The sequence below is a fragment of the Clostridium sardiniense genome, assembly GCF_019753795.1.
Taxonomy (GTDB): Bacteria; Bacillota; Clostridia; order Clostridiales; family Clostridiaceae; genus Clostridium; species Clostridium sardiniense.
In genome coordinates, this window is sequence record NZ_JAIKTU010000004.1 from 1 (window position 1) to 115,343 (window position 115,343).

General features: G+C 28.6%; 116 protein-coding genes, 2 tRNA genes and 2 other annotated features (1 of these 120 running past the window's edge). Of the genes, 15 read left to right on the forward strand and 103 right to left on the reverse strand.

Annotation, left to right across the window (positions count from 1 at the left end; all coding sequences use genetic code 11):
* Positions 1–205: 205 nt before the first annotated feature.
* The 36 genes from K5V21_RS05040 to dapF all read right to left on the reverse strand — a co-directional run bounded on the left by K5V21_RS05040 (position 206) and on the right by dapF (position 28,422).
* Positions 206–859 (reverse strand): putative ABC transporter permease, encoded by a 654-nt coding sequence (locus K5V21_RS05040; RefSeq protein ID WP_221859688.1) that lies wholly within the window; start codon positions 857–859, stop codon positions 206–208.
* Positions 860–1,394: 535 nt separating this feature from the next.
* A complete protein-coding gene (locus K5V21_RS05045; RefSeq protein ID WP_221859690.1) occupies positions 1,395–1,841 on the reverse strand; it encodes a hypothetical protein in 447 nt (148 codons plus the stop codon).
* 420 nt (positions 1,842–2,261) lie between these two features.
* Positions 2,262–3,092 (reverse strand): sporulation transcription factor Spo0A, encoded by an 831-nt coding sequence (gene spo0A / locus K5V21_RS05050; RefSeq protein WP_204595935.1) that lies wholly within the window; start codon positions 3,090–3,092, stop codon positions 2,262–2,264.
* 348 nt (positions 3,093–3,440) lie between these two features.
* On the reverse strand, positions 3,441–4,628 hold the full coding sequence (spoIVB, locus tag K5V21_RS05055) for a SpoIVB peptidase (protein WP_221859691.1): 1,188 nt from the start codon (positions 4,626–4,628) through the stop codon (positions 3,441–3,443).
* A 158-nt stretch (positions 4,629–4,786) separates the two neighbouring features.
* Positions 4,787–6,478 (reverse strand): DNA repair protein RecN, encoded by a 1,692-nt coding sequence (gene recN / locus K5V21_RS05060; protein ID WP_221859693.1) that lies wholly within the window; start codon positions 6,476–6,478, stop codon positions 4,787–4,789.
* 15 nt (positions 6,479–6,493) lie between these two features.
* On the reverse strand, positions 6,494–6,946 hold the full coding sequence (locus K5V21_RS05065) for an arginine repressor (RefSeq protein WP_221859695.1): 453 nt from the start codon (positions 6,944–6,946) through the stop codon (positions 6,494–6,496).
* 22 nt (positions 6,947–6,968) lie between these two features.
* A complete protein-coding gene (locus K5V21_RS05070) occupies positions 6,969–7,796 on the reverse strand; it encodes an NAD(+)/NADH kinase (RefSeq protein WP_221859697.1) in 828 nt (275 codons plus the stop codon).
* Between the two features lie 14 nt (positions 7,797–7,810).
* On the reverse strand, positions 7,811–8,620 hold the full coding sequence (locus tag K5V21_RS05075; RefSeq protein WP_221859699.1) for a TlyA family RNA methyltransferase: 810 nt from the start codon (positions 8,618–8,620) through the stop codon (positions 7,811–7,813).
* Between the two features lie 2 nt (positions 8,621–8,622).
* The gene (dxs, locus tag K5V21_RS05080; RefSeq protein WP_221859701.1) at positions 8,623–10,497 is read right to left on the reverse strand and encodes a 1-deoxy-D-xylulose-5-phosphate synthase; all 1,875 of its coding nucleotides are present in this window, start codon (positions 10,495–10,497) and stop codon (positions 8,623–8,625) included.
* Positions 10,498–10,515: 18 nt separating this feature from the next.
* On the reverse strand, positions 10,516–11,385 hold the full coding sequence (locus K5V21_RS05085; RefSeq protein WP_221859703.1) for a polyprenyl synthetase family protein: 870 nt from the start codon (positions 11,383–11,385) through the stop codon (positions 10,516–10,518).
* On the reverse strand, positions 11,375–11,596 hold the full coding sequence (gene xseB, locus K5V21_RS05090) for an exodeoxyribonuclease VII small subunit (RefSeq protein WP_204595943.1): 222 nt from the start codon (positions 11,594–11,596) through the stop codon (positions 11,375–11,377). The genes K5V21_RS05085 and xseB overlap by 11 nt, the downstream gene beginning before the upstream one ends.
* Before the next feature lie 15 nt (positions 11,597–11,611).
* Positions 11,612–12,805: an exodeoxyribonuclease VII large subunit gene (gene xseA, locus K5V21_RS05095; RefSeq protein WP_221859705.1), complete on the reverse strand. Its 1,194-nt coding sequence runs from the start codon at positions 12,803–12,805 to the stop codon at positions 11,612–11,614.
* Positions 12,795–13,643 carry a bifunctional methylenetetrahydrofolate dehydrogenase/methenyltetrahydrofolate cyclohydrolase gene (locus tag K5V21_RS05100; protein ID WP_221859708.1) on the reverse strand — a complete coding sequence of 283 codons (849 nt, stop codon included), beginning with the start codon at positions 13,641–13,643 and terminating at the stop codon, positions 12,795–12,797. Before K5V21_RS05100 ends, xseA begins: the two co-directional genes overlap by 11 nt.
* An 11-nt stretch (positions 13,644–13,654) precedes the next feature.
* Positions 13,655–14,059 carry a transcription antitermination factor NusB gene (nusB, locus tag K5V21_RS05105; RefSeq protein WP_204595946.1) on the reverse strand — a complete coding sequence of 135 codons (405 nt, stop codon included), beginning with the start codon at positions 14,057–14,059 and terminating at the stop codon, positions 13,655–13,657.
* A gap of 109 nt (positions 14,060–14,168) precedes the next feature.
* Positions 14,169–14,552 (reverse strand): Asp23/Gls24 family envelope stress response protein, encoded by a 384-nt coding sequence (locus tag K5V21_RS05110; RefSeq protein WP_204595947.1) that lies wholly within the window; start codon positions 14,550–14,552, stop codon positions 14,169–14,171.
* An 85-nt stretch (positions 14,553–14,637) separates the two neighbouring features.
* Positions 14,638–15,150: a SpoIIIAH-like family protein gene (locus K5V21_RS05115; protein WP_204595948.1), complete on the reverse strand. Its 513-nt coding sequence runs from the start codon at positions 15,148–15,150 to the stop codon at positions 14,638–14,640.
* Between the two features lie 38 nt (positions 15,151–15,188).
* Positions 15,189–15,803, reverse strand: coding sequence for a stage III sporulation protein AG (gene spoIIIAG / locus K5V21_RS05120; protein ID WP_307495485.1), 615 nt, complete (start codon positions 15,801–15,803; stop codon positions 15,189–15,191).
* A gap of 13 nt (positions 15,804–15,816) precedes the next feature.
* Positions 15,817–16,398 carry a stage III sporulation protein AF gene (gene spoIIIAF / locus K5V21_RS05125; protein WP_221859710.1) on the reverse strand — a complete coding sequence of 194 codons (582 nt, stop codon included), beginning with the start codon at positions 16,396–16,398 and terminating at the stop codon, positions 15,817–15,819.
* A gap of 5 nt (positions 16,399–16,403) precedes the next feature.
* A complete protein-coding gene (spoIIIAE, locus tag K5V21_RS05130) occupies positions 16,404–17,618 on the reverse strand; it encodes a stage III sporulation protein AE (RefSeq protein ID WP_204595951.1) in 1,215 nt (404 codons plus the stop codon).
* A gap of 10 nt (positions 17,619–17,628) precedes the next feature.
* On the reverse strand, positions 17,629–18,012 hold the full coding sequence (spoIIIAD, locus tag K5V21_RS05135; RefSeq protein ID WP_221859712.1) for a stage III sporulation protein AD: 384 nt from the start codon (positions 18,010–18,012) through the stop codon (positions 17,629–17,631).
* A 10-nt stretch (positions 18,013–18,022) separates the two neighbouring features.
* Complete coding sequence (gene spoIIIAC / locus K5V21_RS05140) at positions 18,023–18,220, reverse strand: stage III sporulation protein AC (RefSeq protein ID WP_204595953.1); 198 nt, start codon at positions 18,218–18,220, stop codon at positions 18,023–18,025.
* A 15-nt stretch (positions 18,221–18,235) separates the two neighbouring features.
* Entirely contained in the window at positions 18,236–18,754 is a 519-nt protein-coding gene (locus K5V21_RS05145) for a stage III sporulation protein AB (RefSeq protein ID WP_221859714.1), read from the reverse strand.
* Positions 18,742–19,662: a stage III sporulation protein AA gene (gene spoIIIAA, locus K5V21_RS05150; RefSeq protein ID WP_221859716.1), complete on the reverse strand. Its 921-nt coding sequence runs from the start codon at positions 19,660–19,662 to the stop codon at positions 18,742–18,744. The genes K5V21_RS05145 and spoIIIAA overlap by 13 nt, the downstream gene beginning before the upstream one ends.
* Positions 19,663–19,805: 143 nt before the next feature.
* A complete protein-coding gene (locus K5V21_RS05155; RefSeq protein WP_204595955.1) occupies positions 19,806–20,171 on the reverse strand; it encodes a CD1247 N-terminal domain-containing protein in 366 nt (121 codons plus the stop codon).
* Positions 20,172–20,233: 62 nt separating this feature from the next.
* Positions 20,234–20,791: an elongation factor P gene (gene efp, locus K5V21_RS05160; protein ID WP_204595956.1), complete on the reverse strand. Its 558-nt coding sequence runs from the start codon at positions 20,789–20,791 to the stop codon at positions 20,234–20,236.
* A 190-nt stretch (positions 20,792–20,981) separates the two neighbouring features.
* The gene (locus K5V21_RS05165) at positions 20,982–21,359 is read right to left on the reverse strand and encodes a hypothetical protein (RefSeq protein ID WP_221859718.1); all 378 of its coding nucleotides are present in this window, start codon (positions 21,357–21,359) and stop codon (positions 20,982–20,984) included.
* On the reverse strand, positions 21,356–21,748 hold the full coding sequence (locus tag K5V21_RS05170) for a hypothetical protein (RefSeq protein ID WP_221859720.1): 393 nt from the start codon (positions 21,746–21,748) through the stop codon (positions 21,356–21,358). Before K5V21_RS05170 ends, K5V21_RS05165 begins: the two co-directional genes overlap by 4 nt.
* Positions 21,748–22,317, reverse strand: coding sequence for a hypothetical protein (locus K5V21_RS05175; protein WP_221859722.1), 570 nt, complete (start codon positions 22,315–22,317; stop codon positions 21,748–21,750). The genes K5V21_RS05170 and K5V21_RS05175 overlap by 1 nt, the downstream gene beginning before the upstream one ends.
* Entirely contained in the window at positions 22,314–22,763 is a 450-nt protein-coding gene (locus K5V21_RS05180) for a hypothetical protein (protein ID WP_221859724.1), read from the reverse strand. Before K5V21_RS05180 ends, K5V21_RS05175 begins: the two co-directional genes overlap by 4 nt.
* Positions 22,754–23,248: a type II secretion system protein gene (locus K5V21_RS05185; protein ID WP_221859726.1), complete on the reverse strand. Its 495-nt coding sequence runs from the start codon at positions 23,246–23,248 to the stop codon at positions 22,754–22,756. The genes K5V21_RS05180 and K5V21_RS05185 overlap by 10 nt, the downstream gene beginning before the upstream one ends.
* Positions 23,209–23,682: a hypothetical protein gene (locus K5V21_RS05190; RefSeq protein WP_204595962.1), complete on the reverse strand. Its 474-nt coding sequence runs from the start codon at positions 23,680–23,682 to the stop codon at positions 23,209–23,211. Before K5V21_RS05190 ends, K5V21_RS05185 begins: the two co-directional genes overlap by 40 nt.
* Complete coding sequence (locus K5V21_RS05195) at positions 23,663–24,097, reverse strand: prepilin-type N-terminal cleavage/methylation domain-containing protein (RefSeq protein ID WP_221859728.1); 435 nt, start codon at positions 24,095–24,097, stop codon at positions 23,663–23,665. The genes K5V21_RS05190 and K5V21_RS05195 overlap by 20 nt, the downstream gene beginning before the upstream one ends.
* A 2-nt stretch (positions 24,098–24,099) precedes the next feature.
* Complete coding sequence (locus K5V21_RS05200; RefSeq protein ID WP_221859730.1) at positions 24,100–25,131, reverse strand: type II secretion system F family protein; 1,032 nt, start codon at positions 25,129–25,131, stop codon at positions 24,100–24,102.
* Positions 25,103–26,485 (reverse strand): GspE/PulE family protein, encoded by a 1,383-nt coding sequence (locus K5V21_RS05205; protein WP_245000650.1) that lies wholly within the window; start codon positions 26,483–26,485, stop codon positions 25,103–25,105. The genes K5V21_RS05200 and K5V21_RS05205 overlap by 29 nt, the downstream gene beginning before the upstream one ends.
* A gap of 83 nt (positions 26,486–26,568) precedes the next feature.
* A complete protein-coding gene (locus tag K5V21_RS05210) occupies positions 26,569–27,579 on the reverse strand; it encodes a hypothetical protein (protein WP_221859732.1) in 1,011 nt (336 codons plus the stop codon).
* A gap of 24 nt (positions 27,580–27,603) precedes the next feature.
* Positions 27,604–28,422, reverse strand: a complete 819-nt coding sequence (gene dapF, locus K5V21_RS05215; RefSeq protein WP_221859734.1) for a diaminopimelate epimerase — start codon at positions 28,420–28,422, stop codon at positions 27,604–27,606.
* A gap of 96 nt (positions 28,423–28,518) precedes the next feature.
* Here dapF and K5V21_RS05220 point away from each other — a divergent pair, with 96 nt between their 5' ends.
* Positions 28,519–30,252, forward strand: a complete 1,734-nt coding sequence (locus tag K5V21_RS05220) for an Rqc2 family fibronectin-binding protein (RefSeq protein WP_221859736.1) — start codon at positions 28,519–28,521, stop codon at positions 30,250–30,252.
* 33 nt (positions 30,253–30,285) lie between these two features.
* Here the strand turns inward: K5V21_RS05220 and K5V21_RS05225 are convergent, their stop codons facing one another.
* The 20 genes from K5V21_RS05225 to mraZ all read right to left on the reverse strand — a co-directional run bounded on the left by K5V21_RS05225 (position 30,286) and on the right by mraZ (position 48,035).
* On the reverse strand, positions 30,286–31,449 hold the full coding sequence (locus K5V21_RS05225; protein WP_204595968.1) for a THUMP domain-containing class I SAM-dependent RNA methyltransferase: 1,164 nt from the start codon (positions 31,447–31,449) through the stop codon (positions 30,286–30,288).
* A 24-nt stretch (positions 31,450–31,473) separates the two neighbouring features.
* A complete protein-coding gene (pyrR, locus tag K5V21_RS05230) occupies positions 31,474–32,016 on the reverse strand; it encodes a bifunctional pyr operon transcriptional regulator/uracil phosphoribosyltransferase PyrR (RefSeq protein ID WP_204595969.1) in 543 nt (180 codons plus the stop codon).
* Between the two features lie 19 nt (positions 32,017–32,035).
* Positions 32,036–32,953, reverse strand: a complete 918-nt coding sequence (locus tag K5V21_RS05235) for an RluA family pseudouridine synthase (protein WP_221859738.1) — start codon at positions 32,951–32,953, stop codon at positions 32,036–32,038.
* 111 nt (positions 32,954–33,064) lie between these two features.
* Entirely contained in the window at positions 33,065–33,667 is a 603-nt protein-coding gene (locus K5V21_RS05240; protein ID WP_204595971.1) for a DivIVA domain-containing protein, read from the reverse strand.
* Positions 33,668–33,683: 16 nt separating this feature from the next.
* The gene (locus K5V21_RS05245) at positions 33,684–34,451 is read right to left on the reverse strand and encodes a YlmH family RNA-binding protein (protein ID WP_221859740.1); all 768 of its coding nucleotides are present in this window, start codon (positions 34,449–34,451) and stop codon (positions 33,684–33,686) included.
* A gap of 1 nt (position 34,452) precedes the next feature.
* A complete protein-coding gene (locus K5V21_RS05250) occupies positions 34,453–34,728 on the reverse strand; it encodes a YggT family protein (RefSeq protein ID WP_204595973.1) in 276 nt (91 codons plus the stop codon).
* 14 nt (positions 34,729–34,742) lie between these two features.
* Positions 34,743–35,213: a cell division protein SepF gene (locus tag K5V21_RS05255; RefSeq protein ID WP_204595974.1), complete on the reverse strand. Its 471-nt coding sequence runs from the start codon at positions 35,211–35,213 to the stop codon at positions 34,743–34,745.
* Between the two features lie 12 nt (positions 35,214–35,225).
* Complete coding sequence (locus K5V21_RS05260; protein ID WP_204595975.1) at positions 35,226–35,888, reverse strand: YggS family pyridoxal phosphate-dependent enzyme; 663 nt, start codon at positions 35,886–35,888, stop codon at positions 35,226–35,228.
* A gap of 89 nt (positions 35,889–35,977) precedes the next feature.
* Entirely contained in the window at positions 35,978–36,712 is a 735-nt protein-coding gene (locus tag K5V21_RS05265; RefSeq protein ID WP_204595976.1) for a DUF881 domain-containing protein, read from the reverse strand.
* A gap of 11 nt (positions 36,713–36,723) precedes the next feature.
* Complete coding sequence (locus tag K5V21_RS05270) at positions 36,724–37,065, reverse strand: small basic family protein (RefSeq protein WP_204595977.1); 342 nt, start codon at positions 37,063–37,065, stop codon at positions 36,724–36,726.
* The gene (locus K5V21_RS05275) at positions 37,065–37,802 is read right to left on the reverse strand and encodes a DUF881 domain-containing protein (protein WP_204595978.1); all 738 of its coding nucleotides are present in this window, start codon (positions 37,800–37,802) and stop codon (positions 37,065–37,067) included. The genes K5V21_RS05270 and K5V21_RS05275 overlap by 1 nt, the downstream gene beginning before the upstream one ends.
* 14 nt (positions 37,803–37,816) lie before the next feature.
* Positions 37,817–38,626 carry a cell division protein FtsQ/DivIB gene (locus K5V21_RS05280; RefSeq protein WP_221859742.1) on the reverse strand — a complete coding sequence of 270 codons (810 nt, stop codon included), beginning with the start codon at positions 38,624–38,626 and terminating at the stop codon, positions 37,817–37,819.
* A gap of 121 nt (positions 38,627–38,747) precedes the next feature.
* Positions 38,748–39,890 (reverse strand): stage V sporulation protein E, encoded by a 1,143-nt coding sequence (gene spoVE, locus K5V21_RS05285; protein WP_204595980.1) that lies wholly within the window; start codon positions 39,888–39,890, stop codon positions 38,748–38,750.
* 24 nt (positions 39,891–39,914) lie between these two features.
* On the reverse strand, positions 39,915–40,889 hold the full coding sequence (mraY, locus tag K5V21_RS05290) for a phospho-N-acetylmuramoyl-pentapeptide-transferase (RefSeq protein WP_221859744.1): 975 nt from the start codon (positions 40,887–40,889) through the stop codon (positions 39,915–39,917).
* 45 nt (positions 40,890–40,934) lie between these two features.
* Positions 40,935–42,290, reverse strand: a complete 1,356-nt coding sequence (locus K5V21_RS05295; RefSeq protein WP_221859746.1) for a UDP-N-acetylmuramoyl-tripeptide--D-alanyl-D-alanine ligase — start codon at positions 42,288–42,290, stop codon at positions 40,935–40,937.
* A gap of 11 nt (positions 42,291–42,301) precedes the next feature.
* The gene (locus K5V21_RS05300) at positions 42,302–43,756 is read right to left on the reverse strand and encodes a UDP-N-acetylmuramoyl-L-alanyl-D-glutamate--2,6-diaminopimelate ligase (RefSeq protein ID WP_221859749.1); all 1,455 of its coding nucleotides are present in this window, start codon (positions 43,754–43,756) and stop codon (positions 42,302–42,304) included.
* 105 nt (positions 43,757–43,861) lie between these two features.
* Complete coding sequence (locus K5V21_RS05305; RefSeq protein ID WP_221859751.1) at positions 43,862–46,075, reverse strand: stage V sporulation protein D; 2,214 nt, start codon at positions 46,073–46,075, stop codon at positions 43,862–43,864.
* 84 nt (positions 46,076–46,159) lie between these two features.
* A complete protein-coding gene (locus tag K5V21_RS05310; RefSeq protein ID WP_204595985.1) occupies positions 46,160–46,615 on the reverse strand; it encodes an FtsB/FtsL family cell division protein in 456 nt (151 codons plus the stop codon).
* Between the two features lie 43 nt (positions 46,616–46,658).
* Positions 46,659–47,591 (reverse strand): 16S rRNA (cytosine(1402)-N(4))-methyltransferase RsmH, encoded by a 933-nt coding sequence (gene rsmH / locus K5V21_RS05315; RefSeq protein WP_204595986.1) that lies wholly within the window; start codon positions 47,589–47,591, stop codon positions 46,659–46,661.
* A gap of 15 nt (positions 47,592–47,606) precedes the next feature.
* The gene (gene mraZ / locus K5V21_RS05320; protein ID WP_204595987.1) at positions 47,607–48,035 is read right to left on the reverse strand and encodes a division/cell wall cluster transcriptional repressor MraZ; all 429 of its coding nucleotides are present in this window, start codon (positions 48,033–48,035) and stop codon (positions 47,607–47,609) included.
* 179 nt (positions 48,036–48,214) lie between these two features.
* Between mraZ and K5V21_RS05325 the strand changes: the two genes are divergently transcribed.
* A tRNA-Sec gene (locus K5V21_RS05325) sits at positions 48,215–48,311 on the forward strand.
* 261 nt (positions 48,312–48,572) lie between these two features.
* Here K5V21_RS05325 and ychF read toward each other — a convergent pair.
* On the reverse strand, positions 48,573–49,670 hold the full coding sequence (gene ychF / locus K5V21_RS05330) for a redox-regulated ATPase YchF (RefSeq protein WP_204595988.1): 1,098 nt from the start codon (positions 49,668–49,670) through the stop codon (positions 48,573–48,575).
* 165 nt (positions 49,671–49,835) lie between these two features.
* Between ychF and pdaA the strand changes: the two genes are divergently transcribed.
* On the forward strand, positions 49,836–50,645 hold the full coding sequence (gene pdaA / locus K5V21_RS05335; protein ID WP_221859753.1) for a delta-lactam-biosynthetic de-N-acetylase: 810 nt from the start codon (positions 49,836–49,838) through the stop codon (positions 50,643–50,645).
* Positions 50,646–50,656: 11 nt separating this feature from the next.
* Here the strand turns inward: pdaA and K5V21_RS05340 are convergent, their stop codons facing one another.
* From K5V21_RS05340 to ytxC, 19 genes are all read right to left on the reverse strand, one after another.
* Positions 50,657–51,301, reverse strand: a complete 645-nt coding sequence (locus K5V21_RS05340) for a cyclodeaminase/cyclohydrolase family protein (RefSeq protein WP_221859756.1) — start codon at positions 51,299–51,301, stop codon at positions 50,657–50,659.
* Positions 51,302–51,411: 110 nt separating this feature from the next.
* The gene (locus tag K5V21_RS05345) at positions 51,412–51,957 is read right to left on the reverse strand and encodes a nitroreductase family protein (RefSeq protein WP_204595991.1); all 546 of its coding nucleotides are present in this window, start codon (positions 51,955–51,957) and stop codon (positions 51,412–51,414) included.
* A gap of 54 nt (positions 51,958–52,011) precedes the next feature.
* Positions 52,012–53,112: a tetratricopeptide repeat protein gene (locus tag K5V21_RS05350; RefSeq protein ID WP_221859758.1), complete on the reverse strand. Its 1,101-nt coding sequence runs from the start codon at positions 53,110–53,112 to the stop codon at positions 52,012–52,014.
* 60 nt (positions 53,113–53,172) lie between these two features.
* Positions 53,173–54,900 carry a phospho-sugar mutase gene (locus K5V21_RS05355; protein ID WP_221859760.1) on the reverse strand — a complete coding sequence of 576 codons (1,728 nt, stop codon included), beginning with the start codon at positions 54,898–54,900 and terminating at the stop codon, positions 53,173–53,175.
* A 149-nt stretch (positions 54,901–55,049) separates the two neighbouring features.
* On the reverse strand, positions 55,050–55,655 hold the full coding sequence (locus K5V21_RS05360) for a 50S ribosomal protein L25 (protein ID WP_221859762.1): 606 nt from the start codon (positions 55,653–55,655) through the stop codon (positions 55,050–55,052).
* 268 nt (positions 55,656–55,923) lie between these two features.
* Complete coding sequence (locus tag K5V21_RS05365) at positions 55,924–56,364, reverse strand: DUF523 domain-containing protein (RefSeq protein ID WP_221859764.1); 441 nt, start codon at positions 56,362–56,364, stop codon at positions 55,924–55,926.
* A gap of 74 nt (positions 56,365–56,438) precedes the next feature.
* Complete coding sequence (locus K5V21_RS05370) at positions 56,439–57,389, reverse strand: carbohydrate kinase family protein (RefSeq protein ID WP_221859766.1); 951 nt, start codon at positions 57,387–57,389, stop codon at positions 56,439–56,441.
* Positions 57,390–57,653: 264 nt separating this feature from the next.
* The gene (locus K5V21_RS05375; protein WP_221859767.1) at positions 57,654–60,014 is read right to left on the reverse strand and encodes an endonuclease MutS2; all 2,361 of its coding nucleotides are present in this window, start codon (positions 60,012–60,014) and stop codon (positions 57,654–57,656) included.
* A 3-nt stretch (positions 60,015–60,017) separates the two neighbouring features.
* Positions 60,018–62,360: a U32 family peptidase gene (locus tag K5V21_RS05380; RefSeq protein WP_221859769.1), complete on the reverse strand. Its 2,343-nt coding sequence runs from the start codon at positions 62,358–62,360 to the stop codon at positions 60,018–60,020.
* A 115-nt stretch (positions 62,361–62,475) separates the two neighbouring features.
* The gene (gene zapA, locus K5V21_RS05385) at positions 62,476–63,753 is read right to left on the reverse strand and encodes a cell division protein ZapA (RefSeq protein WP_221859771.1); all 1,278 of its coding nucleotides are present in this window, start codon (positions 63,751–63,753) and stop codon (positions 62,476–62,478) included.
* Between the two features lie 191 nt (positions 63,754–63,944).
* A complete protein-coding gene (gene pheT, locus K5V21_RS05390) occupies positions 63,945–66,326 on the reverse strand; it encodes a phenylalanine--tRNA ligase subunit beta (protein WP_221859773.1) in 2,382 nt (793 codons plus the stop codon).
* Positions 66,327–66,358: 32 nt separating this feature from the next.
* Positions 66,359–67,378, reverse strand: coding sequence for a phenylalanine--tRNA ligase subunit alpha (gene pheS, locus K5V21_RS05395; RefSeq protein WP_221859775.1), 1,020 nt, complete (start codon positions 67,376–67,378; stop codon positions 66,359–66,361).
* A gap of 62 nt (positions 67,379–67,440) precedes the next feature.
* Positions 67,441–67,662 (reverse strand) — a binding site (T-box leader).
* Positions 67,663–67,705: 43 nt separating this feature from the next.
* Positions 67,706–68,488 (reverse strand): TrmH family RNA methyltransferase, encoded by a 783-nt coding sequence (locus K5V21_RS05400; RefSeq protein WP_221859777.1) that lies wholly within the window; start codon positions 68,486–68,488, stop codon positions 67,706–67,708.
* Positions 68,489–68,501: 13 nt separating this feature from the next.
* Positions 68,502–69,170, reverse strand: coding sequence for a potassium channel family protein (locus K5V21_RS05405; RefSeq protein ID WP_204594245.1), 669 nt, complete (start codon positions 69,168–69,170; stop codon positions 68,502–68,504).
* Positions 69,171–69,182: 12 nt separating this feature from the next.
* A complete protein-coding gene (locus K5V21_RS05410) occupies positions 69,183–70,529 on the reverse strand; it encodes a TrkH family potassium uptake protein (RefSeq protein WP_221859779.1) in 1,347 nt (448 codons plus the stop codon).
* A gap of 199 nt (positions 70,530–70,728) precedes the next feature.
* Positions 70,729–71,088 (reverse strand): 50S ribosomal protein L20, encoded by a 360-nt coding sequence (gene rplT, locus K5V21_RS05415; protein ID WP_204594247.1) that lies wholly within the window; start codon positions 71,086–71,088, stop codon positions 70,729–70,731.
* 27 nt (positions 71,089–71,115) lie between these two features.
* Positions 71,116–71,313 (reverse strand): 50S ribosomal protein L35, encoded by a 198-nt coding sequence (gene rpmI / locus K5V21_RS05420; RefSeq protein ID WP_024614980.1) that lies wholly within the window; start codon positions 71,311–71,313, stop codon positions 71,116–71,118.
* 22 nt (positions 71,314–71,335) lie between these two features.
* Positions 71,336–71,857 carry a translation initiation factor IF-3 gene (gene infC / locus K5V21_RS05425; protein ID WP_204594248.1) on the reverse strand — a complete coding sequence of 174 codons (522 nt, stop codon included), beginning with the start codon at positions 71,855–71,857 and terminating at the stop codon, positions 71,336–71,338.
* Between the two features lie 204 nt (positions 71,858–72,061).
* Positions 72,062–72,940: a putative sporulation protein YtxC gene (gene ytxC / locus K5V21_RS05430; RefSeq protein ID WP_204594249.1), complete on the reverse strand. Its 879-nt coding sequence runs from the start codon at positions 72,938–72,940 to the stop codon at positions 72,062–72,064.
* Positions 72,941–73,084: 144 nt separating this feature from the next.
* Between ytxC and K5V21_RS05435 the strand changes: the two genes are divergently transcribed.
* Positions 73,085–73,786, forward strand: a complete 702-nt coding sequence (locus tag K5V21_RS05435; RefSeq protein WP_204594250.1) for a DUF6873 family GME fold protein — start codon at positions 73,085–73,087, stop codon at positions 73,784–73,786.
* A 101-nt stretch (positions 73,787–73,887) separates the two neighbouring features.
* On the opposite strand, the gene K5V21_RS05440 is transcribed toward K5V21_RS05435, so the two are convergent.
* Positions 73,888–74,532: an HD domain-containing protein gene (locus K5V21_RS05440; protein ID WP_221859781.1), complete on the reverse strand. Its 645-nt coding sequence runs from the start codon at positions 74,530–74,532 to the stop codon at positions 73,888–73,890.
* Between the two features lie 112 nt (positions 74,533–74,644).
* Between K5V21_RS05440 and K5V21_RS05445 the strand changes: the two genes are divergently transcribed.
* Positions 74,645–74,719: transfer RNA gene (locus K5V21_RS05445), tRNA-Cys, on the forward strand.
* A gap of 48 nt (positions 74,720–74,767) precedes the next feature.
* Here K5V21_RS05445 and hslO read toward each other — a convergent pair.
* The 3 genes from hslO to K5V21_RS05460 form a co-directional block, all read right to left on the reverse strand.
* Positions 74,768–75,649 (reverse strand): Hsp33 family molecular chaperone HslO, encoded by an 882-nt coding sequence (hslO, locus tag K5V21_RS05450; protein WP_221859783.1) that lies wholly within the window; start codon positions 75,647–75,649, stop codon positions 74,768–74,770.
* A 3-nt stretch (positions 75,650–75,652) separates the two neighbouring features.
* Positions 75,653–76,399 (reverse strand): class I SAM-dependent DNA methyltransferase, encoded by a 747-nt coding sequence (locus K5V21_RS05455; protein WP_221859785.1) that lies wholly within the window; start codon positions 76,397–76,399, stop codon positions 75,653–75,655.
* Between the two features lie 97 nt (positions 76,400–76,496).
* Complete coding sequence (locus K5V21_RS05460; RefSeq protein ID WP_204594254.1) at positions 76,497–76,748, reverse strand: small, acid-soluble spore protein, alpha/beta type; 252 nt, start codon at positions 76,746–76,748, stop codon at positions 76,497–76,499.
* Between the two features lie 208 nt (positions 76,749–76,956).
* Between K5V21_RS05460 and K5V21_RS05465 the strand changes: the two genes are divergently transcribed.
* From K5V21_RS05465 to dapB, 3 genes are read left to right on the forward strand one after another with little or no spacing between them, the layout of a single operon-like run.
* Positions 76,957–77,946, forward strand: coding sequence for an aspartate-semialdehyde dehydrogenase (locus K5V21_RS05465; protein ID WP_221859788.1), 990 nt, complete (start codon positions 76,957–76,959; stop codon positions 77,944–77,946).
* A gap of 19 nt (positions 77,947–77,965) precedes the next feature.
* Positions 77,966–78,844, forward strand: a complete 879-nt coding sequence (dapA, locus tag K5V21_RS05470) for a 4-hydroxy-tetrahydrodipicolinate synthase (RefSeq protein ID WP_221859790.1) — start codon at positions 77,966–77,968, stop codon at positions 78,842–78,844.
* Between the two features lie 17 nt (positions 78,845–78,861).
* Positions 78,862–79,617 carry a 4-hydroxy-tetrahydrodipicolinate reductase gene (gene dapB, locus K5V21_RS05475; RefSeq protein WP_221859793.1) on the forward strand — a complete coding sequence of 252 codons (756 nt, stop codon included), beginning with the start codon at positions 78,862–78,864 and terminating at the stop codon, positions 79,615–79,617.
* 38 nt (positions 79,618–79,655) lie between these two features.
* On the opposite strand, the gene K5V21_RS05480 is transcribed toward dapB, so the two are convergent.
* The 9 genes from K5V21_RS05480 to K5V21_RS05520 all read right to left on the reverse strand — a co-directional run bounded on the left by K5V21_RS05480 (position 79,656) and on the right by K5V21_RS05520 (position 88,594).
* On the reverse strand, positions 79,656–80,150 hold the full coding sequence (locus K5V21_RS05480) for a GNAT family N-acetyltransferase (protein ID WP_221859795.1): 495 nt from the start codon (positions 80,148–80,150) through the stop codon (positions 79,656–79,658).
* Between the two features lie 102 nt (positions 80,151–80,252).
* Positions 80,253–81,746 carry a peptide ABC transporter substrate-binding protein gene (locus tag K5V21_RS05485; RefSeq protein WP_221860182.1) on the reverse strand — a complete coding sequence of 498 codons (1,494 nt, stop codon included), beginning with the start codon at positions 81,744–81,746 and terminating at the stop codon, positions 80,253–80,255.
* The gene (locus K5V21_RS05490; protein WP_221859797.1) at positions 81,721–82,440 is read right to left on the reverse strand and encodes a peptide ABC transporter substrate-binding protein; all 720 of its coding nucleotides are present in this window, start codon (positions 82,438–82,440) and stop codon (positions 81,721–81,723) included. Before K5V21_RS05490 ends, K5V21_RS05485 begins: the two co-directional genes overlap by 26 nt.
* Before the next feature lie 51 nt (positions 82,441–82,491).
* Positions 82,492–83,478: an ABC transporter ATP-binding protein gene (locus K5V21_RS05495; RefSeq protein WP_221859799.1), complete on the reverse strand. Its 987-nt coding sequence runs from the start codon at positions 83,476–83,478 to the stop codon at positions 82,492–82,494.
* A gap of 1 nt (position 83,479) precedes the next feature.
* Positions 83,480–84,487, reverse strand: coding sequence for an ABC transporter ATP-binding protein (locus tag K5V21_RS05500; protein WP_221859801.1), 1,008 nt, complete (start codon positions 84,485–84,487; stop codon positions 83,480–83,482).
* A 15-nt stretch (positions 84,488–84,502) separates the two neighbouring features.
* Positions 84,503–85,444 (reverse strand): ABC transporter permease, encoded by a 942-nt coding sequence (locus tag K5V21_RS05505; protein ID WP_204594262.1) that lies wholly within the window; start codon positions 85,442–85,444, stop codon positions 84,503–84,505.
* 13 nt (positions 85,445–85,457) lie between these two features.
* Positions 85,458–86,384, reverse strand: coding sequence for an ABC transporter permease (locus K5V21_RS05510; RefSeq protein WP_221859803.1), 927 nt, complete (start codon positions 86,382–86,384; stop codon positions 85,458–85,460).
* A gap of 540 nt (positions 86,385–86,924) precedes the next feature.
* Positions 86,925–88,058, reverse strand: a complete 1,134-nt coding sequence (locus K5V21_RS05515; RefSeq protein WP_221860184.1) for a pyridoxal phosphate-dependent aminotransferase — start codon at positions 88,056–88,058, stop codon at positions 86,925–86,927.
* Positions 88,058–88,594, reverse strand: coding sequence for a cob(I)yrinic acid a,c-diamide adenosyltransferase (locus K5V21_RS05520; RefSeq protein WP_245000651.1), 537 nt, complete (start codon positions 88,592–88,594; stop codon positions 88,058–88,060). Before K5V21_RS05520 ends, K5V21_RS05515 begins: the two co-directional genes overlap by 1 nt.
* 150 nt (positions 88,595–88,744) lie before the next feature.
* Between K5V21_RS05520 and dapD the strand changes: the two genes are divergently transcribed.
* Positions 88,745–89,455 (forward strand): 2,3,4,5-tetrahydropyridine-2,6-dicarboxylate N-acetyltransferase, encoded by a 711-nt coding sequence (gene dapD, locus K5V21_RS05525; RefSeq protein ID WP_221859808.1) that lies wholly within the window; start codon positions 88,745–88,747, stop codon positions 89,453–89,455.
* Between the two features lie 55 nt (positions 89,456–89,510).
* Here the strand turns inward: dapD and K5V21_RS05530 are convergent, their stop codons facing one another.
* Both K5V21_RS05530 and K5V21_RS05535 read right to left on the reverse strand, forming a co-directional pair.
* Entirely contained in the window at positions 89,511–90,164 is a 654-nt protein-coding gene (locus K5V21_RS05530; RefSeq protein ID WP_204594266.1) for a single-stranded DNA-binding protein, read from the reverse strand.
* Between the two features lie 108 nt (positions 90,165–90,272).
* Positions 90,273–91,046, reverse strand: coding sequence for a polysaccharide deacetylase family protein (locus tag K5V21_RS05535; protein WP_245000652.1), 774 nt, complete (start codon positions 91,044–91,046; stop codon positions 90,273–90,275).
* 125 nt (positions 91,047–91,171) lie between these two features.
* Between K5V21_RS05535 and K5V21_RS05540 the strand changes: the two genes are divergently transcribed.
* The gene (locus tag K5V21_RS05540; RefSeq protein ID WP_221859810.1) at positions 91,172–91,708 is read left to right on the forward strand and encodes a DUF4364 family protein; all 537 of its coding nucleotides are present in this window, start codon (positions 91,172–91,174) and stop codon (positions 91,706–91,708) included.
* On the opposite strand, the gene K5V21_RS05545 is transcribed toward K5V21_RS05540, so the two are convergent.
* Complete coding sequence (locus tag K5V21_RS05545; RefSeq protein WP_221859812.1) at positions 91,680–92,582, reverse strand: YncE family protein; 903 nt, start codon at positions 92,580–92,582, stop codon at positions 91,680–91,682. The genes K5V21_RS05540 and K5V21_RS05545 overlap by 29 nt on opposite strands.
* 131 nt (positions 92,583–92,713) lie before the next feature.
* On the opposite strand from K5V21_RS05545, the gene K5V21_RS05550 reads away from it, so the two are divergent.
* A complete protein-coding gene (locus K5V21_RS05550) occupies positions 92,714–92,959 on the forward strand; it encodes a TIGR03905 family TSCPD domain-containing protein (protein WP_221859814.1) in 246 nt (81 codons plus the stop codon).
* Positions 92,960–93,259: 300 nt separating this feature from the next.
* Here the strand turns inward: K5V21_RS05550 and K5V21_RS05555 are convergent, their stop codons facing one another.
* The 4 genes from K5V21_RS05555 to K5V21_RS05570 form a co-directional block, all read right to left on the reverse strand.
* A complete protein-coding gene (locus K5V21_RS05555) occupies positions 93,260–94,663 on the reverse strand; it encodes a glutamate decarboxylase (protein ID WP_221859816.1) in 1,404 nt (467 codons plus the stop codon).
* A 52-nt stretch (positions 94,664–94,715) separates the two neighbouring features.
* Positions 94,716–96,278, reverse strand: coding sequence for a glutamate:gamma-aminobutyrate antiporter (gene gadC / locus K5V21_RS05560; RefSeq protein ID WP_204594272.1), 1,563 nt, complete (start codon positions 96,276–96,278; stop codon positions 94,716–94,718).
* 730 nt (positions 96,279–97,008) lie between these two features.
* Positions 97,009–97,953: a ribonuclease Z gene (locus tag K5V21_RS05565; RefSeq protein ID WP_221859818.1), complete on the reverse strand. Its 945-nt coding sequence runs from the start codon at positions 97,951–97,953 to the stop codon at positions 97,009–97,011.
* 14 nt (positions 97,954–97,967) lie between these two features.
* Positions 97,968–99,272 (reverse strand): bifunctional folylpolyglutamate synthase/dihydrofolate synthase, encoded by a 1,305-nt coding sequence (locus K5V21_RS05570; RefSeq protein ID WP_221859820.1) that lies wholly within the window; start codon positions 99,270–99,272, stop codon positions 97,968–97,970.
* Positions 99,273–99,521: 249 nt separating this feature from the next.
* On the opposite strand from K5V21_RS05570, the gene K5V21_RS05575 reads away from it, so the two are divergent.
* Positions 99,522–100,781, forward strand: coding sequence for an FprA family A-type flavoprotein (locus tag K5V21_RS05575; RefSeq protein ID WP_221859822.1), 1,260 nt, complete (start codon positions 99,522–99,524; stop codon positions 100,779–100,781).
* A 152-nt stretch (positions 100,782–100,933) separates the two neighbouring features.
* Here K5V21_RS05575 and K5V21_RS05580 read toward each other — a convergent pair whose 3' ends face one another.
* The 3 genes from K5V21_RS05580 to K5V21_RS05590 all read right to left on the reverse strand — a co-directional run bounded on the left by K5V21_RS05580 (position 100,934) and on the right by K5V21_RS05590 (position 108,950).
* Complete coding sequence (locus K5V21_RS05580; protein ID WP_221859824.1) at positions 100,934–101,590, reverse strand: GTP pyrophosphokinase; 657 nt, start codon at positions 101,588–101,590, stop codon at positions 100,934–100,936.
* A 59-nt stretch (positions 101,591–101,649) separates the two neighbouring features.
* Positions 101,650–104,295: a valine--tRNA ligase gene (locus K5V21_RS05585; RefSeq protein ID WP_221859826.1), complete on the reverse strand. Its 2,646-nt coding sequence runs from the start codon at positions 104,293–104,295 to the stop codon at positions 101,650–101,652.
* Positions 104,296–104,349: 54 nt separating this feature from the next.
* Positions 104,350–104,578: a binding site (T-box leader), on the reverse strand.
* 61 nt (positions 104,579–104,639) lie between these two features.
* Positions 104,640–108,950, reverse strand: coding sequence for a 2-hydroxyacyl-CoA dehydratase (locus K5V21_RS05590; RefSeq protein ID WP_221859828.1), 4,311 nt, complete (start codon positions 108,948–108,950; stop codon positions 104,640–104,642).
* A gap of 284 nt (positions 108,951–109,234) precedes the next feature.
* Here K5V21_RS05590 and K5V21_RS05595 point away from each other — a divergent pair, with 284 nt between their 5' ends.
* The gene (locus tag K5V21_RS05595) at positions 109,235–109,588 is read left to right on the forward strand and encodes a tetratricopeptide repeat protein (protein WP_204594279.1); all 354 of its coding nucleotides are present in this window, start codon (positions 109,235–109,237) and stop codon (positions 109,586–109,588) included.
* Positions 109,589–109,616: 28 nt separating this feature from the next.
* Here the strand turns inward: K5V21_RS05595 and K5V21_RS05600 are convergent, their stop codons facing one another.
* From K5V21_RS05600 to K5V21_RS05610, 3 genes are read right to left on the reverse strand one after another with little or no spacing between them, the layout of a single operon-like run.
* A complete protein-coding gene (locus tag K5V21_RS05600; RefSeq protein WP_245000653.1) occupies positions 109,617–110,675 on the reverse strand; it encodes a transglutaminase domain-containing protein in 1,059 nt (352 codons plus the stop codon).
* Between the two features lies 1 nt (position 110,676).
* Positions 110,677–111,315 carry a recombination regulator RecX gene (recX, locus tag K5V21_RS05605; protein ID WP_221859830.1) on the reverse strand — a complete coding sequence of 213 codons (639 nt, stop codon included), beginning with the start codon at positions 111,313–111,315 and terminating at the stop codon, positions 110,677–110,679.
* A gap of 2 nt (positions 111,316–111,317) precedes the next feature.
* Positions 111,318–112,571: a M16 family metallopeptidase gene (locus tag K5V21_RS05610; RefSeq protein WP_221859832.1), complete on the reverse strand. Its 1,254-nt coding sequence runs from the start codon at positions 112,569–112,571 to the stop codon at positions 111,318–111,320.
* A gap of 146 nt (positions 112,572–112,717) precedes the next feature.
* On the opposite strand from K5V21_RS05610, the gene K5V21_RS05615 reads away from it, so the two are divergent.
* Both K5V21_RS05615 and K5V21_RS05620 read left to right on the forward strand, forming a co-directional pair.
* The gene (locus K5V21_RS05615) at positions 112,718–113,389 is read left to right on the forward strand and encodes a response regulator transcription factor (RefSeq protein ID WP_221859834.1); all 672 of its coding nucleotides are present in this window, start codon (positions 112,718–112,720) and stop codon (positions 113,387–113,389) included.
* A complete protein-coding gene (locus tag K5V21_RS05620; RefSeq protein WP_221859836.1) occupies positions 113,389–114,909 on the forward strand; it encodes a HAMP domain-containing sensor histidine kinase in 1,521 nt (506 codons plus the stop codon). Before K5V21_RS05615 ends, K5V21_RS05620 begins: the two co-directional genes overlap by 1 nt.
* Positions 114,910–115,040: 131 nt before the next feature.
* Here the strand turns inward: K5V21_RS05620 and ymfI are convergent, their stop codons facing one another.
* Positions 115,041–115,343, reverse strand: the 3' portion of a protein-coding gene (gene ymfI, locus K5V21_RS05625) for an elongation factor P 5-aminopentanone reductase (RefSeq protein ID WP_221859838.1). Its footprint extends 438 nt past the window's final position; the window shows 303 of its 741 coding nt (coding positions 439–741); its start codon lies beyond the right edge, outside the window; its stop codon occupies positions 115,041–115,043.

The following is a 115,343-nucleotide window of genomic DNA, read 5'->3' on the forward strand; positions in this document are numbered from 1 at the left end:
TTTTGTTATTGAATTTGGCTGCGAACCTAATTCTATTTTAACAAATGGAGGTTTTTTTACATAATACACCGCTAAAGCTTATCTGAACACACTTGCATAGCAAGTGGTTTTTTAAATACAATAAAAAAGCATCAGGAATTAACCTAATGCTTTTCATGAATTTTTATATTCTATTTATCCTCCATTGTATACATTTTTTAATGACCTAACTTTTAGTTTTTGGGAAAATCATATTAGGATATACTTTTTTCATATATGAATTAGGATAATGTTCATCTAGAAATATATCAATAACACTATCAGCTTTAACATGATTTATTCTCGCAACTTCTCTTCTTACAGCTAATGCAGACAAAGTAATATTAGGTATCATAATTATTAAAAATATGTATGTCCAAACTTTTATAGATTTATTAGAAAAATGCGCCATAAGCTTGTTAAATAAAGGATATATCTCTTTTATAAAACACACCCCCAATATTCCCCAAAATACACAATACTCAACACTTGTTCTTCCATTAATACTAAGAGCATTACTCGTATAATCCCAAGATATTGTACCTACTAATTTCTGTTGTCCCCATGAGCATGCATATTCAAATATTCCACCCAAAATAGCACTTATAAGAAATATTATTAATCCACTAAATTTAGCAAATCTATATAATGCTATAGTAAGAAGAACACATCCTATACCATATACGGGACTAAACGGTCCATATAATAATCCTTGCCTACTTTCAAAATAACCATTTCTAATATAACACCAAAGCATTTCTACTGCATATCCTAAGACAGATCCTACCATAAAAAGCCAGATTAATTTATAGAAATTTATTTCATTTTTTAAATTAAACATATAATCTCCTTTTAATCATAATATAACTTTAATACTTAAAATGATATCATCATATTAAGTATTAATATGGAAAATCCTTTTAAATTTCTTTAAACTTTCCTACATTTAATATATATTGTGAGAATGTATTTACTTAATATAATATCAAGCTAAAATGTAACTTATTGCATAGTTAAATAAATCTATGATTCTTGTTATTTAAAAATAGACTCTAATAGGTTTATTTAATACTTATATATAAAATCTGAGCCCTAAGTATTATAATTGCTTAAGTATCTTTTATTTTGTTTCTGTTAAGACTAAAAGCTTATGCACTAACTTTTTGTTCAAACATATAATCATTTACGAGTATATTATTTAAGATTAACTTTAATTTATTGATTATGCTTTCCATACAATTTCCTCCTACCCAAAAAGACTAGATATTTCTATCTAGAATATCATAAAGAATCCGTTCTCATTATTTAATTCATGGTAAATAAAAGTAAATTCTTTCATAAAAAAAGAGTAGTAAATTACTACTTCTCAGCATATATTATTCACCATAATTATATAATCTAATACTATTTGCTAACTCTTCATCAATTTTTTTCTGATTAATTAACTCATTAATTCTTCTAACAAAATCTTCATTTTCATCTTTAAAACTAAGATCAAGTCTTGTTATCTCACCTTTTAATTTGCATTTGATTAAAATATAATGTCTAGTTCTCTTTTCTTTTTTCTTTAGTGATGATGCTAATTTTATAAATGCTATTACTTTACTAAGTGATATAAGTTCAAATAATTCCGTTTCTGTTTTTACTCTACAATATTCGATATCCTTTATAAATATATCTTCTCCATACACTCTAACCCTATCTTCAAATAAATATACACTTCCCCCAGCAATAAATCCTAAGTCTTTAACACCTCCATAATGGTCAACATTATTATAATAGTTAATAAAGTTTAACCCTTGCTTTTTATACTCTCTTTTCATTTTTCTATAATTCCGATTCCCGAATATACCTATAAATATAATTAAAAAAATAAGTACTGATAAATATATACTAATAACTATTCCTCCTTTGTTTAAAAATTATAGTTTTATATTATACATCTAATTATAAATATAAGCAAATTATTCCACTAAAAAATCTACTAGCTCTACACCTATATTAAACTTAATTGTTTCCTCAAGAAATACATTCCTAACAAAATCTCACATTTCTAAATTACTTACTTTCTTTATTCTTGGCATAAAAAAATATCTTCTATCTATAGAGCTTTGTAACTCCATAAATAAAAGATATTTTAAAACTTTTTAATATTCACTTTATTATTATAAATAACGTTTTTTATAATTATTTTTACAATGCTTATTGCCATAGTATTTTAAACTTTGGCTCAACTACAACATTTATGATACCTTATTTTTTAATCTTAATTTATCTGCAATAATTGCTATAAACTCTGAGTTAGTTGGTTTACCCTTATCATTATGAACAGTATATCCAAACAACTTATTAATAGCGTCTATTTGTCCTCTACCCCAAGCAACTTCTATAGCATGTCTTATTGCTCTTTCTACTCTTGATGCAGTAGTATTATATTTTTTAGCTATAGATGGGTATAGTTCCTTAGTAACTGCTGATAATAATTCCATATCATTCACTACCATTGTTATTGCTTCTCTTAAATACATATATCCTTTTATGTGAGCTGGAACTCCTATTTCATGTATTATACTTGTAATTTCAGTTTCTAAATCAACTGGTTCATTGTGTGATATTGATGTATTATGAGAAATCATATCATTATTTTGAGAATTTATAGTTTGTCTATTTACTGTATTTACTCTAGGTGCACCAGTATTAAACATTTCTCTTATTCTTTTTGTAAATATATCCATATCAAATGGTTTTACAACATAATAATCTGCTCCTAATGTAATTGCTTGTTGAGTTATTTTATCTTGACCAACAGCAGATAGGACAATAACTCTTGGCATCTTATCCAAATTCATATTATTTAATTTTTCTAATACTCCTAATCCATCTAGATGAGGCATAATGATATCTAGTACTACTAAATCTGGTTTTTTAGCTTCTATTAGACTTAGAGCCTCCCTTCCATCTTTTGCTATACCAGTTACTATAATATCTTTCTGATTTAATAGATAATCATTCAAAATACTACAAAACTCTTTATTATCATCAGCTATAAGTACAGATATTTTTGAATCTTCCATGTTTTTCTCCCCTTTATCCATTTTATATTGTACAACTATATCTACCCACAAAACTTTGTATGTTATCTCAAAGAAGGTTAATTTTCCCTTACTTTATAAGTATTCGACATTTATTTAGAAAATCCTTTTATAAGATAACACTTAATTTTATAATAGAAATAATTTATATATTTTTATTTTAACGGCAAGTTTAACCTTCCACTATTTGTAAATTATACACTATTTATAGTAATTCGTCTATAGTTTTTAGTAATTTTTTCCATTTTGTTTGCTTTTTATATTATTTCATACCTTTATATCTATAATTAAAAAAGGTAAGACAAATTGTGCCTTACCTTTTAAACTATATTATTTAATAATCCCTGCATCTTCTAACATCCAATCTATATATATTCCATATCCAACATCCGGTTTATTTATAAGAACATGTGTTACTGCTCCTATTATTTTTCCATTTTGTATAATAGGACTACCACTCATGCCTTGAATAATACCACCTGTCTTTTGTAAAAGTTCCTCATCAGTAACTTTTATAATCATACTTTTTGGACTTGGAGTTTCCTGGTTTAACTTTTTTACAATTTCTATATCATATTCTTTTGGACCAGTTTCATCTATTGTAGTTATAATCTTAGCTTTACCAATTTCAATTTCATCCCTAAAACCAACTGAAAGTGGAGTGACAGTTTTTTCTTGCAAATAATCATTTTTCTTTGATCCAAATATTCCACATTGAGTATTTTTTTGAATACTTCCTATTGGAGTATCTTCATTTGTAAAAATACCTTTTAGTTCTCCTGGTGCTCCTTTTTCTCCTTTTCTTAAGCTAATTACAGATGCCTCTAATAATTCCCCAGATTTTACAGTAAATTTAGTATTTGTGTCTCCATCTGTAATTGGATGTCCTAGTGCCCCAAATTTCCCTGTTTCTTCATGATAAAATGTTAAAGTACCAACTCCCGCTGTAGAGTCTCTTATCCAGAGTCCTAGCTTATATTCATCTTTTTCTTTTTTCATGTTCATTGATTTCTTTATATCTTTTCCATCTCTATTTATAACTAAGTCTATTTTATCTTTTTTTGAACTTCTTACTATATTCATTACTTCCTTAGTCGTATACACTTTTTTACCATTAATTTCAGTAATTAAATCACCAAGTTCTATTCCAGATGTTTTACATGGACTTTCACTTTTTTGATCACCTATCATTATATCTGAAAATCCTACAACTAATACTCCATTAGATGATAATCTTACACCAACACTAGTTCCACCAGGATATAATTTTAAATCTTTTATATTTTGTACAGCAACAGACTTAAGAGGAATTAATCCCATGAAGCTTATATCTACAGTATCACCATTATAAGTTAAACGATTTAAAGGGCTAATGTCATCAAATATAGAAGTTGTTTCTATTTCATTACTTGTGTATACCTTATCTGGCATATCTTTAATAGTAAAGATTGTTGTTAATACCAATATAGTTATCAAGGTCATTAAGAAACTTATAGATTTTATTATTTTCCTTTTCATCTCTTCTCCTCCTTTGCCTCTGTTCTTAAGTTACCCTGAAGACATGCCATATATTCTGTATTAACTTTACTATAATAGACAAATTTTTTTAAAACAAAAAAATAAAACCACAGAGTTACCGTGATTTTATTTTTTCCTTTTATCCTCTCAGATATGTATTATATTGCTTTTAATTCTGTTTTTTTTGTATTTGAGTTTTCAAACATCTCTCTTACATTTTCCAATGTTGCATTAGTTACACTATCTCCACCTAGCATTGTAGCTACTTGATATATTTTTTCATCAATTGATAATACTCTTATCTTTGTAAATGTCTTCTCATTTTTAACTTCTTTAGACACAAAATAATGATGATCAGATAATATAGCTATTTGAGGTAAATGTGTTATACATAAAACTTGATGATTCTTAGATACTTGATACATCTTTTCTCCAACTCTTTGTCCGACTTGCCCACTAATACCAGTATCTATTTCATCAAAAATTAATGTTGGAATATCATCTTTATCCGCAAAAACACATTTTAGTGCAAGCATTATTCTAGATAATTCTCCACCTGACAAAACTTTTTCAAGCGATTTTAGTGGTTCTCCTGGATTTGTTGAAATCATAAATGTAACGTCATCAAAACCTTTTTCATTAAAATCATCCTGTTGTTCTATCAGTATATTCATTCTTGATTTATCTAATCCAACATAAGATAATTCTGATAAAATCTTATCTTCAAGTTCCTTACTATAAGATTTTCTAATAGAAGAAATTTTTTCACCAACTTTTTTCATTTTAGCAAAAATTTCTTTTTCTTTTTCTTCAAGTTCTTTAATTATCTCTTCAGCATGTACTAATTCCTCATATTGTTTTTTTAAATCATTATAATTAGATATAACTAGTTCAACTGATCCACCATATTTCTTCTTATAGCTATTTATAGTAAATAATCTTTCATTTATTCTTGCCAGTTCCTCTTCATCATAATGTATATCATCAGACATATCTCTAAGTTCTCTTGATGCTTCTTCTATATTATAAAAAGCTTCTTCTATAACTTCTTTTTTTTCTTTTATTTTTAACAAGTGCTCCTCAACAGAAGTTAACTCTGATATTACTTTTGAAAGAGAATCAAGTACACTTGAAGATTCCATACCATTTAAAAGATTATAGCTATTACTAATTGCAAGAGTTATTTTTTCTGCATTAGATAGAATATTATATTCGTCTTTTAAGTCTTCCTCTTCACCTATTTTCAATTTACCTTTTTCAATATCTTCAATCTGAAATTTAATATAATCTACTAATTTATCTCTATCTTTATTTCCATTGATATTTTTTATCTTTTCTCTGGTTTTTAATAGTTCTTCTCTTAAAATTAAAAATTTATCTAATTCATTTTCTATTTTTTCACCAATATAACTATCCAAATAATTAACATGACTACTTTTTTGAAGTAAACTCTGATTTTGATGTTGTCCATGAATATCCAAAAGTTTTTCTCTTATTCTTCTTAATTGATTTACAATTAGACTTTTACCATTTACTTTTATGATACTTTTCCCACTTAATAATGTTTCCCTTGATATTATTAATGTATCATCAAATTCTATTTCTAATTCATTTAATACATCAAAAAGTTTACTATCTTTAATATCAAATATAGCTTCAACCCGTGTTCTACTTTCCCCTGTTCTAATTAAATCTTTTGAAAACTTCCCGCCAAGCACGTAATCTATTGCATCTATTAAAATTGACTTACCTGCCCCAGTTTCTCCAGATAATATATTAAATCCTTCACATAAATCTATTGATATTTCTTCAATAAGCGCAAAATTTTTAATATTTAATTGTATTAACATCTATACCACCTATAATTACTCATTAATTCTACTTTGTATGCTAGTTACAAGGTCTTCTGCCCCTTCAAGACTTCTAACTAAAATAAATATTGTATTATCACCTGCAACAGTACCTGCTATATCTTCGAATCCTAAGCTATCAATTGCTTCAGCTGCCGCAGATGCTCCACCTGTAAAAGTTTTTACAACTACCATCTTATCTACATTCTCAACATGTACAACAGCATTTGTTAATATATTTGCAAGTTTGTCATTAATATTTGATGACTCTTTTGTCGGAACAACATACTTATATTTCCCTGCAACTGACTGCATCTTTAATAGTTTTAAATTTTTAATGTCTCTTGAAACAGTTGCTTGAGTAACATCAAATCCAGATTTTTTTAACTCTTCAGCAAGCTCTTCTTGAGTTTCTATATCTTTCTCTTTAATAATTTCTAATATTTTTTCATGTCTTTTTGATTTCAATGTACCTCACCATCTCATTCTATTATTTATTTAAAATTTTTGTTCTTAATACTTCAAAATAGTCATAATCATCAAATTGTACTAGCTTTGCTTCTCTCTCAGCTCTACTTATTTTAATTATAGCCTTCTTGTCTACTTCATATACTTTTTGACCATCAACAGTTAGATAAAGTTCTTCCTCTTCATGGAATGTTTTAATTGTTATTTTACTATCTCCTCTAAGAACCATAGTTTGCATACTTTTTGTATGGGGACAAATAGGTGTTATTAATATAACATCTAAGTCTGGATATATAAATGGTCCACCTGCTGAAAATGAATATGCTGTAGAACCAGTAGGTGTTGCAATAATAAGACCATCACCTTTGAAGGAACTGTAATATTTTCCGTCAACATATATATTAAACTTAGTCATTCTTGATAACGTACCCCTTGCAATTACAATGTCATTTAATGCTATTTGTTCATCATTTTTAACGTCATTTATCTTACATTTTAAAAGCATTCTCTCTTCTACCTTAAAAAGATCATTTTTAAGTTTAAATATAGCTTTATCTATTTCTGATATATCAATACTACTTAAAAATCCAAGATTACCAATATTTATTCCAAGTAGTGGTATATCCATTTTATTAGATATCTTTCTTGCAACACCAAGTAATGTTCCATCTCCACCTAGCACAATAAGTAATTCTATATTTTTTGAAAGATCACTGCATTTAATTTCATATGTATTGAATATATCTATTTTTACTTTATCAAATGCCTTATTTAATTTTTCAATAACTAAATTTACAATAATTCCTTCGCAATCCTTAGATGGATTTATTGCAATACCTATATGTCTCATAAATATCCCGCCTTTTATATTTCTGAATGTGAAGCAGATACTACATTTTCTATATCTTCCATCTTAAAGTTACTAACTTTTTCTTTATTTTTAGTAAAGTATAATAAATACTCTATATTTCCTTCTGGTCCTTTTATAGGTGAGTAACTAACCCCCAATATATTTAAATCATGCTCTAATAGATAATTTACTATAGAGTTTACCACTTCTTTATGGGTGCTTTCTTCACGAACTACTCCCTTTTTACCTACCTTTTCTCTTCCAGCTTCAAATTGAGGTTTAATTAAAGCTACAACTTCACCATCATCTTTTAAAAGATTTATAGTAGCTGGCATAATTGTTTTTAATGATATAAATGAAACATCTATTGATGCAAAATCAAGCTTTTCTCCTATATCTTCTGGAGTTACATATCTAATATTAGTACGCTCCATACAAACGACTCTTTCATCAGTTCTAAGCTTCCATGCAAATTGTCCATATCCAACATCAACTGAAAATACTTTTCTAGCGCCGTTTTGAAGCATACAATCTGTAAATCCGCCTGTAGATGCTCCTATGTCCATACAAACTTTGCCATCTAGAACTAAAGGAAATTCCTTCATGGCTTTTTCAAGCTTAAGTCCACCTCTACTTACATAGGGTATAGTGTCACCTTTAAATTCAATATTAGAAGTTACACTAACTTTTGCTCCTGCTTTATCAACTCTTTGTCCATCTACAAATACTTTTCCAGCCATTATATTTGTTTTAGCTCTTTCTCTTGATGAAATTATCCCTCTATCTACTAATAATACATCAAGTCTCTCTTTCTTATCTGCCATTTTTATCTCCTTGTTTTTAACAATTTTAATACTTCATCTCTTATTCCCTTTGGATCTAAATTCCACTCACTATAAAGAATGGTAGTATCACCTTGTTCAACGAACTCATCATTATAACCTAATGCCTTAAAAGTTCCTTTAAATCCATAATTATTAAGTGATAATAATATATTAGATCCTAATCCACCTTTAATTACATTATCTTCTACTGTTATTATATCATATCCTTCATTAGATAATTTCTTAATTATTCCTTCATCAAGTGGTTTTATAAATGTTGCATTAATTAACTTAGGATATATTCCTTCTTTATTTAAAATTTCTTTTGCTAATATAGAATGTTGAGTCATTCTTCCAGTTGAAATTATTGCACATTTAGAATCTTTTCCCTCATCTAGAACTTCCCATTTTGCAAACTCAATTTTTTCTAATGCTTTAAGTTCTGGTATTATATCTCCACCTCTTGGGTATCGTATAGCTATTGGTCTTTCTTGTTTTAAAGCCCAAGCTAAAAGTGGTTCTACTTCATCTAAACACTTAGGTGTAACTATTGTTATATTAGGTATAATGGAAAGATATGATATATCAAATATACCTTGATGTGTTTCTCCATCTTCACCTACTAATCCTGCTCTATCTATAGCAAATACTACCGGAAGATTTTGAATGCATACATCATGTAGAACCTGATCAAAAGCTCTTTGAAGAAATGTTGAATAAACTGCAAATACTGGTCTTAATCCAGAACATGCCATTCCGGCTGATAAAGTCACTGCATGTTGCTCTGCTATTCCTACATCAAAGAATCTTTCAGGATACTTTCCCATAAATCCTTTTAATCCTGTTCCATCTGGCATAGCAGCTGTTATAGCCACAATATTTTCATCTTTTTCTGCTAATTTCATTAGTGCATTACCAAAAACTTTAGAATAATTACATCTTGCAGTATTTATAGGCTCTCCATTTTCTAAATTAAAAGGAGAAACTCCATGATATTTATCAGGACTTTTCTCAGCAAGTTCATATCCCTTACCTTTTTGAGTTACAACATGAATTATTACAGGTTCATCTATATTCTTTGCTTTAGATAATACATTCTTCATAGCTTCTATATTATGTCCATCTATAGGCCCTAAATATTTAAGTCCCATATCTTCGAATAGCATAGATGGCACTACTAATTGTTTTATACTATCCTTTATTTTACTTAATTTTTTTGCAATACGTTTACCAGCTGAACTGTTATTTAATTTATTGTTTATTCCTTTTTTAAACTTATTATATTCAGGTTCCATTCTTACTTTATTTAGATAAGATGATAACCCTCCAACATTAGTTGATATTGACATTTGATTATCATTTAAAATCACAATCATTTTTGTCTTTTTAAATCCTAAATCATTTAATGCCTCAAGAGCCATTCCACCAGTTAAAGCTCCATCTCCAATAACAGCTACCACATTATTATCTTCATTTTTTAAATCCCTAGCTCTAGCAAATCCTAATGCAGCTGATATAGATGTACTGCTGTGTCCAGTGTCAAAAAAATCATAAACACTTTCATTTCTCTTTGGAAATCCACTCATTCCATTATGTTTTCTAAGCTCTTTAAATCTATCTTTTCTACCAGTTAATATCTTATGAATGTAAGTTTGATGTCCAACATCCCATATTATTTTATCTTTATCTAAATTAAATTCACTAAATAGACTAAGGGTTAATTCAACAACTCCAAGATTAGATGCAAGATGTCCTCCTGTTTTAGACACTGAATCTATTAAAAAATCTCTTATTTCATTTGATAATTCATACATTTCAGGTGTAGTCAAAACTCTTACGTCCGCAGGAGATTTTATTTCACTTAAAATATCCTTCATACTATCCCAACCCTCTTTTTAAAATTCCCTTATTAAAAGGTTTTTTGTTAATTCTATTAAATTATCGCTATTCACCGTTAAACTTCTTAATAATTCAATACAATCCTCTGTAAGTTCTCTGCACAAATTCTCGCACTTATCTATTCCATATACAGAAACAAAATTTGTTTTGTCTTTTACTTCATCTGCATGAGTCTTTTTACCTAATTTTTCTTCATTTCCAATAACATCTAATAAATCATCTTTTATTTGAAATACAAGACCTAATTTTTCTCCAAAACTATTTAGTTTATCTATATCATCCTTAGGTGCTTCTCCAAGCAAAGCGCCAGATACTATTGAAGCTCTTATAAGTTCTCCAGTCTTTTTAAGATGCATATATTTTAGTTCATCAACTGGTATATTTCTTCCTTCACTTATAATATCAACAACTTGACCTCCAATCATACCTTCTGCTCCTGATGCCCTTGCAATTTCAATTGATGCATCTAGTGCATGAATTCCATTTTCTTTTGCGCTTTCCATAAGTAAAATCATAGCTTCATTTAAAAGAGCATCTCCTGCAAGTACTGCTATATTTTCACCATATACTTTATGATTCGTAGGTTTACCTCTTCTTAAATCGTCATCATCCATACAAGGAAGATCATCATGTATTAAGGAGTATGTGTGTATCATCTCTATAGCACTTGCCATTTTAAATGCTTTTTCCCAATCTTTTTTATAAGCATTGTATGTAAGTATTGCTAATATAGGTCTTACTCTCTTACCACCTACATTTAAACTATAACTTTCCGCATCATATATTAATTTATTATAACTATCTTTTCCACAAAAGTAATTTTGTAGATATAAATCTATTTTATGTTTTAAATCATTAATATTCATTGCTATTCTCAAGCTCCACTTCTTCATTATCTTCTACTATAGATATTTTGCCCTCATATTCATTTAAAGTTTTGTAAAGTTTATTTACTAGCTTAGTTCCTTTTTCATATTCTTTCATAGCTTCATCTAAGCTTAACTCATTTTTTTCAAGGCTATCTAAAATATCTTTTAAATTTTGAAGCATATCTTCATAACTAACTTTTTTTGCCATATTTCTCTCCTTTTTTTAACTAGGCTTAAATTGTCCTTTTATACTACCATCTTTAAATAATATCTCTATATTTCTATCTTTAATCAATTCATCTTTACTTTTTAATATTAAATCATCACTCTTAACAACTGTATATCCTTTATTTAAGATTGTTAAAGGATTATTTGCTATTAACAGTGAATTTAACTCTTGTAATTTATTACTCTCTTTATCTAATCTATTCTTAATAACTTTTTCTAAGTTCTTTTTTATTGAATCTAATTCTAAGTAACTATTACTTATTTTTGAAATAGGTGAATTTAATAATAATATTCTTTCTAAAGAACTTATGTTACTTTTTTCTAATCCTATTATACTATCAATATTTTTATTTAGTAAAGTTCTAATACTTAATAGTTCATTTGCCATTTCACTTTTATTATTTACAGCCATTTCTGCTGCTTGTGATGGAGTAGCTGCTCTTAAATCTGCAACAAAGTCTGAAATAGTATAATCAACTTCATGCCCTACAGCAGATATTACAGGAATTTTAGATTTAAATATTGAATAAGCCAATTCTTCCTCATTAAAATTCCAAAGCTCTTCAATAGAACCTCCACCTCTTCCAATTATTATAACATCAACTGATTTTTTTATATTAAAGTATTTAATTCCTTCAATTACTGTCTTATATCCACCTTCACCTTGTACCTTAGCTGGGTATAATACAATATCAACTGATGAGTTTCTTCTTCTGGAAACATTTAATATATCATGTATAGCTGCACCTGTTTTTGCAGTTATAACACCTATTCTCTTTGGGTTGTCTGGTATATTTTTTTTGTATTTCTCATCAAAGATTCCTTCTTTTAGAAGTTTCTCTTTTAGTCTCTCAAATTTAATATGGAGTTCTCCAATTCCACTTTGTTCAATTTCTCTACAATATAATTGAAGACTTCCACTAGCTGGATATAAAGAAGCTCTTGCTTTAACAATTACCTCCATCCCCTCTTTTAATGTGAACTCTAAGTTTAAAGTATCTCCTTTAAACATAATACAATTTATTTTCCCATTATCATCTTTTAAAGAAAAATATATATGGCCACTTGAATGATACTTTAAATTAGAAATCTCTCCTTTTACAGAGAGATTATTTAATATGAAGTCATTATCTATAATTTTTTTTATATAATTATTAACCTCTGAAACATTTAATATTTTAATTCTCATTTTTTTTAATTGCCTCACAAACATTATTAATTAAAAGTGTAGTTGTAAGTGCTCCTACTCCACCTGGGACTGGAGTTATTAAAGATGCTTTTTCTAAAACATTATCAAAATCAACATCACCAGTTATTTTCCCTTCAAATGATGAAGTACCAACGTCAATTACCACTGCACCTTCTTTTATATATTCAGATGTAATAAATTTGGGGCTTCCAATAGCAACAACTAATATATCCGCTCTTTTACAAACTTTTTTTAAATCCTTAGTTCTTGAATGGCATATTGTGACTGTTGCATTTTCATTTAAAAGCATTTGAAACGCAGGTTTTCCAACTATATTACTTCTTCCTAAAATAACCACCTCTTTACCTTCTAAAGCAACCTTATATTCTTTTAATAATGTTACTACTGAATTAGGTGTACAAGGCATAAATGTATCTTCTCCAAGATATAATTTACCAACACTTTCATATGTTAAGCAATCAATGTCTTTCTTTGGAGATATAACATTAAGCACTCTTTTTTCATTAATATGCTTTGGTAATGGTAATTGAAGCATTATCCCATGAACATTCTCATCATTGTTTAGACTATCAATTAATGAAACAAGCTCCTCTTCCATTATAGTGCTATCTAACATAATCTTATCAAATAAAACTCCAAGAGAAGTTGCTACCTTCTCTTGTGAATTTAAATAGTATATTGATCCACCATCATCACCAACTAATATAGATGCAATTTTAGGAACTATCTGCCCATTTTCTTTTCTATATTCTATAAAATTCTTTATATTTTCTTTAATATTTTTTGAAACCTCTCTACCATCAATAATCTTATCCAAGATAAATCCCCCTATTTATTCTTATATATCTTATCTAAAACTCCATTAACAAATGAAACTGACTTTTCATCTGAATATCTCTTTGTTATTTCTAATGCTTCATTTATAGCAACCTTTTCAGGTACATCATTTACATAATTCATTTCATAAACTGCAAGTCTTAGTATTGCAAGATTTACTTTTGATATTCTTTCTATTTTCCACTTTTGTAAATTTTCTTTTATTAAATTATCTATTGAATCTTTATTTTCTTCTACACCTTTTAAAACTTCTTTTATGTACTCTAAATCTACTTCTTTTATATTGCCTTCATAATTTTCAACAAATGTTTCCATTGCCTCGTTATATGATTCCTTTGTTAACATTGTGCTAAATATTAATTCCATTGCTTTCTCTCTTGATACTTTTCTACTCATCTTTTCCTCCTAATGATTCCTCTTCTAATCTTATTATAGACTTATTCTAATAGTGTTAAACATTATATATTCAAGCAAGGAAACACCCTCTGAATATCAGAGGGTGAAACTACATTTCCTTTGATTCTTTTTCTGAACTCTTTGGTAGATATATGTTCTGAACATACACATCTACGCTACTTACAACTAATCCTGTCATAGCTTCTACAGTCTTCTTAACATTTTCTTGAACTGCACCTATAACATCTAGTATTTTCACACCGTACTCTACAGTAACTGCCATCTCAATTCTTGCTCTATCTTCTTCTAAAGTAACCTTTACAGCCTTACCTGATGACTTCTTACCTTTAAGTAGCTGTGATATGTTGTTTGTAACTCCATGTTGGAATTCCATAACTCCATCAATTTCTTCTGCTGCAATGCCAGCAATAACTGATACAACTTCATCTGAAATCTTTACAATTCCAATGTTTTCATTATTGAAGTTTTCCATTCACTTCGACCTCCTAGGCTTCGCACTTTGCGAAACTATTATCTTATGCTTATTATATCAAATATGATTTTACATTACAATGCATTTATTTTTTTACTTCTATTGAGATATCGTTTATATTTGCAACATCTTGCACTATTTCTTGTATTTGTAAACTCATTTTTTCATCAATACCATCAGTCTTTACAAACACCTTCGCTTTACTACCATCAATAGTACATAATACATCCTTTACCCCTTTATTCTTTATGTTAATTTCAACTCTATTTTCATTATCCTTTTGCTTAGTCTTTTCTAAAAGTTGTTTTTGAGCACTAGCTTTTTGATCTTTTGAGGTATTCTTATCCTCAATTATTGCTTTTAAGTTTGTAATTGTTTCAGCATCGCTTGTTTCCTTTTCTGTTCTAGAATCATAGAAGAAATCCTTTTGAGCCACTGTTTCTTTATCTTTATCCTTTTCTTCTTCATTTGCTGAAAGTACCTGACTTAAATCAGTTGGATCATTTAGTCCACCTTCATTAAGCTTCGTCGCTAGAAGACCAACACATATTATTAGTCCTAGCAAAGTGAAAATAATACCAAATTGTTTTTTATTCATTTTATTCTCCTCCCATCCTTTACCTATTGAATTATATGCTAACTATTCATGGAATATACATTAACTTTATCAATAGAAAGGTCATATAAATTTGATACAACTTTTTGGATTTCATATTTTGTTTTACTATTTTCCGCTCCTTCTGCCACAACAAAAACACTTATTACTTTCGGCTTATATGTTTGAAGTATAAAAGGCTCATTACCCTCGTCTTTAGTTGTCATAACAACTTTTGAACCGTCATTTTTTTGTTCATTTACACGCTTTCCTCCTTCACTATCTGTTTCTTCTGTAACTGAGGTTTGCGTATCTTCATCATATGCCGGAACTTTCTTCTCTCCACTTTCAAAAGAAATCATTACATCCACACTTCCAACACCATCCATTTTTTTTAATATTGTTGTTAATTGCTCCTTTTGTTCTCTTTCATATTCATCTTTTACACTACTTTCAGTTGAGTTATTATTTAAACCTTCACTTTCTAATCCACTTGCTGTTGCAGTCTCTTGGTTACTATATTTTTCTTTAGAAGGTTTTAGTACATTTAATGCTAAAAGTAAAAATGCAATAATAACAATAATAATAATTAACATGTTTATATTCTTATTTTTAAAAAAATCATCTATGATTTTTTTAATCTTTTTTCCATCCACTCTACCATCTCCTTTACTCCATTTTATATATGTTAATTTTCCCTTCATCAATATCTAATTCTTTTGAAACAAACTTAACTACTTCTTTATATTTAACATTTTCTATCTTTTCTTTATTCTCTCCCTTAGGTTTTATATCTACTTTATCTATCTTATCTATTTTTTTTATATTTTTATCTTTAACTCTTATATCTAGCCTATTTATTGTAAAATCAGTCTTATTAAAATCAACCTCACAATCTACCTCACATTTAAACTCTAAATCTTTAAATTCTTTTTTTAATATATTTTCACAATTTTTATTAAAATTTTTTTTAAAGCTTTCATTTTTAACCCTGGATAGTTCGTCATCATTCTTTTCTATTTTTTTATTAGTATTATATTTACCTTCATAGGAACTAATTGCATCTTTTAACTCTTCTTCACCATTTAAAATTATTGTTAAGATAGGATTTAAAATAACTGCTATAAGTATTAACCCTAAAACAAACTTCAAATATTTCTTCATATTGTTATCTGGTGCAATTAATTCAACAGCAGCAATAAATATTAATGTTGTAACTAGTGTTATTACAAAATTATTTAACAATTCCAAATTTCTTATCCTCCTACTACAAATTTACCCGCTGATGCCATAATTCCTAATAAAATAAAGAACATAAAACTTATACTTATTACACATGAGAGTAATAGTATAAGGGCATCTCCAACTGCTGCTATAGATGAAGTTATTCTTTTATCACTTATAGGTTCAACTAATGCTGCAGATAACTTATATATAAATGACATAAGAACTAGTTTTATTATTGGATATAAAAGTACTAATACAATTACAATAAGCCCTACACCTGTTATTGCATTTTTAATTATTAAAGAATAGCCTGCAACCGAGGTTATAGCATCTGAGAATGTTTTTCCAACTATAGGAATGAAATTATCAACTGCAAACTTAGTAGTTTTAAGTGCAACTGCATCCATTGTATCTGCTGTAATCCCTCTTATAGTTAAAGTTGCAATAAATACAGTTATGATTATTCCTTGAGACCACATTATTATTTGTTTTACTAGCTTACACAAATTATCTATCTTATGCTCAGTTGATATATTATTTGCAAATTCCATTACAAAGCCTATTAATATTAAAGGTATTATTATAGAAATATATATTCTAGGTATCATTGTAACAGCTACTAAAATTATTGGATCTAATGTAGCCGCTTGTACAAATCCTCCAGCTAGAGCAATCATTGTAACTAAGATAGGCAATAGTGCTGCCATAAAGTTTGCAATTTCATTAATAGCATCTGTTGCAACTGCTATTGATATCATGAAACTTTTTGAAAGTATCATAACTAATATTGAGTAACATGCAAAAAAAGCAATTTGCGATATATTTTCATTTTTAAAAGCATCCTGTAAGTTTTTAAGTAACGAACATAATATAGCTATGACTATAACTGATATAACAAGTTTCAGAACACTTCTAACTTCTCTAAATAATAAACTTATTATAGCTTTAAAAACTACTGAAAAACTTAAATTACCATGTCCTTCTTCAATATATGACTTTACATATTCAATAGGATCAAGCTCATTTACTAATTCAACATCTGTTTTCATCTTATTTATATATTCATATAAATTATTAAGCCCTTCCTTAGTTTCGCCATCTAAGACCTCTTCCTTATTAATTTCTACTGTTTTATTTTCAGCCTTTGCAACACTTCCTCCAGAAAATGATGTTATTATTGGAATAATTGAAAATATTATTGTAAGAATAGTTATAATTACTGTCTTTTTAAATTTTATCTTCATAAATACTCACCTACAAGATCTTTAAAATAGAGTCTAATACCGCCATAAGTATTGGTATCGCAAGTGCTAAGATCATAATTTTTCCTGCAAACTCTACTTTAGAACCTATTGTTGATGCACCTGCATCTTTGCATACCTCTGCCGCAAAAGATGCCAAATATGCAATAGCAAGTATTTTCATTATTATCCCAATATAAACCATATCAATTCCAGCTCTATTTGCAATATCTCTTAAGAATGAAATTATATTCTGAAGCTCACCTAACATAAAAACAAAAATCATTACTCCTGCTGCAAGACAAACTAAAACAGCTAAATCACTTCTTTTATCTTTAAATAACAGATAAATAAACAATGCAATTAGTGCAAAGGAAACTACCTTTAAAATAACCATATTAAATCACCTATAACATAAACATAGTTTTAACTGATTGAAATAAATCTCCAATAAGTGAAACAATCATAAGTAATAGAATAACTACTCCAGCTATATTAGTTATTACTGCTATGTCATCCTTTCCACTACTTTTTAAAACTTTATCTAATATTATTATTAATACTCCAGCACCACCAATTTTAAATAATATACTTATATCTAACATTTCACCCCTCCTAACTTATAGTAAAAATATAATTACCATTGCCCCTATACATATACCCAAATATCTATATAATTTTGTATTTTTATTTGCTATTAATTCTGCCTCTTTTATATTTATATTTAAATTAGATATAACTAAATTAAACATCTTCTCTTGCCCATATACTCCAAGTTCACCTAATGATTTTAAAAAATCTGAAATTGCTCGTTCATCCTCTTTATTTAGATATAACTTATCTTTTTCATCTTTATAAACACTGTTAAAAGCATGGTACACACTCTCTCTTTTCCCTTGTAATAATAAGTCTGCAACCTTTGTAAATAATTCACTTAGTGGCATCCTGCATTTTGCTCCAATTGAAAATAATGCTTCTGGTAGAGGAGTTGTATTATACACAACTTCATTTTGAAGAAGTAATATACTCTTTAAAATTTCTTGAAGAGTTTTGTGCCTTTTGTTAAATCTTTCTCCTAAAATATATCCCCCATAACAAAAGCAGCAAAATATTAATAATAGAAGCATTAGCCTAAACATACTATTTCACCATCTCTCTTTATGGAATACACATTCTCAATTGTTCCAACTCCTAATCTATTGCTTAGAACTATTACTCTTTCTATAATTCCACTTAATAAAAGATTATCAAAAGCTTTCCTCTTTTTGATATCTTCAAGATTAGATCCATGTACAGTAACTACAATATTAACCCCTGAATTAAATGCTGTATTTAATGCACTTATATCTTCTTCAGTTCCAATCTCATCACATATTAAAACATCTGGTGATAATGATCTAATAGCCATGAGCATACCTTCTTTTTTAAGACAATTATCTAATATGTCAGTTCTAATTCCTAAATTCATTTGTGGAATACCAACATAACTTGCTCCAATTTCACTTCTTTCATCTATTACCACAATTTTTTTACCCATTAAATTTTCTTTCATATCTCCTGATGATAATATTCTTGTTATATCCCTTAATATAGTTGTCTTCCCACATTTAGGTGGAGATATAATTAATGTATTTCTAACAACATTATTATTTGTTATATACTTAAGGACCTTTTTTCCACATCCGATTACTTCTTTAGATATTCTTATATTTAGAGATGAAATATTTTTAATAGTTTTAATTTTATTATTTTCCATAACACATTCACCAGCTATTCCAACTCTATGTCCTCCCTTTAATGTTATAAAGCCTTGCTTTATTTCCTCTTCATAGGCATATATTGAATAATTTGATATCCTTTGAAGAATAAATTTAAATTCTTCCTTTGTAACCTCATTAGATAATATTACCTCTCCCTCATTTGTATATATGATAATAGGTTTATTTATCTTTATACGTATTTCTTGAATTTTTTCATTTTTATATTTATCAATTGTGTCAGCAATCTTTTCAGGAAAAATATTCAATATACTTTCTTCCTTCAACACTCACTCTACCTCCTAATATAGTAAAACTTCTTTTATTCTCTATAATTAATATTTATTTCACCTAACAAATATTACTCTTTTCAAAAAAAATATGTAAAATGAGCATAAAAAAAAGAGCTTTGAAATCAAAACTCTTAAAACAACTAATTCATTATATTTTTATTACAATATGGACATGGTATATTACTATTTTCTTCAATTGCAGAAGCTTCAATAAATACTGGTTTATTGCAATGAATACACTTTACTTCTTTATATTCATCTTCTATCTCAGTTAATTCTTCTAATGAAACTTCCTCAAATAATTCTTCTTGAATTCCTGAAAGATCATCATCCATATATTCTAGATTCTCTTGCATTGTTTCTTGATTTATTGTAAGTTCCTCAATCTTATCAGTCATCTTACTTAATATATTAGAAACTTTATTTAACACTTCTTTATTTTCGTTAATATCTATTTTATCTATATAATCATTTAGCTCTTGGATTTCTTCTCTTATATGATTCACATCAACACTTCCTTTTATATTAAAATTGCTAAGTTCTAAGAACTTAGCAATTTGTTATACTATTAAACTCTTTCCATGTACTCGCCAGTTCTTGTGTCAATTCTTATAGTGTCTCCTTCATTAACGAACATTGGAACGTTTATGATTGCACCTGTTTCTACAGTAGCTGGTTTTAATGTATTTGTTGCAGTATTTCCTTTAACACCTGGTTCACTGTGTGTTATTAATAATTCAACAAAGTTTGGAGCTTCAACTGAGAAAGCATCACCTTTGTAGAATTTAATAATAGCAAACATATTTTCCTTTAAGTACTTTATAGCATCTTCAACCTTTTCATAGTTTAAAGGAATTTGATCATATGTTTCTTGATCCATGAAGTAGTATAACTCTCCATCAGTGTATAAATATTGCATTTCTTTTCTTTCAATTACAGCTTCTTGGAACTTAGTTGTTGGGTTGAAAGTTGTATCAGTAACTCCTCCTGATATAACGTTTCTTAACTTCGTTCTAACGAAAGCTGCACCTTTTCCTGGTTTAACGTGTAAAAAGTCTACAACTGTAAATACTTGTCCTTCGTGTTCGAAAGTTGTACCTTTTCTTAAATCTCCTGCTGATATCATTAAATATCCCTCCAAAAGTATAAATTCAATTCCAAATAAGTTATACTATTAACTTTTAATCATATATAATCATAATTTGGTTTCTTCTGACATACAATGCTATTTTATCAAAAGTCACTGTTAAATGCAATTATTTAACCTGTTAATTTAACAGTATTTTTATATATTTAAAATCTTTCTCTAAATATTATTATATATTTTCTTTATTTTTATACTCTTGAAGCAATAATTTTAGTAAAAATTTTTCATTTTGATAACTTATTTCATATTCTGATATACAATATCCTAATATATTATCCATAAATGTCGATACATCGCTTTTGTTTCCTTCAAAAGTTATATCTATTTTTATACCATCTTCATTATCTATACTATTAATCTTTGCACCATTTATCTTTTTAAAATCATTAAATATTTCATTTATATCCTTTGTACTTTCACTAGAAGATACTTTTACAGCATCAATAAAGTTCTTTTTTTCTTCTTTCTTTTCTGAAGATATTAATATAGAACCTTGTATTACTAATAAAATAATTAATATTATGTATTTAATATACATTTTTTTCATTTATTATCACCAACCACATTTAAAGAATACCCCTCATCATAATTATTAATCTTAATAATATCTAAATTTTCCTTAATATCCTTTAAGTACTTATCATTTATCATAAGTATCTCTCCAGAATTATTTTTTATTTCTCCAAAGCTTGCATATAAATCTAATACTTCTATCCACTTCAGTATTTCTTTCTTGGAATACGAAATTTTATTATCAATACTATTCTCTATTTCTACATTATTAATATTCTTTTTATTTTCTATAATGTTACTTATGTTTATAGGTAATATAAGTAAATTGCAAATTAATATCATTAATAATCCTCTATTTATACTTCTTTTATATTTCTTATCCTGTTTTTCAATAAATTTTTCAGGTATAAAATTTCTATTCATTATTTCTCTCCAATAATTAAATTCTTACTTTTAAATGGAAACTCAAACTTTCCAAAAACTACATTATCTATTTTTTCAATCTCATCTTTAGATATAGCTACTAAATTTCTTATTATTCTATTATTTCTTACCTTTATATAATAATACTTACCCTCTATTTCTATAATAGATTCAAAATTTTGTTTTCTTATCTTTTTTCTTACATACTTTAATATTAAAAACTGAATTGGATTCACTTCTATTTTTTTTATGTAATCTAAAAAAGGTAATATCTTCACACCACCTTTTATAGCATAAATAAGTGTCTTTTTATTTTTATAATCAACACTAAAGTGTATTAAATAATCATCAGAACTAAATTCTTGTTTTATCTCATTCTCTATAAGGATCTTTATATCTGTTATTTTTGTTTTATTGTATTCTTTTATATAAATTTCTTCATCTAATATTAAAAATTTACTATTTCTACTTTTTATAACTTCTGATTTGATGTCTTCTATACCTAAAATTTCTTCACCATATTTATATTTGTTTTTAAATATAAGTATTTCTTTTTTACTTTTTATCATTCAATTATAACCTCTCTTTTTAAAATAAGAATTATATTAAATTTTTCCGTTGTATCTTTAATTTCATCATCAGAAATTAAAGACTTTATATAAGTGCAATACATATAATTATCTAAATTTTTTATTCCATAATTTATCTTAAATGTATCCTCATTTTTTAAATAAGTTAATTTAATATTATAATCCCTATCCCTTATATTGTAATATATATCATCTTCCATATCTTTTATTAACTGCTCACTATTATCCAAAGCCCACTTATTAACTATATCAAGTATAGTTCGTTGTGTTGACCTTAAGTCCATCATACTTTCATGTATTTTATATTTACTACTATATTTTAGGTTCATCTTAAATATAGTTACTCCACCTAAAATTACTATAGTTATAAAAGTAATTAATGCAAAAGAGCTTATCAATACATACCCTCTTTTCTTTATAAACATACTAAGTAACTCCTATCATCAACTACAATTTCCACATATATTAGGTTCTCCTTCTTATATACATTGAAGGATTTCACATTCTCTAAAATTAAGTTTGATGTTTTATACTCTTTATTTCCATTATTAAATGAATAATATTTAACTCTCAAATTCCTACTTATAACTTCAAATTCTTTAGAATTTACATTAATATCACTAGAATTATTATCTACTTGTTCCTTACCTTGTTCTTCTTTTATTATTTCTATCTTGTTATTATTTACAATATATTTTGTATTACCTACTTCATTAAATATTTTTCTAATATTTAATATTGCATTATCTATCTCATCTTCTCTATTGATCATTTCAGTTCGTCTAGATGTATATTTATATATCTCTAATGTCGTATTCATAATTAATGTAACTAATACTGAGGAAATAAAAATATATGCAATACATTCAATTATTGTATATCCTTTTTTAAATCTCTTTCTCCCATCCAAATCTCTTTCTTTACCTCTTCCTTTAAAACTATATCCTCTCCATTTTCAATAAGTGCAAAATCTAGTAAAATACCATCTTCCTCTTCTTTAATTTTTTCTACTTGAATTATCTTATCTGAGAATATATCATTTATACCTAATATATCTTTTGTTTTAAGTTCTTCAAAAATATTCTCATTAATTCCTATTGTAATCTTGTTATCTAAAAATAAATCTTTCAATTCATCTATACTTGTATTAAACTTTATTTCATTTATTACATTGTTAAGTAATATACTATTTACTCTCATATCATTTCTAATTTTAAAAGATTTATGATCTGATCTATTCATATCTATAAACAATATAAAAACCATTGTAATTATAAATATTGCTGCAATACATTCTAAAAGCATAGAACCATTATGCTTTATTTTAAATCTTCTTTTTTTCAATATTTATATAATCAACTCCTACCCTAATACTTATAAAATATTTTTCTTTATCTTTAATATTATCTAGTATAGTAGTACCTGCTTTAACTTGACCTTCTGATGTTATATCTATAATTCCATTTCTATTTAACTGTATATATTCTGGCATATCAATAGAGTTTATCTCCTCATGTCCATTCATTAATTTTATCTTTTTATTTGAATTCTCTATCTTTATCTTTAAATTTGATTCTGTATCTATGGCACTTATTTTACCTTCAGTAACTATATGTTTAAATGAGGATAGAAAATTTTCTACCTCAACATCTCTATTCAACCTCTTGTAATAACTTATAGATGATCCTCCAAAGACAAATATAATAGATAATATAGCTATAACAGCAATTACTTCAATTATTGTAACTCCTCTCCTCATCTTTAAGCTATACCTCCATACATTCCATCAAACATCGGTAATACAAATACTCCTAGAAAAAATACCACTAAAAATGCCATTAATATTATTACAGTAGGCTGAAGTAGCGCTGCAATTTTTTTAAATCTCTCGTTACATCTTTTACTTAATGTCTCCGTTAAATCTTCTAATCTTTCATCTAATGATCCACTTTCTTCACCTAACTTAATCATTGCAATAGTATACTTTGAAAGATTAATAACCTCATTAATAGCTTTAGATAATTCATCACCTTTAAGAATTCTATCATTTAGTTTTTTATATAATTTATTTCCACTATTTTCTTCCTCACAATATTTTAAGGCTAATGATATATTGATCCCACTTGAAATAATAACTTTTATAAGCAATATCATTTCATATTCTCTTATTTCTTTTAATATATTTATTCTATTTCTTATAAATTCAATTATTCTTTTAGAATACGGCTTAATAACTATAATCGGAACCAACACTCCCCATATAGCTATAAAAGAAAAAGCAATTATAGGTGAATTATTTACCCATTTAGAAGTGTTTAATAAAACCTTAGTCAAATAAGGCAATTCTGAACCTACTGATAGATATACATCCTCTAATTGTGGAATTATAAAAAGTATAAAGAATATGCTCATAAAAATCATTGCGCCTATTAAAAACATCGGATATATAGATGCATTTATTATTTCTTTTTTCATTGTATCCTTTCTTTTATAGTAGATACTCATCTCTCTAAAAACATCGCTTAGCTTTCCAGTTTTTTCTCCAATAGAAATCATACCAAGAAAAAACGATGGATATAAGGGTTTAAAGATAGAAAATCCTTGTTCTAAGCTAGAGCCTTTCTTTATTTCATATGCTATCTTTTTTATAGATAATTTATAATCTTTTCTAAGGGGAAAATCTTCTAATAATTCTATAGATCTAGTTATTTGAAGACCATTATTATATAGAGTACATAAATTTTCACATATAATACTTATATCCCTATAAGAGTATTTCTTTACATCCTTCATATTTTATTAGGTCTTCTCCTTCAATAAATTTTTTATATTGCCTATAGCTTATAATGCCATCAAAAAGCATAGTTTTACATACTTCATACATTTGCTTATTAGAAAGTAATTCTATATCTAAATATATATTTTTTAAACGTTTTTTAATATCCTCATCTATAAAGTGAACAGCACAAACTAATCTTCTCCCTTTAATTCCAGTAAAATTACACTCCTCACATCCACTTTCTTCATAAAAGAAATATTCTTTGTCATTAAATATTTCTTTGCAAACTTTTTTGCAATTACTGCAAAGACACCCTATTAATCTTTGAGATATCAATCCTACAAGTGAGTCCTTTATTAAGTAACTTTTAACATTCATATCCTCAAGTCTTAAAAATACTTCTCTACTAGATTTGGTGTGAATTGTAGAATATACTTTATGTCCTGTAATAGAAGCTCTTATAGCCATATTGGCTGTTTCTTCATCTCTTATTTCTCCAACCATTATCACATCTGGATCTTGCCTAAGTGTACTTCTTAATCCCTCTGCAAAACCTAAATTGATTTTTCTATTGATATTGATCTGATTTATCCCCTCAATATTACACTCTACCGGATCTTCTATTGTTGTTATATTTATATCTTTTTCTTTAATAGTTGATATAATAGAGTACAATGTACTACTTTTTCCACTTCCTGTCGGTCCACTTATTATTGCCATCCCATTTTTTATATTTACTATTTTCTTTAAATTTTCTAATTGATAATCAAGTAATTTTAATCCCTCTATGCTATAATCTAATTTTTCTTGATACAGTATTCTTATTACCATCTTTTCTCCATAAATTACTGGTACAGTTGATATTCTGCAATCAAAAGTTCCTAAATTATTATTTATTAATATTTTCCCATCTTGAGGTTTCCTTTTTTCAGCTATATCCATATTCCCATTTAGCTTGACTCTTGAAAGTATTTGATTATAATCACTAATCCTTAATTTTCCTATAAGTACTAATCCCCCATCTATTCTTGCTCTTATAATTACAAAATCTTTTGATGGTTCAAAATGGACATCACTTCCATTTTGGGTTATTACTTTATAAATTATTTTTTCTTCTATATCTTCTCCTACATCTGGTCTTATTGAAGAAATAAGCTTATTAAATTTATTTTTATCTAGATTTATAAATTTAGCTTCTTTTCCAAACAAAAATTCAATAAAATTTTTTCCTTCATCATTTTCTTCATAAGTTGCTACAAAAACCTTATCACCATTCTCGTATAATGGTATTATCTTGAATTCTTTCATTTTGTCTTTTTTAATTTTATATACACAATCTAGATTGGCTTTTCTAATTAATTCTTTCATTTTTCACCTCAATTATATTATTTCCAATTTATGTATATTTAATCTTTTGCAACAAAAAAAGTTTTGATAATATTATCAAAACTTTAATTAATCTTTATAAAATCATATCTTCCTTCTTTACTGCTTATAATTGAGACACTTCCATCTTTATATGAAAATACCTCTTGATTATTTTCATTGCTATTAGAGCCTATAAATAATATATTTCCACTTTGATCAACAGATAGCCCTCTCTTTAAATCAATACTACTTGGAAAAGAATATACCAATCTTTCAACTTTTCCTTTATTAATTTTATACACTGATGGTGCATCATTAATTGCACTTCCTAAAACATAATAAGTACCTGATACATCTACAATATCTTTAACATCCTCAAACTTATTCGAAATATCTTCCATTTTTTTGTTTTCTTTGCTAATTTTCTTTAAAACTCTTTTATTATCTGCTATTTGCTGAAGTATTATCACTTCATCATTTCCACCTTTTAAAAATTCAGCATATCCACTATCTAGTTTATATAAAAGTTCTTCCCTGCCTGTTTTTAAATTAAATGTGAATACTCCATTTATATTGTCACTAGACACTCCATAATAAACAATATTATCTTTATCTATAAAATCATAAAATTCCCCTGATATAGCTACTTTTGAATTTATCTTAATTTCCTTATCATCTTTTAAAGATACCACTTTTAAATTATATCCATTATTATAAACCATATACGAAACATAGTTCCCATCTGGAGATATTTTTATAAAATTATAATTTGAATCAGCAATTTCTTTTTCTTTACCTTTATAATAAATATAATGCTTGCCGTCTCTCATAAAAATATAAGTTCCACTCTCTTTATTGTATTCAATTACAATATCTTTATATTTTAAATTACTGTATTTACCATCAATTAAATTTAAAATATTGTATTTTCCGTTTTCTTCTAATAACACTGCCCCGTTTTGTACTTTTATTGCTTCTACGTTATTACTTATAAGCTCATTATTTTGCACTTTTTTTTGACCACATGCAGTTAGAATAAATGAAAAACCTAAAAGAATTAGTATATATATTGGTCTTTTTTTAATAACATTCATTCTATTCCCTCTTTTAATTATATTTTATAAAGCTTCCCCTACGCAAATATATTCAGCATTACCCGTCATATATACTCCATCTTCTTCAACTTCTATAATTAATTCTCCACCTGGAAGACTTGCTAATACTTTTTTATTAATTAAATTGAATTTATGGGCGACAACTGCTGATGCACAAGTCCCGGTACCACATGCAAGAGTTGCACCAGCACCTCTTTCCCATGTTTCCACCTTTATATGATCTCTATTTATAACTTCAACAAAATTTACATTAGTCCCTTCATTAAAACACTCAAATTTCTCTATAAATTTTCCTTCACTAACATCATATTCCTTATCTTCTTTTATTACAATAGTATGAGGCACCCCAACTAATACAGATGTTAACTTATAATCTTTATTATTTATATTTGTCACTTCATTTATCAGCTCTTTTTTATTACTTAAAGGAATATCTTTTCCAGAAAATGAAGGTATCCCCATATAAACTTTAGCTCCAGTTATTTTATCTTTTTCTAAAATTAAAGTTATACCTTTAATTCCGTCTCCAGTCTCTACTGTAAATTTTATATCTTTAACATATCCTTTATCATAAATGTATCTTCCAAAACATCTTATTGCATTACCGCACATATTTGCTCTTGATCCATCACTATTTATAATAGTCATTTTCATATCAGCTATAGTAGAATTTCTTACAATAATTAATCCGTCAGCTCCAATTCCAAAATGTCTATTACAAAGTTTTTTCGCAATTTCAGTTTCATTATCTAAAAACTTATTATCTAAATCCTCTATAAAAATAAAATCATTTCCTATTCCCTGCATCTTTGTAAATTTCATAATTGCTCCTCCTAAAGTACTTATATATTAAATTGATTATTACCTTAATTTAGTGTTATACTATCTTTAAATTATACAAAAGAAAGGATGATACCTTTGGCACTAGATGGCATATTTTTAAATAGTTTATTAACTAATTTAAAAGAATCAATTATAGATTCTAAAATAGATAAAATAAACCAACCTGAAAAGGATGAAATAATACTTCAATTAAGAAAATATAGAACTAATATTAAGCTTCTAATTTCAGCCTCTTCACAATTTTCAAGATTACACATAACTAATACACAAAAAGAAAATCCTCTTCAAGCTCCACTATATTTAATGGTTCTTAGAAAATATCTGCTTGGAGGTTTAATAACTGATATCACTCAAAAAGATGGTGATAGAGTTACAACAATCCATGTATCTTCTAGAGATGAGCTTGGATTTGATAGTAAATATTTATTAATTATCGAAATAATGGGAAGACATTCAAATATAACTCTTGTTCGTGAAAGAGATTTAAAGGTAATGGAATCTATTAAACACATAACTCCTGATATTAACACTTACAGAGTATTATATCCTGGAGTGACTTATGTTTATCCTCCTAAATCCAACAAATTAAATCCTTTTAATTTTTCTAAAGAAGAGTTCATTAATACATTAGAAAATTGTTCTTATGATATAAATGAGGATTTCTTCTTTAAAAGTTTTACTGGTGTTAGTAAAGTCTTATCTAAAGAATTATACTTCAATCTTTCTAACTATAATTATAGCGTAAAGGATACAGAAAGGTTATACAAATTTGTTACAAATTTATTTAACAATATAAAAAATTATCCATCATTTAATATATATGTCGATAATAACGGATTTTTCAAAGATTTCCATGCATTAAACTTTTTATCACTTAAAGATGATTTTAATACTATTAATTATTCAGATCCATCTGTTATGTTAGATGAATTCTACTATAAAAAAGATAAACAAGAAAGGCTCCATAATAGATCTCAAGATCTTCAAAAACTTATTCATACTAATATAGAAAGATGTAATAAGAAAAAAAGAATTTTAGATAATACATTGGAGGATTGTAAGTCTAAAGAAGATTTTAAAATGAAAGGTGATTTATTAACTTCATTTATATATAGTTTCAAAAAAGGAGATAAATCTGTTATTTTACAAAACTTCTATGATGAGAATTCACCTAATATAGAAATTAAATTAAATCCAAATAAAACGCCTTCAGAAAATGTTCAAATATATTATAAAAAATATAATAAATTAAAAAAAGCTGAAGAAGAAGCTCATATTCAACTTAAAAAAAATGATGATGAACTTAAATATTTAAATTCAGTACTTACAAACATTATTAATGCCGATTCTTATGATGAAATTGAAGAAATAAAAAATGAATTAATGGAAACTGGTTATTTAAAATTTAAAAAATCCTCTAAGAAAAAGAAAAGTAAATCTAAGCCTCTTCATTTTGTATCATCTGATGGAGTAGATATATATGTTGGTAAAAATAATTTACAAAATGATTATTTAAGTTTAAAATTTGCAAATAAGAATTTTATGTGGATGCACACTAAAGATATTCCTGGCTCTCACGTAATAATATGTTCAAATGATGTACCAGATAAAACTTTAGAAGAAGCCTCTGTCCTTGCTGCCTTCTATAGTAAAGCAAAAACATCTTCAAAGGTTCCTGTTGATTATACATTAGTTAAAAATTTAAAGAAACCAAATGGTGCTAAACCAGGTATGGTTATATATCATACTAACTATACTATGTATACAGAACCAAAGGAGTTTACAAATTTAAATTTAAAAGAAATATAAAAAAAGCTCGCATTAAAATATGCGAGCTTTTTATTAATCCATAAGACACTGTACTACAGTATCTCCTGCATTTTTTATAAGTTTATTATCAAAATATTGATAATAATAACATTTTAATTTACCATTATATAATTTTCTGTTCTTTGATGACTTTATTTTAAATGCTTTTTCAAAATCTTCGTAAGAAGTAAGTATATTAAATTCCCATTCTGAATACTTCTTTTTGTATCCTCCAAATATCCCATATAATTCCCTAACTTCTCTAGCATCACTTAATCTTTCTCCATAAGGTGGGTTTGATATTATAAATCCATATTTATGCTTATTTGAAAAATCTCTAAAATCTCTTTCTTGGAATTCTATATACTTATCAACTCCAGCTTTTCTAGCATTAGATTTTGCAGTTCTTAAAACTCTCTGATCTATATCATATCCTAATAGCTTTAAATCTTTATCTTTTACAGCTCTTCTTGCACCTTCTCTAACTTGATCATATATATCATTTGGCATTGTTGGCCATTTTTCTGATACAAATTCTCTATTAAGCCCAGGTGCTATATTTTGCATTATCATACAAGCCTCTATAAGTATTGTTCCTGAACCACAGAATGGATCAATTAATAAGTAATCTTCTTTCCACCTTGATAAAAGAACCATAGATGCTGCTAAAGTCTCTTTAAGTGGTGCTGCCCCTGAATTTTCTCTATATCCTCTTTTATGAAGTCCAGCACCAGATGTATCAATTGTAAGTGTAACTTTATCTTTTAGTATTCCAACTTCTATTTTGTATACTGGTCCATCTTCACTAAATTGATCTATTCCATAAGCCTCACTCATTTGAGTAACTATAGCCTTTTTTACTATTGATTGACAATCTGGCACACTATAAAGAGTTGATTTTATTGATTTTCCAACTACATGCATAACACCATCTTTAGGTATTATATCACTCCATTTAACATTCTTAGTTCCTTGAAATAATTCTTCAAAACTTCTTGCTTCAAATTCTGCCATATTTATAAAAACTCTATCTGCTGTCCTTAAATGAATATTTGCAATTGCTATATCCATTTCATCTCCACTAAAGTGAACCTTTCCGTTTTCTGTACTTAAACCTTCATATCCTAAAGCTTTTAATTCTTTTGCAGTTACTCCCTCTATTCCAAAGGTAGTAGTAGCAATTAATTTGTATTCCATTTATTTCTCTCCTTTAAGTTTAAACTAAACTTCATTTTCGTATATCTTTACTGAATCTTCTCCATCGATCTCTTCTATCTTAACTCCAACAACCTCTTCTTTTGATGTCGGTATATTCTTTCCTACATAATCCGCTCTTATAGGAAGCTCTTTATGGCCTCTATCAATTAATACTGCAAGCTGTATAACTGTTGGTCTTCCAACATCTATTATTGCGTCTATAGCAGCTCTAACAGTTCTACATGTATATAAAACATCATCAACTAATATTATCTTTTTATTTGTTATGTCTATCCCTAAATCTAAACTTTTAATCTCTGGCATATCGTTGTCTTCAGTTAAATCATCTCTATATAAAGTAATATCTACTGATCCAACTGGTATATTAACTCCTTCAATTGCAGTAATTTGTTTTGATATTCTCTCTGCAAGTGGATATCCTCTTCTCTTTATTCCTATAAGTACTATATCTTCAACACCCTTATTTTTCTCAATAATTTCATGAGAAATTCTTATTAAACTTCTTTTTATTGCTTTATCATCTAAAAGATTAGCTTTTAATTTCATTATTATCCTCCTTTTTAATTTATATATTATCTTTTCTTAAATTCTCTAGTAAATTTTTATAATTATCAGGAAGTTCTGATGTAAATTCAACATATTCTCCAGTGCTAGGATGTATAAATCCTAGAGTTTTAGCATGAAGCATCTGTCCTTCATTTTTAAATTTTCCTTTTTTAAAACCATAAGTTGGATCTCCAACTAACGGATAACCAATAGAAGCCATATGAACTCTAATTTGATGAGTTCTTCCAGTTTCTAATACACACTTTATTAAACTAGAATTTTTAAATCTCTCTAATACTTCATAATGTGTTACAGCACGCTTACCATCTGAAGTTATAGCTATCTTTAATCTATCTCTCTTTGATCTTGCAAGAGGCTTATCTACAGTTCCACTATCTTGTTTTATTCTACCTTCAACTAATGCATAATATTCTCTTTTCATAGTATGTTCTTTTAATTGCTCAGATAATTTATTATGTGACTCATCATTTTTAGCAACAACTAAAATACCTGTAGTATCTTTATCAATTCTATGTACTATTCCAGGTCTTATAACGCCATTTATACTAGATAAATCAGTGCAATGATAAAGAAGTGCATTAACAAGAGTTCCTGTATAATTTCCTGGTGCTGGATGTACTACCATTCCTTTAGGCTTATTTACAACTATGATATCCTTATCTTCATATATTACCTCTATAGGAATATCTTCTGCTTCTACTTCTAACTCTGTTGGCTCTGGCATGTTTATTTTAATTTCATCGTTTTCTCTTAGTTTATAATTACTTTTAGTCTTTTTATTGTTAACTAATACGCTTTCATTTTCGATTAATCCTTGAATAAAGCTTCTTGATTTTCCTTCAAATTCACTTGAAAGAAATTTATCAATTCTTATACCTTTATTTTCACTATCTATGACATATATAATTTCATCCATTTTTAAGTCTCCTAAACATTTATTACTTAACAATTATAATATATTGCTTTAATTAACTCAACTGAAAGTATATATTAAAAAATCAGCATTACATTTGTAATGCTGATACTACTACTCTTCTTTATTTGCAAAGAAACTTTTAATTTCATCTAATTCGTTAGTTGAAACTTCTTCATTTACAGGTTGCATATCCTCTTGTGTATATGCAATCTCTTTAATTTCTATCTCTTCATCCACTGGAGTTCCAATTGAATAGTTTTTATTTATATCTTTTTCTAAATCATCAAATGTTTCTAATTGTGTATTTATGAAGTTTCTAAACTTAGCTCTAAATTTTATAAATTCTTGTTTTACTCTATCAAATTCATCATTTATTTGTATTACATCACTATGAGCTTTATCTACAATTCTTTGAGCAGTTTCATTAGCATTTTTAACTATAAGTTCTGCTTCTTTTTGAGAAGTTTCTTTAGCTTGATCTGCTGCATTTTGTGCAAGAACTAAAGTATTCTGTATTGTTGTTTCTATTTTTGCATAGTGACCAACTTGCTCTCCTAAGACATCTAACTTTTCTTTTAACTTTGCATTTTCCTTATATAATTCCTCATAATTATCTACGACTTCATCTAAGAATTCATCTACTTCATCTGGATTATATCCCCTAAGACCTCTTTTAAATTCCTTATTGTTTATATCCATTGGAGTCAATTTCATTATTTTCACACCTCTACTATGTATATTTTTTTATATTAATTTTATATTTACCACTCTTACTGCGGCCTGTACAATCCCCTATGATATACTTACCATATTTTCTTATAGTTATTCTATCGTCTTTTTCAACTTCAAAACTTTTTTCTCTATTTATATTATAGTTTATCAGTACTAATCCTTCATCTATCATTTTTTGTGCTAATCCTCTAGATTTATTAGTAAGCTTAGCAACAATTGAATCTATTCTAATGGAGGAAATAAGAATTGTCTCCTCTTTAAATTCATGAGTTATTGCTTCAATATCTTCAAATAATTCAGTTATCTTACATGGGGTTTTTCCAATACTTTTAAGGTTCATTAATATATAATCTGCAATTTCTTCATAAACAGCTACATAACATATATCTTCTTTTACTATTAAATCTCCTATTTTATCTCTCTCTATTCCTAGAGATAAAATACTTCCCAAATAATTTCTATGAGTTACTTTAGTAAATTTAGATGAGTTTCTTATTTCTAAAACCCTAATTGGAAACTTGGTATCATAAATATTATTAAAAGATATCATTCTTCGTTCTGATTCTTTAAAAGCACCAAAACTTTCTACTTTTAAACCTTTTATTTTTATTTCCTCCTCAAAAAACTTCCATATGTTTGGAGGATAAAAACTTTTTCCAAACATAGGAATATTTCTTTCATAGGATAACATCATTTTTTCATATAAATTAATTGCAATATTTTTTTCTTCATCTAAAAATCTTTTAAGTATAATTTCTTTATTCATATTAAAGTATTCCAAGTACAAAACTAATTATGATTGGTTTCAACAAACCCAATACTATAATTGCAAATATAGGGGAAACATCTATAGGAACATTTCCAAGCAATTTACTTTGAATAAACCTAAAAGGTCTTAAAATAGGTTCAGTAAAGCTTGTCAATATTCCCATAATCCCATTATTTCTATCTACAATAACCCATGATAAAATACATTCTAATATAATAGCAAGTTCAATTATACGAAAAAGTGAGCTAATGAAATTAGCTATAATACCTTCCATCTAATATCCTCCTGTTATTTTGACCAGTTAAATAATGCTTTTGAAGTTAATTCACTCTTTAATTCACTAGTTACTTCCACATTTGATGGTGATAAAAGATATACTCTCTTTTCCACTTCTTGAATATCTCCATGTAATGCATAACATGAACCTCCAATAAAGTCTAATAATCTTTGAGCTGTTCTTATATCAAGATTAGTTGTATTTACAACAACAATTCTTCTATTTCTAACTGCATCACATATTTCCATTGCTTCTTCATAAGCAGTTGGCTTAGTTATTAAAACTTTAGCTGAAGCTGAAGTATGAATATTTACAACCTTATTTGATCTTTTTCCAGATATAACAGGTTCTATACTTTCATCTATTGCCATATTTTCATCAGCTGCTTCTTCAAATCCTTCTTCAAATTCATCATCCTCAAAGTCCTCATCAAAATCTCCAAATCCTAAAATATTTTTCATTTTTGATATCATATTTGCCATATCTTCTTCCTCCTAAATATTATAATTTCTTTCACCAAAGATTCCTGTTCCTACACGAATCATATTTGATCCTTCTTCTATGGCTATCTTATAGTCATTTGTCATTCCCATAGATAATATTTCCATATCAATATTCTTAAACTTTCTTTCTTTTAAATTCAAGAAAATATTATGTGTTTCTTTAAAGTAATTTCTATTACTTTCTTCATCTCCTTTTGGAATAATAACCATTATTCCCTTAACCTTTACATGTTTGCATGTTTCTATTTTTTCAATCATTTCATCTAAATCTTCTAGTAAAACTCCACTTTTACTTTCTTCTCTACCTATATTAATTTGAATTAATGTATTCGCTGTAAGATCTTCTCTTCCATAAAGTTCTTCAATTTTATCTAAAAGCTTTATACTTGAAAGAGAATGAATTAAGTGAACTTTACCTACTATATACTTAACTTTATTTGTCTGTAATTTTCCTATTAGGTGCCATTTAACATCTTTATGAAAACTCTCTTCCTTATGAATAAGTTCTTGTACTTTATTTTCTGCAAAATCTCTTAACCCATAATTATAAGCTTCTTCCATCTCTTCTAGACTTCTAGTTTTCGATACAGCTAAAAGCTTAACACCATTAGGTAAAATGTTTTCTATATTTTTTATATTTTCACTTATACTCATAAAAGCCTCCTAAAAATTAAGAGTTTTCACTCTTAATATTATTATTCTTCATTAGTTTGCATTTTCCTCTAAATTTTTCGTATTTTTTATTATTTTTCTATATATTCCTTCATATACTCTGTAGAACCTAATTTTGGAGCCGCTGGCATTAATATATTATCCTTTTTTTCTATTTCAACTGATAATTGTCTAACCATAAGCTCTCTTATATGAGTTCCTTCTTCTAATAATGCTGTTTCAAGTGCATCTGGATCTCCAATTGCATAAATATAAAATGGTGCATATTCTGTTGAATCATCTTCGAAACCAATAAATGCCCAATTACATATTACACCTGAGCTTGGAATTACCCTATGATTATTAATGCTTATTGCTTCAGCACCAGCCTTTCTTAAATCATTTAATACTAATGCCACATCATTGTCATGGAATATCTTAGATTTAGTTTCAAACTCATTATCTTCATTTAAATTTATATTACCATCATTTATTTTAAGTAAAATTCCTGGTCCTTGAACTTCTGTAAGTCCAGTTATCATGCCATAATCTTTTAATTGCGCCTTCATACTATCTAAAATCTTATCCTGCTTTTTATCATCGTATTTATACTTATTTATTGTTTCTTGCATATCATCATTTCTTTTTTTTAGATTCGTTATTTCTTTATATAAATCACTCTTTTCATTAATAGCATCTTGATATTCTTTTGCACTAAGCTGAGTGGACCTTTCTATAATTTGCCCAAAATTCATATTAAAAGCTATCAATAAACCTACAAAAATAGATGCAAAAAATACTATTAATCCACCACTAGTTTTTTTCATATATTCACCTCTTACTTGCGTGACTTAATCTTTTCTAAAATTAGTCTTCTTATTATTGCAAAGTTGTCGAATATACGTCCTCCAAATACTATTACAGCAGCTATATATATTGGTATACCAAGTTTATCACCAAGGTAAGCTAATCCTGCTGCTAATAGTGCATTTCCAAAAAATCCTGATATAAATATATCTGGTTGAAAGTTTTTTGATAAATTTGCTCTAATAGCACCAAAAACTGAATCTAAACAAGCAAGTATTGCAACAGACATATATGGGGAAAGTTTATCAGGAATATTAACATCAAATACAAATCCAAATATTACCCCTATCAATAATCCTATAAAAGGTACCATTACTTTTCCTCCTTTTTCTCAACCGGCTTTAAGTAATCACTTTTAATTGTTTGAGTAGTTTTATCTATAACTAGATTATCACTTTGTTCAACTTCACAATTATAATTTTGAAGCGCCCCGAAATCTAGTGAACCTGGAAAGTTCAATCCAACATTCAATCTTGCTTTATCTCCAATTGCTTTTATAATAATTGGTTCTTTCGGACTAACTTTTCCGGCTGTTCCAATCCATATATAGTTGCTTGAATTCTTTATACCTGTCTGAGGAGTTACTCTGTATCCATTAATTGAAATAGCTTCTGCCTTTGAATACCAAAGCAGATTAATTATATGTATTAACTCTTCTTCAGTAATACCTCTTCCAATATCATCGTTACTTGATCCAAATATTGAAGTCTTTGGAGTTATTTTAATAGTTACTCCAGGCCCCTTTACATCAACTAGCCCTAAATGCATTCTAGCTGAATCTAATTGATTTTTTATTTCTTTACCAACATTACCTTCTTTTGAAGCCGCCTCTTCTAATTTCTTAAGTTCCTCGTTTAAAGAATTATTTTTGTTTTGTAACCCTTCTTTTTCTTTCTTTAAACTATCAAGTTCTGCAATAACATCACTTTTATTGTAACTTTCTATATTACTTTCATTATTTTTGTTTAATAATTTAAATTGATATGCCAGGAGAAAACCTAACAGTGCACACACAATTGCAATAGAAATCTGTGAAGTGGATTTCTTCATTTATATGACCTCCTCTATTTTTCCTCTTTAATTACTGGAGTACCCTCAAAACTTAAATCTATATATCCCTTTTTAAGATTAAGTTTTTTATCTTCTAATATATTTAATGCAGTATTTATCTTTTTTATCAAATCATTACCATTTCCAACTTTAACTTTAACATCATTATTAAAATATACAATTATATCATTAATATTAGTTACATTAACCATAGTTATTTTATTTTTTGTTGTATTCGAATTTTTTATTTCATAAAGAGTTTCTAAAAAGTTCTCTAGCCTTTTATCATCTTTAGTATCTACATATTTTTCTCCAATTTTACGTCCCTCTGATTTAAGGCCTTTAATTTCAATCAATCCATCACCCTTAAGTTTATTTACTTTTTCTAATAGCACTAAATCTGAACTTATAACATCATATTCATCGCCATATTTAACATAGTAACCTATATTTTTTTCTTTAATATCCACTTCTAATGTTGATGGAAAATGTCTTTTTAAGGTAACACCATTTATATATGGATCTGACTTTAAGACCTTCTCGACTTCACTACTCTTAATAAAAAATATGTTTTCTCCTTTAATAGATTGTAATTTTTCATCTATTAAATCTTTTGTAACTAGATTTTCTCCACTAACTTTTACATTTTTAATTAAAAAGAGATTTGATTTAGTTACTATTAAACCACCTGCTATTGAAAGTAATATAATTATAAATATACTTTTTTTTATAAGTCTTTTTCTTTTGGCTTTCTTTATATATTTATTTCCATTTGCTCCCATGCGTTTTTCTAAACCTATCCTTACTATTTTATTTATATCCATTAATATAATAACACTGTTACAATGATTTTTCATTAAAAAATTCTTAATAAGGAATTAATTGTTGTTTATATTCACATAAAAATAAGAACTTAGCAGGTATACACTCCTACTAAGTTCATTTTTATTGTTGTTTTGCTTTTTTTATTGGTTCTTTACCTTCTGTCTGTCTAGAAATATTAATAAGTATACCCATAGCTATCAAATTAATTACAAGAGATGTACCTCCATAACTTATAAAAGGCAATGGAACCCCTGTAACTGGCATTGAGCCTGTTACAACTGCTATATTTATAATTGATTGAACAGCTATAACAGAAGTTATACCTATAGCTAAAAGACTTCCATAAGTATCTTTAGCTTTCATGGCAACTCGTATTCCTCTCCAAACAAAAATAACAAATAACCCCATTATTATAAGACATCCAATCAATCCAAGCTCTTCACCAATAATAGAAAATATAAAATCATTATGTGGTTCTGGCATGTAAAGCATCTTTTGCCTTGATTGCCCAAGTCCAAGTCCTGTTATTCCTCCAGCACCAAGTGCATAGAAAGATTGTATTAATTGATATCCATTACCAGCTGGATCTTTCCAAGGATTTGTGAAGTTAAGCATTCTTGCTCTTCTATAAGGCTCCCCTAAAGCAAATCCTAGTGCTGCAACTACTAAAGTTGGTGCAACAACACCAAACATATGAACATTTCTTGCACCAGCTGCAAATACCATTATAAATGTAACTATCATTATTACTGAGGCTATACTAAGATTTTTTTCTGCTAAAACTAAAGCTGCAAATATACCTGCAACAAAAAAACATGGGATTACTCCTTTTTTAAAGTCCCTTACACCGTCTCCTCTTTTCTCAAGAAACATTGCGAGATATAAAACTACAACATATTTTGCAAGTTCAGATGGTTGAAATGAAAATGGTCCAAGTTGAATCCATCTTTGTGCACCATTTACTCCTTCGAAAGCAAAAACTAAAAGTAATAAGGGTACTGTTACTATAAGAGCAATAAGAGTATATCTCTTAAGTTTATGATAATCTAATGCCATCATAAACATCATAGCTCCTACTCCTAAAATGCTCCATATTACTTGTCTTTTTAAATAATGCATACTGTCATTATAATGGAACATAGCATAATATGAACTTGCTGAATATACCATTACAACCCCTACAGCAAGTAATAACATTATAGTACAAAATATACCATAATCAATCTCACCCATTCTCTTCCCTTTGGGTTTTCTTTTCTTCATATAAAATTCCTCCACTATATAATACTAAAGTGAAATAGCTCCTATAATACAAAGGATAATAGTAATAATTGAAAATACTGTAACAACCTTTACTTCTGACCATCCTAATTGTTCAAAATGATGGTGAACTGGTGCCATCTTAAACACTCTCTTACCAGTTGTTTTAAATGAAATGACCTGTATTATTACTGATAAAGTTTCAAATACATATATACCACCAACAATTACCAAAATAACTGGATTCTTTAATAATAAAGCAATACTTGCTACCGCTCCACCTAAAGCTAGTGAACCTGTATCTCCCATAAATATTTTTGCAGGGTAGGCATTATATCTTAAAAATCCTAAAAGTGCACCAATTAACGCTAATGCAAATACTGATATTTGATAATTACCTTGATTAAATGCGACAACACTAAAGAATATTAATACTATAACAGTTACTGTTGAAGCTAAACCATCTAATCCATCTGTAAGATTTACTGCATTTGTTGCTGCTGCATAATAAATTATTACAAAAGGAATGTATAATATACCTAAATTTATTTGCATTCCTAAGAATGGAATCATAATTTCAGTTCCAAGTACTGTGTAAGCATAATAAGCCATAGCTACTGAGAATAAAAGTAATAATAACATCTTTTGCCATGCTCTTAATCCTAAATTATTCTTATGTATGATCTTAAGCATATCATCTAAGAATCCTATGAAACCAAAAGCTATCATTGAATATAATACTATCATTCCTTCATCAGATATTTTGTATCTCATTACAAGCATTACAATAGTAACTGATATTATAAATATAACTCCTCCCATTGTTGGAGTACCTGCTTTTTTGAAGTGACTCTTTGGTCCTTCCTCCCTAATATTTTGCCCAAATTTTAATTTGTGTAGCATAGGAATAAATATAGGTCCAAGTATTATTGATATAAGAAAACCTAATCCTAATGCTAAAAGCGTGACTGGATTAATAAAACTACTAAAAAAATCCCCCATCGTTACCACCAAAGTTTTTAACACTTTGGTAGTTCACCTCCTTCGTTATTGTTTTATATTTTTTAATGCTTCGACTATTTCTTCGAATTTTTCTCCTCTTGATGCTTTAACTAAAATAACATCCTGAGGTTTAATGATTGAATTTAAGTCGTTTATTAAACTTACCTTTGTATTATATAATTTTATTTCCTCTTTTTCAAAACCTTCTTTGAAATCCTCTATAAATTCTCCACAAGATATAAGCATATCAACCTTATCATTTGCATATTCTGCAACTTCTCTATGACAACTAGCTGCTTTATCACCTAACTCTCTCATAGTTCCTAAAATAGCTATTTTTCTTCCTTCTCTACTACTTAATACATCAAGAGCTGCTTTCATAGAATCTGGACTTGCATTATAACAATCGTTTATTATTTCAATTCCATCACCATCTATAAATTCTAATCTCATTGATGTAGCTTCTATATTCTTAAGTCCATTTATAATCTCATCCACTGTTAATCCAAGCTTAAATGATGCTGCTATACCAAGTAGAGCATTTAATACATTATGAGCTCCTACCATAGGCAATATGATTCTATGTGTTTCTCCTTTAAAGTTCAAATCAAAGGAGGTTGTTTCTTTTGTTAATTCAATATTACTTGCATAATAATTATAATTTTCATTATATCCAATTTTTACTATTTCATACTCTTTATCACGAACCTTTTGAAGCATATCATCCTCTTCATTTAAAATAAGAATATTATTTTCATTAAAGAAATCTGTTATCTCCATTTTAGCTTTTAAGATATTATCTCTTGTTTTTAAATTTTCTATATGAGATACTCCTATATTTGTAATTATTGCAATATCTGGTCTTGCACAATCTACAAGATTATGAATTTCATTAAAATCACTCATTCCCATTTCAAGAACAGCAACATCAATGCTACTATCTAATTGCAACACCATAAGTGGCAACCCTATTTCATTATTAAAATTACCTTTTGTTTTAAACACCTTATACTTACCACTTAAAAATGCACTAACTAAATCTTTAGTAGAAGTTTTCCCTGTAGAACCTGTTATTCCAACAACTTTCAACCCAAGTTTCTCTCTATATCCTTTTGCGATATTTAAAAGTGCTTTTTTTCCATCTTCGACTTTAATTACAACACCTTCTATATCATTTTCATCAAATAAAACTTCATCCACTATTGCAATTGTGGCACCTTTATTAAATGCTTCTTTAATGTATTTATTTCCATTAAAGTTTTCACCTTTTAAGGACAAAAACACATTTCCCTCTTTTATATTTCTTGTATCTGTTGATAATATATTAAAACTTTTATTATTATTATCAACTATAACTTTTCCATTACAATATTTAAGTAATTCTTCAAATGTAAGTTCCATAAATCACACCTCTAGTTTTTCTTTAATATTTCTTCTATAACTTCTCTCTCATCAAAATGTATTGTTCCAGTGTTAAGTATTTGATATGTTTCATGTCCCTTTCCAGCTATAACAATCACATCTCCATCTTTTGCTATTTCCATGGCTTTTAAAATTCCATCGTATCTATTTGTAATTTTTATATAATTATCTTTATCAATTCCATTTAAGATATCTTCTATTATACTTTCTGGATCTTCACTTCTTGGATTATCAGAAGTAATTATTGCAATATCTGATAAATCTGTTCCAATCTTACCCATTTGAGGTCTCTTAACCTTATCTCTATCTCCTCCACATCCAAAAACAGATATTAATCTTCCTTTAGTAAAATCCCTGGCTGTTTCTAATATTTTTTGAAGCCCATCTGGTGAATGTGCATAATCAATTATTATTTCATATGGAAGGTTGTATTTTCTAGCTGCTCTTTCACATCTACCTGGAACAACTACATCCTTTAACCCTTCTTTTATGTCTTTTAAACTTATTCCTAAAGTATAACAAGCCCCAATAGCTCCTAATGCATTATACATGTTATATTCACCTGGTATTGGAAGAACAATTTTTTCTTTTTCGCCATTTAATTCTACATCAAAAATTATATCCATACTTTCTAGAATTTCATTCTTAGCAACTATATTACCAGAAGATTTCATGCTATATGTTTTAAAATTAGTTATATTTTCTTTCTTTAAATCTTCAGTTATTCTAACTCCATAACTATCATCTATGTTTATTATGCTAGTTTCACTTCTTTGGAATAGCTTATATTTTGCCTTGTAATAATTTTCAAATGTTTTATGAAAATCTAAATGATCTCTTGTTAAATTTGTAAATATACCTACTTTAAAATCTACTCCGTAAACTCTATCTAATTCTAAGGAATGAGAAGAAACTTCCATAATACAATATTTAACACCCTTATCAACCATTTTCCTAAAAAGTCCCTGAAGCTCTAATGATTCTGGAGTTGTTCTCTCAGTTTCTAACTTTTCACTTCCTATGTAATTTGCTATAGTTCCTATAAGTCCAACCTTTTCACCAATACTTTCAAATATATCTTTTATCATAAAGGCAGTTGTTGTCTTACCATTTGTTCCTGTTACTCCTATAATATTAAGTTTTTCGCAAGGATTATCATAATATTTTGCACCTAATTTAGCTAAAGCTTTTCTTGTATCTGCAAATTTAATAACTGTTATATCCTTAGATACATTAATATCATCTTCACAAACGATAACTTTAGCTCCTTTTTCTATAGCACTATTTACAAATTTATGTCCATCACTTGCAAATCCCTTTATGCAAACAAAAACATCTCCATTTTCTATTTTTCTACTGTCATAATTAATATTATTAACATCAATATTACAGTCTCCATTTATTACTTCATAATCTAGTCCTTCTAACAGCTTAGATAATCTCATCTAACCATCTCCTTTAAAATAATATGCAATTTACTTATTTATAATTACATTTACTATTTAAAATAGCATGTAAGGACCTCCCTACATGCTATAACAATCAAGAATTTAATCTTTATAATCTGAGTTCAAAGTTAATTTAACATTTGTTCCTTTATTAATCAATTCTCCACTTGGTACGCTTTGGTCGGTTACTTTACCTTCACCTTCAAATTTAGCAGATATTCCAAGGCTCTTTAAAAGTTTATCAGCCGCATCTTTAGAATATCCTCTAATATCTGGCATCATAATAGCTTCCTTATTATTATCATTACCTTCAGTATATAATGTAACTTTAGTTCCTTCTTTTACTGAATAGCCTGGATATGGTTTTATACTTGTTACAGTATGCCCACCGCCTTCTATATTATAATCTAAATTTGCTTCTTTTAAAATCTTTTTAGCCTCTTCAATATTTTTCCCTCTAACTTCTGGGATAATTGCATCTCTAATTATCGCAGAATCATTCTCTTTTGAGAAGTCACTTTCTAAATAATTAAATATATCTGTAAATAAAACTTTTGCAACAGGACTTGTTACAACTCCTGCATAATATGCACCATTATTTGGTTCATCAATAGTAATCATAACCGTTACTTTTGGATCACTAACTGGTGCCATTCCTACAAAAGATGATATATATTTTCCTTGCTCATAAGTACCATTTTCAGGATTTACTTTTTGTGCAGTACCTGTTTTACCTCCAATATGGTATCCCTCCATAAATGTTCCTTTTGCTGAACCTGATGTAACAACTCTTTCTAAATAAGTTCTAAGTTCTGCTGTTGTTTCTTTATCTGCAACAGTCTTCTTTGTTGGCTCAAATTTATTATCTATTACACTAACGCCTGTATCATCTTTATGAGTAACTTCTTTCATAACATGAGGCTGTATTAATTCTCCTCCGTTTGCTACTGCATTAAAAGCTGCCATAAATTGCACTGAGTTTACTGTATTAGTTTGTCCAAATGAAATTGTTGCAAGGTCAGTAGCTGAGATGTTTTTAGGATTTTTTATTATACCTGGAGCTTCTCCTGGTAAGTCTATTCCACTCTTTTTACCAAATCCAAATTTATTTATATATTCATACAACTTATCTTTTCCAAGCTTTTGTCCAAGTTCCATAAATCCTACATTACAAGAATTTTGTATTATCTCTGGGAAAGTTAATGTTCCATGACCACTAGTCTTCCAACATTTTATTTTTCTATTTCCAAAAGTTAATGAACCATTACATACAAACTTATCTGTTGCCTTTACAGTTTTCTCTTCCATAGCCGCTATAGATGTTATTACCTTAAATATTGATCCTGGCTCAAAGGTATCATTTACTAATCTATTTCTCCACATCTTTTGAACTTTATCATATTCAGTTTTTCCTGTAAATTCATCTGCACCTTTAAATGGTTCATTTGGATCAAAATCAGGCTTATTTGCCATAGCTAAAACTTCACCTGTTTTAGGATCCATTACAAGTACTGATGCAGCCTTAGCCTTATTATCTTTAAGTGCTTGTTCCGCTGCTTTTTCAGCAAATAATTGAATATGTTCATCTATTGTTAAAACTACATCCTTACCTTCAACTGGTGGAACAAACTTAGAAATAGTATAAGGCAAATCATTACTTTTACTATCTAATTCTGCTATTCTCATTCCTGGTATACCTGATAATTGATCGTTATATTGAAGTTCTACACCTGTTAACCCCTGACCATCTATATTAGTACTACCTAAAAGATGGGCTGCAAAATTTTTATTTGGATAATATCTTTTTGTATCTGGTGATACTATAACTCCACGTATACCTAAAGATTTAACTTTATCAGCTTCTTCTTTTTCTATTCTTCTAATTAATGTAGCTGAACCTGCATCAGCTCCACTTGGAAGTTTTGTATTAAGTTTCTTAAGAACATCTTCCTTTTTCATTCCAACAGCTTCTGCTATTTTAGGTGCTATATCTTCATTGCTCTTATCATCTTTATTTTTCTTAGCTCCATCATTAAGATATGCTCTTATAGAGTTTAAGTCAAAATCAACTCTATAAACATTGGCAGAAACTGCAAGTTCTTCACCATTTCTGTCTAATATCCTTCCTCTTCTAGCATCTATTTTAACTTCGCTTGTCCATTGTTCTTCAGCCCTAGCTGCATATTCTTGTCTCTTAACAATCATTATGTAAGATAATCTAACTGCTAAAACTGCTAAAATTACTGTTAATAATCCAATAATTAATCTCATTCTCTTTCTAGATAATGCCCTATCTATGAAGCTTCTTTTTCTCACACTAACTCCTCCGTATAATTGCTTAAAAACACTTAGGATGCACTTTATTTAATTAAGTGCATCCATTACTTTAATAACTCAAAATTACTTATCTTCATTTCTGTTTCCTAATCCAGAAAGATAATCCTTTGATAAATCAATATCAACCTTTTTAGCATCTACTGGGGAAATCATTTTTAGTTTATTCTTAGCATTAGATTCAATATTTATTAGTGAAGCATGCTTTAACAATTCTACTCTTAGAGCTTCATTATTTGAATTAATTACCTTAATTTCATCATTTACACTTCCAACTTGCGTTTGTAAGTTATAAACTTTGGTATCTCTCCATATAGTTATAACCCCAAGAACAAAAATAACTAATGCTATTTGTAATGCTGCATTTCTTTTTTTAATTTTTTCTTGCCTAATTAATTTATTTTTTCTCTTTTTATCATCTTCAAGATTTTTGTATCTTTTATCCTTCTTTATGTCATCATATTTTCTCTGTGGAGTTACAGCTGTATTTCCTCGTACATAATCATATTCCTTCACTATCACTTTATTCACATCCCCTTATATTTATAACATAATAATAAAAAATTTATATTCTCTCAATAACTCTAAGCTTAGCACTTCTACTTCTTGGATTCTCTAGAACTTCCTCTTTTGATGGATCTATAGCTTTTCTACTTACTAATTTAACCAATGGTTCTTTACCGCATATACATATTGGAAACTCTTTTGGACAAGTACATGGATTTGCTAAATCTCTAAATTTCAACTTAACTATTCTATCCTCTAAAGAGTGGAAAGTTATAATAGCCATTCTCCCACCTTTATTTAATCTATTAACACCATCTTCAATTGCTTTATTTAATATTCTAAGTTCTCCATTAACTTCAATTCTTATAGCTTGAAAAGTTCTCTTAGCAGGGTGTGGCCCTTCCCTTCTAAGCTTTGCAGGTATTGCACTTTTTATTATGTCAACTAGTTCAAAAGTAGTTTCTATAGGCTTCTCTTCTCTTCTTTCAACTATAAAAGCTGCAATTCTTTTTGCAAATCTCTCTTCTCCATAATCTTTTATTACTTTAAATAATTCTTGCTCACTATAGTTATTTATAACTTCATAAGCTGAGAAATCATTTTCTCTATTCATTCTCATATCAAGTGGAGCATCTTGCATATAACTAAATCCTCTTTCACCCTCATCTAATTGATAAGATGAAACTCCAAGATCCATTAATATCCCATCCACATTTCCAATATCTAATGTATCAATAATTTCTCCTATGTTATAAAAATTATTATGAACTAATATTTTATTCTCATAACCTTCTAATCTTTTTCCTGCTGCCTTTAAAGCATCCTTATCTTGATCTATTCCAATTAATAAACCATCAGTTGATAATCTTTTTAATATTTGTGATGAATGTCCTGCACCACCTAATGTACAATCTACATATTTTCCATCAGCTTTTATGTTTAAACCTTCTAAACATTCATTTAAAAGTACTGAAACGTGTTTAAATTCCATATCATTTTCTCCTCATCAAATCCCTAAGTCGCTCATCTTTTCTGCAATAGATTCAAAGTCAACATCAGAATTATTGTATTCTTGCCATTTTTCCCTACTCCAAATTTCTACTCTACTTAATACTCCTATACTTACTATTTCCTTTTCTATTCCAGCATATTCTTTTAAATTCTGTGGAATCAGTCCTCTTCCTTGCTTGTCTAGTTCTACTTCACAAGCCCCAGAAAAGAAAAATCTAACAAATGCCCTTGCATCTTTATTCGTAAGTGGTAGTGATTTCATTTTTTTCTCTAAAACTTCCCATTCTTCCATAGGGTATGCATATAAACAACCATCAAGTCCCTTTGTTATTACGAACTTTCCATTTAACCCTTCTCTAAGTTTTGATGGAACAATCATTCTGTTTTTGCCGTCAATACTATGATGATATTCGCCTATAAACATAATTAATCTCCCCTATTATACTTTACAGTTATTTTACTCTACTTTCAACCACTATTCACCACTTTTAACCACTTATTTTATACTATTCTATAATAATTATAAATTCCCTTCTTTTTTTGTTGACTTTTTTACTTTTATTTGACTTTTCCTTCATAGTTATGTAAAATATTTTAAGTTATGGGAATAGATAAGTTCTGGTGTTCTTACCGGTCTTCAAAACCGTGTTATGGTGGTAATACCGCCATTGGTAGGTTCGATTCCTACATATTCCCGCCAAACCCAAACGATGTGTATAATAATTTTCGCATCGTTTTTTTAATTTCACCTCGCATATACTTAATATTCCACCCAAAACTTTACAAAGCTATTATTAATGGAAGTCCAATATTAATCTAATTATACATAAATTTTCTATTATATTTATAATAATTTAATTAAGAAATTTTAAAATTAAAGCGTTATTTAAATTTTATTTAGTTAAATCATTATAATTTGAAATAAAAAAAGTGGAGATTTCTCTCCACTTTTTTAAATATATTAAACGTTGAATCTAAAGTTTACTACATCTCCGTCTTTCATAACATATTCTTTACCTTCTAATCTGTATAGCCCTTTTTCTTTAGCGGCTGCTTCTGAACCACATTCTACTAAATCATTATATCCAACAACCTCTGCTCTTATGAATCCTCTTTCTATATCTGAGTGAATCTTTCCAGCAGCTTGAGGAGCCTTTGTTCCTTGTTTTATAGTCCATGCTCTTACTTCTTGAACCCCAGCTGTTAAGTAACTAATAAGACCTAATAATTTGTATCCTTCTCTTATAAGTTGATCTAAGCCTGATTCTGTTAAACCGTATTCTCCAAGCATTTCTTCTTTTTCTTCATCTTCAAGTCCTGAAAGTTCCTCTTCTATCTTAGCACTTACTATAACAATTCCTGAATTTTCGCTCTTAGCATACTCTTCTACTTTTTTAACATATTCGTTATGAGGATTTCCACTTACAACATCATCTTCTGAAACATTACATGCATATAATACTGGCTTTGAAGTAATAAGGAATAGACTCTTTACAAAAGCTTCTTCATCTTCAGTTACTTCTAAAGTTCTTACAGGTAAATTATTTTCTAAATGTGCTTTAACTCTTTCCATTAACTCATATTCAGCTTTTGCATTTTTATCTCCTGATCTTGCAAGTTTAACTGACTTTTCCATTCTTCTCTCTAAAACTTCTAAATCTGAGAATATAAGTTCTAAATTTATTGTTTCTATATCTCTTATAGGATCAACAGAACCTTCAACGTGAACTACATTTCCATCATCAAAGCATCTTACAACATGAACTATTGATGAAACTTCTCTTATATGTGATAAGAATTTATTTCCTAAACCTTCTCCTTTTGAAGCTCCTTTAACTAATCCAGCTATATCATAAAATTCTATTGAAGTATATACTTTTTTCTTAGTATTATACATTTTTTCTAATACATCTAATCTTTTATCTGGCACACTAACTACTCCAACATTTGGTTCTATAGTACAGAATGGGTAGTTTGCTGATTCCGCTCCTGCCTTTGTTATTGCATTAAATAAAGTACTCTTACCTACGTTTGGTAAACCTACGATTCCTAACTTCATTATGTACATTCCTTTCTCATTTAAACTATACCAATAAATTATACTCTACATATTGTTAATTTTCAACTTATTCAAAGATAAGAAAATTTTCTTTAAATATTACCATGTTTATTTTAAAATATTCTTCTAATAATAATACTGAAGGTTCTGATAGGAGGTTTTATTATGAAAAAAAATTTATTTAGAATAATAATGTTTTCCTCTTTTATAGTTTTAAGCATTTTAGGAGTTAAGGTATTTGCTGATAATATCGGTGATAATACAGAACTTAATTGGTATTTTGTAGGCAGAGGTAAGGATGTAACCCCGGAAGCACCTAAAGAATCAGCTTCTTTTTTAAAAGATAGCTATTCCTTTTACTTAGGAGATACTTCAAAAAAAGAGTTATATTTAACTTTTGACGAAGGATACGAAAAAGGAAACACAGAAGCAATTTTAGATATCTTAAAAGAAGTAAATGTAAAAGCTGCTTTCTTTGTTGTTAAACCTTACATAACTTCTCAAGCTGAAACTGTTAAAAGAATGGATGCAGAAGGCCACCTTGTATGCAATCATACTTCACACCATCCATCCATGGCATCTATTCAGGATACCCAAAAATTTAATAATGAATTTAAAGAAGTTGAAGATGCATACAAAAGCTTAACTGGTAAAGATATGCCAAAATATTTTAGACCCCCAATGGGTAAATACTCAAAAGCTTCTTTGCAAAAAACTAAGGACTTAGGGTATAAAACTATTTTTTGGAGTTTTGCATACAAAGACTGGTTAGTTGATAATCAGCCATCCCCTAGTTATGCAATAGATAAAATTAAAAAAGGAGTTCATCCTGGATGTATCATGTTACTTCATGCTGTATCTGATACTAATACAAAAGTATTAAAAGAAGTTCTTCTTTCTTTAAAAGAAGAAGGATATGAATTTAAGACTTTAGACGAACTTCCAGATGAAATGATAATAAAAGGTGCAAGTTAACTTGCACCTTTTTATTTATATATATATTCATTTGCTATATTAAGTATATCTTCTTTTTTAGTCTTAGATTCATTAAGCAAAGAATTCATTTCAGTTTCTACTTCATTAAAGAATTCCTCATCTCTTAAAGAATTTAAATTTACTTTTACATTTATAATTGAACTTTCAACTGCAGCATGTAATAAACTTGCAGCTACTCCAGCATCAGATATAAGCATCTTGTTTCCATATTCTGTTGCAAATTCTATATTATCATAAAACTTAATACACTCTCTACAAACTTTTAATGGAGAAAGCATAGCATCATATGTTTTATTTTTCAATTCTTCTTTTCTATGTCTCTTCTCTACTTCAGTATCTTTAGGTAGCTTATAGCAATTCATAAGTTCATTAAAACAAGTTCTATCTTCTTCCATAAATTCAATGCAATTTGTGATAAATCTTTTACATTCTTTTTCAAGAGATATCATTTTACACTTATTTTCTTCACTTAAATTATTAAATGCCTTTTTATTTATAGTCAATGAATATACCATATTATTTAGACATCCTGCAAGTCCTGCTACAAGAGCTGCCGTACTCCCACCACCTGGTGATGGTGAATTTGAAGATAAGTCATTAAAAAACTCTTCTATTTTATAATCTTTAAATAACATTTATTAATCACTCCTAATAATAATATTAAATTATACCATCTTATCATTCTAACTTCTATTTAATTTTATATTCTAAAAATAAAAGACTCAAATATGAGCCTTTTATCCTATTAATTCATTGTATATGGATCATTAAATTTATTTTTAAATACATAATCTCTTATGTTTTTTTCTACATTATGTTCTTTAACTTCAGCTGCGACGCCAACTGGAGAAATACCAATTATTCTATAATCATTAGGTATACCCAATAAACTCTTAACCTTGTCTTCCTCCAAAGCCCCAATCCACATAGTTCCATACCCTTCAGCAGTAGCGGCAAGAATAAAATGTTCCATAGCTATAGCTCCATCTGCTATATAAAATTCTTTCCCTTCTATCTCTCCTGACTTCTCCGGTTGAGATATTACAACAACAGCCATAGGTGCTTCAATTAAAGCCTCTTCAGCTTTATTATCTTTATTAAGAACATACTCACTTAATTTTTCTTTTATCTTAGAATCGTCTATAATTATAATTTTAAAAGATGTTCTATTCTTCCAAGATGGAGATCTCATTGCTGAATTAATCATATTATCCAAGCTACCTTTACAAATTTCATCACCTTTGTATTTAGTAATGCTTTGTCTTTTTTTTATTACATCAAAGAATTCCATTTAATTCACTCCTAATCATAAATTATATGATTAGTATTCCATCATAGAAAATAATTATTTATTTTCTTTTTTATTTATTAGCTTTTCGATCTTTTGTACAATTTCATCATCTTTATTTAATTCTTTTGCAATTCTTAAGTGTAATTTTGCATCTTCTAAATTTCCAGAATTTAAATAGCACATTATTATATTTGTGCAAATTTCAACTTCTCTAGAAGCTTCAAATGCCTTTTTAAAATATTTTATAGCTTCCTCATAATTTCCTATACATGCATAATTTAATCCTAATTCATTAACAACTTCAAGTATTCCACTCTCTATTCTTAAACTTTCAAGTAAGTAATAAATAGCCTTCTCAAACTGACCTACCTTTCTATAGCTTACACCTAGGTAATAGTATATTAAAGGATTTTCTTGGAATTTATCTAATAATGATAAGAACAATCCAATTGCCTTTTCAGGTTCTTCTTCCATAAGTTTAACAGCCTTTTCATAAGTCGTTACATTTTCTATATCATTCATAAGCATTTCAATCTCTGGTGTTTGTTCTCCACCTCTTCTTAAATACTCATTAATTTCAACTTTTGCTCCTTGATAGTCTGTTTTATCTTTTAAAATTATTCCTTTATAAAGATATGGCTCTTTCATTTTATTAAATAATTTTTTTGCTTCATCAATATCTTCTAATAAGACTTCTTCAAACCCACTATCTTTTTCTCTAATGCTTATTCCAATTAAAAGTAACTTTTTCATATACTCTTCATTCTCATCAACTTGAATAAGTCCTTTTAATATAAGATGCGCATCTTCTAAACGATCCTCTTGAACTCTTTTAGCAACTAAACTCTTTCCACACTCTTCACTTTCAGGAATTTGCATTAATAACAGCTTATAATCTTCACTATAACTTATATCCTTATCTGCTCCTAACGTCAAAAGCATACCTTCTATAAAATAATATATTGGAAGGTTTTCTATTTTTATTTTATCTTGTATATTGCTTGTTATGTATTCTGAACTTATTGGTATAAATAATTCTTTATTTTTAAAAGAAATATACTCAGGTATGTTTATTGATTTTTTAAATCCCTCTTGATCAATTTCTAAAAATAAAAGCTTACTAAGCTTTTCTTTAAATAATGCTTTATAATCCATACAATTTCACCGCCTATAAAAAATATTGCTACCATCTTTTAAAGATGGTAGCATAATAAATTAACTTAACTTACTTTCGATTAAGCTCATTACATTTTCCTTAAATCTTACCATATCTTCTTGTGCTCCATCTAAACTACTACCTTTAACAGCAAGATATACTTTCATCTTAGGTTCAGTACCTGATGGTCTTACAACAAAAGATGAACCATTTTCAAGTATAAATTTTAACACATTTGACTTAGGTAATTCAATGTTAGTTTTAGTATTTTCAATTAAATTTTCTTCAATACTTAATTTATAATCTAATTTAACCTTAACTTTAACTCCTGAAATTTCAGTTACTTCAGTATTTCTTAATGATTCAATGCATGAAGCTATTTTTTCTTGTCCTTCTTTTCCTTTTAGTTCTATAGAAACTAGTTCTTCTTTAAAGAATCCAAATTTCTTATATAATTCATTTAGCCCTTCTGCTAAACTTAATCCCTTTTCTTTGTAGTAAAGAGTCATTTCTGATATTAACATACCTGCTATAACAGCATCTTTATCACGTACAAAATCTCCTGCTAGGTAACCATAACTTTCTTCAAATCCGAAAAGATAAGTATTGCTTCCACTTTCCTTAAATTCTCTAATTTTTTCTCCTATATATTTAAACCCAGTTAAAACATCTAGTATCTCTACATTATAGTGATTTGCTATTTCTCTTGCACCTTCTGTAGTAACAATTGTTTTGATTACAGTTCCATTTTTAGGTAGCTTTCCAGTTTCTTTTAATGAACTTAATATATAATCTGTTAATAATAGTCCTGTTTGATTTCCAGTTAGTACTTTATATTCCCCATCTGAATCTTTAACAACTACTCCAATTCTATCACAATCTGGATCTGTACCAAAAATAATATCTGGATTTTCATTCTTAGCTCTTTCTAAAGCAATTTCAAATACTTTAGGATCTTCTGGATTTGGATATGGTGCTGTTGGGAAATTTCCATCTGGAAGTTCTTGTTCCTTTACTACTGATAAATTTTCATATCCAAGCTCTTCTAAAACTCTTCTAACTGGCATATTTCCTGATCCATGAATTGGTGTATATATTATTTTTAAATCTTTAGCTTTATCTTTTACTAATCCTTTTCTAATTGTAAGACCTTTTACTTTTTCAATATAAGCCTTGTCTACTTCTTCACCAATATAATTTAATAAGCCTTCTTCTAAAGCTTTTTCTTCACTTATCATTTTTATTTCTGAGAAATCTTTAATATCGTTTGCACAATTTATGATCTTTTCAGCTTTAAGGTCTGTTACTTGACCTCCAAATTCATCATAAACTTTATAACCATTATATTCTTTTGGATTATGTGAAGCTGTAATAACAACACCGCCTGTACAATTTAAATATCTAACTGTAAATGATAACATTGGGGTTGGTCTTAAATCTTCAAATAAATAAACTTTTATATTATTAGCAGCAAGTGTTAAAGCTGTTGCCTTTGCAAATTCCTTTGACATATTTCTTGAATCATATGCTATTGCAACTGATGGATTCTCAAATGAATCATTTAAATAGTTAGCAAACCCTTGAGTTGCTTTAGAAACAGTATATATATTCATTCTATTGCTTCCAGCACCTATAACTCCTCTTAAACCACCTGTTCCAAATTCCAAATCTTTATAGAATCTATCTTCAATTTCCTTATCATCTTTAATATTTCTTAATTCTTCTTTTGTTTCCTCATTTATTATCTCAGATGTCAACCATCTATCATATTTTTCTCTATAATTCATCTGTGAACCTCCTTTATTCTTACAGATATATTATACATCATAAGGAAAAAAATTCAAACAATTATAACTTCCTTTTTATTACAAATTATATCAAAATAACAAGAGAGGTTTCGACAAACTCAAGGAACCTCTCTTATTTTTTAATTATATTATTTATGGACTTTATCATTTATTACTTCTGATTTTTCTTCTGCCATTAAATCTGAAGTTAACTTTCTTTCGTTTGCTACAGCTGCAATAACAGTATCTAAACTTTCTAATACAGTAATCTCTTCTCCAAATTCTAAATCGCCTAATTTATATACTGAACCATCTACCCCTTTAGATACATTTAGTTTTATAGATTTAGGTAGCTTATTTGATTCACAAGAAATTTTAACTAAATCCTTTTCTTTTTGTAGTACCGCACCTTTTTGGGTTAAGAAACCTTCACCTACATATTGTATAGGAATATCCGTTTCTATTTGTGAATTTCCATCTAAAAGTTCTAAATCTAAATGTATAACATCATGATTAATTGGTTCTCTTTGTACTTCTTTAATTAATGCACTTTTAGTTTCTCCATTGAAATTAACATTTAAAATCCCATGTTCTCCTGAGTTTGAAATTTCTTTCCCAAGTTCTAAGCACCCAACCTCAAACATTAAATTACTCATTCCTTTTCCATATATAACTCCAGGTACTAACCCCTTAGCTCTAGATTTTCTTCCACTATTACTAACTTTATTTCTTTCTTTTATTGTTAATTCGCCCATAACAATTCCTCCTACTTTCATTGCAAATTCTTTTTAATTATTCCTAAAAGTATGGAATTTTATTCATCGTTTTTAAAATTCGATCTTATCAAACAAAAAATAAGAGATATACTTATACCTCTTATCATTAATCCTTTATTATAAATCTTTTCTATAACAATTATTATTGCTAGTATATAAATATACTAAACTTTATATGCTAGTGATAATTTATATTTATTTCGTCAATAACTTTAACCTAATTAAACAAATGTATCAAATGATAATATTATAATAAAATATCTTGAATATTATCTTCTGAGAATACTTTTATTCCATTTTTTCTAAATAATTTTGCAGTAAGTCCTTCTCCTTTTATCTTGTTTTTAGAAAATTTACCATCATAAATATAACTACTTCCGCAAGAGGGGCTCCCTTCTTTTAAAATCGCAATATTTGCATTCACTAGTTTTGCAATCTTTAATGATTCTTCTGCACCTTTTTCAAAAAATTCAGTAACGTTTTCGCCAACTTTATTAATTACCAATATTTTTTTATCTCTTTTTGAAATTTCTGCTGGTAATCTTGGTGTAGTCATCCCCCCTAATTGTTCTGGACAAATTAGAACTGCTTTTCCTTCTTTGAATAATTTAACACATTGTTCATTTTCATTATTACCCCCACTATATTTACAATTACATCCACAAAGGCACGCACTAATTACCATCATAAATAACTCCTCCTTATCCTTTATTTATAAAAAAAGGCCAAAGGCTTTATAGCCCTTAGCCGTAAATATATTAATTAATATGTATCTTCTTCCCATTCAATCTTATTTAAATATAATTCTACATATTCATCACTCATCTTAGGATTTATAGTATCCTCATGAGAAATAGTTATAGTTGACATTGCAATTGCATATTTCACTGTATCTTTTAATGATAGATTATTCATATATCCATATCCTACACCTGCAACAAATGAATCTCCTGCTCCTGTAGTATTTTTAACAGTTACATTTTTAGCTTTAATTTTTCCTGTTTCTTCATTATTCATATAATATATACCATCAGCATCTAAACTAATAAATACATTCTCTACTCCTTGAGATAAAAAATAATCTCCAGCCTTATCTAAATCCTCTTTAGTCTTTATCGGAAAACCACAAAGAATTTCTGCTTCATATCTATTTGGTTTTATAGTATGAAAGTATTTAATTAAATGTTTAATTTTTTCTGCTTTGGCTGCTGATACTGGATCTAAAACGAACTTTGTTTTTCCCTTATATGTAGTAAGTATATATTCAAGCATCTCTGCATCGTCAGCATCAAGAATTGTATATTCAGCATTAGAAATTGCTTCTTTCTTTGAATCAATAAAATCAGTATCCATCTCATCTAAGCTTTCCATATCTACAACTGCTGATACCATATCTCCTGTATGGTCTAAAATTGCCATATAAGTTGGAGTACATCCACCTTCAAGAATTAATGATTCCTCCATGTCATACCCAACCATCTTTGAATGTGATAAGATATTCCTACCATTTTCATCATCTCCTATGATTGATATAAATTTAGTATTTACTCCAACCCTTGCAAGGTTTTCAGAAATATTTCTACAAACTCCGCCAAGTGAAATTTTGATATTTCCCGGATTTGAATCTTTGCCTTTATATATGTTTCTAGTAAAGCCTAGTATATCAACAATTGATGCCCCTATAACTAGTATGTATGAATCTTTTTGTGTCATATTATCTCTCCTGTTTCTATTTCCCATTATTATAAAAAAACATACAATTATTATAAGTTACAAAAAGAAAAAAATAAAGAATATTTCTTTAATTTTTTAAAATAGTTAATGTAAAGGTTTATAAATTGTCGTATTATATCCTTTATTTAATATTTCCCTTTAAATTCGGTTAATTAACTTAAAGAGACAGTTTATTTATTTCCAAAATAAGCTGTCTCTTTTTAAATTTGTTAATTATATATTAATTTTGCATGAAAATTTATTTTACTTTAAGATAGCAATTGTTACACCGTCTCCACCTTCACCATAGACTCCTAGCCTATAGCTCTTTACATGAGGATGTCTTTTTAGCATATCATTTATAGCTTTTCTAAGAACTCCAGTTCCTTTTCCATGAACTATAGTTACCTCGCCTAGATTAGCCATATAAGCGTCATCTAAGTACTTATCTGCCCTAAAGCAAGCTTCTTCAGAATCCATCCCTCTTAAATCAACCCTGCTTTCTATATTACTTAAATTCAATTTAACTTCTCTCTTTTTCTTTTCCTTTGCCTTTTTAACCGGCTTATCTAAAGCTCTTAAATCTTTAGCCTTAACACTTATTTTCATTATTCCAGCTTCAACTAGAACTTCTCCCTTGCTATCAGGAAGTGATATTATTATAACATTTTGATTTAGTGATGGAAGATATGCCTCCATTCCTAATTTAATCGCTTCTATACTTTCACCTTTTTGTTCTTTTTGAGAATAAAGTGATTTTTCTTTATTTTCTAGACTTTCTTTAAGCTTCCTTCTCTCTTCCTCAAGTCTATTTCGTCCTCCACTTGAGATACCCATTTTTTCTAGTTCTCTCATAGCCTTTAAAATTTCATCTGCTTCATCCTTAGCATTGGATATTATATCCTTAGCTTCTTTTCTAGCATCCATATATGCCTTATCTCTTGTTTTATCTAACTTTTCAAGTTTTTCTTCATATCTTCTTTTAAGCTTTAATGCATCTTCTTTAGCTAAAATAGCTTCTCTTGCATCTCTTTTTGCTATAATACTCTTTTCTTGAAGCTCCCTTATAAGGTCTTCAAATTGAAGATTATCTTCAGCTATAAAATCTTTAGCCTCTTTTATTACACTTTCGCTAAGACCTAATCTCCTAGATATTTCAAAGGCATTTGATTTACCTGGAACTCCAATTAAAAGTCTATATGTAGGTCTTAAAGTCTTTACATCAAATTCAACAGAAGCATTTTCAACATCTGGAGTTCTAAGTGCATATCCTTTAAGCTCGCTATAGTGGGTTGTAGCTACTACCTTACTTCCTCTTGCTTTTAAGTTTTCAATTATCGCTGCTGCTAGTGCTGCACCCTCTGTAGGGTCAGTACCTGCTCCAAGTTCATCAAATAGCACCAATGACTCTTTAGTTGCTTTACTCATTATATCAACTATATTTGTCATATGTGATGAGAATGTTGAAAGAGATTGTTCAATACTTTGTTCATCTCCAATATCTGCAAATATTTCATTATAAAATGCTATTTTTGAGCCTTCTTTTGCTGGTATTAAAAGTCCACACATACCCATTAAATGTATAAGCCCAATTGTTTTTAATGTTACTGTTTTACCACCAGTATTAGGTCCTGTAATCATTATTACATTATACTCTTCTCCTAAATATATATCTGAAGATATTACGTTTTTAGGGTCTATTAAAGGGTGTCTTGCTGATATCATATCAAAGCTTCCATCTTCACTTACAGTTGGATGCGTTCCATCTATACTTGATGCATAAGATCCCTTTGCAAATATAAAGTCAAGCTCACCTAATATTCTATTGTTACTTTTACATACATCAACATTATTTGAAACTTTATTTGAAAGATCTGCTAATATTCTTTCAATCTCTGCCTTTTCTTTTAACATAAGCTCTTTAATTTCATTATTTAAATTAACTAAGCCCATAGGCTCTATAAATAATGTTGCTCCTGTTGAACTTTGATCATGAACTATACCAGGAACTTGACCCTTATATTCTACCTTAACAGGAAGTACGTATCTATCCCCTCTCATTGTATATAGATTCTCTTGAAGATATTTTGAATAGCTTCTAACTATACTATTTATTTTTTCTCTTACTGAGGAATTTTTTTCTTTTAAATTCCTTCTTATACTTCTAAGAGAAGATGATGCTCTATCACTTACTTCTTCTTCTGATACAATAGCTCTTTCTATTTCCTCTTCGAGCCCTTTTAAAGGTTCCAATATATATGCTAAATCTTCTATTCTTTCAAAAGCTATTTCAGCTTCATCTCTTTCCGTATACTTTTTAAATCTTCTTGAACATCTTAGCATATTTCCTATATTTAAAAGTTGCTCACAAGATAAAACTCCACCTTTACTAGCTCTTTCAATACCTTCACTTACATCATATAATCCCTCAAATGGTGGTGCACCTTTTGTAACTAACATATCTAAAGCTTCTTTTGTTTCTTTTAGCCCAATTTCTACCTCATATTTTGTTTCATAGGGTGCTAGTTTATCTATAAGCTTCTTTCCACCCTGTGTTTTTGAATATCTCTTTAAATTTTCTTTTACTTTTTGAAATTCTAAGACTCTAAATGTTCTTTCATTCATTTTTTATTCTACACCTCTTCTATAATGGCCTTTTGTATAATTTTTATTATCTATAATACTTTTTCCATTAAGTTCATTTATAACTCTTCTTACTTCTTCTCTACTTTCATCAGTAAAATCAAGCCTTAAACATTTAATTCCCATATCCTTCAAATCATCTATTTCTTCTATTAAATTTATTGGAAGAGAATTTAATATATGGCTTCTACAGAATATATCAGTCATTACATTAAATTTTTCATTTACTCTATCAATTAATGTAAATGTATCTCTTTCACAAGCTTTATTGCAATCTTTATTACTGTCTTTAGCTCCAAATGTACTTCCTATTGGACAATATTCACTAATCATCAATTCTGTTTTACCATATATCACCTTAGCAACATTTCCTTTAAATCCTTTTAATGAAGCTTTCATCTCTTTTCTATTAAGTTCTTCACTAATAGTTAATATATCCATATCTTCTTTATAGAATTCTAATGTATCTTTATTAAATATATTTAATTTATAATCACCAACAATAAATAACTCATTTTTATATTTATTTATTATTCCAATATTAGATGTAAGTAGTCCCTTTATATATGGTTTGCACTCTTCTATAATCTTCACTATTGTTTTAAATTCACCCTTTATTATATTAGGTAATCTAAGTATTAAGTTACATCCTTTGCTATATGCCTTAAGATCATTTACCCTTATTCCATTTTTATGTCTATTAAATATGTCCACTGCAATATACTCAAAATCATTTTTTAATTCTTCAAATTGATCTTTTAATATTACTTTCGGTAATACATCTATATTTTGGCTATTTCTATCATTTGATATAAATTCCTTTTCATTTCCATATCTTTTTCTTCTATACTTTGAACATTCTTTTTTTATTATTTGCTCAAATAGCTCTCTTCTAAGTTCATTTAACTCACCAATTCTCATGAATCCATCTTCAAATGATGAAAACTCTATTTTATTAAATCTATATGGATATTCACCTGACTTAAATAAAGCCTTTTCTATTCTCGCTTTATCTAAAGGTTTATTTGACGCTGCTTCTACAACACTGCCAGAAACCTCGTAATAATCATCTCCAAATAAAGTTCCAAGCTTAACTTCCTCATTTATTTTAAAATGAATATATCCTGTTAATTCAATTTTTCTTCCATAAGGTTTTATTCCTTCACTAAGCTCTGCAGTTAGTTTTTTATCAGACATCTTATAAAGATAATCTCCCTTTTTATATCCGATTGGGAATAATTTCACCCTATCTCCCTTTACTGCTTCTTTTACTTCATTTTTATTTTTTATGATCTTACTAGCTGTGAATCCACCATCATTAACTCTGACTCCATCACCTAAACCAATCTTCTCTTCTAATAACACTTCCCCATTTTCTAATACTTTTCCAAGTAATACGCCTGTATTTTTAGGGAAATTATAGCTCATCATATCTCTTCCAGCATTTTTATTTAAATATGCCTTTGAGAAACCTTCTCTATTAAATAATTGAAGTAGTTCTCCCTTACCTTTTTTAACATCGAATTCGTAATTATATATTTCTTTGTCTACAGCTTTTCTATAATTTCTAACTACACCTGCTACATATTCAGGTCTCTTCATTCTTCCTTCTATTTTTAATGAGTATGTACCACTATCTATTATACTTTTTACATCTTCTATAGTACAAATATCCTTTGGTGATAAAAGATATCCTCTCTTCTCTCCGCCTTTTTGTGATTTTAATGTGTATTCCATTCTGCAAGGCTGTGCACATCTTCCTCTGTTACCACTTCTACCTCCGATCATTGAACTCATTAAACATTGTCCTGAATAACATACACAAAGTGCTCCATGTACAAACATTTCTGTTTCAATTTTCAAATCAGTTGATATATGCTTTATTTCTTCAAAAGTTAATTCTCTTGATAAAACTATTCTATGAAAGCCTTTTTCTTTAAAATACATGGCTCCTTCACCATTATGAATAGTCATTTGCGTTGAAGCATGAAGTTCAAAGTCATTATATTTTTCTTTAATTACTTTAAATAATCCTAAATCTTGAATTATAAGAGCATCCACTCCTATTTCATAAAGATATCCTGCATACTTTAATGCTTTAGGGAGTTCTTCTTCCTTTAATAAAGTATTCATTGTCACATAAACTTTCACACCATAGCTATGTGCATAATCTATTGCTTTTTTCATATTTTCATTATCAAAATTTGAAGCATAAGCTCTTGCCGAAAACTTATCTCCACCTAAATATATAGCATCTGCACCATTATTAATTGCAGCATAAAGACTTTCCATACTTCCAGCAGGTGCTAGAACCTCTATTTTTTCCATTTACATCTCTCCTATAAACTTAACCATTTGTTCTTTTCCATATCACTTTAGTTTAACCTATTACTTAGTAAAAATAAAGTACTGAGTAAATGTAAAATTACTCAGTACAAAAACTTTACCTTCTCTTTAGTAACACTGGTTGATTCTCTGCTTTAGCCTTAGTAAGTTCAATTTGAGCATCTAATAACTTCTTTTCTAAATCAAGAACTTTATACTTACTACTTTGAAGCTCTGTTCTTGTAGCTTTACCAGCTTCGATTAATGTCTTTCTATCATTTTCAAACTTAACTGTCTTTTCCTTTAATTCATCTAATATTTCTTTTTTATCTTTAACTTCTTCTTTTAATAAATCTATTTCTTCTTGAAGAGAATTTATTTCTAAATCTTTTTCTTCCTTTAAATTCTCTATATTCTGTATATTCTTTTCATTCTTAGTTTTTTCTTCTTTCATTCTACCTTTAAGTTCTTCATATTCTGATTGAAGTTTATTTAAATTAGCACTTTTTTCATCTAAATTATTTTTAGCATCCTCGTACCTAATCTCATATTCATTTATCGTGTACTCATTATTCTTAATTTCATCTTTAAACTCTTTTATTTTACTTCTAAGCATATCCATCTCAACTTGAAGAGAATCTCTATTAGTCTTTATTCTTTCAAGATCTTTAAGAATGCCTTCTCTTTCTCGTTTTACATCTTCAACTTCTTTTAATAAAACTTTATTCTTAAATAAACTACTATCAATTTCTTTCTTACTGCTTATATTCTCAGTTTCTAGTTTATTTATTTTTTTATTTAAAACTTTTTCAATATTTTCTTTTTCATTTAATGTATTTTTTAACTTATTATTTATCTCATTATTTTTATTTATTAAAGATACATTATCATTTTTAATTTTATTATTTTCTTCTTTTAATTTTGATATTTCAACTTCTTTACTCTTTATATTATTTATAAAATTAGAAATATCAGACTTTAATTTATTTCTATCTTCTTTAATCTCATTAAGTTCTTTTAATAATGCTTCCCGATCATCCTTTAATCTATTTATTGCACTGTCTTTACTCTCTTTAAGATTAATGTTTTCTTCTTTTAATCTTGTTATATTACTCTTTAATTCCTCAATAGTTTTAAAAAGAGTCCCTTTTTCATTTTCTATATTATTTTTTATACTTACTAAATTCTTAATCTCATTATCTGATTTATATAATTCATCTGTAATATTTACAGCTGCAAGTACTGATGCTTGTGATATACTAAGCATAGGGTTTTTACCTAATATTTCTTTTATTCTCTCATCTACATATGAAGCAATATCTCTTAAATAATCTTCACTCTCTTTTCCCTTTAGGTTATAATCTACACCATTTATGTTAACTGTAATTCTTATCATACTACTCCACCTCTTAAAATATAATAATTCCTCTTATACTAATTATATTGGATATTTAAGGATTGCACAATTATGTAAAGTGAAAAGGTAATTAATTTTTAATAATTTTTATGATATAAAAAGGGTTAGTCACAAAATGTGATTAACCCTTTTAATTTTCGTCATTTTATTAATTATATTAAGACATTTTTCTATCTTAATATTGCTCCTAGTTTATGCTCAAGAGCTCTTAATATTTTATCATGAACCTTATTTACTTCTTTATCAGTTAAAGTTTTTGATTCATTTCTATAAACTATAGCATAAGCAATACTCTTTTTACCTTCTTCAACTTGCTCACCTCTATATATATCGAAAAGTTCTACCTTTTCAACAATATTGCCCCCAGCTCTTCTTATTGTATCCTCAATATCTTGAACTAATATTGCTTCTTCAACTAAAAGAGCAATATCTCTTGTAACTGCTGGAAATTTAGGTAATACTTTATACTTTCTTTCAAGTTCAGCATTATCATATACAGCATCTAAATTTATTTCTGCTACAAAACATGGAACTTCTATTCCAAAGTTTTCATTAACATCAGGGTGCACTTCTCCAAATACTCCTGCTTCTGTCTTTCTTCCAACAATAAGTTTTGCAGTTTTTCCTGGATGGAAGCTTGGATTTTCAGATTCTCTTAAGAACTTAACTCCTTTAACCCCTAAACCATCAATTAAATTTTCAACTATTCCCTTTAGATTTAAATAATCAACATCTCCATAAATACCAACAGTTAGTATATTCTTTTCTATTGGGAGTTCTGTAGGATCTTCTGAAGGAATATATACTTTACCTATTTCAAAAAGATATGCTTCGCTATTATTTCTTGAATAGTTTCTCGCAAGTGATTCCATCATTGAAGCTAAAGTAGTTGTTCGCATTACACTATAATCTTCTCCTAAAGGATTCTTTATAGTAACTACACGTCTTAAATCACTATCTTCTGGTAAAACTATTTTGTCAAAAGCTTTTGGAGATATGAATGAGTAACTAATAGATTGATTTAATCCACTTGCTGTCATTATCTCAACAACTTTATCATCCAATATTTCTTTTCTATATTTTGGCTCTCTCTCTGTTTGAACCTTAAATATAGTACCTTCAATATTATTATATCCGTATATTCTTGCAACTTCTTCAGCTATATCTTCCTTAATTGCAATATCTATTCTAAATGTTGGGATAGTTATATCTAAATTATCCCCATTTATTTCAGTATTTAAATCTACTGAGTTTAAACATCTTTTCATTTCCTCTTTTGATATGTTTGTTCCTAGGAATTTATTAATCCACTTTGAATCAACTGATATACTTGAAACTTCTTTAACTTCGTTATATACATCAATTGTTCCTTCCATAACCTCTCCACAACCTAATTCACAAACAAGAGCACAAGCTCTATTTAAAGCAAGTTCTGCTAAATTTGGATCAATATCTTTTTCAAATCTTGAGGAACTTTCAGTTCTGATTCCAAGTTTTTTAGAATTTACTCTTATATTAGTTCCTTCAAAATTTGCACATTCAAATATTATTTCAGTTGTATCTTCTTTAACTTCTGAGTTTTGTCCTCCCATTATTCCAGCAAGAGCTACAGGTCTTTCTCCATCTTTAATACATAAAACTGTATCATCTAATTCTCTTTCTGAATCATCTAAAGTTATAAACTTCTCTCCATTTAAAGCTTTTTCAACAACTATAGTGTTCGTTTTAATTTCTCTTTTATCAAATGCATGCATAGGTTCTCCTATTTCAAGCATTACAAAATTAGTTATATCAACTATATTATTTATAGGTCTAACACCAGCTTCTAAAAGTCTATCTTGCATCCACTTAGGTGATGGTCCTATCTTTACATTTTTAACGCCTCTTGCCATATATCTTCTACATAAAGAGTCCTTAACTTCAACTGTTAATTCATCATTTATATTTATATTTGAAGTAGTTTTATACTCCATATTTGGCATCTTATATGTTGTTCTAAGAGTTGCAGCTGTTTCTCTTGCCATTCCTACCATACTTAAGCAATCTGGTCTATTTGATGTAATATCAAAATCTAAAGTTTCTTTCTTAAGTCCTAAATATTCTTTAATTTCAACACCTAAAGGAGCATCTGATGGAAGAATCATAAGTCCATCAACTTCATCTTCCCCCTTAAGTCCAAGTTCAGCTTCTGAGCAGAACATACCATTAGAAACAATCCCTCTAAGTTTTCCCTTTTTAATTTCTGTTCCATCTGCTAATGTTGATTTGTGAAGGGCAACCGGTACAATATCTCCAACCTTCATGTTTGTTGCAGCAGTTACTATTTGAAGATCTTCATCTTCTCCAATATCAACAAGACATACGTTTAGTTTTTCTGCATCTGGATGTTTTTCAATAGACTTAAACTTACAAGTAACAACTCTATTTATAAGATCTCCTTGAACTATTATTCCTTCTAATGCTGATCCTGTAAGAGTTAATAAATCTCCAAGTTCTGTAGCATTTACATTTATATCAACATAATCATTTAACCAACTATATGGTACTTTCATTTTCTTACCTCCTGTTTTTAAACTAAAATATTTTAGAATTGATCTAAAAATCTCATATCACTTTCGTATAATAATCTTATATCATCTATACCATACTTAAGCATAACCATTCTATCAACACCAAATCCGAATGCAAATCCTGAATATTCTTCTGGATCTATGTTACAATTTCTAAGTACTTGAGGATGAACCATACCGCAACCTAATATTTCAATCCAGCCGCTTCCTTTACACACTTTACATCCTTTACCTCCACAAACAAAGCATGTTGCATCCATTTCTGCTGAAGGTTCTGTAAATGGGAAATGGTGAGGTCTAAATTTAGTTTTAACTTTATTTCCAAACATCTTCTTTGCAAATAATTCTAGTGTTCCTTTAAGATCTGCAAATGTAACACCTTTATCAATTACTAACCCTTCCATTTGATAGAATATAGGTGAATGTGTTGCATCAACATCATCTGATCTATAAACTTTTCCTGGTGAGATCATCTTAATTGGTGGCTTTTGATTTTCCATAGTTCTAACTTGAACTGGAGAAGTTTGAGTTCTTAAAACAAGATTATCATTTATGTAGAATGTATCTTGCTCACTTCTAGCTGGATGATCCTTTGGTATATTTAAAGCTTCAAAGTTATATTTATCAAGTTCTATCTCTGGACCTTCTTCAATAGTGAATCCCATTGAAACAAATATATCTTTCATACTTTCAAGAGTTAAGTCTAATGGATGTCTCTTTCCTAATCTGTTCTTCTTTCCTGGAAGAGAAATATCTATTACCTCATTAGCTAACTTTTCATTCTTTTCTTTATTCTTTATTTCCTTGGAAATATTTTCTATTTTTCCTTCTAAAGTAGCCTTTACTTCGTTGACCATCTTACCTACTAAAGGTCTTTCTTCTTTTGATACATCTTTCATACCTCTAAGTATAGTTGTAAGTTCTCCTTTTTTACCAAGGTACTTTACTCTTATTTCTTCAATTTCTGAAGAAGTCTTAGCATTTGTTATTTCTTTTAATGCTACTTCTTGAATATTTTTTAATTGTTCTTGCATATTCAAATTCTCCTTTCTTAACAATTCCAAATTAATTTTACATAAAAAAAACCGCCCCTATAACAAGGGACGGATTATCCGCGTTACCACCCTAATTGGTCTAATACAAAAATAAATAGACCCAACTCGTAAATTTAACGATTTTACCCGCTAACTACTACTTAAATTCATAGTTAGAACTCCCAAGTGAACTTCAATATAACGTTTTTAAAACAGCTTACAGTCTATGGCCATTTCTCCCTAAAAAAACTAATTATACCTACTCTCTTGATCAACGCTTTATTAATTTAAAATTATACTTTAGATTATACATATTATTTTCTAAAATTACAATAGTCTTCTTATTTGTCTAACTCTTTCATAAAGAATTATAGAAGTGGCTACTCCTACATTTAATGATTCCGCTCCTCCTGGCATAGGTATTTTTACCTTTTTATCTGATATATTATAAATTTCATCGGATACTCCGTTACCTTCATTCCCTACTGTTATAACTATCTTACCAGTTAAATCTTCATCAAAAAAGTCATTTTTCCCTTCTAATGAAGTAGCTACTAATGAAAATCCTCTTTCTTTTAAATCATTAATTATACTAAAATCATCGTCTTGTATTATTGGTATATAAAACATAGATCCCATTGTAGATCTTATTGTTTTATCATTATATATATCAACTGTACCTTTTGTTAATATAATCCCATCAATCCCAGCTGCATGTGCCGTTCTTATTATAGTTCCAAGATTACCAGGGTCTTGAACTTTATCACATAGTAGATAAAACTCACCATTTAATAATTTATCATTGCTATCCATTAAGACTACTGCAAGAATTCCTTGTGGATTTTCTGTTCCACAAATCTCTAAAAACAAACTTCTATTTAACTTAAATATTTTACCACTATAATTATATTTTTCTATAAGCTCTGTTATCTTACTCTCTAATTCATCAAAACAAAATATAGTTTCTATATTAGCTCCAGCTTTAAGGGCTTCCTCTACTAATCTAAAACCTTCTATTAAATATTTTTTTTGTTTGTTTCTATTTCTTCTATCTTTTAATTTTTTTGTTTCTTTATATATAGCGTTATCTTTACTTTCTATATAAATCAAATTCTGCACCTCATTAGTTAAATTTAACTATCATACCTTCTAACTTGCTTAAGTCTTCAGCAGAACCTATCGCAACAAATATATCTTTACCTTCAACTATGAAATCTGCTGGAGGAGAAAGGTTTATCTCATCATCTCTCTTTATAGCCATAACGTTAATTCCATATTTACTTCTAAGCTTTAATTCACTTATAGTCTTATTCTGCCATTCTTCCGGTGCTTCTATTTCCATAATACTGTAATCTGGTGATAATTCAATAAAGTCTAAAATACTTTCTGAAACTAAATTATGGGCTACTCTAACTCCCATATCTTTTTCAGGTAATATTACTCTATCTGCACCTATCTTATATAATACTTTTGCATGTAAATCACTATTTCCCTTAGCAATTATATATTTAACACCAAGTTCTTTAACTAAAAGTGTAACCATAACACTAGCCTGTATATTAGATCCAATAGTTACAACTGCAACATCAAAGTTTCTAAGTCCTAAAGTTCTAAGTGCACCCTCATCTGTTGCATCCATTTGAACTGCATGAGTAACTTTATCAGATATATCCTGAATTAAATCCTCATCCTTATCTATAACAAGAACATCATTTCCAAGTCCATAAAGAGTTTCAGCTACTGATGATCCGAATCTTCCAAGACCTATAATTACAAATTGCTTCTTTACCATTTAATTCATCCCCTAACCAATTAAAATCTTTCCTTCTGGATATTTATGTGTCTGTTTTTTCTTATTTCTTAAAAATGCTAAAGCTACAGTCATAGGTCCAACTCTACCACAATACATTGTTATCATTATTATTATTTTTCCTGCTGTGCTTAATCTTTGAGTAACTCCAGTTGTAAGTCCAACTGTACCAAAGGCCGATGTTGCTTCATAAAGTATATTTATAAATGATTCATTTGGATCCGTAATAGATAATAACATAGAGACCCCTATAACAAGAGCCATACCTATTATTAAAAGAGCAAATGATTTATAAACTAACTCTTTTGAAAATCTTCTACCAAAAACTTGTGTATCTTCTCTACCTCTTATAACTGATATAACAGTTAAAATAACTATACCAAATGTTGCTGTCTTAAGTCCACCTGCTGTTGATCCTGGTGATCCACCAATAAACATTAATATTATAGTTAGGAACTTTCCTGAATTCGTCATCCCATCTGTAGATACGCTATTAAATCCAGCAGTTCTTGGTGACGCTGAAGCAAAATAAGAATTAAGTATCTTATCTCCGAATCCCATATTTCCTATAGTTTGAGGGTTATTCATTTCAAATAGATACATTAATATAGTTCCACCAATTAATAGTACCACTGTAATTAATATTACTATCTTTGAATGTACAGATAACTTCCTAAGACCTCTGTAATTATATAATTCAAGCCATACAGTAAAACCAAGTCCACCTATTATAATTAAACTACTTATAGTAAGTAATACTACAGCATTACTTGAATATGCAGTAACTGAGCTAAATCCTCCAAACAAATCAAAACCTGCATTACAGAAAGCTGATATTGAATGGAATATACTAAAATAGACTCCTTTTAGAAATCCAAATTGCGGAATAAATTGCGTAGATAATAAAAGCGCTCCAAAAAATTGCACTGAAAAGGTAAAACCTAAGACATACCTTACCATTCTAACTAATCCTTGAATATTAAATGTATTCATAGCCTCTTGCATAAGTAATCTATCTCTTAGGGTTATCTTTTTGCCCAACAATACCGCTATAAAAGTTGCAAAAGACATAAATCCAAGTCCCCCAACTTCAATAAGAAGCATTATAACTATCTGACCAAATTCATTCCAATGTGTTCCCGTATCCAAAGTTACAAGACCTGTTACACATACAGCCGAAGTTGAAGTAAATAACGCATCTAAAAAATTTGTGCTCTCCCCATTTGCTGATGAAATTGGTAAGCTTAAAAGTATCCCTCCTATAAGGATAACTATTATAAATCCTAGTGCTAATATTTGTACTCCACTTAATCTTAATTTTTTTATTGAAAATTTTTTCATTTAATCACCTCAACGGTTTGTATCTAATGATATCTAATATTTATTATAAACAATCTAATATAAAATATTAGCAACTAAATTTTACTATCTACTTGTTAAAGTATTATTATATCTATATTAACATTCTATAAACATGAAACATTTCCCTTTATTTTTTCTGTATATATAAAGAAAATGCGACCTAAGTCGCATTTTTAAATTAAGCGTTTATATGTTTTTTAGCTACTTCAACTAATTCAGCAAATGCCTTTGGATCATTTATAGCGATCTCTGATAACATTTTTCTGTTTATGTCTATTTCAGCTAACTTCATTCCATTCATGAATCTTGAGTATGAAAGACCATTCATTCTTGTAGCTGCATTTATTCTAGCTATCCATAATCTTCTATAATCTCTTTTCTTTAATCTTCTACCAACATAAGCATTTCTTAATGCTCTGATAACTGATTCATTAGCTGTCTTAAATAACTTGCTCTTTCCACCGTAGTATCCTTTTGCAAGCTTTAATACTTTTTTATGATTCTTACGAGCGTTAACTGCTCTTTTAACTCTTGCCATTTAACAAAACCTCCTGCGTCCAAACTCTTATAGGTATGGTAATAATTTCTTGATTACTTTTTCTTGTGCTACTGATACGTATCCACCTTTTCTAAGTTTTCTCTTAGTCTTTGAACTTTTCTTAGTTAAGATGTGGCTTCTGAAAGCTTTAGCTCTCTTAAGTTTTCCTGTACCTGTCTTTCTAAATCTCTTTGCTGCACCTCTATGTGTCTTCATTTTTGGCATGATAAAATCCTCCTCTCAAAAGTTATGCCTTTTTTGGGCCTAAAATCATAGTCATGTTTCTTCCTTCTCTCTTAGCTGGCTTTTCCATGATACAAACATCATCAAGCTTTCCTAAGAAATTATCAAGAATCTTTTGGGCGATATCGCCTAATTGCATTTCTCTTCCTCTGAATCTTACAGTGACTTTAACTTTATCTCCATCTAATAGGAACTTCCTTGCTTTTTTAGCTTTAATTGCAATATCATTTTCTTCAATAGTAAGACTTACTCTGATTTCTTTGATATTAATAACTTTTTGTTTCTTCTTAGCTTCTTTTTCTTTTTTTGATTGCTCATATATGAACTTACCTAAGTCCATAATTTTGCAAACTGGTGGCTTAGCATTTGGTGATATCATCACTAAATCTAATTCACTCTCTTCTGCCATGTTAAGGGCTTCTTTAGTTGGTAATATACCAAGTTGCTCTCCATCTTTAGAGATTACTCTTATTTCTCTATCTCTAATCTTTTCGTTAATTATATAATTTTTACTAATAGCTTCCACCTCCGGGTTTTAACATTTAAATATACATATAAATAAAGGACGGCATAAAGCCGTCCTGTTTAATCAATAATCAAATTCATTAAATAAACTAAACCTTACTAACAACTTTCCACGAAGCGTTGCAGGTGAGAAACGGCTGTTTCTTCTTTACATGAGTTATTTTACTATTTTTATTTATCTTTGTCAACACTTTTCTTTAGAATTCTACAACAAATTATTAACTTCATATTCATTAACAAATTCTACTCGTTCGCCAAAGACATTTATTATTGTATCAATGAATTCTTTATTTGTACAGTATTTTTTTCTATAAATTTTAATTTTTTTCGGAGCATTAGTTATAAGCCCACTTATTATTACATCTTCTATACTTGCATCCACGCCTAATTTACAATCAGTTAACTCATTCATAAACTCATCAAAAAGATCATTATTATTTTCATCTACTACATTATATCCACCATCTTTATGGATTATAATATCGACCCTTTCAACTTTACTATCTTGTATATCTACAAAATACTTTAGTAATTTTATAAATTCTCTATATTCCTTTTCTACCATATACTTCTCTACTACTTTATCTATAACTCTTTCTATATCATCTCTTAGTTCTCTCATTCTAAATGTTATAAACCCATTTATATTAAGCTCATTCTTTTCTTCTAAGCATTTCTTTATTTTTGAAACTATTTTATTTATCTTATTTTCACAATACACACTAGTTTCATCCTTAATGCCTCTTCGTCTATATAACGTATCCATAATATTTTTTTCAACTTCTAATATTTCATCTTGTTTTAAGAAAAAGTAAGTATCTGTTAAAAACTCAAATAATTCTTTTTCTTTATAGTTTTTAATTACTATTCCATATAATACTTCACTTATATATATTTTAATTTTTTCAAAAACTTCATCACTATAACACTCTTCATCACACATAACTTTTACAAGATGAGTCTTACCTTCAATCTTTTCAACTAAACCTATTACTATTTCTTTATTTTTTAGTAGGGTTTTCAATTCTTGCAACTCTTTTATAAAGTCTAATTCTCCCATATACGCTAACTTCAGTACAAGCATAGATTTCACTCCCTTCTTAGTAATAGTATGTATTAAATGTAACCCACCTATACTACTAATCATTTTGTAAAACTTCCTAGTTTTATTGATTTTTTAGCATATTAGTAGTAATTTAAGTATATATTTATATTTAGGAGGGCATTTATGTATTCTTTTGTTGACTATAGGACAACTGACATTGAAATATTAAACTTAAAAAGACAAGGAGTTCAACCTATAAAGGTACCAAAGTCCATACTCCTTTATGACGCTATTGATGGACATGTAGATATTCAATTAAATATCTTAGATAAAAAAAGTAAAACAATAATAGTTCATAAAAATATTGAAGAATCTTTTTTAAATAAATTGAAATTTTTTTCAATTAATTTCATTCTTTCTAAAAATTCATTAAATAGTAAATATCCTAATGATATAATTTTAAACGCTTTAATAACTGATAATTTTCTAATGCATAACCTTAAATATACAGATAAAAATATATTAGAAAATTGCACCATGAAAAAGCTACTAAACGTAACTCAAGGATATACAAAATGTTCAGTTTTAAACATTTATGATAAAGCTTTCATAACATCTGATAAAATAATATATAATACTTTAATAGAAGAAAATTATGATGTTCTATTAATTCCACCTGGTGATATTATCCTTGAAGGACTAGATTACGGTTTTATAGGTGGAACAGGTGGCATGATCGGAGATAGTAAAATAGCTTTTTTCGGTAATTTAAAACATTATAAATATGGTTCGCAAGTTATATCATTCTTAAAAAAGCATAATATTAAACCTGTTTATTTATCAGATTCTAAGCTAATAGATAGGGGTAGCATATTAACTCTATAAGCTTCTCTATATAGTACGTTCTCATATTTAAAATGTTTCAATTTTGAATAATAAAAGCTATATTTTTTTTATTTTTATAGCTTTTTTTATTTTTAAATAACCTACTTAATAAAATTTAAATTTTTAGTCCCATTCTCTCTATATTTTTCTAAGAACTCATGCATGCTTGCAATTATATCTAGTTTATCCTCTTTATCTAATCCACCTCTACCTAATCTATCACATAAAAACACTAATGTAATATCATTAACATCTACTGTTTTTGCCATTTCCTCTTCATTTCCAAATGGTAATTTTTTTGTTATATATAAAAAATGCATATGATATTTTATTAAATTTTGAACTTTTTTTATAAAAATTTCATCAGTAAATCCTATACCTTTAAGAAATAAATAGCTTTCATCATAACCTACATTATCATGATTGTAAGAAGTCCATCTTCCTTTTCTAAGCTTAGTAGTTTTTATCTTACCTATATCGTGTAAAAGGGCAGCCCACATAAATGCTTTTTTATCATTTGCATACTCTCTATAATGAGCTGCATTATCCACTACCATCATAGTATGATTCCATACATTTCCTTCAGGATGATGTTTTTCTGATTGCGGGATATCATATAATTTTTTAAGTTCATTAAGTGGTTCTTCGTTGAGTTTTTCCTCTCTGAATAATTCATTAAAATATTCAGATGGTTTTTTATCATAAAGCAAACTATGTTCAATATGTTTTATTTTTAATTTAGGCATTTAAACTCTACTCCTTTCACCAAAACTATTTTAACCATTTTTATAGAAAAAATGTATATTACTAAAAAATTTTGTAATCTTTTTTTCAAAACCGAATATACTATAACTATAAGGCGCTGTAGCCAAGTGGTAAGGCAGAGGTCTGCAAAACCTTTATTCCCCAGTTCAAATCTGGGTGGCGCCTCCAAACAAAAAAAGATGAGAGCTTTGATTAGCTCTCATCTTTTTATCTTTTTTATTTACACTTTTCTAATAACTCACCGATTTCGTCATGAGTTACTTTATATTTCCTATTACAGAAATGACATACTATCTCTTCGTCTTTTCCATCATCATAGATATTCCTTAATTCTTCTTCACCAATACTTATTAATGCCTTCTCTATTCTTTCCTTTGAACAATCACATTTATATTGTGGTTCAATGTTATCTAATATTCTAGGTTCCATATCTTCAAACACTTCTTCAATGATTTGTTCTATAGTCATACCTTCATCAATAAGTGTTGTTATTGACTTCATTTCTTGAAGTCTATATGTTATTATATCGGCTAATAATTCATCTGCATCTGGCATCATTTGAATTATAAATCCTCCTGCAGCTTTTATTGAAAGATCTTTATCAACTAAAACACCAAGTGATACTGCTGACGGAGTTTGTTCTGATACAGTAAAGTAATACGCTAAATCCTCTGCTATTTCTCCCGTATATATAGGAACCTGTCCTACATATGGATCTTTTAATCCCATATCTTTTATTACATAAAGTAATCCATTAATTCCAACCGCTCCACTTACATCAAGCTTTCCATTTTCTTTTAGTGGTAAATCTACGCTTGAATTTCCTATAAATCCTTTAACTGATCCATCTGAATGTCCAGTTACTGTAACTCCTCTAAGTTCTCCACCGCCATCAATCTTTAATGTTATAGCTTCTTTATCTGACTTTAACTGAACTCCCATAAGTGAGCATGCAGTTAACATTCTTCCAAGTGCTGCTGATGCAACTGGCGTACATTCATGTAATGAAGTTCCTTCATTAACTAAATTTGTAGTGATACCTCCTATAAATCTAACCATTCCATTTTTAGCAGTACCTCTAATAATTTTATCCTTCATAAGTTATCCCTCCATCTCTTTTTTAACTACATATAATATTCTCTCTGAAGAATCTAGTACTTTATTTTCTGAATACCCTTCATATTTTCCTAATATACATAGTCCACATTCTTTTAGTATTCTTTCTATATCTTCCTCTTTATATGCTCTTTCAAAATGTTCCTCTTCAAATCTTTCATAAAGATCACCATCTTTAATGAAGAAAGTTAAAAACATATTTGTTATTTCATCTTCAAATGTATTTTCCCATGAATAAAATACATCCTCAGAATTATAAGTGTATATATTATTACCTAATATATTAGATAATTTATAATAAGAATTTATATCAAATATAAATATCCCATCATCCTTTAAATGATTAACTACTCCATTAAAATAGTTTCTAAGGTCTTCTTCTTCTAATATATAATTAGTAGAATCTAGTACGCAAGTTATTAAATCAAATTTATGATTCAATGTAAGTTCCGTCATATCCTGACATACTATTCTACTCTTAATTCTTTCTTTTTTAAATTTTTCAAAGGCTTCTCTTAACATGTCCTCTGAAAGATCTACTGCAAATGAGTTTTTAAAATCTTTAGCTACTCTAATAGAAACATTACCTGTTCCACAAGCTAAATCTAAATAATCTATCTTTTCTATATTATATTCATTTGATATATCTCTAACTCTTTGTGCTATTTCATCGTAGTTTATATCTTCGTTTATTAATTCATCATATATTTTAGCAAATTCACCATATGCCATAAAACTCCCCCATTCGCTTTATAAAAACACTACCATTTATATTATAATTAATTCTAGTTTTAGTCAAACTAATTACTTACAAATTTATTATTATTAATTATTTTCTTCCTAATATCTCATCATTTGTTGGTATATGAAGCTTTTTTTTCCTACTTGTCATTATACCACCTATTCGCCCTGTTTCTTCAGCAGTAAGTGCAGACCAACCACCTTCATCAACCTTATCTCTAAGACCTAATTCTTCTGCAATTTCATATTTTATTTTTTCTCTTAATTTTTCTGCATCTGTAAGCTCTTTGTTTGATTTTAATTTAGATTTTATAATTTTTTTTAAAGGTGTTTTACTCATATCATTCACTCCCATCTTTATTTTTTATTTTATCCATAAAAAAATAAAAAATGTATTATTCTATTAAGGAACTAATATAATTATGTGAAAAGTTTTTTAACACTCTATTTTTTCTTGCTATTTTTTTCATAACTCTTGATATTTCTTTAATAAATCCTTATAGTTATTGTATAAATACAATTATAGAAAAAGTATTGGAGGGATTAATTTGTATAACATTGCAATAGTTGGGGCTACTGGTAATGTAGGCAGAAAAATATTAAGTATATTAGAAGAAAGAAATTTTCCTATAAAAAATCTTTATCTTTTTGCTTCTAAAAGATCAGCAGGTAAAAAAATAAATTTTAAAGGAGTAGAATACGTAGTAGAAGAAACATGCGAAGAAAACATAAAATCTAAAGATTTAGATTTTGCGTTATTTTCAGCAGGTGGAGATACAAGTTTAGAATTCGCTCCTATTTTTGCCAAAAATGGTGCTGTAGTTATAGATAACAGTAGTGCTTGGAGAATGGATCCTAAGGTTCCTTTAGTTGTTCCTGAAGTAAATCCTGAGGATATAAAATGGAATAATGGAATTATAGCTAACCCAAACTGTTCTACAATCCAAGCTATGCCTGTATTAAAAGCTATACATGATAAATATGGTTTAAAGAGAGTTGTATATTCTACTTATCAGGCCGTATCTGGTGCAGGAATGCAGGCAATACAGGATTTAGAAGATGGAATGAAGGGAATAGCACCTAAAAAATTCCCTAAACCAATAGTAGGTAATGTATTACCTCATATAGATGTATTCCTAGAAAATGGATACACTAAAGAAGAAATGAAAATGATAAATGAAACTAGAAAAATTCTTCATCTTGATGATTTAAAAGTAACTGCTACTACTGTAAGAGTTCCTGTATTAAATTCACATAGTGAAAGTATTAATGTAGAACTTTTAAATTCATTTGAGCTTGAAGATGTAGTTAAAGTTTTAGAAGCTGCACCAGGAGTTGTAGTTTATGATGATGTAGACAACCTTAAGTATCCTACTCCTCTTGAAGCATCAGATAAAGATGATGTTTTTGTTGGAAGAATAAGAAGAGATTTTAGTATCGATAATGGATTAAACCTTTGGGTTGTTGCTGACAATATTAGAAAAGGTGCTGCATTAAATGCTGTCCAAATTGCTGAATTAATGATTAAGGGCAAATAAGAATTGGAGGAATTTTAATATGACAATTTTTGAAGGTTCAGGTGTTGCTATAGTTACACCTTTCACAGAAAACGGAGTTGACTATAATAAATTAAAAGAACTTCTAGAATGGCATGTAAAAGAGGGAACAGATTCTATAGTTATTTGTGGAACAACAGGCGAAGCCACTACAATGTCTTTAGATGAAAAGAAAGAAGTAATAAAATTCACAGTTGATGTTATAAATGGTAGAATACCAGTAATTGCTGGTACTGGTTCAAATAACACTAAAGCTTCAATAGATATGAGTAAATACGCAGAAAGTATTGGTGCTTCAGCTGTTCTTGTAATTACTCCATACTATAACAAAACAAATCATAAGGGCTTATTAAAGCACTTTGAAGCTATAAACGATGCTATAAATATACCAATAATTCTATATAACGTTCCAAGTAGAACTGGTATGAATATTACACCATCTACTTTAAAAGAACTTTCAGCACTTAAAAATGTTGTTGCCATTAAAGAAGCTAGTGGAGATTTAAGCCAAGTAGCAAAAATGAAAGCTTTATGCGGAGACTCTATAGATATCTATTCAGGTAATGATGATCAAATCATACCTATTATGTCTCTTGGAGGTATCGGTGTTATATCTGTTCTTGCAAATGTAATACCAAAAGAAGTTCATAACATGACAAGAATGTATTTAGACGGAAAATGTCATGAAGCTTCAAAGATTCAAATAGATACTTTAGAGCTTGCAAATTCATTATTCTTAGAAACTAATCCTATACCAGTTAAGACTGCTCTTAACTTAATGGGATTAAATGTAGGTCCTTTAAGACTTCCATTATATGAAATGGATGAAACTCTAAAAAACAGTCTTGAAGATACATTAAAAAAATATAAATTAATGTAATTTAAGGAGATACTTATATGATTAAAGTAATATTAAATGGTTGCTCAGGTAAAATGGGAACTGTTATAACAAATATATCAAAAGATTTTAATGATCTTGAAATAGTTGCTGGTATAGATAGATTCCCTAAAAAGGATTTACCATATAAAGTGTTTGAAAAACCTATGGATGTAAATATAGAGTATGATGTACTACTTGATTTTTCTAGAGCTGATGCTTTAAAGGGTTTATTAGAATTAACAGAAAAGACTAAAAAACCTCTTGTAATATGCTCAACTGGTTTTTCAGATGAAGATTTAAAGCTTATAGATGAAAAGAGCAAAACTCTTCCTCTATTTAGATCTGCAAACATGTCACTTGGAATTAATTTAATAAATTCATTATTAAAGAAGGTAGCACCTCTTCTATATGGAAATTATGATATAGAAATTATAGAAAAGCATCATAATCAAAAAGTAGACGCTCCAAGTGGAACTGCTCTTCTTTTAGCTGATACTATAAGGGATTCTTTAAAAGAAGAAACTAAATATGTATATGGCAGAGAAGGTTCACACAAACGTGAAAAAGAAGAAATAGGAATTCATGCAGTTCGTGGCGGATCAATCGTTGGTGATCATGATGTAATATTTGCAGGTACTGGTGAAGTTATTGAATTAACTCATAAAGCAATATCAAGAGAAGTATTTGCAGTAGGAGCATTAAAAGCATGTGAATATATGGGTAAGATTGCTAAACCTGGACTATATAATATGGATGACGTGATTGGATTATAAATATATTAAAAGATGGTAGAATTTTTCTACCATCTTTTTTAATTTAATATTTTTCCCATATAATATTCATCTAGATATACTCCATCTTTAAAAAAAGCTTTCATTTTTATTCCCTCTATTTTAAATCCCATATTCTTATATAATTTAACTCCTGCTTTATTATTACATATAACTGTAAGTTCAAGTCTAACTATCTCATTTTCTCTTGCCCATATAAATAATTCTCTAAATAATTTAGTACCTATACCCTTTCCTCTAAATCCGGATCTTATACCAATAACATTATAAGCTGTATGCCTTATTCTTTTATATTGCCCTCTAAAACAAGTTAAATATCCAATAAGTTTTCCATCCACTACCGCACCTATTGCAACCCCTTCACTTTCTGGCGAAGATAAAATATTTTCTACCTGCTTTTCCGTTATATTTCTTTCCCCTTCTTCAAATAGCATAAACTCACTTTCATGGTCTAAAGCATAAAATAGATTGTATAGTTCTCTAGTATATCTTTTATCTAATCTTATAATTCTCATATAACTCTCCCCCATCTCCCATATATATTTTAATAATATATATATAATGATTTATGCAATAAAAAGCTAAAGAAGATATCTTCTTTAGCTTTTTATTTTTAATTAATGTGCTTCTATATATGCTTTATCAAAGTAAACTTGACCAAGAGTTGAAGCTCTAAATCCTTTAACATATGATTGTACACCATATACTTTAGTATAATCATATATAGGCATAATTGGCATTTCTTCTAATAAAATTTCTTCCGCCTTCTTCATGTATTCAAATCTCTTCTTATTATCTGATTCTATTTTAGCTTTCTTAATTAGCTCATCATACTCCTTATTTGAGAAGTGAGCATCATTGTTACCCCAGCTATTTTTATCATCTGCATTTCCGCTTACCCACATGTCTAAGAATGTCATAGGGTCTGTATAGTCAGCTGACCAACCATGTCTAGCTATTTGATAATCACCATTTTGTCTTGTATTTAAGAATACTGCCCATTCTTGATTTGTAAGTTTAACATTAACGCCAATAGCTTTCCAGTTTTGTTCAATAACTTCCATTATAGCCTTATGTCCACCTTCTGAATTATACATTAATTCTAATTGTGGAAGTCCTTTTCCATCTTCATATCCAGCTTCCTTTAATAATTTTTTAGCTTCTGCAATATTATCTTCAAGCTTTAAAGGGTCGAATTTATTATTTTTAAATTCTTTTCCATCCGGATCTTTAACACCTGATGGAACAAAGCTAGCAGATGGTACTTGTTCTGCTTTAGTTACATCTTTAACTATTGTTTCTCTATCTATTGCTAATGAAAGCGCTTGTCTTACCTTCTTATTACCAAGGGCTTTTTGAACTTCTTTATCTAATTTATCTGAATTATTTCCTACATTAGCACATACAAAATATGTTCCTAAGTTAGGGAATACTTGTACAAGTCCCTTTTCTTTTCCATCTTCAATTCTTTCAACTGGAACATTTGAAATCATATCAAAATTCCCTGATTCTAATGATGCATAAGAACTTGTTTCATCAGTAGCCATCTTATAAACTAATTGTTCAAGCTTTATATCATCCTTATTCCAATAATTTTCATTCTTTTCAAAAGTATAAGAATCCTTCATTTGATAATCTGTTAATTTGAATGGTCCATTTGAAATATAAGTTTCTGGTTTAAGACTCCACTTATCTCCATTTGCTTCAACTACATCCTTTCTAACAGGCATATAAGTTGGGAATGCCATAAGTTCTATAAAATATGGAGTTGGAGCATTTAATGTAACCTCTAAAGTCTTATCATCAACAACTTTAATTCCTAAATCTTTCTCTTCAGCTTTTCCATTATAATATTCCTCTGCATTCTTTATATACCAGAATTGATATACATACTCTGCTGCTGTCTTTTTATTTAATACTCTTTTCCAAGCATACTCAAAATCTTTTGCAGTTACAGGCTGTCCATCTGACCATTTAGCATCATCTCTCAATGTAAATGTGTAAGTTAACCCATCATCAGATATCTTCCACTCTTTTGCTACTCCAGGAATTGCTTTATCATTTTCATCAAGTCTAACTAGACCTTCAAAAGCATTTCCAATAATTTTCATTCTTTTCAAAAGTATAAGAATCCTTCATTTGATAATCTGTTAATTTGAATGGTCCATTTGAAATATAAGTTTCTGGTTTAAGACTCCACTTATCTCCATTTGCTTCAACTACATCCTTTCTAACAGGCATATAAGTTGGGAATGCCATAAGTTCTATAAAATATGGAGTTGGAGCATTTAATGTAACCTCTAAAGTCTTATCATCAACAACTTTAATTCCTAAATCTTTCTCTTCAGCTTTTCCATTATAATATTCCTCTGCATTCTTTATATACCAGAATTGATATACATACTCTGCTGCTGTCTTTTTATTTAATACTCTTTTCCAAGCATACTCAAAATCTTTTGCAGTTACAGGCTGTCCATCTGACCATTTAGCATCATCTCTCAATGTAAATGTGTAAGTTAACCCATCATCAGATATCTTCCACTCTTTTGCTACTCCAGGAATTGCTTTATCATTTTCATCAAGTCTAACTAGACCTTCAAAAGCATTTCCAATAACTGTTGATCCATCAACTGCTGTATTAAGAGCTGGATCTATAGTTTCTACAACGGCCCCAATATTATACGTAAGTTTTTGCTCTGCTGAAGATCCACCTTTATCTGATCCCCCACACCCAACGAAAACTGATGCACTTAGTGAAATTGCTAATGCAACAGCACAAAGTTTTTTAATTTTACTTAATTTCATTTTTTATCCCCCTTTTATATAGTTATAATAAATTATCAGTTTGATAATGAATTATTCTTCATTGAATAAATGACAAGCTACAAAATGATCCTTTTCAATTTCCCTTAGTATAGGATCTTCATTACTACAAATATCCTTAGAATATTTGCATCTACCTTTAAATCTACATCCAGGTTCTGGATCTATAGGAGATGGAATATCTCCATCTAAAACTATTCTTTTATTTGCTTTTGCTATATCTGGATCTGGTATAGGAACTGCTGATAAAAGTGCTTTAGTATATGGATGTTTTGGGTTTAAATAAACATCATCACTAGGTCCTTTTTCAACCATTTGTCCTAAATACATTACCCCAATATGTGTTGATATGTGCTTAACCATTGATAAATCATGCGCTATAAAAAGATAAGTTAATCCAAGTTCCTCTTGTAGATCCTCTAACATATTAATTACCTGTGCTTGGATTGAAACATCAAGAGCAGAAATTGGTTCATCACAAACTATAAAATCTGGTTCAACTGCAAGGGCTCTTGCTATTCCAATTCTTTGTCTTTGACCTCCTGAAAATTCATGTGCATATCTATTTATATGACTTCCATTTAATCCAACTTTATCAAGCAAATATCTTATTCTATTTTCTCTCTCCTCGCCTTTATATAATCCGTGAATATCTATTGCTTCCCCAATAATATCGCCAACAGTCATTCTTGGATTTAAAGATGCATATGGATCTTGAAATATCATTTGCATCTTCCTTCTTAAAGGAATCATTTCCTTTTCAGATTTTCCTGTTATATCTTCACCATTAAAAATTATATTTCCACTAGTTGGCTCATATAATTTTAATATAGTTCTACCAGTTGTAGTTTTACCACACCCTGATTCTCCAACAAGACCTAAAGTTTCTCCTTTTTTTATACTAAAAGAAACATTGTCAACAGCCTTTACATAACTCTTCTTTTCAAATATCCCTTTTTTAACTGGGAAGTACTTGCAAAGATTATTAACTTCTAAAATTACATCTTTATGTTTTTCCATATTAGCCTTCCCTCCCTATAGATGTTTTAACCTCTGGCGCATTTTCATGACATAGCCAACAAGCAGCTTCATGTCCATTGTCAACCTTAAATAATGGTGGCTGATTTTCCATACATATTTTCATTGTATAATCACACCTATCAGCAAAAGGACATCCAGTAGGTGGTTTTAAAAGATCTGGTGGCTGACCATCTATTGGTATAAGTTTCTCTTTAAGTTCACTAAGTGGATTTGGAACACTTCTAAGCAATCCCCAAGTATAAGGATGTTTTCCTCTATAGAAAATATCTTCTGCAGTTCCAGACTCCACAATTATTCCGCCATACATAACATTTATTCTTGAACAAAGATCTGCTACAACACCAAGATCATGAGTTATTAGTATAATTGATGTGTTTAGCTTTTCTTTTAAGCTTTTCATAAGATCAAGTATTTGCGCTTGAATTGTAACATCAAGTGCTGTTGTTGGCTCGTCTGCAATAATTAAATTTGGTTCACAAATTAAACTTATAGCTATCATAGCTCTTTGTCTCATACCACCTGAAAATTCATGTGGATATTGCTTCATTCTACTTTCAGGACTTGGTATTCCAACTAAATCTAACATCTCTATTCCTTTTTTCCAAGCTTCTTTTTTAGAAATTCCCTTATGCTTCATAAGATGTTCTGTTAATTGGTTACCTATTGTATATAATGGATTTAAAGATGTCATAGGATCTTGGAATATCATTCCCATTTTTTCTCCTCTTATCTTCTCCATTTCTCTTTCTCCATAATTACTTATGTCATTTCCATCAAATATTATTTCATCACTTTGTATATTTGCATTTTCTGATAGTAATTTCATTATTGACATCATTGTAACGGATTTTCCGCATCCTGATTCACCAACAATTCCAAGTGCTTCTCCTTTATCTACATAAAACGAAACTCCTCTTACTGCCTGTACATCACCTAAATGTGTATCAAAGGAGGTTCTTAAATTTTTCACTTCTAATAATTTACTCATACTTTTAAACTCCCCCTATCTTTGATGTTTAGGATCTAGTGCTTCTGTTAATCCATCACCTAGCATATTAAATGAAAGTATTATTAAACATATCATAACTGCTGGGAAAAATAACTGATATGGCTTTGTATATATTGCAGGCATTGCATCATTGCATAATGTACCTAATGAAGCAAGTGGTGCATTTAGTCCAAGCCCAATAAAACTTAAAAACGCTTCAGTAAATATAGCCTGCGGTATTAAAAGTGTCATTGTAACTATGATTGAACCCATACAGTTAGGTATTAAATGTCTAAATAAAATTCTTTTCTTTGATGCTCCTAATGTTTTAGCAGCAAGTACAAATTCTTGTTGTTTAAGTTGAAGTATATCTCCTCTTACTATTCTTGCCATTCCAACCCAATATGATATTGAAAGTGCTAATATAATACTTAGTATTCCAGTTTGATCAAATGCAGTATCCTTTAATACCGCCATAATTATTACAACATATATTGTTGTTGGAATTGAATATAAACAATCAACAACTCTCATCATAATATTATCAATTTTTCCACCAAAGAATCCTGATATACCACCATATATGACTCCAATAAATAAATTTATTACAGCGGCGGCTCCTCCAATAATTAATGAATATCTTGCACCCATCATAACTCTTACAAATAAATCTCTCCCAAGCTTATCTGTACCAAAAAAGTGTGTTCCATTAGGTCCTAAATCTTTTGATCCTGCTATTTGAGCATCATATGCAAAAGGTGATATTATTGGAACTATTATTGCAAGTAAAACTAATACTATTATTACTATCAACGAAACTAATGCTACTTTATTTGCTCTAAGTCTCCTCCAAGCATCACTCCAATATCCAACACTTGGTCTCACATTTTCTTCAAATTTTTTCTCCTCTTGTGATACAGGAGTAAACATACTTTTATCAAATCCCAAATTTTCCATACACTTTACCCCCTTAACCTTCTACATTATCAAGTTTTATTCTTGGGTCAATAACTACATATAAAATATCAACTAATAAATTACACACTACAATTAATGTACAGAAGAACACAACAACCCCAAGTAAAGCTGTATAATCTCTATTTGTAATTGTTGATACAAATTCATTACCAAGACCAGGTATTACAAATATTTTCTCAACAACAAATGATCCTGTAAGTATTGATGCAACTAATGGTCCAAGATACGTAACTACAGGTATAAGTGAATTTCTTAAAGCATGCTTGAAGATAACCACTCTACTATTTAATCCCTTAGCTTTAGCTGTTCTTATATAATCAGATTTTAAGACATCTATAAGCTTGCTTCTTGTAAGTCTAGTTATAAATGCCATAGAGCTTCCTGCAAGTGCTATTACAGGCATTATATAAGTCTCTGGTCCATTTAATCCAGCAGGTGGAAGTAATCCCCATTTAACTGTAAAGAAATATATTAATATAGCTCCTATTACAAAGCTCGGTACTGTTATTCCGAGAGTTGATATAAACATACATACCTTATCAGGCCACTTTCCAGATTTAAGTGCTGAAACTACCCCAAGTAATGTTCCAGCAATAAGAGAGAATATAATTGCCACTGCCCCAAGCTTTGCTGATTTAGGGAATGAATATGCTATAGTTTCATTTACGCTTCTTCCCCTATACTTTAATGATTCTCCCAAGTCTCCTTTTAATAAATTTTTCATATAAATTGCATATTGCTCACTTAATGGCTTGTCTAATCCATACTTTTCATTTAGTACCGCCTTCATTTCAGCTGTGATTTTCTCACCATCAAATGGCCCACCAGGCATTGCTCTTACCAGAAAGAATGTTAGCGTTACAACTACCCATATTGTTAAAATACTAGTAAAAACTCTTTTCCCTATGTACTTTAGCATTTTTAAAACCCCCTATTCATTTTTACATATATATACATTTGATATTTATTAATAATTATATTATATCTATGCCTTTTGTCAATTGATAATGTTAAGCTTGCAGCTTTCTTTTTATTAATATAATAATAAAATCTAGGTCATTTTTATCAATTTATCAAATATACCTTCCCTCATTTGAATACGTTTACCATACCTTATTTAGCCAATTGATGCAAGTTTTTTATTTAGACTTGCATTTTTTATACATATACTTTTTCCATAAATTTAATATTTTTAATTTTTTTTTAATATTTATTTAGCAATGAATATTCTCATACATTTTTCAGGTTTTGTACGTATTAGAAACACAATTTGAAGGTTTTTTTTATTAACATTTAATTTTAAAGGTAATCTCTACTAAATAAGGGGTTTTAAAAACCTTTTTTGAAATTTTTAAGTATTATACTTTCATTTTATTTTTATATCATTTCTACAAAAATAAAAAAAATATGGCGATCAATAAAATTAATCGTCATATTTTTGTTTGATTTTTATGAATTTTTATAAGTTTTTTATAAATTCTTCTATTTTATTTAATGCAAGTTCTAATTCCTCTATAGAATAGCAGTATGATATTCTTATAAAACCTTCTCCACCATCACCAAAAGCTGATCCTGGAACACAAGCAACTTTTTTCTCATTTAGAAGTCTTTCGCAAAATTCTTCAGAAGTTAAATTAAACTTCTTTATAGATGGAAAAACATAAAATGCTCCTCTAGGTTCACTAACATGGAATCCTATCTGTCTAAGTCTTCCAACAACATAATTCTTTCTATTTAAGAATTCATCCCTCATATATATAACATCATTCATAGAATATTTTAACCCTTCAATCATACCATATTGCACTATTGAAGTTGCACATGACACGCCATATTGATGAACCTTCATAATTTCTTTCATTATAGTATCATGACATGCTATATAACCGATTCTAAGACCTGTTGCAGAAAACATCTTTGAAAAGCCACTTATATATATTACCTTTTCCTTTATGCTACTCTCTTGTGCAACAGAATAATAATCATCATATATAATAGAAGCATATATTTCATCTGTAATTACAACTATATCCTCACTTTTTATAAAGTCTATTAACTCATCTCTACCTTTCTTATCAAGAACTGCACCAGTTGGATTAGTCGGGAATGATAATACCAAGTATTTACATCCCTCTTTTTTAAACTTTTCTTTTATGTTATCTACATTTACAGTAAAGTCTTCATTTAATTTATAATTTATAATTTTTCCTCCAACTATATTTACAACACTTTCATATGCTGGATATGCCGGTGTTGGAATTAACACCTTATCTCCTTCATTTAATAATGCCATAAAGCAATCTAATATCGCTTCACTACCTCCAATTGTTATACATATTTCTTCTTCTGAATAATTTACACCTAATGTTCTTAAGTAATTTGAAATTTCAGACCTTAATTCTTTTACTCCTGCATTTTCAGTATAAACAGTTTTATTTTCATCAATTGCTTTTTTAATACCATTTTTTATAGCTATAGGTGTGTTAAAGTCCGGTTGCCCCAAAGTTAATGATATTGCGCCTTCAACTTTTCGCACTTTATTATAAAATTTTCTAATACCTGATATCTCTACAGCCATTACTCTATTGTTCATCAAAGCTCAACTCCTTTTCTAGCTGGTACTCCTTCTTTATAATAATGTTTTATTTCTTTCATTTCTGTAACAAGATTCGCTCTATCAACTATTTCTTTTGGAACATTCCTTCCTGTCATTATAAGCTCTACATTTTTCGGCTTTTTATCAATTAATTCTATAACTTCTTCTACTGATAAAAATTCATTTTTAAGAACTCCCATAACCTCATCTATTATAATCATATCGCATTTACAATTTTCTAAAATATCCATTATAAAATTGTATGCAACTTTAACTTCTTTTTTAACTTCTTCTTTCTCTTCTTCAGTAAGAGTCCAAACAAAACCTCTTCTCTTTTCAAATCTAAAGATCTCAAAATTTTCTCCAAGTTCATCTATAGTATTAAGTTCACCAGTCCTTCCACTTTTTAAGAATTGAACCATTATAACCTTAAGTCCATTACCATAAGCTCTAATTCCTTGACCTATAGCTGCAGTAGTTTTTCCCTTTCCATTTCCTGTATATATCTGAACAAAACCTTCATTTAGTTTCAAAGTGATCATCTCCTTTAGAAAATATTTTACATTAAAGTCAAGATACTAGCAAATTTTGTTCTTTTTTATAAGAAACTCTTTTATTCCTGAACTTTTTTTATTATAATTAATTTATTATTATTAAATAACAATGTTAGAGAGGATGATACTATGGAATACAATTTTACTGATCCATATGAAATAGCAAGATTCATAAAAGAATCAAAAAAATCAACACCAGTTAAAGTTTATGTAAATGGTGATTTAAGAGAAGCAAACTTAGAAGGAATAGAATGGTATGGAACTAATGGTTTCTACATATTAGTTGGTGAATCAGATTTAATCTTAAAGGTTGTTTTAGATAATAAACACTTAATAAAGCACTTTAAAATAGAAAATGATAGAAGAAATTCTGCAATCCCAATGCTTGATATTCTTGAAATAGAAGCTAGAATCGAGCCAGGCGCTATAATCCGCGATAGAGTATCTATAGGTAAAAACGCTGTAATAATGATGGGTGCCGTTATAAATATAGGCGCTGAAATAGGTGATGGAACTATGGTAGATATGAACGCCGTAATAGGCGCTCGTGGAAAACTTGGAAATAATGTTCACTTAGGTGCTGGAGCTGTTGTCGCAGGAGTTTTAGAGCCACCTAGCAAGTCACCATGTGAAATAGGTGATAATGCCTTAATTGGGGCTAATGCTGTAATACTTGAAGGTGTTAAAGTAGGAAAAGGTTCAGTTGTAGCTGCAGGTTCAGTTGTAACTGAAGATGTTCCAGATGGTGTTGTTGTTGCAGGCTCACCAGCAAAAATAATTAAATCAGTTGATGATAAGACTAAAGATAAAACTCAACTTCTTGATGATTTAAGAAAATAATATTAAATAAAAAGGTATTTGAATATTCAAATACCTTTTTAATATCTTTTATAATTTATACGGCACCTTCTTCGTGCTCATTTGTTTCATCTCTTTTAGATCTTTCCATTTTTGATATTGATACTTCATATGCAATTTTTTTAACTACTTCAGTTTCTGATACCTTCTTTTGATACTCCCTACTTTGTAATCTACCCCATACCTTAATGTTATCTCCAACTTCTAAAGTCTTGCAGAACCTTGAATTTCTTCCCCAAGCAATTGTTGGTATATAGTCTGACTTATTGTATGCTCTGTTTACTGCTAGTAAAACGTCTGCAATTTCTCTTCCAAATGGTGTTGTTCTATATACTGGCTCTTTGCATATATATCCATCTAAGAAAATTTCATTAGGATTTTTACTTCTCTCTATACAAGGTTCAATATTCCTCGCAAAAACAGTAAGTATTAATTTATTTGATCCTTCTATAAATTTATTATATGATCTTAACTGCCCTTCTACTATAACGTCCTTGCCTATACTGATATCAAACCCAGCTAATAATCTTTCTGAGATCGTAACATTCAATAAATCTACTGAATCGCTTAACCTCTGTACCTCAAGACCAAATGTATAAAACCCTTCTCCATACATTTCGTGACTATACTCTAATTCTGAAACTACCTTTCCTTCAAGATAAATTTTGTTGTTTAACATTAAATTATCCATTGTAACCCCTCTCTCCCTTTGTGATAAACTAATTTATATAAATTTAATGACCCCCACAAGTACATTTCCATTATAATACATAATTTATCCAATTTTCAATATAAATTATTATTTTTTATGTTGGACGCCATTTGAATCAATATAATAATCTTTTTTATAAATCATTTCTCCTACTTTTTTAAACTCATATCCTTCATCTTTAAGCTCTTTAATTATTCTATCTAAATTCTTCGGTGTGTACTTTGCATTGTTATGGAAAAGAGTAATGGAGCCTGGCTTTGCCTTTTTCCTAACCCTTTCATATTCCTGCTTTTCTCCATCTTGTCTCCAATCAACCGAGTCTGCATCCCATTGAATTGGAATATATCCAAGTTCTATAACTTTTTTTACAGCAGCATCATTATAGTCTCCACTTGGGAATCTAAATAATTTAGTTTCTTCTCCAGTAACTTTCTTTATGGTTTCTTCTGTCTTCTTTATCTCCTTTTCTATCTTGTCACCACTTATCTCTGAAAAATTTGGATGAATATAGCTATGATTACCTATTTCATGCCCCTTTTCCTGTATAAGCTTAAGTTTCTCCGCATTTTCTTCAGTACAATCTATCCATTTTCCCATCATAAAGAATGTTCCTTTTACATTATATTTGTCCATTATGTTTAATATGTCACTTAAGTAATCTTTTTCAGCCCAATTTATATCAAAAGTTAAAGCTATATTTTTTTCCTCAGTATTTATTGAATGAATAGGCAAACTCTTTTCCTTAGCAAATGCATCTAAAGATTTTCTATAGCCTTCATATACAAAAATCCCAGCTGATGCTAAAGCTACAAACAAAATAAGTGCAACTACAGATATACTCTTTCTTTTTTCTAAATTCAAAACAACTTCTCCTTATTTATTTTTAAAAATACATTCATTTATATTTTATTTAATTACACTATATTCATTCTTTTAGAATTTATGCTATAATTATTAATATATCTGAATAAAATGGAGGCTTAATTATGTACGAAGAGAGTTCATTAGAATTAGCAGAAAACAAGTTATTGCTTTTATATATCTTAAAAACTCTAAAACAGCCTATTTCTAATACACAACTCACTGAAATAGTGCTTGAAAATAGTTTTATAAATTATTTCACCCTACAACAATACGTAGCAGAACTTGATGAGTCAAAATTTATAGAGTATGCTGAAGTGATGGATAAAAAATTATTAAAATTAACAGATAAAGGTGATAGTGTGCTTTCCTTCTTTAAGGATAGGATATCTCCTTCAAAAATTTCCCTTGTTAATGAATATGTTAAGTCACATATAGATTTAATAAAAAAAGAACTAACAATACATAGTGACTACACAATAGGTTCTAACGATAGCTTTATTGTTGATATTAAAGCTTTAGAGGATGATTGTCCTTTAATGGAATTAAAATTACAAGTGCCAACAAAAAAACAAGCCACTTATCTTTGTAACAAGTGGCAAGAAAATCCTTCAGAAATATACAATCAGATTATCACTTTATTATTTGATGATTTGAATTAACCATAATCATTGCATTAGGTTCGTTCCCTATTGCGATGATTTTTCTTTTATTTTCATCATCACTTATTACATGCAATTTTCCATTTAGATAGTCACTAATAAATATTTCTTTTTTTCTTTTTATCACTCTATTTGGCATTCCACCTACATTTATATTTCTAACTACTTTTCCTTCTCTTATGTTTATTACACTTACACTTTCAGACCCAAAATTTGCAACATATAATTTTTCATCATCTTCAAATACATCTATAGGCATAGAGTCAACCTTTATTCTACTTATACATACTAAATTCTTCATTGAATAAATTCCAATAAAACCCTCCTTATCACTTCCTAAATAACTCTCACAAAGATAAAAATATTCACCATTTTTAGACATAATAATCTTAATAGGATATTCACCAACCTTTACCTTCTTATCTATATCTTTATTATCTAAATTGATTAAAGATACCGTATTCTCAAGTAAATTGGCAGATAAAAGTACTCTCCGCGTAGAATCTAGAACAATACTATCTGGAGAGTTTCCTGAAGGAACTTCAAATTCAATATTCTTATTTTCTATATTATAGAATATTATAGAATTTGTTTCATTGCATGCAACACAAGCATATTTTTCATAAAGCTTTACATCATTAGGGTGAGGTCCTATATATTCTCTATCTATCTCTTTTAGACTTGCCAAATCTAAAAATGATAAACTGTTGTCATAACTATTTGCTACGACTCCTAATTCTCCTCTTACCTCTATACTCCTAGGACCTATAGGCCTTCCATTTGAACTTAAGCTTATATTTTCTATACTTAAGCTCGCCTCATCTATTCTCCTTATACAATCATCACAAGTATTACAAATATAAATATTGTTCATAAGTAACGCCTCCTAAGGAATACCTATCTTTATATAATATGACTCCATTTGACTTTAGCGACAAAATATACTTTATTTCTTGTAAATTTCACAGTATAATTAATTTATATTTTTTTATTTAGGAGGCGTTTATGTATACATATAAAACAAGTGGTGTGTGCTCAACTGAAATACATGTTGATGTAGAAAATAATATTATAAAATCAGTAGAATTTATCAGAGGTTGTCCTGGAAATTTATTTGGTATCTCAAGTCTAGTAAAAGGAATGAACATTGATGAAGCTATATCAAAACTTGAAGGAATTAAATGCAAAGATAAATCTACATCATGTCCTGATCAGTTAGCAAATGCTTTAAAAGAAATTAAAAATATGTAATAAAAAATTCCTAGCATTTATAGTTAAAACCTATAGCTACTAGGAATTTTTCTGTTTTATTTTTCATTACATGAAAAAATTCAAAATGCCCTCTCTAGCTAATTTAATCATTAAACAAATTAAGTAAAGAGCTAGTATGTATAATCCCAGATACTTAGCATTTGTAAAAACAATTAATACCATATGCTAAACTAAATAAAGTATTATTTAATCAATAATACAAAAACTGTTACTAAAACAACTTTATTAGTTGCCTTAATAACAGCCCTGTATTTTAAAAGTAATTTAAACTATATATTATTAATGTGTAAAACCATATGCACCTTTATTTGTTTCATTTTTTTGTAAAACACGTGCATTATTAAGAGCCTTTATACCAGACTTAATATCATTTACTAACTGTTCAGCCATTGCATGACCTAAGTCAGCACGACATACAATACGTTGGATTCTTACATCTTGTAAGTTTTCTGGTAATGGATAAGCAGGTACTTGCCATCCTTTCATCAATAATCTATCTGCTAGATCATCTAATGTCCATTCTACATTAGCATCTTCTTTTAATTTATAACAAACTATTGGTAAGTTTGATCCATCATTGTATATTTCAAATAATCCCATGTCCTTGATTTCTTTTGCTAAATACATTGCAACATCTTTTGTTTTTTGATGTATTTGTTTGTATCCTTCGAAACCATATCTTAAGAAGTTGTAGTATTGTCCTATTATTTGACTTGCACTTCTTGAGAAGTTTATAGCCATTGTTGGCATCTTTCCTCCTAAGTAGCTTACTTCAAATATCAATTCTTTAGGTAAGAATTGTTCATCCTTCCACATTACCCAACCGATACCTGGATAAACTAGTCCGTATTTATGACCTGAAGTACTTATTGATACAACATTCTTTAACCTAAAATCCCATTCAAGATCTGGTTCTATAAATGGTGCAAACAATCCACCTGAAGCAGCATCAACATGAATTGGTACTGATAACTTAGCAGTCTTATTATATTCTTCAATAACATCATTTAACTTCTTAATATCATCAAATTTACCTGTATAAGTTATACCAAGTATTCCAACTATACCAATTGTATAATCATCAACATAATCCATTACTTTATCAATGTCTAAGCTCATATGCTTTTCATCCATTGGAACTAATCTCATTTCTATATCCCAGTATACACAAAACTTTTCCCAACATACTTGGAATCCTGATGATATTACTAAGTTTGGCTTCTTATTATTTACGTCCATACCAAGTTTCTTAGCTCTATTTCTCCATCTAAACTTCATAGCCATACCAGCTAACATACATGCTTCTGATGATCCAACTGTTGAAGTACCTATAAACTTCATATCCTTTGGAGCATTCCATAAATCAGCGATTATATTTACACAACGATTTTCAAGTTCTGTTGTTTGAGGATATTCTGACTTATCAATAGCGTTCTTTTCTAATGTTTCAGCCATTAATTTTGTAGCTTCATCCTCCATATAAGTTTGACAGAATGTAGCTAAGTTTAATCTTGCATTACCCTCATCCATTAATTCATCTTTAACTAATCTATATGCAACTCTTGGCTCTACAGATTTCTTTCTAATTGAATATCTTGGAATATCCATATTCTCTTCCTCAGTACCAAATATTGGCGTACTATAAACATCCTTTAATTTTTTATCATCTCTACCAAATAACATAAAAATACCTCCTAAATTTATTAATTTAAAATAATATTAATTTAAATTAATATTATTCTTTATTATTTTTCATACTGTCTGTTTGATCCATAACATCTTCCTCATTTGAGTTAATATGATGTTCACCTCTTGCTATTGGATGTACAAAACTGTTAATTTCATGATGCTTAATTCTTGAAACTTTATGATTATTACTACCATTTTGGGATTTATCATGTAATGCATATATAGCAAATGGTATTATTATCGCTATAATGAAACTAATTACTAGTATAACCTCATATTCAGTAGTACTTTTACCTGTTAAACTGCTTGGTGGAACAAATGATATTATTAATGAAAGTATTGACATTATTAAACCAGCTGCAGCAATTATTGTCTTAACTACTATACCGCCTGGAATTTGATATGCTCTATTTAGATTCTTCTTTTTATATATTAATACAAAATAACCTATAAAGAATAATATATAACCTACTAAGTAAATTACAACTGTTAAAGAAATTGCAGTTAAAAATGAAACGTTGTTACCACCGCCTCCAAATGTTAGAACTGCTGCCCATATTGTAACAACAACACCTTGAACCATAATTAATGGAACTGGTACGTTATGTTTATTAACTTTTCTAAATACTTTTGGTAAAATTCCATTTTGAGCTGCTGTATACATCCCTCTTGATGGTCCTACAACCCATGCACTAACTTCTCCTATAACACCAAGTGCTATCATTAAAGCTATAATCTTTACAATCCAAGTTCCATTAGAAGTAAAGTGACCTACTAATGCCTCGAATGTTTGTACAACACCAGCACTTAAATTTAACTGTGATTGTGGTATTACTGATGCTACCCCTAATCCTCCTACAGTATTTAATATAATAGCTACTACTATTAATATAATCATTGCTATAGGGTAATCTCTTTTAGGATTAGTCATTTCATTAACATGTGATGCTGATGCTTCAACTCCCATATATGCCAATATAAATGATACAAATACAACCAATGTGTTTATTTTAGTGAAATCTGGTATAAATGCTTTTGTACTTATTTCCACATCTATTGGATTTCCTTGAACTACATAAATAATTACTAATGCAAATAAAATTATTGCAGGTATAACAATACCGACTATAAATCCTAGTTTAGCTATTTTAGCTGTATTCTTTGTACCTCCTAACTGTGAAAAAGTTAGAACCCAGAATATAATTAATACACCAACAAATTTTACAGCTGGATTAGTGTTAAGTGCAGGAAAATCAAATACATATGATAATGCTCCTAATATAAAATAAATCATTGTTACAAATCCAACAGTTATTTGAAACCATTGAAAGAATATTGCTGCAAATCCAAACCTTTCTCCTAAGGTATTTCCTACCCAAGCAAAAATTCCGCCTTCTTGCCAACCTTCAACGGTAGCCATTTCTGCTGCACATAAAGCTACTGGCAAGAACCATAAGAATCCACCTAATAATAAGAAAAATACTAAATGAAATCCTGATGTTGCAAACGTAGGATATTCATACACCGTCATAACCATAGAAGCTGTTATTGCAAAGAATCCAAATAAACTTAATGATTTGGCATTACTTTGCTTTAAATTTTTATCCATAATTTCACGCCCCTTCGATATTTTATTTTTAAACTATTAATATTGCCGACAAAATTAATCAAGTTAGGAATTTTTTCCTATCCCTGTCTTGGCTAAAGTATAACAACTGTAATTTTTCATGTAAAACGTTATTTTTAGGCACAAAGCTCTTAATTTTATAATAATAGTTGATTATAGTGATAAAATTCCATTAATAATATAGCATTCTTATCTAATCTTAGTTTTTCTACTAAATTCACTTTGTAAAATTTACAAATTTCTATCAAAGCCTTTAAAATAGCTACTTTCCTCATATAATTAATAATTATTCCGTAATTGTTAATTTTCATAAATGACTATATAGCTTTTATTAATCGTTTACATAAATATTTAATTGTGATAAATTTCCCTTCTAATAACTTCTTTTATTTAAAAATTTTACTTTATTTTATATAACTTTACTTTATTTTCTATATAGTTACAATTTTATACATATCTTTAAAATGTATTAGTCACCTATTAATTATCAATGTACTAATACTCATTTTTGTTTATTATATATATCATTTATTAACTTAAAATTTATTTTTAATATTTAAACAAAAAAAGACCAATATATTACTCTTAAAATAAAGATAAATATTGATCTTAACAAATTTATATATTTAAATACTTTCTATCATAAATTGCCTTATATTCTTTTTTAATCATATGAATAATTCTTGCAATAACTTCTTTTACATATGCCAAGTTAATCTATAAAATTTAATACTTTCTTCATCCCATCATTTGCTAAAACTGAATCTTCAAATGTATCTGTAGCATTGTTTATAAACTCTTCTGGATTTAATAAGGCTGGAGAATAATGAGTAAATATTAATTCTTTTACATTTGCTTTTTGAGCTAAAGCGGCTCCTTCTCTAAAGGTCATATGCTTATTTTTAATTGCCTTCTCTAAATCATTATCATCTCCATAGGTACCTTCGCATATAAATAAATCACTTTCTTTGATAAAATCTACAATACTGTCTATTGGCCTACTATCAGTTATATAGCTTATAATTATCCCTTTTCTTTTTTCTCCTAAAACTAAGTTACTTCCGTATATTTTTCCTTCAAACTCTATTTCTTCTCCCTTTTGAAGTCTACTCCATAACATTTTAGGTACATCATTCTTTTCTGCAAGTTCTTTGCTAAATCTAGCCCTTCTTTTTATTTCTATTCTAGCTCCTATGCACTCAATTGAATGCTCAAGAGGCAATGTGCTAATAATTATTTCACTAGTTTTTTCATCAGAAGGTACTATACGTTTATTTTGTATCTTAAAATTCAAATTATCAAGGTCACATTCTATAACATTTATACTATAAGGAATATATCTAGCTGTAACCATAAGTCCTTCCACAATGCCTTTTATTCCTTTAGGGCCTATAATTGTAAGTTCATCTTCTCTTCCGCTGTTTCCTATAGTAGCTAAAAGTCCAGATAACCCATTAACATGATCCCCATGTCCATGAGTTATAAATATAACATCTATACTCTTAAACCCTAATCCATATTCCCTAATCCATATTTGGCATCCTTCTCCACAATCAATTAATATTTTTCTTCCTTCATAATTAATCATAAGAGATGAAAGATGCCTAAAAGGCATAGGCATGCCTCCACCAGTTCCTAAAAAAGTTATATCTACCATAATAAAGTCACCTACTATTCTTCTTTTACTATGTTATTTATTATACCTCTCATTTCTCCAATCATGTATAAAGAACCTGTAACTAAAATTAAATCATTATTTCCTGAAATCTCTAAAGCCTTTCTAAAACCTTCTTCATAACTATCAAAGCTTTCTACATTTGCATTAACTTTTTCTATTTCCTTTTTAAGTTCTTCTCCAAGTTCTGCTCTTTCACTATGAGGTGTTAGTGCTATTATCTCCTTACTCATAGGTGCTATTATCTTTATCATATCTTCCACTTGTTTGTCTGCCAATATTCCTATTAAAAGAACTATATTTTCATAATTAAAATACTTAATAACATTTTCTTTAAGAGTACTTATTCCTTGAATATTATGCGCACCATCTATAACTACTAATGGATTTTTATTTAATATTTCAAGTCTTCCAATCCATTTTGAATTTTCTATACCTTTTTCTATATCTTTTATTTCAAAATCTTGTACTTTTGATAATATCTCCATTGTCTTAACAGCAACAGCACAATTTAATATTTGATGTTCTCCTAAAAGTCTTAAATTAGCAACATAGCTTTTAAGTTCGCCCTTTACTTCAATCTTTTGATAAACATCATCTTCTCTAATAATTTCTAACAATTTTGCATCATTATATTTAACTTTATATATCTTTGCTGATTTTTCTTTCGCTATATATTCAAGCTCTTTAAGAGCCTCTTCTTTCTGAGGGTATAGTACTAAAGGAGTATTTTCTTTTATTATACCTCCTTTTTCTCTTGCTATTTCACCTAAAGTGTTTCCTAATATATTTGTATGATCCAAGCTTATTGAAGTTATAACTGTAACTAGTGGATTTACTACATTTGTTGAATCAAGTCTTCCTCCAAGTCCAACTTCTATAACCGCATAATCTACCTTTTTATCATAAAAATATTTAAACATTAAACAAGTTATTATTTCAAACTCTGTTGGATGGCTATACCCTTCTTTAATTACCTCTTCTACTGCATATTTTATATAATCCATATAATTTCCCAAATCAGTTTTTTTAATATTTTCTCTATTTATTTGTATTCTCTCTTCAAATTCCTCTAAAAATGGTGAAGTATACATACCAACATTAAAACCTTCCTCAATAAGCATTGAAGAAATCATAGAAGTTGTAGATCCTTTACCATTTGTACCTGCTATATGTATAACATTTAATTTCTTATGTGGACTTCCTAAAATCTCTAGAAGTCTTTCCGTTCTTTCCAAACCATAGTTTGACCCAAAATTCCCCACCTTTTTAATGTAATTCATTGCTTCCTTATAATTCATTTGTTTTCGCCCCTTATATATTAAAATACTGTATTACTTGTTTTGTTAATTTAAAATTAACACTATTAATATTTTAACTATAAATATTTTATTGTCAAAAGTTTATAATAAGAGTATACGTCATTTTACTAAATTTATCTAATTGATAAGAAAATATCATTTACAATCAATTACTTTTTTGCTATCATAAATCATATCGAATTAATATTTATTATTTTATAGAAGTTATTATTTACAAGAGGTGTTAATATGAGAAATGTAGAAATTAAAAAGGACATCTACTGGGTAGGTGCACTAGATCCTAAGTTAAGAATATTTGATATTATAATGTATACTCCATATGGAACAACTTATAATTCATATGTAGTTAAAGGTAATGAGAAAATCGCATTATTTGAAACAGTTAAAGAAAAATGTTTTGATGAGTACTTAAAGACTCTTGAAACATTAGATATTACTCCAGCTGATATCGACTATATAATTGTTGATCATACTGAGCCTGATCATGCTGGATCAGTTGGTAAAATATTAGATCTTGCACCACACGCTAAAGTTGTTGGTTCAATGCAAGCAATCTCTTACTTAAAAGAAATCATAAACAGAGATTTTGAACACATAGTAGTTAGGGATGGTGATACTTTATCACTTGGAAATAAAACATTAAAATTTATTTCAGCACCATTTTTACATTGGCCAGATTCAATGTATACTTACGTTGTTGAAGACGAAGTATTAATAACTTGCGATTCATTTGGAAGTCACTACTCATGTGAAGAAGTATTTAATGACTTAATTCCAGATAAAGATGCATATAACGAAGCATTAAGATACTATTATGATTGTATAATGGGACCATTTAAACCTTTTGTATTAAAGGCTATAAACAAGATAAAGGACTTAAAAATAGATGTTATATGTCCTGGACATGGACCAGTATTAAGAGAAGATCCATGGAAGATAGTAGAAACTTACAAAGAATGGAGTACTCCTGTTAAACCTAAAATTAACGGAGATAAAAAAGTTACTATTTGCTACGTATCAGCATATGGCTACACAGAAGAATTAGCAAAGCATATTGCTGAAGGAATAAAGAAAGATCATAACGTAGAAGTTAAAATGTATGATGTGATTCATCATGAAACTGCTGAAATTCTTAAAGATATTGAGGAGTCAGATGGTTTATTATTTGGTTCACCAACTATAGTTAATGAATTATTACCACCAATTAGAATCTTGCTTGCTAATTTAAACCCTATAATACATGGCGGAAAATTTGCAGCTGCATTTGGTTCATATGGATGGAGTGGTGAAGCAGTTCCTAGAATAGAACACAGACTAGAAGAATTAAAAATGAAATTAGTAAATCCTGGTCTTCGTGTTAAGTTTAGAGCTTCACAAGAACAAATTGAAGAAGCAATAAACTTTGGTAATTCTTTCTCTAAAACAATGTTTGGAGAAATGGATATAAAAGCAGTAGATCATGGAAAGTGTGACGTAGTAAAAAAATAATATTACTATAGAGATATAACTATACTCCTGTAATAAGTAGCTACAAGCTCTAAATAAAAGTTATTGATACTACACATATATTTATGATAGCTATTTCTTATTTAAATAGCTACAAAAAAGAGAGACAATTCTTGTCTCTCTTTTTTAGTATATTAATCCTTAGATAATTTTTCTATTTCTTTTCTTATATCAATCATTTTATTATCTAAAACAGTTATCATATCTGCACATTCTCTAAGATCACTTGATATGTGATCAAGTGTTTTATTCCTATATTTATAATATAGCTTATGCTCAAGACTAGCCCAAAAATCCATAGCTATTGTTCTTATCTGTATCTCTACAGGAACATCTACTGTCCCTGTAGATAAGAATACGGGTATTGTTATTATAGCATGTAAACTTCTATATCCATTTTCTTTTGGATTCTTTATGTAATCCTTAACTTCAATAACATTAATATCATCTTGCTTAGATAATATATTAAATATTAAATATATATCTTCTGTGAATGAACATATTATTCTAACTCCAGCTATATCTTTAAGATTATCCATAATATTCTCCGCTGTAGGTTCCAATCCTTTGCTTATAAGTTTTTGCACTATACTCTTAGGCTTTTTGACTCTAGTTTTTATATGTTCTATAGGATTATAATCATGTAACATTTTAAATTCATTATTTAATATATTAATTTTAGTGCTTATTTCTTCTATAGCAAATTCATATTTAATTAATAAATCTGTCCAAATTAAGAATTCTTCATTTTCAGCAAAGCCTTTAAGCTCACACTTTTCTTCTCTATACATATTCCTATCTCCCATTTTATAAAAAAGCGTTAGCAAAATGCTAACGCTAAGTTTAATAATTATTTTAATGCATCAATTCTACCTTTAACAGCATCTAACATTTCAACATATTTAACTCTTTTTTCTTTTTCTCCTAAAACAACTTTTTCAGGGGCTTTAGCTACGAAACCTTGATTTGAAAGCTTTTTATCTATTCTTTCAATTTCTCCTTCTAGCTTCTTAAGCTCTTTATTTAATCTTTCAAGTTCCTTTTCTCTATCAACTAGATCAAGTAATGGCATGAATAATTCTCCACCCTTTACAACTAATGATACTGCATTTTCTGGAACTTCTTTTTTATCTTCTATAAATGATACATTTGAAGCTGATGCTAATTTTTCAATGTAAGCAGCACCTGCCATAAATGCATCTTTAGCTTCATTTGATATATAACACATAACACTTGCTTTTCTTGATGGTGGTACATTCATTTCTGCTCTTAAGTTTCTTAGATTCTTAATTGCTTCTATAACAAATGCCATATCTTCTTCAGCCTTAACATCATTTAATTCTTCCTTAAATTCTGGCCAAGCTGATAGAGTTATAGTTTCTTCCTCTTCATTTAAATGAGTAAATATTTCTTCTGTTATAAATGGCATTACTGGGTGAAGTAATTTAAGTCCTGATTCTAAAACAGTAAATAATACATTGTAAACTATTCCCTTCGCCTTTTCATCTTCTCCGTATAATACAGGCTTAACTAATTCTATATACCAATCACAGAATTCTGTCCACATGAAATCATAAACCTTTTGAAGTGCAATTCCAAGTTCAAATTTATCCATGTTTTCTGTAACTTCTTTAATTAAAGTATTTAAATTTGAAAGTATCCATCTATCTGCTAAACTATACTCTTTGCAATCTTTATATTTATTCATTAATTCTCTATCAAGGTTCATCATAACAAATCTTGAAGCATTCCATATCTTGTTTGCAAAGTTTCTTGCTGATTCAACTCTTTCTGGATAATATCTTATATCATTTCCTGGTGCATTACCAGTAACAAGCATAAATCTTAAAGCATCTGCACCATAAGTATCTATAACTTCTAGTGGATCTACTCCATTTCCTAAAGATTTACTCATTTTTCTTCCTTCAGAGTCTCTTATTATTCCGTGTATTAATACATTTTCAAATGGAGTTTCTCCCATGTTATGTATACCACTAAATATCATTCTTGCAACCCAGAAGAATATAATATCATATCCAGTAACTAATGTATTAGTTGGATAGAAGTATTCTAAGTCTTCAGTTTTATCTGGCCATCCAAGTGTTGAAAAAGGCCATAATGCTGATGAGAACCAAGTATCTAAAACATCTGTTTCTTGTTCTAAATTATGACTTCCACACTCTTCACATGTAGTAATTTCTCCTGTTGATACGTTTATATGTCCACAGTCATTACAGTACCATACTGGTATTCTATGTCCCCACCATAATTGTCTTGATATACACCAATCTTGTATATTTTCCATCCAGTTAAAGTATGTCTTTTCAAATCTTTCAGGAATGAATTTTGTTTTATCATTCTTTACAACTTCTATAGCAGGATCTGCTAATGATTGCATCTTTACATACCATTGTTTTGATATTATAGGCTCTATTACAGTACTACATCTATCATGAGTTCCTACATTGTGGGTATGGTCTTTTACCTTTACTAAAAGTCCTAGGTCTTCTAAATCTTTAACCATAGCTTTTCTAGCTTCATATCTATCTAACCCTTGGTATTTTCCGCCTTTTTCGTTTATAACTCCCTTATCGTCCATCACCCTTATTTGAGGTAAGTTGTGTCTCTTTCCAACTTCAAAATCATTAGGGTCATGTGCTGGAGTTATTTTAACTGCACCTGTACCAAATTCTATATCAACGTATTCATCACCAACTATAGGAATTTCTCTATTTACTAATGGAAGTATTAAAGTTTCTCCTATAAGATGTTTAAATCTATCATCATTTGGATTAACTGCAACTGCTGTATCTCCAAGTAAAGTTTCTGGTCTTGTTGTAGCAATCTCTAAGAAACCTTCTCCATTTTTTAATGGATAATTTATATGCCAGAAGTGTCCTGCATGCTCTTCATATTCTATTTCTGCATCTGATAGAGCTGTTTGACATTTAGGACACCAGTTAGTTATTCTATTTCCTTGGTATATAAGACCTTCTTTATATAGCTTAACAAATACATATTTAACTGCTTTATCTAAATGTTCATCCATTGTAAATGCTTCTCTTGTAAAGTCAGCTGAGCATCCCATCTTTTTAAGTTGAGTTCTTATTCTTTCTCTGTATTCATCAGTCCATTCCCAAACCTTTTCAAGGAATGCTTCTCTTCCCATTTCTTTCTTCTTAAGACCTTTTTTTAGAAGCTCATTTTCGACTTTAACTTCTGTTGCAATTGAAGCATGGTCTTGACCTGGAAGCCAAAGCGTTTCAAATCCTTGCATTCTCTTAAATCTTATAAGCATGTCTTGAAGTGTATTGTCAAGTGCATGACCTAAGTGTAATTTTCCTGTTATATTTGGTGGTGGCATAACGATTGAATATGACTTCTTATTCTTATCAACCACTGGCGTAAAGTACTTCTTTTCTTCCCAAGTTTTATAAATTCTATCTTCAAATTCTTTTGGATTATATGTTGTTTCAATATTTCTTATATCTGACATATAAAACTCCTCCTTAAAATTAATCTATTTAAATAAAAAAAGAGCTTTCATCCATAAAAGGACGAAAGCTCGTGGTACCACCTTTATTCCTACAAAGATTTATAATTAAATCTCTATAAGCTCTTAATTAAAATAACGACCTAGACAGACCGTCTTTAGCTACTATAATTTCACTAAAGAAGCTCAAAAGCTACCTTCAAAATATTTCATATAAAGGGCTCTCACCTTTTCCCTTCTCTCTTTGATATTTACTATTTTTACTCCTCTTTCTCATTGCTTTTATTATATTATTTAAATATTATCTTATATTAATAATCCTTTTTTGTCAAATTATTAATATAAATTTATTGATGAAGAGTTGCACTTGCTTCTTCAAATGATTGTTGTGGCTCTTCAAAGATTTCCACAACATCTCTCTCTATTTTATTTTCTTCTTCTTTTACTTTCTTAAATGCAACTGATAGCATAAGCTTAATTCTATTAACTTGATTTACAACTGAAGCACCTGGGTCATAATCCACAGCCACTATATTAGCAGCTGGATAATTCTTTTTAAGTGCTTTCATCATGCCTTTACCTGTAACATGGTTTGGCAAACAAGCAAATGGCTGCATACAGACTATATTATCTGCACCACTCTTTATAAGCTCTATCATCTCAGCTGTTAAAAACCAGCCTTCTCCTGTTTGATTTCCAAGTGAAAGTATCTTTGAAGCCATCTTTCCAAGATGTTTAATATTTTTTGGAGCCTCAAATCTATCACTCTTCTCTAATGCTTCATTCATTGTTTTTCTATAGCTTTCCATATACTTCATAGCAAGCATGCTTAAATCTCTTGAAGTTCTACTAAATGCTAAATATTTATGCTTAAAGTCACTATCATATGCTGAGTAGAAGAAGAAGTCTAAAAGATCAGGCACAACAGCTTCTACTCCTTCACTTTCTAAAAGACTAACAATATCATTATTTGCAGTTGGGTGATATTTAACTAATATCTCACCAACAACACCAACTCTTGGCTTCTTGATATCTAATAATTCTAACTCATCAAACTCTCTTATAAGATCTTTGATATTTCTATTAAACTCTCTCTTACTTCCATTTCTAACATTCTCTTTTGCTATCTTATTCCACTTTTCATAAAGCATATTAGCAGACCCTTTAATCTTTTCATAAGGTCTTGTTCTATATAAGACTCTCATAAATAAATCACCATATACAAGTGCCATTAATGCTCTCTTTATAAGCTTTAACGTTATTTTAAATCCTGGTTGTTTTTCAAGTCCTACTGCATTTAATGAAAGAATTGGAACATTGTTAAACCCAGCATTTTTCATTGCAAGCTTTAAGAATCCAATATAATTTGTTGCTCTACACCCTCCACCAGTTTGAGAAATTATAACTGATGTATTATTTAAATCATACTTACCTGATTTTAAAGCCTTTATAATTTGCCCAATTACTATTATTGAAGGATAACAGGCATCATTATTAACATATTTTAATCCCTCTTCAACTGCACCCGGATCACTAGATGGAAGTATCTCTATATTATATCCAGCAGCCTTTACAGCTTCCTCTAATACATCAAAATGTATTGGTGACATTTGTGGACACAATATTGTATGATTGTTTTTCATTTCTTTAGTAAATACAGGGTTCTCATAAGCTATATTCTTAACTACAGGCTTATAATTATTTCTATCTCTCTCTTCAATTGCTGCTTTTAATGATCTTATTCTTATTTTAGCAGCTCCTAAATTATTACCCTCATCTATTTTAAGAACAGTATATATCTTACCCTTCTCTTCAAGAATCTCATTTACTTGATCTGTAGTAACAGCATCTAATCCACAACCAAATGAATTAAGTTGAATCATTTCAAGAACTTCAGAGTCTCTAACATAAGCTGCCGCTCTATAAAGTCTTCCATGATATGTCCATTGATCTACAACTCTAAGAGGAGCATGTAATTCACCTAAATCTGCAATACTATCTTCTGTTAATACTGCCATTCCAAATGAAGTTATAACATCAGGAATTCCATGGTTTATTTCTGGATCTATATGATATGGTCTTCCTGTTAATACTATACCTTTTTTATTAGTCTTCTTAAGGTATTCTACAACTTCTCTTCCTTTATTTTTTATATCATTTCTATAATTTTCTCTTTCAATATATGCTTTAGTTACAGCATCCCTAGCTTCTTTAATAGTTATTCCAAAATCTTTAAATTCTTCAACTATTCTCTTAGCTAATACCTTCTCATCATCTAAAGAGAAGAATGGTGCTATATATTTTATATTTTTTTCTAAAAGAACATCCATATTATTTTTAATTACCTCTGGATATGAAGTAACCATTGGACAATTATAATGATTTGTTGAATCACTAAATTCTTTCTTTTCATATGGTATACATGGATAGAATATTGTATCTACTCCATTTTCTATTAAAGCCATTATATGTCCATGTACAAGTTTAGCTGGATAACACGCTGATTCTGAAGGTATAGTATCAATACCTTTTTCATAAAGCTTTTTAGATGAAACTGGTGAAGATACAACTCTAAATCCTAGCTCTGTAAATAATGTAAACCATAATGGATAATTTTCATACATATTTAAAACTCTAGGAATTCCAATTGTTCCTCTTTTAGCATCTTCTTTCTTTAATGGCTTATACCCAAACGTTCTTTTAAATTTATATTTATAAAGATTTGGAACTTCCTCTTTATTAATGTGTATTCCAAGTGGTCTTTCACATCTATTTCCTGAAATAAATTTCTCATTTGTAGAGAATGTATTTTCAGTAAGAAGACAATTATTTCCACAAAGTCCACATCTTCTAAATTCTGAAGTCATCTTAAAATCTTTAACTTGTTCTTTTGGTAATATTGAAGATTTCTCTCCTTCTACATACCTCTCCTTTGAAATTAAAGCAGCTCCAAAGGCTCCCATAAGTCCTGCAATATCGGGTCTTACAACTTCTCTTCCTGATATCTTTTCAAAACTTCTTAAAACAGCATCATTATAGAAGGTACCACCTTGAACTATAATTTTTTCTCCCATTTCTTTCTCATCTCTAATCTTTATAACTTTATATAAAGCATTTTTGATTACTGAGTATGAAAGTCCTGCTGATATATCTCCAACAGAAGCTCCTTCTTTTTGAGACTGTTTAACCCTTGAGTTCATAAAAACTGTACATCTTGATCCTAAATCAACTGGTGAATTAGAGAATAATGCAGCCTTTGCAAACTCTTGTACTTCCATTCCAAGGGACTTACCAAAGGTTTCAATAAATGATCCACATCCTGATGAACATGCTTCATTTAAAAGTATACTGTCAATTACTCCACCTTTAATCTTTAGACACTTCATGTCTTGACCACCAATATCAAGAATAAAATCTACTCCAGGTAAGAAGTATTCAGCAGCTTTATAGTGAGCAATTGTCTCTATTTCACCAAGATCCATATGAAGAGCTGATTTAATTAATGCTTCTCCATATCCAGTTACTGTAGCTTTTGCGATTTCTACTCCCTTTGGAATATTATCGTAAACATCATTCATTATATTAACTATTGTTTTTAGAGGATTCCCTTCATTACTTCCATAAAATGAATATACTATTTCTCCACTTTCATTAATTAATACAACTTTAGTTGTTGTAGATCCAGCATCAATTCCTAAAAACACTTTTCCTTTAGTATCTTTTAATTCTGCTCTTTTAGCTTTTGCCTTATCATGTCTATCTTTAAATGTTTTATAATCTTCTTTACCTTCGAATAAAGAAGGTAATCTTTCTATAGCATCATCTTTAGCATCGCCTATTTTATTAACCTTATCTATTAACTCCTTAAATGAAACTGAAGCTTCTTCACTTGATAAAAGTGCCGCACCCATCGCAACAAATAACTGTGAATTATCTGGAAATATTATTTCGTTTTTTGTAAGTCCTAAAGTTTCAATAAATCTATTTCTAAGTTCTGATAAGAAGTATAGTGGTCCCCCTAAGAAAGCAACATTTCCTCTTATTGGCTTACCACAAGCTAACCCTCCAATAGTTTGGTTTACTACCGCTTGAAGTACTGAAGCTGCTATATCTTCTTTTTTTGCTCCCTCATTTATAAGAGGTTGAACATCAGTCTTAGCAAACACTCCACATCTTGAGGCTATTGGATATATTACTGAGTGTTCTTTTGCAAGATTATTAAGTCCTGACGCATCAGTATTTAATAATGCTGCCATTTGATCTATAAATGCTCCTGTACCACCAGCACAAGTCCCATTCATTCTTTGCTCTATTCCACCTTTTAAATAAGTGATTTTAGCATCTTCCCCACCAAGTTCAATTGCGACATCAGTTTGAGGAATAATATTCTCAATAGTCTCAGTACAAGCTATAACTTCTTGAACAAACTTAACATTAAGCCATTCAGAAACTGAAAGCCCTCCTGATCCTGTAATAGTTACTGTAACCTTTCTATTTCCTATTTTCTCATAACACTCTTTCATTAGCCCAATTATAGTATTCTTTATGTCTGAGTAATGTCTTCTATACTCAGAATATACAATAGCATCACTACTATTTAGCATTACTAATTTTACCGTAGTTGATCCTACATCTAACCCCAATTTATAATTGTTCATTAATTTTACACCTACTTATTTCATTTTAAATAAAACACCTATATATGTATTATATATTAACTTACTATCAAATCAACATTTTATACAAAATTATAGTTCTAATTATTGAAAATTTAAGATTACGTTTAATATTTTTTAAGATTTTAGTATATTTTTGGTAAAATGAGAATATATTATAAAATCTATGTACATACTGTTAATGTAAAGATTTTTTTCTATTTAAGGTTAATATAACTTATCTTATTTAACCTTAGAAAAAACTTTGTTTTTCTTAAGGAGGAAATATGAATTACTTTAGTGAAGCAAATAGATTATATAATACTAAGGAATATGAGAAAGCAATACAATTTTATAAAAAAGCAGTAGAGTACAAAGAAAATGAAGCTTGCTCTTATTACAATTCAGGAGTTTGTTTTATTAAACTAAAAAACTACAGTGAAGCAATAACTATGTTAAAAGAAGCTCTTAATCTTCAGAGAGATAGCAAATACTTTTTTAATCTTGGTTATTGTTATGCTATGCAAGAAAATAATAATAAAGCTTTAATATATTTTAATATGTCTTGGGCTTTAGATAATAAAGATAAAGATTGCGAAAAAGCCATTAATTTAATCCTTTCTAAATTAAAAAAAGATTAGCATAAACTTATGCTAATCTTTTTTTATATTACCATTCTCCAGCAATATTTTTTTGTCTGTGATCTTTATCAAAATTCTTGTTATCAAAGTAATTTCCTGCAATATAGAATGTTGGATCTACTTTAATCCATTTATTTTCGTCCTTAAGATAAACTTCATTCCATGCATGGCTTATATATTCTTCTCCATTATAAGCATCACCCATAACCATTCTAACATTTAATCCTATAGCTCTACACATTGCTACATACAGGCAAGCATAATCAAAACATATACCTTCCCTCTCTTTAAAGGCAGGTATAGCTCCACTATTTTTAACATTGCTATTACTCATTACCATATCAGCTTTATTGTAATCATACCTTATATTACTTCCCACCCACTTATATATTGATTTTGCTTTTTCTCTATCAGTTTTATCTCCTGCTGTTATTTCTTTTGCTTTTTTATCTATTTCACTATTTGATTTTATTCCCTGTTCTAGAGTTACACCATTATAATATATAATAGTAGACTTTGATATATCCTCTACAAGTCCGCTTTTTATTTTACCAATCTTCTGCTCATCAATAAGTCTTGTAAGTTTATTGTACATGTTTAAATTTGAAAAAGTATCTATCTGCTCTCTCGGCGATACACATCCATTATAAGTTACAACTGCAATTAAAATACATAATACAACTAATACTCCTCTTATAATTCCAAGTACAGTACTAAGTACAAAGAGTAAAAATCCACTTACTGCTCCTCCTTCATTGAAATTAAAATCAAAAATTGAATTAATGAGCTTAAGCACTACATAAATAATCCACTTAACAACAAAAAATATTATAATAAATATTAATACTTTTATTAATCCATTAAGTGTTTGCTCTGGACTTATCTTTAATAAAAATTCATTCACTTTACTATTAAAAAAATTATAAAATGTGAATATCACAAAAAAACTTAATACACTTGCTATACTTCCTATTATGGCTGTTATTACTTCATCTAAATTTCTACTTATCATAGAATTTTTTATGCTTGTTATAAGCATAAAAGCCATTATTATAAAAATGATTATTTGTGCTAAATTGAAGTTCATATTATTCTCCTTTATACTTTAAATAAACCTCTCCAATACACTCTTTTGCTATATCATAATCATACCCTCTACCTAATAAATATCTTGTAATCTTATTTTTTATTTTAAAATCATCAGATTCCCTCTTTATTATAGACAGATATTTTTTTTCACATAACTCAATTGCACGTTTAATCTCATCATCTCTGTCTAGCTCTCCAAAAACTTCATCTATTAGATACTTATTAATACCTTTTTGTAATAATGCATACTTAATCTTATTTTTACCTTGATTTTTTATACGATCTTTAACAAACATCCTTACAAATTTTGAATCATCTATAAACCCATATTCTTTTAAAAATTCAACTGTTTTTTCTATAGTTTCTTCATCAAATTCTTTTAAGAGCAACTTATCTCTAATTTCTTTTTCAGTTTTATAACTTCTCTCTACAGTTCTAAGAGCTGTTTCTTTACATTTCGATAGATTCTCTAAAATAGATATCTGAAGAAGTTTTTCTCTATCAACTTCTTCCTTTTCTCTTAACCCAAATTTATAAACTATTTCCATATTCACAGAAAAAGCATATTCATCATCTATATAAATATTTGCTCTATCCTTATTTCTTTTACCAGCTTCTATTTTTGTTATTTTACTCAACTTTACTCACCTTGTCTATCTCTTCTTAAAATATGAATTGTAGGATCTTTTAAAACCTTTGAAGCAACTTCATAAATTTGTTTCTTTTCTATTTTATTTATCCTCTCCATATCTTTAACAAATTCTAATACATCTTCATCTTCAAGTTCTTGATGTAGTACATAATTACAAAGATCTGCTGAATCTTCAAGAGTTGATATAACTGCTGTTTTATGAACTTTCTTCATTATCTCTAAGTCCTTATTTTGGAATCTTATCTTCCCTACATGTATATCATTTATAACGCCATCTATAGCAACCTTTGCCTCTTCCACATCCTCATCGCCAACTGATGTATATATATAAAGAACTTTAGAATCTTTGCTTATATCTAAATGTGTAAAAATATCATAAGCAAGGCCTCTATTCTCTCTAACTTCTCTAAATAATAAAGAATTTGCACTTTCACCCAATCTATGATTTAAAATTCTTAAAGAAAGTTCATCTTCTTTCTTTAAGTCATTAAATGTATATAGATATACTATTGTGCTTTGTTCAATTTCATTTTTATAACTTGTAACTTCTACTTTTTTGTTCTTCTCTAAAATTACATTCTTTTTTCTAAAATTACTTTTTCCCCACTTTCCAAAGCTATTTTCTATTAATTTAAGAGCTTTTTCATGTTCAAAAGAAGATACTATTGTAACTACTGAATTATTAGGACCATAATTTTCATTGTAAAATGCTAATAAATCTTCTCTCATAAAATTATTAACATTTTCTTCTATACCTATAACATCATATCTTAAATGACTTCTTTCAAATGCTACTTCATCAGTCTTCTTAAAGCTTAAATCTTCTATATCATCTTTACTAGTTCTTATTTCTGCAAGTATTACACTTCTTTCTTTTTCAATTTCTTCTAATGGAAAATTAGATTTTACTAACATATCCCCTAGTAATACCACTCCATTTTCAATTTCTTCTTCTAAACAACTTATTGTATAGACAGTTGAATCATAGTCTGTATAAGCATTATATTCCCCACCTAAACATTCAAGTTCTTCATTTAATTCTTCATTAGTTCTTGAACTTGTCCCCTTAAATAACATATGTTCAATAAAATGACTAATACCTTTCTCATTTAACTCTTCATACATAGCACCAATACCTACTCCAACATTAACAGATGCTATCTTAGTGTCCTTTTTTACTGTTATTACTTTAAGACCATTTTTAAGCATAGTCTTTTTTATATCAAAATTTAATTTAACCATATTCATCTCCTATTTGTAATTTAATTACAACCTTTAATATAATATGTTTTGAGAAATAATACAATACAAACCTTATAAACTATTTAAATATTTTTATATTTGTATATAATGTAATTAAGTATTTTTTTAACAGGGGGTTAAACAACATGAAAAAATCTATACTTATAGTAGAAGATGAAATAAAAATACGCTTTTTAATTAGAGACTATTTTTTAAAAGAAAATTTTAATATATATGAAGCTGGGGATGGCGAAATTGGATTAGAAGTCTTTTCAAGAGAAAAGATTGATTTAATAATTTTAGATATTATGATGCCAAATATGGATGGATTTACATTTCTTGAAAAAATACGTTCTGTATCATCAGTTCCTGTTATTCTTTTAACCGCTAAAGCTGAAGAGGAAGATAAACTTCAAGGATATGAATTTGGAGCAGATGATTACATGACGAAACCTTTTAGTCCAAAAGTTTTAGTTGCTAAAAGTAAAGCTCTTTTAAAACGTACGAGAAAAGATGTTGATTCAAGTTCTCAAGACTTTAACGGTCTTATAATTAATAAACTTTCTCATGAAGTTAAAGTAGATAATGAAATAATATCTCTATCTCCAAAGGAATATGAACTTCTGTTATATCTAATTTCTAATGAAGGAATCGCTCTTTCAAGAGATACTATATTAGATAATGTATGGGGAATTGATTATTATGGTGATATAAGAACTGTTGATACAAATATAAAAAGACTTCGTGAAAAACTATTAAATAAATCTAGTTATATAGTTACTGTTCGTGGTAGTGGATATAAATTTGAGGTGAAATAATGAAAGAAACTTTATCTAAAAGATTATTTATTATAACGTCTATCTTTCTTGTATCTTTTATGGCATTAACCTTAATTTTTCAAACATTTATTTTTGAGGATTTTTATGAGCGTAAAAAAACTAAAGCACTAACAAATGAAATTGAACAATTTTCACTAGAAAATTCTTTTCAAATTAGTAATCCAACAAAGCTGTATTCTGCACTTAAAAATTTTGAAGATACTAATAATTCAAAGATAGCTATATTCTCAGTAGATGGTAAACTTAGATATATATCAAGTGACCTCCAAAATGATAAAGATGATATAGAAATGCTTACAGAATTTTGCTCTTCTTTATTAGATAGCAAAGATATTCTATTAAAATTATTTACTAATAATAAGCCAATATCAACTACATTTTATACAAATAATCACACTGATAAGAACATAGGCGTTGCGGCTCCTATGTCAATTAATAGTAAAAATGATTCTATAGTATTATCAGTATCATCTATTCAACCAATTATTGAAGCTAGTAATGTAATAAGTGAATTTTATGTTTACATATTTATAGGCATATTGTTTATCTGTTTGATAATTTCTTCTATCTTCTCTAGTTTAGTTACTCATCCTCTTAAAAATATTAATCATGTTGCAACTAAAATGTCAAAGATGGATTTTTCAGAGAAATGTGAAACTAATAGAGATGATGAAATAGGAAATCTTGCTAAAACTTTAAACTTCTTATCTACTAATTTACAATCCTCTTTAGATGATTTAAAAGAAAAGAATAAGAAGCTCGAACAGGATATTGAAAAAGAACGTAAACTTGAAACTATGAGAAAGGATTTTGTAGCTAGTGTAAGTCATGAACTTAAAACTCCTATTGGAATTATTGAAGGATATGCTGAGGGAATAAAGGATGGAATAGTATCAGGCCATGATGAACTTGTTTATTTGGAAACAATAATTGATGAATCTCAAAAAATGAGTAAGCTTGTTTCAAATATGTTAGAACTATCAAAGCTTGAGTCTGGTGTAATCAAGCCACACTTTGAAGTTTTTAATATTAACAGATTAATAAACAAAGTAGTAAATAAATTAACGCCAGATTCTAAAGAAAGAAATTTAAATATGAAATTCATCCCAAAAACAGATTACTCTTATATAAATGCTGACATATTTAAAATGGAGCAGGTTCTTACTAATGTTATTACTAATGCAATAAAGTATACTCCTGAAAACAATAATATTATAGTAAGTATTGATACTGTAAATGAAGACTACTTTAGAATTTCAGTATTAAACACTGGCACTTCAATACCTGATGGTGAAAATATAAATCTATTTAATAAATTCTATAGACTTGATAAATCAGGAAGTAGAAGAAATAATAGTACAGGACTTGGGCTTGCAATAGTTAAGAATATACTAGATTTACATCACTTTACCTATGATTTAAGAAATGTTCCTAAGGGTGTACTATTTGAATTTTTCTTAAAAAAGGCTCAAATTGATGATGTTGGAGAAGATATATAATAAATAATTTTAATAATAAATTAAGGACTGCTTAATAAGCAGCCCTTTTATTTTATAGAAATATAATTTTAAAATACTGTATCATTAGTTTTTATATAAATAACCCATTAAAACCTTAAATACTTTGTATGTTAAATTAATCCCCCATCTATTCTGATTATTTGTCCTGTTAAATAAGATGAGTCATCTGTACATAAAAATACTACACACTTTGCAATTTCACTACCACTTCCAAATCTCCCCATAGGTATTTCTTCCTCTAAAGATTTTCTTTCCTCACCTTGTAAAAATGCATTCATATCAGTATCTATTACTCCTGGTGCTATGCAGTTTACTCTTATATTTGAAGGTGCCATTTCTTTAGCTAATGCTTTAGTAAATAAATTCAGTCCTCCTTTTGATGCTGAATATATAACTTCACATGATGCTCCAAC

Excerpts from the sequence above, each read along its gene's own strand:
- K5V21_RS05040 (WP_221859688.1), bottom strand. The coding sequence starts at position 859 with ATGTTTAATTTAAAAAATGAAATAAATTTCTATAAATTAATCTGGCTT.
- K5V21_RS05045 (WP_221859690.1), bottom strand. The coding sequence starts at position 1,841 with ATGAAAAGAGAGTATAAAAAGCAAGGGTTAAACTTTATTAACTATTAT.
- spo0A (WP_204595935.1), bottom strand. The coding sequence starts at position 3,092 with ATGGAAGATTCAAAAATATCTGTACTTATAGCTGATGATAATAAAGAG.
- spoIVB (WP_221859691.1), bottom strand. The coding sequence starts at position 4,628 with ATGAAAAGGAAAATAATAAAATCTATAAGTTTCTTAATGACCTTGATA.
- recN (WP_221859693.1), bottom strand. The coding sequence starts at position 6,478 with ATGTTAATACAATTAAATATTAAAAATTTTGCGCTTATTGAAGAAATA.
- K5V21_RS05070 (WP_221859697.1), bottom strand. The coding sequence starts at position 7,796 with ATGAGACATATAGGTATTGCAATAAATCCATCTAAGGATTGCGAAGGA.
- K5V21_RS05075 (WP_221859699.1), bottom strand. The coding sequence starts at position 8,620 with ATGGCAGATAAGAAAGAGAGACTTGATGTATTATTAGTAGATAGAGGG.
- dxs (WP_221859701.1), bottom strand. The coding sequence starts at position 10,497 with ATGAAGGATATTTTAAGTGAAATAAAATCTCCTGCGGACGTAAGAGTT.
- K5V21_RS05085 (WP_221859703.1), bottom strand. The coding sequence starts at position 11,385 with ATGAATATTAATGATTTAAAACATAAAATAGATTTATATCTACAAAAT.
- xseB (WP_204595943.1), bottom strand. The coding sequence starts at position 11,596 with ATGGCAAAAAAAGTTAGTTATGAAGATATGCTTCAAAATTTAAAAGAT.
- xseA (WP_221859705.1), bottom strand. The coding sequence starts at position 12,805 with ATGAGAATTAAAATATTAAATGTTTCAGAGGTTAATAATTATATAAAA.
- nusB (WP_204595946.1), bottom strand. The coding sequence starts at position 14,059 with ATGAGTAGAAAAGTATCAAGAGAGAAAGCAATGGAATTAATATTTAGC.
- K5V21_RS05110 (WP_204595947.1), bottom strand. The coding sequence starts at position 14,552 with ATGGAAAACTTCAATAATGAAAACATTGGAATTGTAAAGATTTCAGAT.
- K5V21_RS05115 (WP_204595948.1), bottom strand. The coding sequence starts at position 15,150 with ATGAATAAAAAACAATTTGGTATTATTTTCACTTTGCTAGGACTAATA.
- spoIIIAE (WP_204595951.1), bottom strand. The coding sequence starts at position 17,618 with ATGAAGATAAAATTTAAAAAGACAGTAATTATAACTATTCTTACAATA.
- spoIIIAD (WP_221859712.1), bottom strand. The coding sequence starts at position 18,012 with ATGGTTATTTTAAAGGTAGTTTCCTTTGCACTAATTGCATTGTTTATT.
- spoIIIAC (WP_204595953.1), bottom strand. The coding sequence starts at position 18,220 with ATGTTAGATATAAGTATATTATTTAAAATTGGTGGTGCTGGAGTATTA.
- K5V21_RS05145 (WP_221859714.1), bottom strand. The coding sequence starts at position 18,754 with ATGTTTAGGCTAATGCTTCTATTATTAATATTTTGCTGCTTTTGTTAT.
- efp (WP_204595956.1), bottom strand. The coding sequence starts at position 20,791 with ATGATATCAGCAGGAGATTTAAGAAAAGGTACAACTTTCGAACACGAA.
- K5V21_RS05165 (WP_221859718.1), bottom strand. The coding sequence starts at position 21,359 with ATGAAAAAAATGTATATTAAATACATAATATTAATTATTTTATTAGTA.
- K5V21_RS05170 (WP_221859720.1), bottom strand. The coding sequence starts at position 21,748 with ATGAATAGAAATTTTATACCTGAAAAATTTATTGAAAAACAGGATAAG.
- K5V21_RS05175 (WP_221859722.1), bottom strand. The coding sequence starts at position 22,317 with ATGATAAAAAGTAAAAAAGAAATACTTATATTTAAAAACAAATATAAA.
- K5V21_RS05180 (WP_221859724.1), bottom strand. The coding sequence starts at position 22,763 with ATGTTTATAAAGAAAAGAGGGTATGTATTGATAAGCTCTTTTGCATTA.
- K5V21_RS05195 (WP_221859728.1), bottom strand. The coding sequence starts at position 24,097 with ATGAGGAGAGGAGTTACAATAATTGAAGTAATTGCTGTTATAGCTATA.
- K5V21_RS05200 (WP_221859730.1), bottom strand. The coding sequence starts at position 25,131 with ATGAAGGATGTAAAGAAATACTCTTATAGGGATATAAGTATTATATGT.
- K5V21_RS05205 (WP_245000650.1), bottom strand. The coding sequence starts at position 26,485 with ATGAAAGAATTAATTAGAAAAGCCAATCTAGATTGTGTATATAAAATT.
- K5V21_RS05210 (WP_221859732.1), bottom strand. The coding sequence starts at position 27,579 with ATGAATGTTATTAAAAAAAGACCAATATATATACTAATTCTTTTAGGT.
- dapF (WP_221859734.1), bottom strand. The coding sequence starts at position 28,422 with ATGAAATTTACAAAGATGCAGGGAATAGGAAATGATTTTATTTTTATA.
- K5V21_RS05225 (WP_204595968.1), bottom strand. The coding sequence starts at position 31,449 with ATGGAATACAAATTAATTGCTACTACTACCTTTGGAATAGAGGGAGTA.
- pyrR (WP_204595969.1), bottom strand. The coding sequence starts at position 32,016 with ATGAAATTAAAAGCTAATCTTTTAGATGATAAAGCAATAAAAAGAAGT.
- K5V21_RS05235 (WP_221859738.1), bottom strand. The coding sequence starts at position 32,953 with ATGGATGAAATTATATATGTCATAGATAGTGAAAATAAAGGTATAAGA.
- K5V21_RS05240 (WP_204595971.1), bottom strand. The coding sequence starts at position 33,667 with ATGAAATTGACTCCAATGGATATAAACAATAAGGAATTTAAAAGAGGT.
- K5V21_RS05245 (WP_221859740.1), bottom strand. The coding sequence starts at position 34,451 with ATGAATAAAGAAATTATACTTAAAAGATTTTTAGATGAAGAAAAAAAT.
- K5V21_RS05250 (WP_204595973.1), bottom strand. The coding sequence starts at position 34,728 with ATGGAAGGTATTATAGCTAATTTCATTAGCTCACTTTTTCGTATAATT.
- K5V21_RS05255 (WP_204595974.1), bottom strand. The coding sequence starts at position 35,213 with ATGGCAAATATGATATCAAAAATGAAAAATATTTTAGGATTTGGAGAT.
- K5V21_RS05260 (WP_204595975.1), bottom strand. The coding sequence starts at position 35,888 with ATGAGTATAAGTGAAAATATAAAAAATATAGAAAACATTTTACCTAAT.
- K5V21_RS05265 (WP_204595976.1), bottom strand. The coding sequence starts at position 36,712 with ATGAAAAAAACTAGTGGTGGATTAATAGTATTTTTTGCATCTATTTTT.
- K5V21_RS05270 (WP_204595977.1), bottom strand. The coding sequence starts at position 37,065 with ATGGTACCTTTTATAGGATTATTGATAGGGGTAATATTTGGATTTGTA.
- K5V21_RS05275 (WP_204595978.1), bottom strand. The coding sequence starts at position 37,802 with ATGAAGAAATCCACTTCACAGATTTCTATTGCAATTGTGTGTGCACTG.
- K5V21_RS05280 (WP_221859742.1), bottom strand. The coding sequence starts at position 38,626 with ATGGATATAAATAAAATAGTAAGGATAGGTTTAGAAAAACGCATGGGA.
- spoVE (WP_204595980.1), bottom strand. The coding sequence starts at position 39,890 with ATGAAGAAAAGAAAACCCAAAGGGAAGAGAATGGGTGAGATTGATTAT.
- mraY (WP_221859744.1), bottom strand. The coding sequence starts at position 40,889 with ATGGGGGATTTTTTTAGTAGTTTTATTAATCCAGTCACGCTTTTAGCA.
- K5V21_RS05295 (WP_221859746.1), bottom strand. The coding sequence starts at position 42,290 with ATGGAACTTACATTTGAAGAATTACTTAAATATTGTAATGGAAAAGTT.
- K5V21_RS05300 (WP_221859749.1), bottom strand. The coding sequence starts at position 43,756 with ATGAGATTATCTAAGCTGTTAGAAGGACTAGATTATGAAGTAATAAAT.
- rsmH (WP_204595986.1), bottom strand. The coding sequence starts at position 47,591 with ATGGAATTTAAACACGTTTCAGTACTTTTAAATGAATGTTTAGAAGGT.
- mraZ (WP_204595987.1), bottom strand. The coding sequence starts at position 48,035 with ATGTTTATAGGCGAATATCATCATAGTATTGACGGCAAAAACAGAATG.
- ychF (WP_204595988.1), bottom strand. The coding sequence starts at position 49,670 with ATGAAGTTAGGAATCGTAGGTTTACCAAACGTAGGTAAGAGTACTTTA.
- pdaA (WP_221859753.1), top strand. The coding sequence starts at position 49,836 with ATGAAAAAAAATTTATTTAGAATAATAATGTTTTCCTCTTTTATAGTT.
- K5V21_RS05340 (WP_221859756.1), bottom strand. The coding sequence starts at position 51,301 with ATGTTATTTAAAGATTATAAAATAGAAGAGTTTTTTAATGACTTATCT.
- K5V21_RS05345 (WP_204595991.1), bottom strand. The coding sequence starts at position 51,957 with ATGGAATTCTTTGATGTAATAAAAAAAAGACAAAGCATTACTAAATAC.
- K5V21_RS05350 (WP_221859758.1), bottom strand. The coding sequence starts at position 53,112 with ATGGATTATAAAGCATTATTTAAAGAAAAGCTTAGTAAGCTTTTATTT.
- K5V21_RS05355 (WP_221859760.1), bottom strand. The coding sequence starts at position 54,900 with ATGAATTATAGAGAAAAATATGATAGATGGTTGACATCTGAGATAATA.
- K5V21_RS05360 (WP_221859762.1), bottom strand. The coding sequence starts at position 55,655 with ATGGGCGAATTAACAATAAAAGAAAGAAATAAAGTTAGTAATAGTGGA.
- K5V21_RS05365 (WP_221859764.1), bottom strand. The coding sequence starts at position 56,364 with ATGATGGTAATTAGTGCGTGCCTTTGTGGATGTAATTGTAAATATAGT.
- K5V21_RS05370 (WP_221859766.1), bottom strand. The coding sequence starts at position 57,389 with ATGACACAAAAAGATTCATACATACTAGTTATAGGGGCATCAATTGTT.
- K5V21_RS05375 (WP_221859767.1), bottom strand. The coding sequence starts at position 60,014 with ATGAATGAAAGAACATTTAGAGTCTTAGAATTTCAAAAAGTAAAAGAA.
- K5V21_RS05380 (WP_221859769.1), bottom strand. The coding sequence starts at position 62,360 with ATGGAAAAAATAGAGGTTCTAGCACCTGCTGGAAGTATGGAAAGTCTT.
- zapA (WP_221859771.1), bottom strand. The coding sequence starts at position 63,753 with ATGATAAGAATTACAGTTAACATAAATGGTGTAGATTATAACCTAAAG.
- pheT (WP_221859773.1), bottom strand. The coding sequence starts at position 66,326 with ATGAAAGTACCATATAGTTGGTTAAATGATTATGTTGATATAAATGTA.
- pheS (WP_221859775.1), bottom strand. The coding sequence starts at position 67,378 with ATGCAAGAACAATTAAAAAATATTCAAGAAGTAGCATTAAAAGAAATA.
- K5V21_RS05405 (WP_204594245.1), bottom strand. The coding sequence starts at position 69,170 with ATGGTAAAGAAGCAATTTGTAATTATAGGTCTTGGAAGATTCGGATCA.
- K5V21_RS05410 (WP_221859779.1), bottom strand. The coding sequence starts at position 70,529 with ATGAAAAAATTTTCAATAAAAAAATTAAGATTAAGTGGAGTACAAATA.
- rplT (WP_204594247.1), bottom strand. The coding sequence starts at position 71,088 with ATGGCAAGAGTTAAAAGAGCAGTTAACGCTCGTAAGAATCATAAAAAA.
- rpmI (WP_024614980.1), bottom strand. The coding sequence starts at position 71,313 with ATGCCAAAAATGAAGACACATAGAGGTGCAGCAAAGAGATTTAGAAAG.
- ytxC (WP_204594249.1), bottom strand. The coding sequence starts at position 72,940 with ATGCTTGTACTGAAGTTAGCGTATATGGGAGAATTAGACTTTATAAAA.
- K5V21_RS05435 (WP_204594250.1), top strand. The coding sequence starts at position 73,085 with ATGTATTCTTTTGTTGACTATAGGACAACTGACATTGAAATATTAAAC.
- K5V21_RS05440 (WP_221859781.1), bottom strand. The coding sequence starts at position 74,532 with ATGCCTAAATTAAAAATAAAACATATTGAACATAGTTTGCTTTATGAT.
- hslO (WP_221859783.1), bottom strand. The coding sequence starts at position 75,649 with ATGAAGGATAAAATTATTAGAGGTACTGCTAAAAATGGAATGGTTAGA.
- K5V21_RS05455 (WP_221859785.1), bottom strand. The coding sequence starts at position 76,399 with ATGGCATATGGTGAATTTGCTAAAATATATGATGAATTAATAAACGAA.
- K5V21_RS05460 (WP_204594254.1), bottom strand. The coding sequence starts at position 76,748 with ATGAGTAAAACACCTTTAAAAAAAATTATAAAATCTAAATTAAAATCA.
- dapA (WP_221859790.1), top strand. The coding sequence starts at position 77,966 with ATGACAATTTTTGAAGGTTCAGGTGTTGCTATAGTTACACCTTTCACA.
- dapB (WP_221859793.1), top strand. The coding sequence starts at position 78,862 with ATGATTAAAGTAATATTAAATGGTTGCTCAGGTAAAATGGGAACTGTT.
- K5V21_RS05480 (WP_221859795.1), bottom strand. The coding sequence starts at position 80,150 with ATGAGAATTATAAGATTAGATAAAAGATATACTAGAGAACTATACAAT.
- K5V21_RS05485 (WP_221860182.1), bottom strand. The coding sequence starts at position 81,746 with ATGAAAATTATTGGAAATGCTTTTGAAGGTCTAGTTAGACTTGATGAA.
- K5V21_RS05490 (WP_221859797.1), bottom strand. The coding sequence starts at position 82,440 with ATGAAATTAAGTAAAATTAAAAAACTTTGTGCTGTTGCATTAGCAATT.
- K5V21_RS05495 (WP_221859799.1), bottom strand. The coding sequence starts at position 83,478 with ATGGAAAAACATAAAGATGTAATTTTAGAAGTTAATAATCTTTGCAAG.
- K5V21_RS05500 (WP_221859801.1), bottom strand. The coding sequence starts at position 84,487 with ATGAGTAAATTATTAGAAGTGAAAAATTTAAGAACCTCCTTTGATACA.
- K5V21_RS05505 (WP_204594262.1), bottom strand. The coding sequence starts at position 85,444 with ATGGAAAATTTGGGATTTGATAAAAGTATGTTTACTCCTGTATCACAA.
- K5V21_RS05510 (WP_221859803.1), bottom strand. The coding sequence starts at position 86,384 with ATGCTAAAGTACATAGGGAAAAGAGTTTTTACTAGTATTTTAACAATA.
- K5V21_RS05515 (WP_221860184.1), bottom strand. The coding sequence starts at position 88,058 with ATGAACAATAGAGTAATGGCTGTAGAGATATCAGGTATTAGAAAATTT.
- dapD (WP_221859808.1), top strand. The coding sequence starts at position 88,745 with ATGGAATACAATTTTACTGATCCATATGAAATAGCAAGATTCATAAAA.
- K5V21_RS05530 (WP_204594266.1), bottom strand. The coding sequence starts at position 90,164 with ATGGATAATTTAATGTTAAACAACAAAATTTATCTTGAAGGAAAGGTA.
- K5V21_RS05540 (WP_221859810.1), top strand. The coding sequence starts at position 91,172 with ATGTACGAAGAGAGTTCATTAGAATTAGCAGAAAACAAGTTATTGCTT.
- K5V21_RS05545 (WP_221859812.1), bottom strand. The coding sequence starts at position 92,582 with ATGAACAATATTTATATTTGTAATACTTGTGATGATTGTATAAGGAGA.
- K5V21_RS05550 (WP_221859814.1), top strand. The coding sequence starts at position 92,714 with ATGTATACATATAAAACAAGTGGTGTGTGCTCAACTGAAATACATGTT.
- K5V21_RS05555 (WP_221859816.1), bottom strand. The coding sequence starts at position 94,663 with ATGTTATTTGGTAGAGATGATAAAAAATTAAAGGATGTTTATAGTACG.
- gadC (WP_204594272.1), bottom strand. The coding sequence starts at position 96,278 with ATGGATAAAAATTTAAAGCAAAGTAATGCCAAATCATTAAGTTTATTT.
- K5V21_RS05565 (WP_221859818.1), bottom strand. The coding sequence starts at position 97,953 with ATGGTAGATATAACTTTTTTAGGAACTGGTGGAGGCATGCCTATGCCT.
- K5V21_RS05570 (WP_221859820.1), bottom strand. The coding sequence starts at position 99,272 with ATGAATTATAAGGAAGCAATGAATTACATTAAAAAGGTGGGGAATTTT.
- K5V21_RS05575 (WP_221859822.1), top strand. The coding sequence starts at position 99,522 with ATGAGAAATGTAGAAATTAAAAAGGACATCTACTGGGTAGGTGCACTA.
- K5V21_RS05580 (WP_221859824.1), bottom strand. The coding sequence starts at position 101,590 with ATGTATAGAGAAGAAAAGTGTGAGCTTAAAGGCTTTGCTGAAAATGAA.
- K5V21_RS05585 (WP_221859826.1), bottom strand. The coding sequence starts at position 104,295 with ATGTCAGATATAAGAAATATTGAAACAACATATAATCCAAAAGAATTT.
- K5V21_RS05590 (WP_221859828.1), bottom strand. The coding sequence starts at position 108,950 with ATGAACAATTATAAATTGGGGTTAGATGTAGGATCAACTACGGTAAAA.
- K5V21_RS05595 (WP_204594279.1), top strand. The coding sequence starts at position 109,235 with ATGAATTACTTTAGTGAAGCAAATAGATTATATAATACTAAGGAATAT.
- K5V21_RS05600 (WP_245000653.1), bottom strand. The coding sequence starts at position 110,675 with ATGAACTTCAATTTAGCACAAATAATCATTTTTATAATAATGGCTTTT.
- K5V21_RS05610 (WP_221859832.1), bottom strand. The coding sequence starts at position 112,571 with ATGGTTAAATTAAATTTTGATATAAAAAAGACTATGCTTAAAAATGGT.
- K5V21_RS05615 (WP_221859834.1), top strand. The coding sequence starts at position 112,718 with ATGAAAAAATCTATACTTATAGTAGAAGATGAAATAAAAATACGCTTT.
- K5V21_RS05620 (WP_221859836.1), top strand. The coding sequence starts at position 113,389 with ATGAAAGAAACTTTATCTAAAAGATTATTTATTATAACGTCTATCTTT.